We start from the raw sequence: 115,343 nt of genomic DNA, 5'->3' as shown, positions 1-115,343 counted from the left end.
GGCCGACACGCCGTTCCTGATGTACCAGCGCAGTTTCGTGCTGAACGACCGCCTGATGCAGGCGTGTGAGCAGTTGGGTTTTACGCCGAAGGAAATCGGTCGCAGTGGCCAGGCGGACTTCCTCGCCGCGCTGGTCGCCGCCGGCCAGGGCGTGGTGCTGCTGCCCAGCGTGGTCGCCCGTGGGCTGGTGCGACCGGGGGTGGTGCGCCTGACGCTCAAGGCGCCCGACTACTTGCGCTGGGACATTGCATTTATCTGGCGTGACGGCGCCTATCTGTCGAAAGCCGCCCAGGCCTGGCTGGCATTGCTGCGTGAGTTTCCGGTCAAGCGCGCAGTGCAGTGACCAGCTCCGCCAGCCACGGTTCGGCGTCGGCTTCCGGGGTCACACTTTCGCTGGCGTCCAGGCGCAACATCGGCAGTACTTCGCGCACGCCCAGCTCGCCAAACAGCTCGCGCATCTGCTCGCCACCACCGCAGAAGGTGTCGCCGTAGCTGGCGTCGCCCAGGCCGATCACCGCACCGGGCAGGCCGCGCCAAGCGGCGGGCAGTTGATCACGAATCGTTGAGTACAGGGGTTGGAGATTGTCGGGCAATTCGCCCATGCCGGTGGTGGACGTCACCGCCAGAAACGCGTCCGGCGCAAACGCCTGCACATCGGCGAGGCTGGCGCGAGGGTTGTGCCAGGCCTCGAAACCGGCGGCATTGAGAATGCCGACAGCGTGACGGGCGACTTCTTCAGCCGTGCCGTAGACCGAGCCGGAAAGGATGGCGACTTTCATCAATCTGATCCTGTAGTTGAGCGAAAGCCTGGGATATTAACAGCTGCCACAATTTTTTCGGCGCACCCCGTGCAACATTCAGGGCTTGCCATAAACTCCACAGTTCAAAAACAAGCCATGGACCGCTCAATGATTAACGCCAAGCTGATGCAACTGGTCATCAACGCCTCCAACGACGGTATCGTCGTCGCCGAGCGCGAAGGCAAAGACAAGCCGCTGATCTACGTCAACCCAGCTTTCGAACGCCTGACCGGCTACACCCTGGATGAAATTCTCTACCAGGATTGCCGCTTCCTGCAGTCGGGCGACCGTGATCAGCCAGCACTGATGGCGATTCGAGAGGCACTGGAAAGCGGAGGTGCATGCCGGGAAATCTTGCGCAATTACCGCAAGGACGGCAGCCATTTCTGGAATGAGCTGTCGCTGTCGACGGTGTACAACGAGGCCGACAAGCAGACTTATTTCGTCGGCGTACAAAAAGACGTCACGTTGCAGGTCAAGGCCCAGCAGCGCGCCACCCAATTGGAAAGCGAACTGGCCCAGGTCAAGGCCGAACTGGCCGCGCTCAAAGCGACGAGCGGATCTAACAAAATTTAGGAAGTGCGATCATTAGGGGGGATAATGGCATTTTAACACCCCCTAATGAGCACGAGTGATGCAACGCGATGCGCTCCTGACCCAGGACGAGCTGGATTTCATTCAGAACATGCAGCACAACCCGCAACTCAACCTGCGGGATGCTTCATCGAGCCTGACCGTTAACGGCGGCGCACAGATTCGCGACTTGCTTACCCGGCTGGCCGCTCACGACCACCTCACCATCCAGGCACAATTCGATAATCAGCAACTGACCTTCCCCTTGCACTTGGTGGAAGACGAGTTCAATGCCGTGCACCTGCGTTTGGGCGTGCCAAGCATTTTCGAAGACGGGCCGATGATTCGTCCCTGGCGCCTGGCCCTGGAAACCCCGGTGGCGCTGGAGAACATCAGGGGCAACCTCAGTGCGTTGTGGGTGCATGAAGTTTCGTTCAAGGGGGTGCTGGTGGAGATTCGCGGGCGGGTCAAACCACCGAAAACCTTTTCCCTATGGTTCAGCCCATCCGGCTACGAGCGCATCGCCTTGCGCGGCACATTGGAGCGGGAAACCGCCCGAGGCTTGTTCGCCTATCGCCTGAGCCAGAGTGATGCGGATGAAACCGAGCGTCTGCGCCAGTTCATCCTGCATCAGCACCGCCTGGTGCACCCGCACGTGCACGCCTGATTTCAGGTATCCAGGTTGCCGCTGAGGAACTGCTGCAGGCGGCGCTGCATCAAGCGCCCGTCACTGCCCAGGCAACCGACGGGCGAGCCCACAAGGTCTTTTTCCGCTAGGTCCGAAGCGGCGCCGGCGATCAGCAATGGGCAATCCAGGGTCTGCGCCAAGCGATTCAAGCGTCCCACCCGCTCATGATTGTGTGCATGATTGGAAAACACGATCAGTGCCTGGGGATGGGTCTTCTCACAGATCAGCGTCAATTCGTCCAGCGGCTGGCCGACCGCCAGGACCTTCACCGCCAAGTTCTCTCGGCTCATCAGTAGCGCAGCCACCAACAATTCCAGTTTGCGGCACTCGCCGGGGATGGCCGCAAGCAGCACCCGCGAAAACGGCTCCGCACAGGCCAGTTGCAGGCGCTGCAAGGCCCGGACCCGCAGGAAGTTATCGAAAAACAACCATTCGCTGGCCTGACCGAACCGGCCCTGGTGACGCAACAGCTCGTGCCAAAGCGGCATCAGGATGTCTTCAAAAGCCACGCTGAGGGGGTAGGTGGCAAGAACACTGGCGTACTGGTGTTCCAACCGTCGGTCGTCGAACGCGCTGACAGCCTGCATCATCTGTGCCTGCCATTGAGCCCAGTCCCCGCCCTCCAGCGAGTCTTGCTCGGCGCGAACAGCCAGGGCTTGCTGGTCGTCACGGGCGAGAATTTTCCCAACCTTGCTGACCGCCACACCGCGCTCGATCCAATCGAGGATACGATTGACGGTCGTAATATCAGCCTTGGAATACAACCGATGCCCGCTTTCGGTGCGTACGGGCTGGATCAGGCCGTAACGTCGCTCCCAGGCACGCAAGGTGACCGGATTGACGCCTGTCATTCTCGAGACTTCACGAATTGGAAACAGCTTATCGGAATCGGTCGATTCAAGATGCAAATTGCTATCATGGGAGGCAGTGATCACGGGCATTGGAGACCAAAAAACCAACGGTAAATAGAACCTCATTTAACGCCCTTAGACCTGTCTTTTTCAAGGTCCCAGCTTATTCGGACCAATGCCTCTGGCGTATTTGTGCAAAACAGGAATAATCCTTGCCTGTTTTTACAGAGCGGCACCACCCCGCCGCTTTGTTTGTGCGCCCCCTACCCGGCCCGGCGCACCTGAATATTTGGAGATACACAATGTCTACCTCCCCCGTCACCCTGATGGTTGCGCGTCGCGTGGCCAAGGGTCGCTACGAAGAATTGATGGCCTGGCTGCGTGAAGGCGAGCAATTGGCCACGGATTTTCCGGGTTACCTGGGCTCAGGCGTGCTTGCCCCGCCGCCCAACGATGATGAATTCCAGATTATTTTCCGCTTCGCCGATGAAAAAACCCTGCATGCCTGGGAGTTTTCCGCGTCCCGCAGTGCGTGGCTGAGCCGTGGCAGTGAGCTGTTTGCCGACCCGTCCGAACACCGCGTGCGCGGCATCGACGGCTGGTTCGGCGCAGTGGGCGCGCGCCCACCTCGCTGGAAGCAGGCCGTAGCCATCTGGCTGGCGTTTTTCCCGGTGTCACTGTTGTTCAATTTTGTGCTGGGGCCGCTGCTGAGCGAACTGGACCTGGCACCGCGCGTGCTGGTCAGTACCCTGGCGCTGACGCCACTGATGGTTTACTGGTTCATCCCGCTGTCGACCCACCTGTTGGCAAACTGGCTGCATCCTGCCCCTGCACCGCGCAAGGCTAGCGAAGCCGCGGCGTGAATACAGGGGCGCTCGGTCGCTGGTATAGTTTCAACCTGCCAGCGACTCGAGCCTCCCATGACTGCAACAAACGCCCCGATCCTGATCACCGGCGCCGGCCAGCGTGTCGGCATGCATTGCGCCCAGCGCTTGCTGGATGACGGCCACCCGGTGATTTTCAGCTACCGCAGCGAACGACCTGGCGTGCAGGTGTTGCGCGAGCGTGGGGCGATCGCAGTGTTTGCCGACTTCTCCAGCGAGGCCGGCATCCTGGCGTTTATCGCTGAGCTGAACACCCATACCCAGAGCCTGCGTGCGATCATCCACAACGCCTCGGCCTGGATGGCGGAGTCGCCCGACGACGAAAGCCGCGCGTTTACCGACATGTTCAGCGTGCACATGCTTGCGCCGTACCTGATCAACCTGCATTGTTCACCCTTGCTGCACCGCTCGACACCGGCCGACATCGTGCACATCAGCGATGACGTGGTGCGCAAGGGCAGCCGCCAGCACATCGCCTATTGCGCCACCAAGGCCGGGCTCGACAGCCTTACGCTGTCGTTTGCCGCGCAGTTCGCGCCGTTGATCAAGGTCAACGGTATCGCCCCGGCGATGGTGATGTTCAACGATGGCGACGACGACGCCTACCGCGCCAAGGTACTGGCCAAGTCGGCACTGGGCATCGAACCCGGGCCCGAGGTGATCTACCAGAGCGTGCGTTACCTGCTGGACAACCCCTATGTCACCGGTACCACCCTGACCGTCAACGGCGGGCGGCATATCAAGTAAGCCGTTTGTGAGGATGTTGTATGACCTTATCCCTGCCCCACCATTACCGCGAGATCCTCAAGGGCTTGGGCGAAGACCCCGAGCGCGAAGGCCTGCTCGATACCCCCAAGCGTGCCGCCAAGGCCATGCAGTACCTGTGTCATGGCTACGAGCAGAACCTGGACGAAATCGTCAACGGCGCGCTGTTTGCCTCCGACAATGACGAGATGGTGATCCTCAAGGACATCGAGTTGTACTCGCTGTGCGAGCATCACCTGCTGCCCTTTATCGGCAAGGCCCATGTGGCCTATATCCCAACCGGCAAGGTGCTCGGCCTGTCAAAGCTGGCACGCATCGTCGACATGTTCGCCCGCCGCCTGCAGATCCAGGAAAACCTCACGCGGCAAATCGCCGATGCCATCCAGCAAGTGACCCAGGCCGCCGGTGTGGCCGTGGTGATCGAAGCCAAGCACATGTGCATGATGATGCGCGGTGTGGAAAAACAGAATTCAACCATGAACACCTCGGTGATGCTCGGCGCGTTTCGCGAGTCGAACACCACGCGCATGGAGTTCCTGCAACTGATCGGACGGAGCAAGTAGCAATGCCACAACTTCAACCAGGCATGGCGCGCATCCGGGTCAAGGACCTGTGCCTGCGCACCTTTATCGGTATCAATGAGGAGGAAATCCTCAACAAGCAGGATGTGCTGATCAACCTGACCATCCTGTACGCCGCCCAGGAAGCGGTGCGCGACAACGATATCGACCACGCGCTGAACTACCGCACCATCACCAAGGCGATCATCGCGCATGTGGAGGGCAACCGGTTTGCCCTGCTGGAGCGCCTGACCCAGGAACTGCTGGACCTGGTGATGAGCAATGAGTCGGTGCTGTACGCCGAAGTGGAAGTGGACAAGCCCCATGCGTTGCGCTTTGCGGAGTCGGTTTCGATTACCCTGGCGGCCAGCCGTTAACCCCTGAGATTTGCGTGAACCTTATGAACGACCAACAACGACTCGAACTCGAAGCCGCCGCCTTTCGCCGGCTGGTGGCGCATCTGGACAGCCGCAAGGATGTGCAGAACATCGACCTGATGAACCTCGCCGGTTTCTGCCGCAACTGCTTGTCCAAGTGGTACAAGGCCGAGGCCGACGCGCGCCAGATCGAGCTGAGCCTCGATGACGCCCGTGAAGTGGTGTACGGCATGCCGTACGCCGAATGGAAAACCCAATACCAGAAAGAAGCCAGCGCCGATCAACAGGCGGCGTTCGCCAAAGGAAAACCCCATGACTGATTTGAACACCCTGCGCGCCAGCCTCAACAGCGGCGAACATGTTTTTGCCGATACCCTGGCGTTTGTCGCTGCCGGTTATGAGTACCAGCCACAGGCGTTCACCAATGGCGAGGTAGAGAATGCCGCAGGGCAGAACGAAGGGTCGTGCAAGACGTTGGGTTTGGCGCTGCTGGAAGGCTTGAGCGATCAGGAAGCGCTGCTGGCGTTTGGTGAACATTACCGCTCAGTGGTGGCGACGCCTGAGGGCAGCGACCACGGCAATATCCGCGCATTGATCGCAAACGGCCTGGCCGGTGTGAAGTTCACCGCCCAGCCCCTGACTCGCAAATCCTGAGCCAGACCTGAATCAAAATGTGGGAGGGGGCTTGCCCCCGATTGCAGCGTGTCAGCTAATGAATACCTGGCTGATACACCGCTATCGGGGGCAAGCCCCCTCCCACATTTGTTTGCGGCGTTGGTTAGAACGCAGCGTCTTTCAGACCATCCAGGTAACGCTCGGCATCCAATGCCGCCATGCAACCGGCGCCGGCCGAGGTGATGGCCTGGCGGTAGACGTGGTCGGCCACGTCACCGGCAGCAAAGATACCTTCGATGTTGGTCGCGGTGGCGTTGCCTTCACGGCCGCCCTGCACCACCAGGTAACCGTCTTTGGCTTCCAGCACGCCCTCGAACAGCGAGGTGTTCGGGGTATGGCCGATGGCGATGAACACGCCGTCGACTTTCAGCTCGTCGAAGCTGCCGTCGTTGTTCTTCAGGCGGGCACCCGTCACGCCCATGTTGTCGCCCAGGACTTCGTCCAGGGTGGCATTGAGCTTGAGGATGATCTTGCCTTCGGCGACACGGGCATGCAGCTTGTCGATCAGGATCTTCTCGGCGCGGAAGGTCTCGCGGCGGTGAACCAGGGTCACGGTGCTGGCGATGTTGGCCAGGTACAGCGCCTCTTCCACGGCGGTGTTGCCACCGCCGACCACGGCGACCGGTTTGTTGCGGTAGAAGAAACCGTCGCAGGTCGCGCAGGCGGAAACGCCTTTGCCCATGAACGCTTCTTCCGACGGCAGGCCCAGGTAGCGAGCGCTGGCGCCAGTGGCGATGATCAGTGCGTCACAGGTGTACACGCCGCTGTCGCCGGTCAGGCTGTAAGGCTTCTTGGAGAAGTCGACCTGGTTGATGTGATCAAACACGATCTCGGTTTCAAAGCGTTCGGCGTGTTCTTTCATGCGCTCCATCAGCACCGGGCCGGTCAGGCCGTGGACGTCGCCCGGCCAGTTGTCGACTTCGGTGGTGGTGGTCAATTGACCGCCCGCCTGCATGCCGGTGATCAGCAGCGGCTTGAGGTTGGCCCGGGCAGCGTAGACAGCGGCGCTGTAACCGGCAGGGCCGGAACCGAGAATAATCACTCGCGAATGACGGGTATCAGACATGACTCACTCCTATCGACCGCCCGGACTACAAGGCGGCTGGAATAAAAAAGGGACCACGAAGCACTTGGGGAAGGCTTGAACTCGCAGGCCCTGAAAAATAATGGGTGCAGCGTATCGAGGGGGGCAAGATTAAGGAAATACGGAATAACAATCCAGCTCATAGACGGTCACTATGTAGTTGGCCCGACTGATCGACGGGTTTGTTACGGCTGATGTCGCGGCTTTCGCCTGCGATGTAAAGCCGGTAAGGTCGGCGCGTTCGCCCTTTTGCTCGGAGTTCTCCATGCCTGCCCCTGCTCTTTCCGGCCCGCAATACCTGCGCGAAGGCCTCAAACTCGTATTGAGCCCCGGCCTGCGTCTGTTTGTGCTGCTGCCGCTGGCGATCAACCTGGTGCTGTTCGTTGGCTTGATCTATTTCGCCGGTCATCAGTTCAGCCTGTGGGTCGATCACCTGATGCCGACGCTGCCGAGTTGGCTGAGCTTCCTGAACTATCTGCTCTGGCCATTGTTCGTGGTGCTCGTGGTGTTGATGGTGTTTTTCACCTTCACCATGCTCGCCAACATCATCGCCGCCCCCTTCAACGGCTTTCTCTCGGAGAAGGTGGAAGTGGTGGTGCGCGGCACCGATGACTTCCCGGCCTTCAGTTGGGGCGAGCTGATCGCGATGGTACCGCGCACCCTCGTCCGGGAGATGCGTAAGCTGGGCTACTTCCTGCCACGGGCCATCGGCCTGTTTATCCTGTCGTTTATTCCGGTGGTCAATTTGGTCGCTGCACCGCTGTGGTTGCTGTTTGGCGTGTGGATGATGGCGATCCAATACATCGACTACCCGGCCGATAACCACAAGCTGGGCTGGAACGAGATGCTCGCCTGGCTGCGCCAGAAGCGCTGGCAGAGCATGAGTTTCGGCGGCATCGTCTACCTGGTGTTGCTGGTGCCGGTGGTCAACCTGCTGATGATGCCAGCGGCGGTGGCTGGAGCGACGTTGTTCTGGGTGCGCGAGCAAGGCGCCGAGGCGATGGCAGCGCAGCAAAAGGTGACTCAGTCATAAATCCATCATCTCGATGACACAATGACGACATGGCCCACGGTGACACTGTGGGTCATGACGACAGCTTCGCTTCACATCACCCTTATCACCGAAACCTTCCCGCCAGAGATCAACGGGGTGGCCAATACCCTTGGCCGCCTGTGCGAGGGGTTGCGGGCGCGTGGCCATCAAGTCGAGCTGGTACGCCCGCGCCAGGGCGTCGACCAGAGCCGCCCCAGCGACGACGCGTTACTGCTATGCCGTGGCTGGCCGCTGCCGGGATATCCGGGCCTGCAGTGGGGCCAGTCGTCGATGCACAAGCTGCTGCGGCGCTGGACGCGTCAGCGTCCGGACGTGCTGTACATCGCTACTGAAGGCCCCTTGGGCTTGTCTGCCCTGCGTGCGGCCCGGCGCCTGGGGATCAGCGTGGTCAGTGGCTTTCACACCAACTTCCAGCAGTACTCGAACCAATACGGCTTGAGCATGCTGAGCCGGATGGTCACGCACTACCTACGCTGGTTTCATAACCGCTCAACCCTGACCCTGGTGCCCAGCGCCAGCCAGCGCCTGGAGCTCGAGCGCCGGCATTTCGAACGCTTGGGAATGTTGTCACGTGGGGTGGACAGCCAACTGTTCCATCCCGCAAAACGTGACAATGCGCTGCGGGAAAGCTGGGCATTGAACAGCGAACAGACTGCCGTGCTCTACGTGGGCAGGCTGGCGCAGGAGAAAAACCTGGGCCTGCTAAAGCGCTGCTTCGAAACGTTGCAAGACACCTACCCAATGCGCCAGATGAAACTGATCATCGTCGGCGATGGCCCACAACGCGCGGCGCTGGAAAAGGAGCTGCCGGAAGCAATCTTCTGCGGCACCTTGCGCGGTGAAGAACTGGCGCGGCATTACGCATCGGGCGATGTGTTCCTGTTCCCCAGCCTCACCGAAACCTTCGGCAACGTGGTGTTGGAAGCGATGGCATCCGGGTTGGGGGTGGTGGCCTACGACCAGGCCGCTGCAACCCAGCATATCCGCCACGGCTACAACGGCGTGCTGGCGATGCCCGGGGATGAGAACGCATTTTGCGAGGCAGCCAACTGGTTGCTGGAAGACGCCGAAAGCTTGCGCCGCATGCGCCTGAATGCCCGCCAACACGCCAGCCGCCAGGGCTGGCCGGCGATTATCGAGCAGTTCGAGCGTCAGCTGCGTGGGGTTTGCAAGGACGGGCATCCGGTGCCCGCCCTGTCGCCGCTTACACCAGGGTCGTCAACGCCTCACGACTGAAAGGCAGGATGTCGCCCTCGCGACCCTCGCGCACCTTCAACGCCCAATCCGGGTCCACCAGCAGGGCACGGCCCACGGCGACCAGATCAAACTCGTCGTTGTTCAAGCGCTCCAGCAGCTTCTCCAGGCTGGCCGGTTGCGCGACTTTGTCGGTGTTGACCATGAACTGCAGGAACTCGCCATCCAGGCCCACGCTGCCCACGGTGATGGTCGGCTTGCCGGTGAGCTGACGGGTCCAGCCGGCCAGGTTGAGGTCGGAACCTTCGAATTCCGGCTCCCAGAAACGCCGAGTGGAGCAGTGGAAAATGTCCACACCCGCATCAGACAACGGCTTGAGAAACTCGCCCAGCGCTTGCGAGGTTTGCACCAGGCGCGCGGTGTAATCCTGCTGTTTCCACTGGGAAAAGCGGAAGATGATCGGGAAATCAGGGCCGACCGCAGCGCGGGTAGCCTGGATCAGTTCAATGGCAAAGCGTGAGCGGTTGGCCAGGCTGCCGCCGTATTCGTCGGTACGCTGGTTGCTGCCTTCCCAGAAGAACTGATCGACCAGATAGCCGTGGGCGCCGTGGATCTCCACGCCGTCCATGCCGATGCGCTGCGCATCCTTGGCGGCTTGGGCGAAGGCGTTGATCACATCCTTGATGTCTTGCTGGGTCATGCCATGCACGACGACGTTGCCATCCTTGAGTTTTTCCATCGGGCCGTAGGCCGGCACGCTGGCGTCAGGTTCAGTGCCGATACGGCGCACACTACCTACGTGCCACAGCTGAGGGACGATCTTGCCGCCTTCGGCGTGTACCGCGTCGACCACTTTCTTCCAGCCGGCCAGGGCGGCTTCACCGTAGAAGTGCGGGACATTGGGGTAACCGTTGGAGGCCTGGTGGCCGACCACTGTGCCTTCAGTGATGATCAAGCCCACACCGGCGGCGGCGCGGCGACGGTAGTACTCGATCACTTTGGAGTTGGGCACGCCACCCGGCGAGAACGAGCGGGTCATCGGCGCCATGACGACGCGGGTCGACAGTTGCAATGCACCGAGCTGGAAGGGTTTGAACAAGGCTTGGACGGGCATGGGGGCACTCCACGGAAGACGGGGTTTATGATGTGGATAATATGGGGAGTGCAGCATGCTGGGTAGCACTATTGATCTGGGTGATTAAGGGGTAAAAGTGATGGCCGGTTGGGGCTGCTACGCAGCCCAGCGCGGGACGAGCCCGCTCACTACAACTGCGGCGCTCAGCTGAGGGCTTTTTCGATGGCCTGGACGATCGTCGGGTCATCCGGTGCGGTGCGTGGGGAGAAGCGCGCGAGCACTCGCCCATCCTTGCCCAGCAGGAATTTTTCGAAGTTCCAGGTGATATCCCCAGGAAACTCTGCGCCCTCGCCTGCCAGCAGGCGGTACAACTGGTGACGGTCAGGACCGTTGACCTCAAGCTTACTGCCCAGAGGGAATGTCACCCCGTAATTCAGGCTGCAGAACTCCTGGATCTCTTCTTCTGTCCCTGGCTCCTGGCCAGCAAACTGATTGCACGGTAAACCAAGCACGGTAAACCCCTGGTCCTTGTACTGCTGGTAGAGGTTCTCCAGCGCGGCGTATTGCGGGGTCAAGCCACATTTGGAGGCCACGTTGACCACCAGTACCACTTGCCCCTTGAAGGGCGCCAGCGGCAGCTCTTGTCCGTCCAAAGCTTTGAGTTTCAGGTCGTGGAAAGCACTCATGACGAACTCCAGATATCCCATGTTCTTCGCATTGCGGCACTTCGAGATTACAACTCGCAAGCCTGCAATCATAGACGCCGATTGCAAAACGCGCCTGCGAGTTACTGAGCGGTAGGCCAGGGCAAAATCGGAATCGCCGTCACCGCGTTCTGCGGGCTGCCTTCGATCAGGCGGTCGCTGTAGACCAGGTACACCAGGGTGTTGCGCTTCTTGTCGAGGAAGCGCACCACCTGCATGGTCTTGAACACCAGGGAGGTGCGCTCCTTGAACACTTCGTCGCCGTCCTTGAGTTCGCCCTTGAAGCGGATCGGGCCTACCTGGCGGCAGGCGATCGAGGCTTCGGCGCGGTCTTCGGCCAGGCCCAGGCCGCCTTTCACACCGCCGGTCTTGGCGCGTGACAGGTAGCAGGTCACGCCGTCGACCTTGGGGTCGTCAAAGGCTTCAACAACGATTCGGTCGTTGGGCCCGACAAACTTGAACACAGTCGACACCTGGCCAATTTCTTCAGCAGAGGCCAGCAGTGGCATGGCCAACAGCAGGCCGAGCAATCCCTTCATCACGCGCATCGTGTGCTTCCTATGGTTAGACCAGGATCAGGTTATCGCGGTGCACCAGTTCCGGTTCAGCCATGTAACCCAATACTCCGACAATCGCATCGGAGGATTGTCCAATAATTTTCTGGGCTTCCAGCGCGCTGTAGTTGGCCAGGCCACGGGCAATCTCGCGACCGTCCGGCGCCACGCACACCACCATCTCGCCCCGGCGGAAGCTGCCCTGCACCAACTTGACGCCCACCGGCAGCAGGCTCTTGTTGCCTTGAGACAACGCCGACACGGCACCCTCGTCCAGCACCAGCGTGCCACGGGTTTGCAGATGACCGGCCAGCCACTGTTTGCGCGCCGCGAGCATGCCGCGTTCCGGTGACAGCAGCGTACCGATGCGTTCACCGGCCTTGAGTCGGTCCAGCACACGTTCTATGCGCCCACCGACGATGATGGTGTGGGCGCCGGAACGCGCCGCCAGGCGCGCAGCGCGCAGCTTGGTCTGCATGCCGCCACGGCCCAGGGCACCACCAACGCTGCCGGCCACGGCGTCCAGCGCCGGGTCATCGGCACGGGCTTCGTAAATCAGTTGAGCGTCGGGATTGTTGCGCGGGTCGGCGTCGAACATGCCATCGCGGTCGGTGAGGATCACCAGCAGGTCGGCTTCCACCAGGTTGGCCACCAGGGCGGCCAGGGTGTCGTTGTCGCCGAAGCGGATTTCGTCAGTGACCACGGTGTCGTTTTCGTTGATCACCGGGATGACCTTGAGCTCCACCAGCGCGCGCAAGGTGCTGCGGGCATTGAGGTAGCGCTTGCGGTCGGACAGGTCGTCGTGGGTCAGCAGGATCTGCGCCGTGTGGCGACCGTGCTCGGCAAAGCTGGATTCCCAGGCTTGCACCAGGCCCATCTGGCCAATGGCGGCGGCGGCTTGCAGTTCGTGCATCGCGCTGGGTCGCGCGGTCCAGCCGAGGCGGCTCATCCCGGCAGCAACCGCCCCGGACGACACCAGCACCAACTCCACGCCAGCCTCATGCAAGGCCACCATCTGCTCGACCCAGACGCCCATGGCTGCGCGATCCAGCCCCTTGCCATCCGCCGTCAGCAACGCACTGCCGATCTTTACGACCCAGCGCTGCGCACCTGTCACTTTGCTCCGCATCATCTTCAACCTTAGATTGAGGGCAGCGCGACCCAGCGCGGCCCATAACGTTAAACCCGGATACTAAAACGCCGCTCTATAAGGAGCGGCGTTCAAGTTTATCGCAACGAATCAGTCGCGCACGTAAATGATTTCAGGACCGTCTTCATCATCCACGTCTTCTTCGTCCCAATCGTCGTCGCCGATGTCATGGACCGACTTCACGCCGCTGCGGCGCAGGGCGCGCTGGTCATCCAGAGCCTGCAGTTGAGCGCGGGCTTCGTCTTCGATGCGCTGGTCGAGTTCGGCCAGTTCGGCCTTGAACACCGGGTCGGCCGCCAGGCGGTCGGCACGGTCTTCAAGGTAGCGCATGATATCGCGGGTCAGGCGCTCGGTGCCTTCTTTGGCAATGGCAGAGATCACGTAGACCGGGCCTTCCCATTCCAGGCGGTCGACGATTTCCTTGACGCGCGCTTCGTGTTCTTCTTCGAGGATCTGGTCGCACTTGTTCAGCACCAGCCAACGATCACGCTCAGCCAGGGACGGGCTGAACTTGGTCAGTTCGCTGACGATCACTTCGGCGGCATCCGGTGCACTGGTGTCATCCAGCGGCGCCATGTCCACGAGGTGCAACAGCAAACGGGTACGCGACAAGTGCTTGAGGAAGCGAATCCCCAGGCCTGCACCATCGGAAGCACCTTCGATCAGGCCGGGAATGTCGGCGATCACAAAGCTTTTCCAACGATCGACGCTGACCACACCCAGGTTCGGCACCAGGGTGGTGAACGGGTAGTCAGCGACTTTCGGCTTGGCGGCCGACACCGAGCGGATGAAGGTACTTTTACCGGCGTTTGGCAGGCCCAGCAGGCCCACGTCGGCGAGTACTTTCATTTCCAGCTTGAGGTCACGCTGCTCACCCGGCTTGCCTGGCGTGGTCTGGCGTGGCGCACGGTTGGTACTGGACTTGAATCGGGTGTTACCCAGACCGTGCCAGCCGCCCTGCACCACCATCAGCTTCTGGCCGGCCTTGGTCAGGTCGCCGATTACTTCCTGGGTCGCGGAGTCGATGATCGTGGTGCCGACCGGTACGCGCAGTACCAGGTCTTCACCTTTTTTACCGGTGCAGTCGGTGCTGCCGCCGTTGGAGCCACGCTCGGCATCGAAGTGCCGGGTGTAACGGTAGTCGACCAGGGTGTTGAGGTTTTCGTCGGCCATCATGTAGATGGAACCGCCGTCACCGCCGTCACCGCCGTTGGGGCCACCGTTTTCGATGAATTTTTCGCGACGGAAACTCATGCAACCGTTACCGCCGTCGCCTGCTTTTACTCGGATGGAAACTTCATCAACGAACTTCATAACAAAACGCCTCTCGCCGCTTGGACGAGCTTAAGAAACCAAGACATAAGACTCTTGCAAAAATGAGCGCAGCGACCTCAATCAGCGACCGCAAAACCAGCGCCTGAGCCCATTACAAACAGCTTTGCAAGAGACTCACCCCACAAACGAAAAAGCCCCGTCGCAAGACAGGGCTTTTCCAGCGATCTCGCAATTAAGCTGCGACAACGCTCACGTAACGGCGGTTGAACGCGCCTTTTACTTCAAACTTGATCACGCCTTCGATTTTCGCGAAGAGGGTGTGATCTTTACCCATGCCTACACCGTAACCGGCGTGGAATTGGGTGCCGCGCTGACGCACGATGATGTTGCCCGGAATGATTTTCTGGCCGCCATACATCTTAACGCCAAGGCGTTTGGCTTCTGAGTCGCGACCGTTACGGGTACTACCACCAGCTTTTTTGTGTGCCATGAGTCAATTCTCCTAGTGAGGAATTAGGCTGAAATTAAGCCTGAATACCGGTGATTTTGATCTCGGTGTACCACTGGCGGTGGCCCATACGCTTCATGTGGTGCTTACGACGACGGAACTTGATGATGCGGACTTTATCGTGACGACCTTGGGAGATCACTTCAGCCACAACGGTAGCGCCAGCAACAACTGGAGCGCCGATGTTCACGTCATCGCCATTGGCGACCAACAGAACGCGATCAAAAGTAACGGATTCGCCGGTAGCGACTTCCAGTTTTTCGATCTTCAGGTATTCACCTGGGGCGACTTTGTATTGCTTGCCACCAGTAACAATTACTGCGTACGACATGGTATTTCTCCGATAATCCTGCTCACCCAGCGCTTTATAAGAAGAGGTATTGGCTGGCATGGCTGCATGGGATGGACGTCCCGAATGCAATTGCGTAAGGCAGGTGCTGCCCAGGAAGTTCAGGGTGCGCGATTGTACGCAAGGCAACGGGGTGTTGCAAGAGGCCGTCTATCGCGCCTTGACACTACGGGGCCTGGGTCCTAGCATGCCGCGCAACCCTTCTGGAGCGACTGTCGCTGATGCAACCCCAAGCTTTCTACCGCGCGGTCGCGGACGATTTTAGCGCCGTCGACGGCATCATCAAGAAGCAGCTGACTTCTAAAGTGCCGCTGGTCTCCAAAATTGGCGACTATATTACGTCGGCGGGCGGTAAGCGCCTGCGTCCTTTATTAGTGTTGCTGTGCGGCAAGGCCCTGGGCCGTGAAGGCGATGACCTGCGCCTGCTGGCAGCCACCATCGAATTCCTGCACACCGCCACCCTGCTGCATGACGACGTGGTCGACATGTCCGGTATGCGCCGTGGCCGCGAGACCGCCAATGCCATGTGGGGCAACGCCCCCAGCGTACTGGTAGGCGATTTCCTTTACTCGCGCTCGTTCGAAATGATGGTTGAACTCGGCTCGATGCCGGTGATGAAGATTCTTTCACAGGCCACGCGCATCATCGCCGAAGGCGAAGTGTTGCAACTGTCGAAGGTCCGCGACGCCAGCACCACCGAAGAAACCTACATGGAAGTGATCCGCGGCAAGACCGCGATGCTCTTCGAAGCCTCCACCCACAGCGCCGCAGCCTTGTGCAACGCCACCGCCGAACAGGCCGAAGCGCTGCGCACCTTTGGCGATCACCTGGGCGTGGCGTTCCAACTGGTGGACGACCTGCTCGACTACCGTGGCGATGCCGAAACCCTGGGCAAGAACGTCGGTGACGACCTGGCCGAAGGCAAGCCGACCTTGCCGCTGATCTACACCATGCGCGAAGGTACGCCGGAACAGGCCGCCCTGGTGCGCAAGGCGATCCAGAAAGGTGGTATCGAAGACCTCGAAGCCATCCGCGCCGCTGTCGAAGCGTCGGGTTCCCTGGACTACACCGCGCAACTGGCGCGTGATTTCGTGGCGCGTGCCATCCAGTGCCTGGAAGCCCTGCCAGCCAGCGAATACCGGGACGCCCTGGTCGAGCTGAGTGAGTTTGCGGTCGCCCGCACGCACTGACGCGGACGAATGTGGGAGGGGCTCCTCCCACATTTAGATTTCATACAACCTGTAAGACCACAAATCCCTATATAATGTGCGACTTTTAGCCATCCTGACTTTCAAGGAGCTTTAGTGAGCACGTTGCCACCCTGCCCGAAATGCAATTCCGAATACACCTACGAAGACGGCGCCCAGCTGATCTGCCCGGAATGCGCCCATGAGTGGTCCGCCACTGGCGAGGCCGAAGCGGCCGGCGATGAAGCCGTGAAGAAAGACTCTGTGGGCAACGTCCTGCAGGACGGCGACACCATCACCGTGATCAAGGACCTCAAGGTCAAAGGCACCTCCCTGGTAGTCAAGGTCGGCACCAAGGTCAAGAACATCCGCCTGTGCGACGGTGACCACGATATCGATTGCAAGATCGACGGTATCGGCCCGATGAAGCTCAAGTCCGAGTTCGTGCGTAAAGTCTGAACCCGCTGCACCCATCCCGCGCCCGCCGCGGGATGGCGTTTCGCCCTCTGCGTTGACCTCTCGCAATATCCACACAGAAAAACCCGGAAATCGCCAATAGGCACTTGCTATTCTACGAATAAGAATTATTCTCATTGAAACCCATCAAGGAGATGCGACCCATGACTTATTTGATAGATGCCTGGCTGGACCGCCCACACCCTTACCTGCGGATCCTGCATCGGGAAACCGGTGAAGTCTGTGCGGTACTGGAAGAAGAAGCGCTGAGTGAACTGCAGGATCAGGGCGACCTGGACGTGAATGGCCTGAGTTCGAGTGAACCTGGAGTGCTGAAGGAGGTGGTGCGTAATCTGTTTCTGTTCTGCTATGCCCGAGCGTTGCGCCCGGCGACGGAGCTGAATGGCAAGTTCCATCCATGAACACACCCGCAAAACACTGTGGGGACGAGCAGGCTCGCTCCCACAGGTAATCAGCAGGTCTTACAGAACGTCGAGCAGCTCGACGTCGAACACCAGAACGCTGTGCGGCGGGATGCTGCCAACGCCTTGAGCGCCGTAAGCCAGTTCGCTCGGCACGTACAGACGCCATTTGCTGCCGGCATTCATCAGTTGCAGGGCTTCGGTCCAGCCGGCGATCACGCCGCCAACCGGGAATTCTGCAGGCTGACCGCGCTCGTAGGAGCTGTCGAACACAGTGCCGTCGATCAGGGTGCCGTGGTAGTGAGTACGCACTTGGTCTTCACGGGTTGGCTTGGCGCCATCACCGGCGGTCAGCACTTCGAACTGCAGGCCGGAGGCCAGGGTGGTGATGCCATCACGCTTGGCGTTTTCAGCCAGGAATGCCAGGCCAGCGCCCGCCGCAGCTTCAGCCTTTGCAGCCGCTTCGGCCTGCATGATTTCACGGATCACTTTGAAGCTGGCAGCCATTTGCTCCTGGTCAACACGGCTTGGCTTGCCGGCGAAAGCGTCGGTCAGGCCGGCCAGGATTGCGTCCAGGCTTACACCAGGTGGCGGATTGTCGCGCAGTTGGTCGCCCAACTGACGGCCGATACCGTAGCTGACGCGGGTTTCGTCGGTGGACAGATTAACTTCGGACATGAAGAGGCTCCGCTGTAGGGCGACACAGTTTCCCGTGTCATCCAAAACTAAAAGGGCCCGCAGACTAGCACAAAACCGGCGCGCACGATGAGCTTGGCGCCTCGTGCCGGCGGGCCGCCGTTAGTCGGTTACTCGCGGGGGCGCTCATCTATTCACGAATAAAAAGTTTCAGATTCCCACTCACCCGCCGATACAGCGCTACACATCTTGGCTGGCTCAAACAACAACACCGCCCAGCAGACAGACATCACCTTTGCGGAGCATTCGATGAACAGCTGGTTCGGTAACATCAGCGTCAACCTCAAACTCGGCCTGGGCTTCGGCCTGGTGCTGGTCCTCACCTCGATCCTCGCCCTCACTGGCTGGACCAGCCTGGGCAGCCTGATCGACCGTAGCAACTGGATGAGCGACATCACCCAGCTCAACGCGTCGCTGACCAAGCTGCGCATCGTGCGCCTGCAATACATGCTCGCCAACGGCGACGAGGCCGTGGCCCAGAACGTACAGACCAACCTGGATGCCTTCGCTGCCCAGCAACAGAAACTGCTGGACAGCTTCAAGAGCCCGGAGAACGTCAAGCTGCTCAACGAGCAGAAAGCGATCATCACCGCTTACCAGCAGTCGCTAAATAAAATGCGTGAGGCCTACCGTAACGGCAACGCCTCTCGCCAAGTAATGGGCGACAAAGCCGACATCGCCAATGCGCAGATCAATGCGCTGGAGAACAGCGTCAAGCAAATGCCTGACAGCACGGAGCACCTGGCCCAGTTCCAGGCCGTGGCCGACGCCAAGATGCAATTCCAATTGGCGCGCTACGAAGTTCGCGGGTACACCGGTAACGTCAACCCGGACACCGAAGCCCGTGCCGCCGCACAGATTGAAAAAGCCATCGCGGGCTTGAAAGACCTCAGCGCCGCCTTCGGTAGCAGCCAGCAGAACGCACTGACAGCGCTGGAAACTGCCCTGGGCGCCTACCGCACGGCTGTGCAGAATTACAAAGCCGCCAATGCCAACATCGTCACCGCCCGCGCCGAAATGACCACCCAGGGCGCCGACATCGTGACGATCAGCGACAAGCTGTACGACATCCAGCTGGATCGCCGTGACGCCGAAAGCGCCCAGGCCCGCAGCCTGCAATTGATCAGCACCTTGCTGGCCCTGCTGGTCGGCATCATTGCTGCCTTGGTGATCACCCGCCAGATCACCCGCCCGATCCAGGAAACCCTGGCCGTGGTGGAGCGCATTGCTTCCGGTGACCTGAGCCACAACATCCAGATCACCCGCCGCGATGAGCTGGGCGTGCTGCAACAAGGCATCCAGCGCATGGGCACCACCTTGCGCGAATTGATCAGCGGCATCCGCGACGGCGTGACCCAGATCGCCAGCGCCGCCGAAGAACTGTCGGCCGTCACCGAGCAGACCAGCGCCGGCGTGAACAGCCAGAAAATCGAGACCGACCAGGTCGCCACGGCGATGCACGAAATGACCGCCACCGTGCAGGAAGTCGCGCGTAATGCCGAGCAAGCCTCCCTGGCCGCTGCTGACGCCGATGGCCAAGCCCGTGCCGGCGACAAAGTGGTCGCTGAGGCCATCGCCCAGATCGAACGCCTGGCCGCTGAGGTGGCGCGCTCCACCGACGCCATGACCCATCTGCAACAAGAGAGCAACAAGATCGGCAGCGTGATGGACGTGATCAAGGCCGTGGCCGAACAGACCAACCTGCTGGCCCTCAACGCGGCGATCGAAGCGGCGCGTGCCGGTGAAGCCGGGCGTGGGTTTGCCGTGGTGGCCGACGAAGTACGTGGCCTGGCCCAGCGCACGCAAAAATCCACCGAGGAAATCGAAGGCCTGGTCGCCGGTTTGCAGAACGGCACCCAGCAAGTGGCCAACGTGATGAACAACAGCCGCAGCCTCACCGACAGCAGTGTCGAGCTGACGCGCAAAGCTGGTGTATCGCTGGAGAACATCACCCGTACCGTGTCGAATATCCAGTCGATGAACCAGCAGATCGCCGCCGCCGCCGAGCAGCAAAGCGCAGTGGCTGAAGAGATCAGCCGCAGCATCGTGAATGTGCGTGATGTGTCGGAGCAGACCGCTACGGCGAGTGATGAGACGGCCAAGTCGAGTGTGGAACTGGCGCGGTTGGGCAGTCAGTTGCAGCAGATGGTCAGTCATTTCCGGGTATAAAAGCCGCAGTCCCTGTGGCGAGGGAGCTTGCTCCCGTTAGGGCGCGAAGCGGCCCTGATCAAGTTGATGCAGATTTGAAGTTGAGAGCGCAGTGAATGCTTGGGGCTGCTACGCAGCCCAACGGGAGCAAGCTCCCTCGCCACAGGCAAACTTAGACATACTCGGCCCTCCGTGAGTTGGGCCTTACCTCCAGCACACTTACCGGAACACGTGGGCCTTCGGACGCGAGTCGATTGCGTCCTTTGAGAGTGCAACCCCAGCCACTAACTGGTGTTGCAAAAAAAACCGCCCTACCAAGGCGGTTTTTTATTGCCTGCGATTTGCCCCTCAGCCCTCACCTTCCTCAACAAACACCAGCCGATTCCCAAACGGGTCCTTGATGCTCATCTCCCGCGCGCCCCAAGGCGTTTCCTCAACCCCTGGCTTGGCATACCGATAATCCTTGCCCACCAATTGCTGCTGATACGCGTCCACCCCCTGGGCCTGAATCCGCACCGCCGCGCCCGGCGACGCATCGCCATGGTGCTCAGTCAAATGCAACACGCATTCACCCAGCGACACTTGCAGGTACAACGGAAAACTCGCTTCAAAACGATGCTGCCAATCCACCTTGAACCCCAAAAAGTCGACGTAGAATTCCAACGCCTTGGCCTCATCGAAAATCCGCAGGATGGGGGTGACTTTTCCTAAGTGCATGGCAATCGCTCCGTTCATAAGAGCGCCCACTATAAAGACGAAAATCCCCGACGCAAATCCCCACTGCGCGCCAGGAAACGCCCCTGCCGCTGACCGTTCGCCTGCCCGTCGCAGTAGCTCAACACTCCGTTGACCCACACCCCATCAATGCCTTCCGCCGCCCGCTGTGGTTGCTTGAAGTCCGCCACATCGCGCACGCGCAAAGGGTCGAACAGCACCAGGTCGGCCCAGTGCCCTTCGCGGATTTCACCGCGCTCGGCCAGGCCAAATCGCGCCGCCGACAAGCCGGTCATCTTGTGCACGGCAGTGTGCAACGGGAACAACCCGACATCCCGGCTGAAATGCCCCAGCACCCGTGGAAACGCACCCCACAAACGCGGGTGCGGGAACGGGTCCTCTGGCAACCCATCCGACCCCACCATCGACAACGGATGCGCGAGAATCCGCCGTACGTCCGCCTCATCCATCCCGTAATACACTGCCCCCGCCGGTTGCAGGCGACGCGCTGCGTCCATCAGCGAAATATCCCACTCAGCGGCAATGTCCTGCAGATCACGCCCCCCCATGTCCGGGTGCGGCGTCGACCAGGTGATGGTGATGCGAAACGCATCGGTCACCTGCTTGAGGTCCAGGGTCGAAGAACTCGCAGCATAGGGATAACAATCACAGCCCACCGGGTGGGTTTTCGCCGCCCGCTCCAGCGATGCCAACAACTGCGGACTACGCCCCCAATTCCCGGCGCCGGCACATTTGAGGTGGGAAATGATCACCGGTGCCTGGGCATGTCGGCCAATCAAAAACGCCTCGTCCATCGCCTCCAGCACCGGCTCGAATTCGCTGCGCAAATGGGTGGTGTACACCGCGCCGAAGGCCGTCAGTTCTTCACTCAGTTGCAGCACCTCATCGGTCTCGGCGTTGAACGCGCTGGCGTAGGCCAGACCTGTGGATAACCCCAGGGCTCCGGCTTCGAGACTTTCTTGCAACTGCACGCGCATGGCGGCGATTTCGTCCGCTGAAGCGCTACGATGCAGGTCTTGCATATGATTGCTGCGCAGTGCCGTGTGACCGATCAATGCGGCAACGTTGACGGCCGGGTGAGCCTGTTCGACCGCCGCTCGATAGTCACTGAAACGCGGATACACAAACGCCGCAGCGCTGCCCAACAAGTTCATCGGGTCCGGCGGATCACTGCGCAACGTCACCGGCGACGCACTGATGCCACAATTGCCGACGATCACCGTGGTCACGCCCTGGCTGAGCTTGGGCAGCATCTGCGGATGGCGGATCACCACCGTGTCATCGTGGGTGTGCACGTCGATAAAACCCGGCGCCAGCACACGGCCCGCAGCTTCGATTTCATGTTCGGCCACAGACGCCGACAAATCACCAATCGCCTCGATGCGCCCGTCACACACCCCCACATCAGCCACATAGCCTGGGGTATTGCTGCCATCGATGATCAATGCCTGGCGAATCAGCGTGTCGTACTTCATATCAGTCTCCAAGCGGCAGGCTGTCAGGGCCGCCGCGATAATCGTCCAGGGCCAGCTTGATCCGGCGCAGGCGTTCCTGGTTGTCGTCCGGCGAGGCCAGTGCCAGCTCCGTGGCGAGCAGGTCGATGGCCAGCAGCATGCCGTAGCGCGCCGCAGTGGGCTTGTAGATAAAACTGGTTTCGGCCGGCTGCAGCGGCAGCAAGACATCCGCCAACTGCGCCAAGGGCGAGTCGGCCAGGGTGATGGCGACGATGCGCGCATCGTAGTTGCGCGCCAGGGTCACCACGTCGAGCAACTCAGGGGTAAGGCCGGTCAGGGAGCACACAATCAGCGCATGCTCCGGCCCCAGCGTCGCCGCCGTGACCCGCATCATCACCGGGTCATGGCAGGCCGCAATCGGATAGCCCAGGCGCACCAGGCGCACCTGCAACTCATCGCTGCACAGGCTCGACGGGCCGCCCATGCCGAACGCATGGATCATCCGCGCCTTGCCCAACAGGCTGACCGCATCGACAAAACTGGCCTGGTTGAATCCGGAGAGATGCTGACGCAACGTCGCCTCGATATCCCCCAGGATCTGCCGATGAAACGCCGACTGTTCCGGCAACCCCGCCGGGTCGAGGAAGCGACTGCCGACGCCGCTGGCCTGGGCCAGTTGCAGGCGCAGGTCACGCAAGTCCCGACACCCCACGCTGCGCGCAAACCGTGACAACGTGGCCGTACTGACCTCGGCCCGTTGCGACAACTCCTCCAGGCTGGCCGACGCGGCAAACCCCACGTCATCCAGCATCAGCTTGGCGATACGCCCTTCGCCGGCGCTGAAGGCGTCCTGGCGAGCGCGGATCTGGTAGAGGATGTCCATGGGCTCTCCGGGTTACAAAATACAGGACAGACCATAAGTCAGACCGAAGGCGACCACCGAAATCAACGTCTCCAACACGGTCCAGGTCTTGAAGGTCTGGATCACCGTCATATTGAAGTATTCCTTGATCAGCCAGAAGCCGCCGTCGTTCACATGGGAAAAGATCACCGAACCTGCGCCGGTGGCCAGCACCAGCAACTCAGGGTGTGGATAACCCAGGCCCAGGGCGACGGGCGCTACCACTCCAGACGCGGTGGTCATGGCCACCGTGGCCGAACCTGTGGCGATACGCATCAGCGCGGCAAACAACCAGCCCATCACCAACGGCGACAGGTGGAAGGCATGGGCCAGGCCGAGAATTTCGTTAGTGACACCGGCGTCCACCAAGATGCGATTCAACCCGCCGCCCGCGCCCACCAGCAAGGTGATGCTCGCGGTCGGCGCCAGGCATTCATTGGTGAACTTGAGGATCGACTCACGGTTGAAGCCCTGTGCAATCCCCAAGGTCCAGAAGCTCACCAGGGTCGCCACCAGCAGCGCGATCACCGAGTTGCCGATAAACAGCAGGAACTGGTTAAAACCGGTGCCCGGCGTAGAGATCACGTTGGCCCAGCCGCCGATCATCATCAGCACCACCGGCAACAGGATGGTGCCCATGGTCAGGGAAAAGCTCGGTAAACGGGTACGCGGTTCGCGCTCGATGAATTGGCGTTCCAGCGGGTTTTCCGCCGGCAGATGAATACGCGGCACGATGAACTTGGCGTAGACCGGGCCGGCGATAATTGCCGTAGGAATACCGATCAGAATCGCATACAGCACGGTCTGCCCCACCGACGCGTTATACGCCAGCACCGCCATCATCGCCGCCGGGTGCGGCGGCACCAACGCATGCACCACCGACAGACCGGCGACCATCGGCAGCCCGACCATCAGGATCGACACGCCGACCCTGCGCGCCACGGTAAAGGCGATCGGCACCAACAACACAAAACCGACCTCGAAAAACAGCGGCAGCCCCACCAGGAAAGCGATGCACACCATCGCCCAATGCGCGTTACGTTCGCCAAACCGGTTGATCAGCGTGCGCGCCACCTGCTCGGCACCGCCGGACTCGGCCATCATCTTGCCGAGCATGGTGCCCAACGCCACCACCAGGGCGATATGCCCCAAGGTTTTGCCGACACCCGCCTCGTAGGAACCCATGATGGTGTCCGCCGGCATCCCGGCCATCAGCGCCAGGCCGATGGACACCAGGGTGATGACGATAAACGGGTTGAGTCGGTAACGTGCAATCAGCACGATCAAAGCAATGATGGCGATGGCAGCGTATGCCAACAGCCCGAAGCCCGGTGATGCGGCCATGCGGTACTCCTCGGAAAGGGTCACGTCGAATTGGTTGTGAAACTCATAAATCATTACCGAGGATTATTTTCAATTTTTATGAAAGTAACTTTCGCCCACAGGTAAGCGCTGTCGCGTTGGGATACGCCCGACAGGCGTGAATGAAAATTCGAGGGGTGTTCTTACATGAAGATCGGAGGATGCCGGAAACTCAAGCGCAGCCGTTGAGTCTTAGAATGCGCAACCCTTCATCATCAGGAAATCGACCATGATTCGCACAGCCTTCGCCGCCAGCGCCCTGCTCCTCGCCCTGTGCGGCACCGCTTCGGCCGCCGACAACCCAGCGCTGAAGAAGTGCATGGACAGCGCCAACACCACCGCCGACATGGTTACGTGCAACGCCAACGAAGCCAAGGTGCAGGACGCACGCCTGAACCGCGCCTACAAGACCGCCCTCGCCGCCCAGGAAGGCCCGCGCAAGCAGCAACTGCAAGACGTGCAGCGCCTGTGGATAAAATACCGTGACGCCAATTGCGCCTTCGCCGGTTCCGCCACCGGCGGCAGCATCGACCGGGTCAACGGTTCCGGCTGCGTACTGGACATGACCCAGACCCGCGCGCAGGAACTCGAAGATCTGGTCGGGCCGTAATCAGTCAGTCGTGGTGAACCCTGGCGCGCTTGAGCAGCTTCTTGCAACGCTCCGACAGATGCAGCACCCGCAGGTGCTTGCCGGCCTTGCTGTAGCGCTCGCGCAAGGTCATCAACGCGGCAATCGCCGAGTAGTCGACAAAGCTCAGGTGACGGCAATCCAGCGTCACCTGGGCCGGGTCGTTGGACGGGTCGAACTGGTTCAAAAACGGCGTGGTCGAGGCGAAGAACAACGTGCCATGCAGGCGATAGAGCTTGCTGCCATCGGCCTCCAGATGCTCATCGGCATATAGCTCGCGCGCTTGCTGCCAGGCGAAATTCAACGCCGCAATCACGATCCCGCACAGCACCGCCGTGGCCAGGTCGGTGAACACCGTGATCACCGTTACCGCCAGAATCACCAGCACATCATTGAGCGGCACCTTGTTGATCACCCGCAAGGAGGCCCAGGCGAAAGTCTGCTGGGACACCACGAACATCACGCCCACCAGCGCCGCCAGCGGAATGCGCTCAATGAACGGCGACAGGAACAGGATGAACAACAGAATCATCACCCCGGCAAACACCCCGGACAAACGCCCGCGCCCGCCGGAGCTGAGGTTGATCACGGTCTGCCCGATCATCGCGCAGCCGCCCATGCCGCCGAACAGGCCGGAGACCATGTTCGCCGCGCCGAGGGCAACGCTCTCGCGGTCGGGGTAGCCGCGGGTCTCGGTGATTTCGTCGGTGAGGTTGAGGGTGAGCAGGGTTTCCAGCAGGCCGACCATGGCCATCAGGAACGCGTAGGGCGCAATAATGCCGAGGGTTTCCACGGTCCACGGTATCTGCGGCAGCGCGAAAGTCGGCAGGCCGCCCGCAATGTGGGCCATGTCGCCAAGGGTGCGGGTGGGCAGACCGAGCAGGTACACCGCCAGCCCCACGCCGAGGATCGCCACCAACGCAGGCGGCACGGCGCGGGTGATGCGCGGCAGCAGGTAGACGATGGCCATGGTCACCAGCACCAGGCCGGTCATCACGTACAGCGGCGTGCCGCTGAGCCAGGTTTCACCGCTTTTGAAATGCTCCAACTGTGCCAGGGCAATGATGATCGCCAGGCCGTTGACGAAGCCCAGCATCACCGGGTGCGGCACCATGCGCACCAGCTTGCCCAGGCGCAGCAGGCCGAAGGCGACCATGATCAGCCCGCCCAGCAACACCGTCGCCAGCAGATACTCCACACCGTGTTGCACCACCAGGGCGACGATCACCACCGCCATCGAGCCGGCCGCACCGGACACCATGCCGGGCCGGCCGCCGAACAATGCGGTGAGGGTGCAGATGATGAAAGCGCCGTAGAGCCCCATCAGCGGGTTGAGGTGAGCCACCAGGGCAAAGGCGATGCATTCAGGCAGCAGCGCAAAAGACGTGGTGAGGCCGGCCAGGGCATCGGCGCGCAGACGGGTGAGGTTCATGAAGTACCAGGGTAATGCGGGGGATAAGGCGGGGAATGGTACGGAATTGAGGGAGATGGAGCTAGTCTCGAAGACCGAGTCGTGCCAATCGGGGGCAAGCCCCCTCCCACACTAGACTGCACTCCATAGTTGGAACTCGGTCAACTGTGGGAGGGGGCTTGCCCCCGATAGCAACACCCTGGGGATCAAGTGAAACTCACACCATTTCGTGGCGAATCCACTCCACCACCGACGTACGCTTCGGCGCCCAACCCAGCAGTTCACGGGCCTGCTTACCGCGCACCCGGCTGTTGGAGCCCAAGCCATAGTTGGCCATTTCATAGCCCCACTCGGCTTCAGCCTCGGCCAATGGCCAATCCTGCGGTTTGCCCAGCTTCAGCGCTTCGGCGATGGCGGTGGTCATGTCGATAAACGCGGCCTCGCCGCTTTCCACGAAGTAGAACGTACCCGGCACGTTCTTGGTCAGCGCCAGCAGGTACAGCGCCACAACGTCCTCAATGTGCACGTTGGACCAGATGTTCTGCCCGGTGCCCACATGGCGTACTACGCCACTCTTGCGTGCCTGCTTGAGCAGACGCGGCAATTGCACGCTGTCGCGCTTCACGCCCAGGCTGTGGCCGTAGATCAAGGTGTTGCAGATCACCGCCGAGTTCACGCCGTCTTTGGCAGCCGCCAGAATCAGATTGTCGATGGCCACACGAGCGGCCTTGTCGACGGTCGGCTCTGGCAGGTTGTCTTCGAAGTAGATGACATCGCTGGCCTTGCCGCCCGATGCATCCCCGACAATGCTCGAACCGCTGGTGTGCAGGAACGCCTTGTTCGAGCCCTTCAAAGCGGCGAGCAGAGTTTCCACGGCAGCACGGTGGTCGCTGCTGGCGGCGTTGATCACCGCGTCGGCCTGTTGCGCTTGCTCGGTCAATACAGCCGCGTCATCCAGGGTGCCGATCACCGGGTTGATGCCCAGTGCGGTCATCTCGGCAGCCTGCTCGGCGCTGCGCACCAGGCCGGTAACGGTGTGGCCGGCCTTGACCAGGCCGGTCGCGATGGAACCGCCGATAAAACCTGCTGCGCCGGTAATGAATACGTTCATGGAAGACTCTCCTGGCTGGGTAAGTGATGGACCCAGTATCAAGGCCTCATCCCTGACGAATAAGCCCCTGGCGCCCAATTCACTCTTGCGCTCAGGTCACGAATCAGCAGGCATACCGCGCCAGCTTGGCCTGGATAAAGTCCAGGAAACACTGGATACGCAACGCCAGCTGCGAGTTGCGGTAGAACACTGCGTGGATCGGCTGGCGATACCCGCTGTTGAACGCCTCCAGCACCGGCACCAGGCGCCCGGCCTCGATATCGTCAATGGTCATGAAGTTCGACAGGCAGCAGATGCCCTGCCCCTCCAGCGCCAACTGGCGCACGGTTTCGCCGCTGGACGCGGCCACGCCGGGCTGGATCAGCCAGCGATCGCCCTCCACATGGCGCAGCGGCCAGTGGTTGAGGGTTTCGGTCTGGGTGAACCCCAACAGCGTGTGATCGGCCAGCTCGGCCACCGTGGTGGGCGTGCCGTATTGCTTGAGGTAGCCGGGGCTGGCGAGGATATGCAGCGGCGTACAGCCAAGAGATCGCGCGTGCAGGGTCGAGTCAGCCAGGGCGCCGATGCGAATGGCGATATCGGTGCTCTGTTCCAGCAGGTCGATGATCACGTCATCGCTGTTCAACTCCAACTGGATATCCGGGTAGAGGCTACGAAACTCGGCGATGTACGGCACGATCCCATGCAGCATGAACGGCACGGCAGCGTTGACGCGCAGGCGCCCCGCCGGTTTCTGCTGGCGTGATGACAGGCGCTCTTCCAGCTCTTCCATCTGCGCCAGGATCACCTTGGCCTGCTCGAAGAAGTACTTGCCCTCTTCGGTCAGGTCCATGCGCCGCGTGGTGCGGTTGATCAGCGTGGTGTCGAGCTTGGCTTCCAGGCGCGACAAGGTGCGGCTGACAGCCGAGGGCGTCTGCCCGACTTGCTCGGCGGCGGCGGAAATCGAACCACATTCAATCACGCTGACGAAGATCTGCAGCTCATCGGACCGGGCTTTCACAGGCGCTCCTCGTTATCGGTTCAGCGCAGCTTACACCGAGAATTTGAACACCTGCGCCAGATGCTGCTCGTAGCGCGCCACGTCAGCTTCGATGGCCGGGCGTTTCATCACGTCCACGCACAGGAACGTGGGCAGGCCGGTCATGCCGAGGAACTCGTTGGCCTTGTGGAACGGGAAATACACCGCGTCCACGCCCTTGGCTTCGAAGAAGTCGGTCGGGTCGTCGAAGGCTTGCTGCGGCGCGTTCCAGGTCAGCGAGAGCATGTACTGTTTGCCGTGGATCAGGCCGCCGCTGCCGTATTTCTGTGAGGCATCGGAGCGGGTGCGGCCGTCGCTGGCGTACAGGCTGCCGTGGCCTTCGGTGAAGACTTCGTCGATGTACTTCTTGACGATCCACGGTGCACCCATCCACCAGCCGGGCATCTGGTAGATGATCACATCGGCCCAGAGGAATTTGCCGACTTCTTCGGCCACGTCGTAGCCTTCGTCGATGTGGGTGACCTTGACGTCGATGCCAGCACGATCCAACGCCGCCACAGCGGTGTCATGCAGGGTAGTGTTGTAGCGGCCATCGGAGTGAGCGAACTTTTTGCCGCCGTTGAGCAAGAGGACTTTTTTCATGGGGTATCCAGAGGGGTTAACAATGTCTGCCGGCAGGCTATCGACATTGCCCCCTCGGAATAAGCAGCGGTGAGGCAAAATACATTTGACCAAAAAGCACGAATCACCTGCGCATTGTTAACCACTGATCAGCAGATGGGCGCCCAGCAATGCCATGCCGATGAAAAATACGCGCTTGAACAACACCGCACTGATGCGCTGACGCACTACCTGACCCAACCACATGCCCAATAGCGCCGGCACCAGCGCCAGCAACGACGCGTTGATTTCACCGCCACCGAGCGTGCCGCGCCAGGCCAGCCCTGCGGCCAATGCCAGGGTGGAAACAGTGAACGACAGCCCCAGCGCCTGCACCAACTGATCACGGTTCAGGCCCAGGGCTTGCAGATAGGGCACGGCGGGAATCACGAACACACCGGTCGCCGAGGTGATGATGCCGGTGATCACCCCGCACACGGGGCCCAGCCAACGTTCAGTCGCAGGATTTACGTTGAACGTCGGCAGGAACAAACCGCTCAGCGCATACACCAGCAACGCCCCGCCCAACGCATGGCCCACCCAGCTTCCCCCGCTCATGCCCAGCCACAACGTGCCCAGCCCAGTGCCCAGGAAGATCAGCAGCAGCATCGGCCACAAGCGCCTGAGCAACGCACTCAAATGACCACCGGACGCCAGTTGCCACAGGTTGGTGATCGTCGAAGGGATGATCAGCAACGCCGCAGCCTGCGTCGGCAGCATAGCCAGGCCGAGCAAGCCCATGGAGACTGTCGGCAAGCCCAGGCCAATCACACCCTTGACGGTGCCGGCGAGCATGAAGGTGCCGATCACCAGCAGTGTCAGGGCGGGGCCGATATTTTGGTAGAACGCGAGGAAGGTATTCATGGAGTGATTGTGCGGTTTTTCGATGAGGTCGAAAATTCGCCATATACTGAGGCAGACTCTTGTTTTTACAGAGGCTGGTGCCATGCACTTTGACCTGATAGACCTGCGCCTTTACCTGCACATCTTCGACACCGGCAACATCACCGCCGGGGCGGCCCGCAGCCATTTGTCCCTGGCTGCCGCCAGTGCGCGTATCCGGGCAATGGAGGCTTCGCTGGGTATCGCGTTTCTTGAACGTGGCCGCCGTGGCGTTACCCCTACACCCGCCGGCAAAGCCCTGGCCCGCCATGCCAGACTACTGCTGCAACAGGCCGAGCACCTGCAACAGGACCTTGCCGAATACGCCAACGGCATCAAGGGCCAGGTGCGCCTGCTGTGCAACACCACGGCCCTCAGCGAATACCTGCCGGAGTTACTGGCAGACTTTTTGCGCGAACACCCCAACCTCGACATCGACCTGCAGGAACTGCCGAGCCTGCGCATCACCCAGGCCTTGCGCCAGGGCACGGCGGACCTCGGGATCATTTCCGACGCGGTAGACACCCACGGCCTGCAGACCCTGCCGTTTCGCGATGACCCGCTGGTGCTGATCACACCGCAGGATCATCCGTTCACCGCAGGGAGCTTTATCGATAGCCTGCAATACGACTTTGTGGGCCTCACCGCCCACAGCGCGTTGACGGTTTACCTCGAAGAACAGGCATTGCACGCAGGTTTCCGTCTGCAAACACGCATCCGCGCCGAGGGGTTTGATGGGGTGATCCGCATGGTCGCCCGCGGCGCCGGCCTGGGTATCGTGCCCCAGGCGGCACTGGAGCGCTGGCCACTGGAACCCACCTTCAAGGCCCACCCCCTGCAAGAGGAGTGGGCCTGTCGGAAACTGCTGTTATGTGCGCGCTCGTTCGAACAGCTGCCCGGTTATGCCAAGGCCTTGTTCGACGCCTTGGCCCTGCCCTTGCGGAAAAACCCGTAATACACCGCCGACAGAATCAACAGGAACGGCACACCAAACACCAGCGTCATCTTGAACGCCTCGGTGAAATACGTGGTGATCATCACCGCGCCCATCAGCACTAGGCCCAGCAAGGTGCTGTAGGGAAAAAAGCGCAGTTGGAACGACAGCTTCGGCCCGCCGTGGCACTGGCGGTAGCGACGGAAGAACAGGTGCGTAAGGAAGATCATGAACCAGGTGAAGATCGCGCCGAACATCGAGATTGCCATCATCAAGGTGAACGAACTTTCCGGGTACACCACGTTGAGCAACGTCGCCAGGGCGATGCCCGAACTGGACAGCAGCAACGCGTTCAGCGGGATGCCGCTCTTGCTCAAGGTGCCCATGGACTTGGGCGCGAAGCCGGCACGGGACAGGCTGAACATCATGCGGGTGGTGATGTAGAGCTGGCTGTTCATGGCCGAGAGCGCCGCGATCAGGATCACGAAGTTCATTACCCCGGTAGCGCCGGGAATGCCGATGGTCTGCATCACCGTGACGAACGGGCTCTGGGTCTGCCCGGCCTGGTTCCACGGCACGATGGCCAGCATCAGCGCCAGGGTCAGCAGGTAAAACACCACCAGGCGCACGATGGTCGCACGGAAGGCTTTCTTCACCGCCTGCTCCGGGTCGGCGGCTTCACCGGCGGCCACGGCGATCATCTCCACACTCAGGTAGCTGAAGATCGACACGATCACCGCGATCCACATGCCGCTCAGGCCATGGGGGAAAAACCCCTCGTGGGCCGTGTAGTTCTGCACGCCGTACTCCGGGTTGCCGGAACCGAACACTACGTACACCGCAAGGATGATGAAGCCGACGATGGCGCTGATCTTGATCGTCGAGAACCAGTATTCGAAGTTGCCGAAGGTCTTCACGCTGATGGCGTTGAGCAGGATCAGCACGCTGGAAAACGACACGATCCACACCCATTCCGGCACGTTGGCGAACCAGTACTTCATGTACATCGCCACCGCCGTGACCTCGGCGCCCACCGCCAGCACGATCGCCGCCCAGTAGGCGTAGCGCACCAGGAAGCCGGCCAGCGGGCTGATATAGAACTCGGCATAGGCGCCGAACGAGCCGGAGGTGGAATGCGCCACCGTCATCTCCGCCAGGCAGCCCATCAACAGCAAGGTGATCAACGCGCCGATGGCGTAGCTCACCAGCACACTGGGCCCGGCATACCCAATGGCATAAGCACTGCCCATGAACAGCCCGGTGCCAATGGCGCCGCCGATGGCGATCATGCTCATCTGGCCGGAAGTGAGCTGGCGCCGCAGGCCCAGTTCGCGGTGGGTGATCTCGGCAAAGCCGGTGTCTGGCGTAGTCACGTGGTGTGCCCCTTTATTATTGTGATTGCACTATTGAACTGTTGTCACAGATTCCCTGTGGGAGGGGGCTTGCCCCCGATAGCGGTGGATCAGTCAACGCTGTATTGGCTGGCACACTGCAATCGGGGGCAAGCCCCCTCCCACATTTTTATCTGCGTTGTGGTCAGGTGACGCTGTTGCGGACTTTGAACTGCGGTTGGTCCCAGGTGTGGTTGTCGAGGATTTCACCCAGGATTTCCACAGCGTCAAACACCTCGGTAAAGCTTGTGTACAACGGCGTGAATCCAAAGCGCATGATGCGCGGTTCGCGGTAGTCACCGATCACGCCACGGGCGATCAAGGCCTGGATCACGGCATAGCCTTCGGGGTGTTCAAAGCTCACATGACTGCCACGCCGGGCGTGTTCACGCGGGGTGATCAGCACCAGTTCATGAGCAGCGCAACGTGCTTCGACCAATGCGATAAACAGATCGGTCAACGCCAGGGACTTGCTGCGCAAACTCGCCATATCGGTCTGGGCGAAAATCTCCAGCCCACATTCCACCATGGCCAGCGAGGTGATCGGCTGGGTGCCGCACAGGTAACGCGCGATGCCGGCACTCGGTGCGTACGTCGACTCCATGGCGAACTGCCGGGTGTGGCCGAACCAGCCCGACAATGGCTGTCGCACCACATCCACCAGCGCCGGGTTGACCCACACAAACGCCTGGGCGCCCGGGCCGCCGTTGAGGTACTTGTAGGTGCAGCCAATCGCATAGTCGGCACCGGCCCGATGCAGGTCGATGGGCACCGCGCCTGCCGAGTGCGCCAGGTCCCAGAGGCTCAGCGCGCCGCACTCATGGCTCAGGGCGGTCAGCGCCTGCATGTCGTACATGTAGCCGGTCTTGTAGTTGACGTGGGTGAGCATCACCACCGCCACGTCCTGGTCGATGGCCTCGGGCAATTCGTCCGGGCTGTTCACCAGGCGCAGGGAATAACCCTGTTGCAGCAGCTCGGCCAAGCCCTCGGCGATGTACAGGTCGGTGGGAAAGTTGCTCGCCTCGCTGACGATCACCTTGCGGTGCGGCTGGCGTTGACGCTGCACGGTCAACGCAGCGCTGAGCACCTTGAACAGGTTGATGGACGTGGTATCGGTGATCACCACTTCGCCGTCGCCCGCGCCGATCAGCGGCGCCAGGCGGTTGCCCAGGCGCTGGGACAGGTCCGCCCAGCCAGCACTGTTCCAACTGCGGATCAGGCCATTGCCCCACTCTTCGGCAATCACCGCCTGAGCCCGTGCCAATGCCTTCACCGGGCGGGCGCCGAGGGAATTGCCGTCGAGGTAGATCACCTCCTCTGGCAACGCAAACTGGCGGCGCAATGGCGCCAGCGGGTCCTGTTCGTCGAGGGCTTGGCAGTGGCTTCGAGTGGTCATGGATAGTCCTGGCTTTTATAGGTAAGGATGGACCAAATAATGAACGAACTTTTAGAGAATTTTCGTGCAAAGTGGCGGGCAACAGGCTAATTAAGCTGTAGGAAATTCGAATTTAACCCCCAAACACGCGGATTTATTCTAACCATGATTCTCGACGCCACCGACCTGCGCCTCCTGCATTTCCTGCAACAGGATGGCCGCATCAGCAACCAGGAATTGGCCGAAAAAGTCGCGCTGTCACCGTCCGCGTGCCTGCGCCGTCTGCGCCTGCTGGAGAGCGAGGGCATCATCAGCGGTTACCGTGCGGTGTTGAATGCGGAGCAGTTGGGGATCGAGCTGGAGGCCATCGTGCACCTGTCGTTGCGTCAGGATGTGGAGGATTGGCACGAGACGTTCATCAAGAAGGTGCAAGGTTGGCCGGAGGTCGCCAGCGCCTACGTGATCACCGGCGCCAGCAACTATGTGCTGCGGGTGCAGGCGCGCAACCTCAAGCACTTTTCAGACTTTATCGTGAACCACCTGAACCGCACGGCGGGGGTGATGGATATCCGCTCGGAGATTGTGTTGCAGAAGATCAAGGATCGGGATGAGGTGCTGGACTTGGTGGTACGCAAATAACCGCAACACCATCGGTCAAATGTGGGAGGGGGCTTGCCCCCGATGAGGGAGTGTCAGTGGCTGAACTGTTCAATGACACACCGCTATCGGGGGCAAGCCCCCTCCCACATTTTTGAATCGCGTTTAATCTTCCAGAGCGCGGACTCGCTGCATGCGTTTCTGCTCCACCGGCGCCTCCGCCACCTGCAGCTCAAAGTCAAAATCGATCTGCGCAAACCGCCCTTCCACGCCAAACTCCTGCGCCAGTTGCGGGTCGTCGCTGAAGCGAATCTCGGCGATCAACTCATCCCGTGTCGCATAGGCAAAGTCATCATGCAGGTACGGGTCATCCGACAGGTTGATCTGCGTGGTCAGGTGCCGATGCCCCGGCGCCGAAATAAAGAAGTGGATATGCGCCGGCCGCTGCCCGTGGCGCCCGAGCTGATCCAGCAGTTGCTGGGTCGGCCCGGTCGGTGGGCAACCGTAGCCCGACGGCACGATACTGCGGAACCGGTAGTTGCCTTGGGCATCGGTCTCGATGCGTCGGCGCAGGTTGAACTCCGATTGCGTCGGATCGAACCACGAGTAAGTCCCCCCCGTGTTGGCCTGCCACACGTCCACAATCGCCCCGGCCAACGGTTTGCCGTTGGTGTCGCGCACCTGCCCGCGCATGAACAGCGGCACCGCGTCGTCCTTGCCATCGTCCAGCCGCGCCTCGACCTTTGACAGCGGCGCCCCGGCCACATACAACGGCCCTTCAATGGTGCGCGGCGTGCCGCCGGATTTGCCGGCTTCCTCATCGGCGGCGTCCATCAGCAAGTCCAGGTAATGCTCCAGGCCCAGCCCGGCGGCGAGCAATCCGGCTTCCTGGTGCTTGCCCAGTTCGTTGAGGTAGTTGACCGCCTTCCAGAACTCTTCCGGGGTCACTTCCAGGTCTTCGATGATGTTCACAGTGTCGCGCAGGATCCGGTAGATCAGCGCCTTGGTCCGCGGGTTACCAGCGTCGTTGAGGTTGCCGCTGGCTTCTTCGAGAAACTGTTGGGCATGGGCAGTCTGGGACAGTCGGATGGACATGGTGCATTCCTCATCTTGTAGTTATTCGTTTGGAAGCCGGCCTAGCGGTCGTCTTCATGGATCGACGACGGGTGCCGGCACAGGGCGTTCACTTCGATGGCCATATAGGGGAACAACGGCAGTTGCATCAGCAGGTCATGCAGTGCCTGCACGCTGTCGACATCGAACACGCTGTAGTTGGCGTAGTGCCCGGCGATGCGCCACAGGTGGCGCCATTTGCCTTCCTGTTGCAGGCGCTGCGCCAGGGCCTTTTCATCGGCCTTGAGGCTGGCAGCGCGCTCGGGGTTCATGTCGAGCGGCAGGTTCACGGTCATTTTTACGTGGAACAACATGGCAGGCGCCTCTTAGTGTTTGTCACGACGGAAGAACGCCAGGCGCTCTTCATCGATGGCCAGGCCCAAGCCCGGTGCGGTGGAGATATGCAGCTGGAAATCGCGGTACACCGGCGGCTCGGTGAGGATGTCTTCGGTGAGCAGCAACGGGCCGAACAGTTCGGTGTCCCACGCCAGTTTGTTCAGCGTAAGAAAGGCATGGGCCGACGCCAGGGTGCCAATGCCGCCTTCGAGCATGGTGCCGCCGTACAGGCCGATCCCCGCCGCTTCGGCAATCGCGGCAGTACGCAACACCGCACGCGGGCCGCCGTTCTTGGCGATCTTGAGGGCGAACACCGACGCAGCGCCTTCTCGGGCCAGGTTGAACGCATCCTCGACGCACTCGATGGACTCATCCGCCATGATCGGCGCCGGGCTCGACAGGTTGAGCCGCGCCATGCCGCTGCGGTTATTGCGCGAGATGGGCTGTTCGATCAGGTCGATGCCATTGTCGCCAAGCACCTTGCACGCCCGCAGTGCCACCGCTTCGTCCCAGGCCTGGTTGACGTCGACGCGCACGCTGGCGCGGTCGCCCAGGGCCTGTTTGATCGCGATCACGTGGGCCAGGTCGTGGCTGACTTCACCGGCGCCGATCTTCAATTTGAAGAGGCGGTGGCGGCGCAGGTCGAGCATCTTTTCGGCCTCGGCAATGTCCTTTTCGGTGTTGCCGCTGGCCAGGGTCCAGGCCACCGGTAGCGCGTCGCGCACACGCCCGCCGAGCAGCTCGCTGACCGGTAGGCCCAGGCGTTTGCCGAGGGCGTCGAGCAAGGCGCTTTCGATACCGGACTTGGCAAAGGTGTTGCCACGAATGCTGCGCTCCAGGCGCAACATGGCGGCGTTGATGTTGCTGGCGTCCTGGCCGATCAGCAGCGGCGCGAAGTGCCGGTCGATGTTGACCTTGATGCTGTCGGGGCTTTCATTGCCGTAGCTCAGGCCGCCAATGGTGGTGGCTTCGCCGATGCCTTCGATGCCGTCGGCGCAGCGCAGGCGGATGATCACCAGGGTCTGGTTTTGCATGGTGTGCATCGCCAGCTTGTGCGGGCGGATGGTGGGGAGGTCGACGATGATCGTCTCGATCGACTCGATGGCGCAAATCGGCATGGCAATACCCGTTGGGTTCTTTATTGGTTTTAGCCGATTCTGTGCCGTATTTTTCAAGGCTTCCAATATAGAATGGGTCTCACACAATACCCTCAAGGTATGAAAGGAGCCGTCATGGAACTGCGTCACCTGCGCTACTTCCAGGTGCTGGGGGAAACCCTCAACTTCACCCGCGCCGCCGAACGCCTGCACATCGCCCAGCCGCCATTGAGCCGGCAGATCCAGCAATTGGAGGATGAGCTGGGCGTCATTTTGCTTGAGCGTGGCCGACCGCTGCGACTGACCGAGGCCGGGCGTTTTTTCTATGAACACGCCAACGTGCTGCTGGAGCAATTGAACAAGGTCTGTGACAACACCCGGCGCATCGGCCAGGGCGAGAAGACGTGGCTGGGCATCGGTTTTGCGCCGTCGACCCTGTACGGCGTGCTGCCTGAATTGATCCGCCGGCTGCGTACCCATGAGGCGTTGGAGCTGGAACTGGGGCTGTCGGAGATGACCACCTTGCAGCAGGTCGAAGCGCTCAAGGCCGGGCGCATTGATGTGGGGTTCGGGCGGATTCGCATCGATGACCCGGCCATTGTCCAACGCGTGCTGGTGGAGGACCGGCTGGTCGCCGTCCTGCCCGCCGGCCACCCGTTGCTTGATGCGCCCGCCACCCTCGCCCAACTGGCTGCCGAGCCCTTTGTGCTCTACCCCGGCAACCCACGCCCCAGCTATGCCGACCATGTGATCGCGCTGTTCGACGCCCACGGCCTGAGCCTCAAGGTGGCGCAGTGGACCAACGAATTGCAGACCGCCATCGGCCTGGTCGGCGCCGGCATGGGCGTGACGCTGGTGCCGGCCTCGGTGCAAGTGCTGCACCGCGCAGACATCGGCTACACACCGGTGGTGGAGGCCACTGCGACGTCGCCGATCATTCTCAGCCGACGGGTAAATGACCAGTCGCCGGGTCTCAGTCATTGCCTGCAACTGGTGGAAGAGTTGATCTAGCCACGCAGGCGCCGCGCATCGTTGCGCTGCAAGGTCTGGCTCGGCGACTCATCGAACAGCTTGCGATACTCCGCCGAGAACCGCCCCAGGTGAGTAAAGCCCCAGCCCAGGGCGATTTCGGAAATGGTGCGGGTAGAGCCGTGCTCGAGGATTTCCTGGCGTACCGCGCACAGGCGGTGCTTCTTCAAATAGGCCATCGGCGACAGGGCAAAATATTTGCGAAAGGCATCGAACAACTTGAACCGCGACACCCCCGCAGCAGCTTCCAGGTCTTCCAGGTGCACGGCGTCCCGAGCGTTGTCATGGATGTACTGCCGCGCACGGATCAGGTAATGCGGCAGCTTCACGCCGAGGACATCGCGCAGTTCTTCGGAGTAGTTGTTCGGCTGGGCCAGGATCAGGCCCTTGATCAGCGAGCTTTCCAGGTCGCGGGTAAAAGCGGCCTGCTCGTATAACTCGCTTCCATGCTCAAGCTCGGCGATGAAGTAGCGCGCCATGCGCCACCAGGACGCTGAAGCCCCGTCCACGGCGTCCATCACCGACTCAAAGCGCAGCGGCGCCTCAATCGGCCGTTGCAGCAAACCTTCCAGTGACTCACTCATCGCCGCCCGCGTGATCACCACCTGCAACTTGCGACAATCGCCGGAAATCGCCAGCACCTGATGCTCGTTGGGCGAGATGATCACACCCTGGTCGCGGTTGGAGACCAGGCGCTCACCGTTCTTGCTCAACTCCTGCTCGCCCACCAACGGCAGGCTCAAGCTGTAGCTGCTGAAGTGCTCGGCGTCTTCGATGTCGATGGTCACGTCGGTGCCGTATTCGATCACGCCCAGGGTGGTGGCGCGGGACTTGAACACGTTGGCGCTGTGATGAAAGCGCAGGCGCTCCGGCGTATTGGTGGCCAGGCGGTGGGGCCCGCAAATGCCCGACATCCAGCTGCGGGCACCTTCCAGGTCGAAGCGTTGAATCGTTTGGCTGCTCATCAGGGTGCACCCACGGCGGTTAGGCTGTTGCGCGCTCTGGCGGCGCGTCGTTGTTGTTCGACAGCAAATAATGCGCCACGCCGGCGCAATGGCCAGCGGGTGGATAGCAATAGTCGACTAAGTGGATAAACCACCGGTTTTTCCGGCCATTGCCCTGCAAGACAGTAGCGCATCCCGTCACCTTCCTGCACCGGGTTGGGTATTTGCTGCCCAATTATCCGGCGCAGGTTCCCCCACTAAGCGGATAGCCCGCACCCTGCACCACTGCCTCTAATAAACCACCGATTAGCCCCTATCAAAAAGGTGCCTCCCATGAGTGGTGCAAGAAGCGTCGAGCAGTGGAAAACGTTTATCGAAGGTTGCCTGGACTTTCGCCCGGTGGATGAAGTGTTCCGCATCGCCCGCGACATGTTCACCGAGCCGGAACTGTTCGATCTGGAGATGGAACTGATCTTCGAAAAGAACTGGATCTACGCCTGCCACGAAAGCGAACTGGCCAACAACCACGACTTCGTGACGATGCGCGCCGGGCGCCAGCCGATGATCATCACTCGCGATGGCGAAGGCCGCCTCAATGCGCTGATCAACGCCTGCCAGCACCGCGGCACCACGCTGACGCGGGTCGGCAAGGGCAACCAATCCACGTTCACCTGCCCGTTTCATGCCTGGTGCTACAAGAGCGATGGCCGGCTGGTGAAGGTCAAGGCACCGGGGGAATACCCGGAGGGTTTCGACAAAGCCACACGCGGCCTGAAAAAGGCGCGCATCGAGAGCTACAAGGGTTTCGTGTTTATCAGCCTGGACGTAAATGGCAGCGACAGCCTGGAGGACTTCCTCGGCGATGCCAAAGTGTTCTTCGACATGATGGTTGCGCAGTCCGCCACCGGTGAGCTGGAAGTACTGCCGGGCAAATCCGCCTACACCTACGACGGCAACTGGAAGCTGCAGAACGAAAACGGCCTGGACGGTTATCACGTCAGCACCGTGCACTACAACTACGTGGCCACGGTGCAGCACCGGCAACAGGTGAACACCGAGAACGGCACCGGCGCCGGCAGCACCCTGGACTACAGCAAGCTCGGCGCCGGTGACGCCAACACCGATGACGGCTGGTTCGCCTTCAACAACGGCCACAGTGTGCTGTTCAGCGACATGCCCAACCCCAGCGTGCGCTCCGGCTACGCCACCATCATGCCGCGTCTGGTGCAGGAGCACGGCCAGCAAAAGGCCGAGTGGATGATGCATCGCCTGCGCAACCTGAATATCTACCCGAGCCTGTTCTTCCTCGACCAGATCAGCTCGCAGCTGCGCATCATCCGCCCGGTGGCGTGGAACAAGACCGAGATCATCAGCCAGTGCCTGGGGGTGAAGGGCGAGTCCGACGCCGACCGCGAAAACCGCATTCGCCAGTTCGAGGACTTCTTCAACGTGTCCGGCATGGGCACGCCGGATGACCTGGTGGAGTTCCGCGAAGCCCAGCGCGGGTTCCAGGGCCGGCTTGAACGCTGGAGCGATATCTCACGCGGCAGCCACCGCTGGGAAACCGGCCCCACGCCCAACAGCGAAGCCATCGGCATTCAACCGGCCATGACCGGCACCGAGTTCACCCATGAAGGCCTCTACGTGAACCAGCACCGCAACTGGCAGCAGTTCCTGCTCAAGGGCCTGGACAATCAAGCGCTGAAACTGCGGGAGGTGAACTGATGAATGCCCCATTGCAGTACCGGATCGAGCAGTTCTTCTACCGCAAGTCCGAGTTGTGCGACGCCCAGGACTGGGACGCCTATGTGCAGCTGTTCGACCCGCAGAGTGAGTTCCACCTGCCGCAATGGGACTCGGAGCACGTCTACACCCGCGACCCCAAGCGCGAGATGTCGTTGATCTATTACGCCAACCGCTCGGGCCTGGAGGACCGCGTGTTCCGCCTGCGCACCGGCAAGGCGGCGTCGGCCACACCGATGCCGCGCACGCTGCATTTGATCAACAACGTGCGCATCGCCGAACAGGCGGATGGCACGCTGGAGGTGAAGTTGAACTGGCACACGCTGTTCTATCGCCTGGCCACTTCAGAGCAGTTTTACGGCCACGCCACCTACACCCTGAAACCTGAAGGCGACAGCTGGTTGATCACCCGCAAGCATGCGTTGCTGCTCAACGACACCATCAACTCGGTGCTGGATTTCTATCACCTTTGACAGCCGACTGTGACTTGTAGTGAGCGGGCTTGCCCCGCGCTGGGCTGCGCAGCGGCCCCAAAAGCTTGGGAGCGCTGCGCACTCCAGCGCGGGGCAAGCCCGCTCACTACAGTTATAAAATCCATGGAGAACGGTGGATGAATCACAAAGTAGCCTTCAGTTTTGCCGACGGCAAGACCCTGTTCTTCCCCGTCGGAGCCAATGAAATCCTGCTGGATGCCGCGTTGCGCAACGGCATCAAGATCCCGCTGGATTGCCGCGAAGGCGTGTGCGGCACCTGCCAGGGCCGTTGCGAGTCCGGCGACTACAGCCAGGATTATGTCGACGAAGAAGCGCTGTCCAGCCTCGACCTGCAACAGCGCAAGATGCTCAGTTGTCAGACGCGGGTGAAGTCCGACGCGACATTCTATTTCGACTTTGATTCGAGCTTGTGCAATGCGCCGGGGCCGGTTCAGGTCAAGGGCACCGTGAGCGCGGTTGAGCAAGTGTCGGCCAGCACGGCGATCCTGCAGGTGCAGTTGGAGCAGGCGCTGGACTTTTTGCCCGGCCAATATGCACGCTTGGCGGTGCCCGGCACAGACAGTTGGCGCTCGTACTCCTTCGCCAACCTGCCAGGCAATCAACTGCAATTCCTGGTGCGCCTGCTGCCCGATGGGGTGATGAGCAACTACCTGCGCGAGCGCTGCCAGGTCGGCGATGAACTGATGATGGAAGCGCCACTCGGCGCCTTCTACCTGCGCCATGTCACCAAACCCTTGGTGCTGGTGGCGGGCGGCACCGGATTATCAGCCCTGCTGGGCATGCTCGATGAACTGGCCGTCAACGGCTGCGACCAGCCCGTGCACCTGTACTACGGCGTGCGTGGCGCAGAAGACTTGTGTGAAGCGGCGCGCATCCAGGCCTACGCCGCGAAAATCCCGGGCTTTCGCTACACCGAAGTGCTCAGCGCGCCCTCGGACGAATGGCCCGGCAAACGCGGCTACCTCACCGCGCATTTCGACCTGGCCGAATTGCGGGACAGATCGGCGGATATGTACCTGTGCGGCCCCCCTCCAATGGTCGAATCCGTCCAACAATGGCTGGCGGATCAGGCACTTGATGGCGTTCAGTTGTATTACGAAAAGTTCACGCAGAGTAATATCTGACCCTCAGCACTTCTGAGGGGTAGATGCGGCGTGCACTCCACCCTGAGAAAAACAAGTAGAAGGGAATGTTAATGGCGGATGACATGGTTAACCCGGTGGGCCTCAAGCGTGGCCTGAAGAACCGGCACATTCAGCTGATCGCCTTGGGAGGGGCGATCGGCACGGGGTTGTTCCTCGGCTCGGCCGGGGTACTCAAGTCGGCGGGGCCGTCGATGATCCTCGGCTACGCGATTGCCGGTTTTATCGCGTTCCTGATCATGCGCCAGCTCGGCGAGATGATCGTCGAAGAGCCGGTGGCCGGTTCCTTCAGCCATTTTGCGCATAAATACTGGGGCGGCTACGCAGGCTTCCTGGCCGGCTGGAACTACTGGGTACTCTACGTACTGGTGGGCATGGCCGAACTGACGGCGGTGGGCAAGTACATCCAGTTCTGGTGGCCGGAGATCCCGACCTGGGTCAGCGCGCTGGTGTTCTTCGTGGCGGTGAACCTGATCAACACCCTCAACGTGAAGTTCTTCGGTGAAGCCGAGTTCTGGTTCGCGATCATCAAGGTGGTGGCGATTGTCGGCATGATCGTGCTCGGCTGCTACCTGCTGTTCAGCGGCACCGGCGGCCCGCAAGCCACGGTCAGCAACCTGTGGAGCCACGGCGGGTTCTTCCCCAATGGCGGCATGGGGCTGTTGATGTCCATGGCGTTCATCATGTTCTCGTTCGGTGGCCTGGAACTGGTCGGCATCACTGCCGCCGAAGCCAGCGAGCCGCGCAAAGTGATCCCGAAAGCGATCAACCAGGTGGTGTACCGCATCCTGATTTTCTACGTCGGCGCGCTGACCGTGCTGTTGTCGCTCTACCCATGGGACCAACTGCTGCAGACCCTTGGCGCGTCGGGCGACGCCTACAGCGGCAGCCCATTCGTGCAGATCTTCTCGCTGATCGGTAACGACACCGCCGCCCACATCCTCAACTTCGTGGTGCTGACCGCGGCGCTGTCGGTGTACAACAGCGGCGTGTACTGCAACAGCCGCATGCTGTTCGGCCTGGCCGAGCAAGGCGACGCACCCAAATCGCTGATGAAGTTGAACAAGCAAGGCGTGCCGATCCGCGCCCTGGCGATTTCGGCCCTGGTGACGATGTTGTGCGTGGTGGTCAACTACGTCGCACCGAAGAGCGCCCTGGAGCTGCTGTTTGCGCTGGTGGTTGCCTCGCTGATGATCAACTGGGCGCTGATCAGCATCACCCACATCAAGTTCCGCAAGGCCATGGGCGAACAAGGCCTGACGCCGTCGTTCAAGACCTTCTGGTTCCCGTTCAGCAACTACCTGTGCCTGGCGTTCATGGTGATGATCATCAGCGTGATGCTGGCGATTCCGGGCATCAGCGAGTCGGTGTATGCGATGCCGGTGTGGGTGGGGATTATCTACATTGCCTATCGGCTGCGGGTTCGCAGGAGCCACGCGGTAGTCAACGCGCAGTGATGCCTGTGGGAGGGGGCTTGCCCCCTCCCACATTTTGTTTACAGCGTGGAGCGTACTCGCCACAACTCGGGGAACAGCACGGTGTCGAGCATCTTGCGCAAATACCCCACACCCTCCGTGCCACCCGTGCCCGGCTGGAAGCCGATGATCCGCTCTACCGTCGTCACATGGCGGAAGCGCCACTGGCGGAACGAATCCTCCAGGTCGATAAACTTCTCGGCCAATTGATACAGGTCCCAATAACGGTTCGGGTCGCGATACACCTCGCGCCACGCCGCCTCCACCGACTCATCGTGAACCGTCGCCGCCGTCGGGTCGCGCTCGGCACGTTTCGGATCAATCGCCAGGCCCGCCTTGATCATCAGGTTGATCGCTTCGTCATACAGCGACGGCGTGGCAATCGCCACTTTCAACTCGTTCAACAGCTCAGGCCGGTGGGCATGGGGCCGCAACAACGCCGCGCTTTTATTGCCGAGGATAAATTCGATCTCACGGTACTGGAACGACTGGAACCCCGACGACTGGCCCAGGAACGGGCGGATCGCCTTGTACTCTGACGGCGTCATCGTGGCCAGCACCGCCCAGGCGTGCACCAGTTGATCGAAGATCCGCGACACCCGCGCCAGCATCTTGAACGCCGGTGGCAGCTCGCCCAGGCGCACGTGTTCACGGGCGGCCTTGAGCTCGTGGAGCATCAGTTTCATCCACAGCTCGGAGGTCTGGTGCTGGATGATGAAGAGCATTTCGTTGTGGTCCGGCGACAGCGGGTGCTGGGCGCTGAGGACTTTGCCCAGGTCCAGGTAATCGCCGTAGCTCATGGACTCGGAAAAATTCAGTTCGGCGTTATGCCATTCTTCCGGAGGTTGGTAATCGGCAGAGAAGGGACATTGGCTCATCGCGTGGGCTCCTTGAGCGGGCGGAGAATGGCGCGGACAGGGCTCGCGTCGAGGTTGGCAAAACGCAGCGGCAGGGCGATCAATTCATAGTCGCCCTCGGGGACGTCATCGAGCACGATGCCTTCAAGAATCGCCATGCCATGGCGCGCCACGGCGTTGTGGGAATCCATGGTCTTGGACTGCTGTGGGTCCAGGGATGGCGTGTCGATACCGATCAAGCGCACTCCCAGGCTGGCGAGCAACTCGATGGTCTGTGGGGCGATGGCGGTGAAGTTCGAATCCCATTCGGTAAGCGGCGCTTGTGGATAAGTACGCAGCAACACACGCTCGGGCACGTTATCCACACGGCCCTCCAACTGATGCGGCTGCACCAGCGCGCCGCTGTCCAGGCAATGCAGCACGCGGCACGGCCCCATATACACATCCAACGACACCTCACCAATGGCCGCGCCGTCCGCGCTGTAATGCAGCGGCGCATCCACATGGGCGCCGGTGTGCGGCGACAAGGTGATGCGCCCGACATTCACCGGACATTCCGGGCCAAACTGCCATACGCGCTCTTCCTGGAACGGCGTATCCCCCGGCCAGGTCGGGGTCGCCGTACTCAAGGGCGGGCTGATATCCCACCACGTTTTTATTGGGTTCATTTGCAGGCTCTCGGCGGTTACTGGGGTGAATGATACGAGGGCCGGCCGCGAATTTTCTTGCGAATTCTGGCGTGAAGGGGGAAATCTTTCGCACTTATTGCGAGGAAATAGCGGATTGGTGATGGGTTATATCAAATAAACACCGCTGCGCTTCTGGGCATCCCGATGTCGAGTTCAGACCACTGACGCAACGCCCCAGGCCTTAGTGTGGATCCTTCCATTCCCTGCCTCGGAGGCATCATGTCCAAGCCCATCACCGTACTGCGCGACACCCACCCCCTGCCGGTCCTGGACGCCTGCAAATGGGAAAAGCTCGAAGGCGACCCGCACACCGTCAACCTCAACGCCTACACCAGCGAAGACGGCAGCAAGATCATGGGCACCTGGATCTGCACACCGGGCAAGTGGTACGTGGATTACGTGAAGTGGGAATACTGCCATTTCCAGGAAGGCTACTGCATCATCACGCCAGAAGGCATGGAGCCGATTCACTTGCGCGCTGGGGATATCTTTGTGGTGGAACCAGGGATGAAGGGGACGTGGGAAGTGGTCGAGACGGTGCGTAAGTATTTTGTGTTTGCTTGAACTGGCAATCCGCTGATTTCAAGAACAGAAAACCGCCTGTAACGGCGGTTTTTTGTGCGTTTCAGCGGCTCTTGCCAGCCAAGGGGCCTGTCGGCTCCATGTCTTTACCATGCTCAATAGCTACGCTGAAAAACCTTTTTTGATTGGCAGACGTTGGGCCGCCAAGCTTCTTGGCTTCGGCGCAAAACGTCTCGACCCATTGCGTGTCTGATTTCTGGTTTGTCGCTTTCATTAACCCAAGCCTCTGTGAGCCTTGTACATGCGCCCAATACTAGGTGCGCTCAACTGAAATCACAAGGCGGTGCTTTTCGTCATAGGTGAAGCCAAGTCGCTTATACGTCTGTACGACGTCTGGTCGTGGCTCCTGAATTTCGATTCGAGAGCACCCGATGACACGCGCGTATGCGTCGATGGCGCCGAGGGCAAGCGCAGCGATCAAGCCTTTCAAGGGATGTTCGCTATCTGAGTTACCTTCGAGAAGCACAATCTTGATCGTGACTTTACTGTCACGAGGCGTTGCGTAACAGAGGCCACATAGTTGCTCATCGTGCCAGATCGACAAATCAAACCCTTTAGCGTCCAAGGCCCTCCAGGCCGGAACATCCTCCCAGGGAAATTGGGCGTCACCTCCCCAGAGGTAAAACGCCTCTATGGCCCGACCATCAATCACATCGAAGCGTACTTTCGCAGCGTCGAGCCACTGATGGCCCAATGCAGTCCACTGCTCGATGAATGAAGCCAGTGCCGCCTTTCTCGATTGAGATTGAAAGACCAGGTACTTGAGGGAGTTCGAGTATCGACGTGCCATTACGATCAGATTCTTACGAGTAGAGTGGAAAGATCAGAAAGCCGCGTTAACAACGAAAGGGCGCAAACCGTAGCAAGATCGGGTGTAGCCTTGGGCCAACGATGAATTCAAGATTTTTCAGGCGTATTCGTCACGAGCAATGGAGCCCTCCCCATGACGGCTGAATTCGACAGGCAAAAAATCGTCATCTTCACCGGCTCTGGCATCAGTGCCGAAAGTGGCCTGGACACGTTCAACGACGAAACCGGACTGTGGATGGACCATCGCGTCGAAGACGTCGCTACGCCCGAGGCATGGCATAGACACCCCGCGGACGTGCTCGCGTTCTATAACGCGTTGCGGCACAAGGCGTGGGCTGCGCAGCCCAATGCGGCGCACCGCGCCCTAGCGGAGTTGGAGCAGCAGTTTGATGTAGTGGTGATCACGCAAAACGTCGACGACCTGCACGAACGGGCAGGGTCCACGTGTGTTCTGCATCTGCATGGTCAAATCAACCTGGCGCAAAGTACGGTCGACGAGCAACTGATTTACAAGATCGACGATAAGCCGATCTTGCTCGGCGACACCTGTGAAAAAGGCAGCCAATTACGCCCGTATATCGTCTGGTATGGCGAAAATGTGCCAAATATCGAGAAGGCGCTGCAGCACTTTAAAAACGCAGAGAAAGTGCTGGCCGTGGGCACATCACTGACCACTCAACCGGCCGCAGGCTTGGTTACGAAAGCCAGGCACTCTGCCGAAAAGGTCCTGATTGGACTGGCTGTTTCGCGTAAGCCCTACGGCTACGAATTCATGCGAGGAAAGGCATCAAGCCTGGTGCCTTATGTGGTGGGATGCTGGCTGAAAGGCCAAAAGGCTCGTTAACCGCAAAAACCCGGGGGCCCACTGAAGGCAGGCTCCCGGAAACGCCCCTACTTGGGCTTGCGATAGCTGTTGATGATCGCCGAAAAGTCCTTGCCCCCTTCCCCGCGCTGGCTCATCGATTGATACAACTGTTGGGCCACGGCGCCCAGGATCACGGGTTGCTTCGCCTGACGTGCCGCTTCGGTAGCCAGGCCCAAATCCTTGAGCATCAGGTCCGCACCAAACCCACCGGTGTAGCCACGCGACGACGGCGCCGTTTCGATCACGCCCGGCCATGGGTTGTAGGTGTCGGAACTCCAGCAACGCCCGGTCGAGCTGTTGATGATCCCCGCCAACACCTGAGTATCGATGCCCAACGCGTCGCCCAATGCCATGGCTTCGCTGACGCCAACCATGCTGATCCCCAACAACAGGTTATTGCAGATCTTAGCGATCTGTCCGGTGCCCACCTCACCGCAGTGCACGATGTTGCGGCCCATCTGCGCCAGCACCGGTTGCAGGGTAGCGAACAGTTCCGGGGTGGCGCCGACCATGAAAGTCAGCGTCCCAGCAGCGGCGCCACCGGTGCCGCCGGAGACTGGGGCGTCGGCTACGGTTACGCCTTGCCTGGCCGCCGCAGCCGCTACGTCGCGGATGGTTTGCGGGTCGATGGTGCTGCAATCCACCGCCGGTACGCCTTTGCCGATGCCGGCGAGTACACCGTCTTCATTCAGCCACACGCTGCGCACATGGGCGGCGGCGGGCAGCATGGTGATCACCAGCTCAGCGTCTTTCGCCGCATCGCGTGGTGAATCGCTGATGGTGCCGCCCAACTCGGCCAATTCCTTGAGTACCACCTGGTTCAAGTCGAACAGGTTCAGCGCGTGACCTGCCTTGATCAGGTTTCGGGCCATGGGGGCCCCCATGTTGCCCAAGCCGATAAATGCAATCTTCATGGTTGTCTCCCGGAATCAGCGCAGGTTGATGGTGGTGTTGACGCCATCGTTGACCGTGTCGTCATCGAACCAGCGGCTGGTGACGGTCTTGGTCTGGGTGTAGAACTGCACCACTTGCTTACCGTACGGGCCGAGGTCGCCGAGCTTGGAGCCCCGGGAGCCGGTGAAGCTGAAGAACGGCACCGGCACCGGAATCGGGATGTTGATGCCGACCTGGCCTACATCGATTTCGCTCTGGAATTTACGCGCCGCCGCGCCGCTCTGGGTGAACAGGCCAGTGCCGTTGCCGAACGGGTTGGCGTTGACCAGGGCGATGGCTTGGTCGAGGGTGTCGACTTCCAGCACCACCAGCACCGGGCCGAAGATTTCCTCGGTGTAGATACGCATATCAGTGGTCACGCCCGAGAACAGGGTTGGGCCGACAAAATTGCCTTGCTCGAAGCCCGGCACCTTGATGTCGCGGCCGTCCAGCTCCAGCTTGGCGCCTTCTTTCACGCCGCTTTCGATCAACTCCAGGATGCGTGCCTTGGCGCGCCTGGAAATCACCGGGCCGACATCGGTGCCGGCCTCGCTGCCCGCGTTGACCTTGAGTTTCTGCGCCAGCGCCTTCAGATCCGGCAGCCATTGCTTGGACGCACCCACCAGCACCACCACCGAGGTAGCCATGCAACGCTGACCCGCCGCGCCGAAACCGGCACCGACCAGGGCATTGAGGGTGTGCTCACGGTTGGCATCCGGCAGCACCACCGCATGGTTCTTGGCGCCCATCATCGACTGCACGCGCTTGCCATGTTTGCCAGCCAGGTCGTACACATGGGTGCCCACTGCCGTCGAACCGACGAAGGACACGGCCTTGATGTCCTTGTGGGTGCACAGCGCATCCACGACATCCTTGCCACCGTGCACCACGTTGAGCACGCCAGCCGGCACACCGGCTTCCAGCGCCAGCTCCACCAGCAGCATGGTCGACAGCGGGTCCTGCTCGGACGGCTTGAGGACGAAGGTATTCCCACAGGCGATGGCCATCGGGAACATCCACAGCGGAATCATCGCCGGGAAGTTGAACGGGGTAATGCCGGCGCACACACCGATCGGTTGGCGCAATGTGTAGGTGTCGACGCCACCGGCGACGTTCTCGGCGAATTCGCCCATTTGCAGGGTGCCGATGGAACAGGCGTGCTCCACCACTTCCAGGCCACGGAAAATATCGCCTTCGGCATCGGCAATGGTCTTGCCCTGCTCATTGCTGAGCACCACGGCAATGCGCTTGGAATGTTCGCGGATCAAGGCCTGCAGCTTGAGCATGATGCGCATGCGCGCGCCGATCGGCGTCAGCTTCCAGGTCTGGAAAGCTTGATGAGCGGCGTCGATGGCGGCGTTGACTTCATCGGCGGTGGCGAACGGGACTTTGGCCAGCACCTCTTGGGTGGCGGGGTTGACGATGTCTTGCCAATGGGTGGTCTTGGACTCGACCCATTCACCATTGATCAGCAACTTGACCTGTTGCACGGAAATATCGGCGGATGCGTTCATGTGGTCTCCAATCTTATATTTATACAGAGACAAGGCGCGTAACCGCCTTGGGAAATGAGGCGTTCGGACTGTTTTTGGAGTATAGATGTGCAAATCTCTAATAAGAACGCACATAAAAGCCGGACCAATATGCAAAAAAACATCACGTCGCTGGGCTCCCTGAACTGGGATGACCTGAAGTTTTTCCTCGAAGTGGCTCGCACCCGCAAGGCCAGCGTGGCCGCCAAGCGCCTGGCGGTTGACTACACCACCGTGTCGCGGCGCATCAGTTCACTGGAAGTGTCCCTCGGCACCCTGCTGTTCGAAAAATCCCGGACCAACGGCTTCGTCCTCACCAGCGAAGGCCAGCGTTTACTCGGCTATGCCGAGTCCATCGAAAGCACCCTGCACATGGCTTGCGAACAAGTCTCCGGCTCCGGCGTGGCGCTGTCCGGGCATGTGCGCATGGGCTGCACCGAAGGGTTCGGCAGCTTCTTCGTCACCCCGCAACTGAGCCACTTCGTCGACACCTACCCGGCCATCTCGGTCGACATCCTGCCCCTGCCCCACTTCATCAGCCTGTCCAAGCGCGAAGCCGACATCGTCATCGCACTGGAACGGCCGGAACATGGGCCGTATGTGTGCTGCAAATTGTGCGACTACAAATTGCAGCTGTACGCGACCCAGGAATACCTGGACCAACACCCGCCCATCCGCAAACCTGCGGATTTGGCCGAGCATCCGTTTATCAGCTATGTGGATGATCTGGCGTTCAGCTCGGAGCTGCTGTACCTGGCCAACGTGGTGCCCGGCGCCAGCGCCAGTTTGCGCAGTACCAGCGTGATTGCGCAGTACGTGGCGGCGCAGCAGGGGCGGTCGATGGCGATACTGCCGTGCTTTTTGGCGGCGCAGGATCCGCGGTTGTTGCCGGTGTTGGGGGAGCAGATTTCCATCACTCGCCAGTTCTGGATGTACTGCCGGGAGGATTTGCGCAAGTTGAAGCGGATTACGTTGTTGTGGGATTACATCAGGGAAGTGACGGAGCAGAATCAGGGGTTGTTGATGGGGGAGACAAGGGAGATCAGGTTCGCGGATTAAAGGGCCATCAACGATGATTCGCTTTAATTTGCAGGACGTTTCCTAGAGAATCTCTGGCCTATTGCGCCGCAAGATTTGACTGTCTAGCCTCCTCGGGTCGCTGCAAAACAGCGATTGGGTTTAGCGACCCGAGAAACGTAGGCTCAATCTCCGCAACTCCTTTGGCTGGCATTTTTGCCTGCCTTATCGTGTTATGGCGGCTGTGCGCGGGAGACCTTCGGGGTCTACCGGGTTCCCTAGGTTACCGGTTCGCTAACCCGCGTACAGCTGCCACCTCTCCATGTTTAGCGACGTGCCGTGGCGGTTTCTACTTATTAACCTAAGGAAAAACCATGTCCAAAATCGTCCCCGACCCACCGCTCTCCTCCCTCACCACCCTCGGCGTCGTCACCTTCGGCGACTACGGTGAAAACGAAAAACCCCTGTTCCGCGTCAATTCCGGCATGCCGATCGAGGAAGCCTTGGAACACGCCTCCACCCTGCTGTTCTACTCCAAGAAACTCGCGATGGAAGCCGCCATGGATGTACGCGGCGAGCAATACGCATGGGCTGCGCATTATCTGTGTGAGATGGGCAAGGCCGTGGTCGATGACCTGACGCAGGCGATGACGCCAAGCCGTTAAGCGAACGCAGCTCAAATGTGGGAGGGGGCTTGCCCCCGATGGCGGAGCGGCAGTTGACATCTAATCGACTGCTCTACCGCTATCGGGGGCAAGCCCCCTCCCACATTTTGATTGCATTTCAGGTTGGGACAGGGCGAAACCTATCAGTCCGCAATCACCACAATCGACACCCGCCGATTTTCCGTGCGCCCTGCCGCCGTATCGTTGGAGGCCACCGGCTCGCTGCTGCCCAGCCCGCGCAGCTGGATGTTCTCTTCCTTCATGCCCACACCGGTCAGCACCGTCGCCACGCTTTTCGCCCGGCGCAGGGACAGTTGCTGGTTGTAGGTTTCCTTGCCCGATGCATCGGTGTGGCCGTCGACGCGCACGCGTTCGATGCCCACGCCCAGCAGGGCCTTGCCGATGCGTTGGACGATGTCGGTGCTGGGTTGGTTGAGCGTCTCGACGTCGCTGCCAAACAGCACTTTACCGGACAGGCCGAAGGCCCAGCCTTCGTCGGTCAGTTCGAAGCCTTGTTGCTTGAGGACCGCGACTTGTGCCGGGGTGAGGCCTTTGGGTGGGGCGGTCTGGCAGCCGCCGAGGGCGAGCAGTGACACCAGCAGGGTGATAAACATGAAGCGCGCGGTCGTGAACAAAGGGTCAACTCCTGTGTTGAACGTTGACGACGGGGCTCTCCGACTCCGCCGTTTGCTGGCCGCCCGAGGACAAGCGCTTGGCCTGGTACATCGCCGCATCGGCGGCATTGAGCAAGGTGCCAGGTGTGGCGCCATGATCGGGGTAGATAGCGATACCGATACTGAGTGAGGTCAATACCTGGGTGTTGCCGGGCACCGGAATCGGCAGGTCCATGCTGGCGATGATTTTGTCGGCGATGCGCTCGGCGTCTTCCACCTTGTGCAACGGCGCCAGCAGGATGGCGAACTCATCACCGCCCAGGCGCGCGACCAGGTCATCCTCACGCAATTGCGCACGCACGCGCTCGGCCACGGCCACGAGCACGGCATCACCGGCGGCGTGGCCAAAGCTGTCGTTGATCTCTTTGAAGCGGTCGCTGTCGAGGTAGAGCACCGCCAGTTGTTCCTTGGCCTTGGCCGCACTGCGCAGGGCACGGATCAGACGCCCTTCGAAGAACGCGCGGTTGGGCAGGCCGGTGAGGCTGTCGTGGTTGGCCTGGTGGGCGAGGGATTCGTTTTCGCTTTGCAGGTGGTTTTGCCAGGCTTCCATCTCGCCGAGCAAGGCATTGAAGTCGCTGCCCAGGCTGTCGAGCTCGGCGATTTTTGCCGGGGGTACGCGGCGGTCGAAGTCGCGCTCGCTACGGGCGGCGTGGGCCACGGCGGCGAGACTTTGCAGTGGGCCGGTGATACCACGCAACAGGCGTCGCGCCAGGTGCAGGGCAATCCACGCGCTGAGCGCGGTGCAGATGAGGATCCCGGCCAGGCCGCTGAGCAGGAAGCGCAAGAGGCTACCGCCGTGACCGGTGAGGTGAGTGCTGCCGATGGCTCGGCCTTGGTGGAGGATAGGCTGGCTGATGGGTTGTTCGAGCAGGGTGTGCGCCAGTTCCAGTTCAACTCGCGAGAGCATGCCGGTATCCGGACGTATCCACTGCGCCAGCAACTTGCCATTGGCGTCGAAGACTTCGGCCTGGGCCACTTCTTCGGTGGAGGCGATCAGGCTGAGGGCTTCGGTGGCTGCCGCGCTGTCGTTGAACACCACCGCCGCTTCGACGGTGTAGTTGATGGAGCGCGCGATCAGGTGCAGGTTGTGTTCGGCGTACACCCGCAACGCCAATACACCCAGCAGGGTCAGCGAGACGCTCGCCAGCGTCACGGCCACCAGCGCCAGGATCAGGTGCCCTCGGCCAATGACCGAGCGCAACGTCGGTCGCACGTTATCGGCCTTCATGGCGCAGGCGCTCGGCGACGGGACAACTGCAGCACGCTGGGGTGAATGCGCACACCGCTGCGGGCGACGGAGTCGAGGTTGACCTCGAAGGACACTTGCTCATCACTCACCCGCAGGCAGAACAGGCTGCCCACGGTGCACTGGTCGCCGCCTTCGCTGATGCTGAGCACCGGGTGACCGATCAGCGAAGTGAACAACTGGCTACGCTCATCGGCACTCAGCTTGCCGATGTACACCGCATCGCACGCATTGACGATATCGGGATGGTTGGCCAGCAGGCGCTGCACCACCACCGGACGACCGGTGGCCTGGGTGGTGCCTTTGATCAGGTCGTCGGTGTATTGGGTGGGGCCGACGATGCACAGGCGCAATTGCGCAGGCTCGACCGGCCAGCGCGCATAACTGAGGATACCGAGTACCACTTGGGTGACCGACTGGGCGCGCTGGGCGGCGAGGCCTGCGGGGTCGGGCGCCTGGGCGAAGGTGTGTGGCGCGAGCACACACAGCACCGCCACCAGCAGCAGGCGTCTCCAGCTCAAACTGCGCTCTGTGGGCGAGACAGCCACGTTCATGCAGCGATTCTCTCAGGTGTTTTTTAGATGATGCCGCAACGATAGCACAGCGGCGCAAAAACCCCGCGAAGAGTAGGCCTTCGCGGGGGCCGCTATTTTTCCAGAAAAATCAGTCGACTGAATCAGAAAAATGGCATGACCTGTCAGTCAGTTTTTTCCGGTTCGTGGCCTAATTCCAGCATCAACCCACTCAAGCGCTTGACCTTGCGCCTGACCGCCTCTTCAAACACGCCGCCTCGGGGCTCGATCAGGCTGAACCAGCGCTTGGCCCGCGTGATGCCGGTATAGATCAATTCTTTGGTGAGCACCGGGTTCAACGCATCCGGCAGGATCAATGCGGTGTGGGTGAACTCGGAGCCCTGGGATTTGTGCACGGTCATGGCGTACACGGTTTCCACATCGTTCAGACGGCTAGGCAGCACAAATCGCACACCGCCCTGGCCGTCGTTGCGTGGGAAGGCAACGCGCAACACCTGGGGGCCGCCGTCGCTTTCGGGCAGTTTCAGCGCGATGCCGATATCGCCGTTCATCAGGCCCAGACCGTAGTCGTTGCGGGTCATGAGTACCGGGCGGCCTTCGTACCACTGCTCGTCGCCTTCGATCAAACGCACCTTGCGCAGGGCGGCAGTGATGCGCAGGTTCAGGCCTTCCACGCCCCAGGGGCCTTTGCGGACCGCGCAGAGCAGTTGGAATGCATCAAAGGCGTGCAGCAGTTGTTGCGCCCAGTGGGTCCAGGCGTCGCTTTCGCGCGGGGTATCAAGTGAAGGGCGGGCGCTTTGCAGCAGGTTCAGGTAATAGCGATAACCGTGGGCACCATCACCCTGCCCGTCCAGCACCAGGCGCTCCAGGGCGTGGTCGTGCTCGCCCTTGAGGCTGATGCAGAACAGATCACTGTGACTGCGCGCCGCCAGCAGCTTGCGCGCCTCTTCGGCATTTTGCTGGTTGACCCAACGCGCCAGTTGGCCGATGCCACTGCCCTCGCCGAAACGCCGTGAGAAACGCAGCATCACCACTTGCTGGGCCAACGGGTGGCTGGCGTCGAGGTCCTCCTGCAGGCCGCTGGCACTGAGGTCTTCGCCACTGACAGCTTGCAGCCATTGGCGGGTCTCGGCGCTGTAGAAGCCAGCTTCGGCATCGCGGCACAAGTCACCGAGGACGGCGCCCGCCTCTACTGACGCGAGTTGGTCCTTGTCGCCCAGCAGCACCAGGCGTGCATGAGGCGGCAAAGCATCGAGCAGGTTGGCCATCATTTCCAGGTCGATCATCGAGGCTTCGTCCACCACCAGCACATCCAAAGGCAGCGGGTTACCGATGTGGTGGCGGAAGTGCCGCGTGCCCGGGCGGCTGCCCAGCAGGCGGTGGACGGTGGTGACCTGGGTCGGGATTTTTTCCTTCACGTTGTCCGGCACTTTCAGCGACAGCACTTGCTGACTGATGGACTCGGTGAGGCGTGCGGCAGCCTTACCGGTGGGCGCGGCCAGGCGAATACGCAACGGGCTGCCAGCCTCAACGGCCGGCGCTTGCAGCAACGCGAGCAGGCGCACCACGGTGGTGGTCTTGCCGGTGCCGGGGCCACCGGTGACGATGCTGAATGCACCGCGAGTGGCCAGGGCGCAGGCGAGTTTTTGCCAGTCGATCACGCCGTCCGGCGGCGCCTGGTCGAACAAACTGTTCAGGCGCTGCGGCAAATCGGCGGCGACGTTTTCCTGTTTGGCGAGCCGCAGGCGTAAGGCCGAGTCGATGCGCCGCTCGTAGCTCCAGTAGCGGCGCAGGTACAGGCGTTTGCCGGAGAGGACCAGCGGGCGACTTTGGGCGGACTCGCTGCCATCGACGGCAAGCGCGACCAGGTGGCTGGCAGCCAGCGCGTGGCACCAGTGCGCGCCGTCGAGGCCGTCGAGCAACTGCGACGGCAGCAGCATGGCGCCGGTTTGCAAGTCGCCTTCAGGCGGCAACGACAGGGCGAAGTCCGGCGCCTTGAGGGTCTCGAACAGGTCGAGGCAGACGTGACCATGACCCAATTGATGGCTGGTCAGCGCGGCGGCCAGCAGCACCAGCGGGTCAGCCTGTGGGTCAAGTTCTTGCAGGAAGCCGACGAAGGCTTTGTCCAGGGCACGCAACCAGCCGCGATCCACCCAACGCTCCAGCAATTGCACCAGGTCGGCGGCGTGGCTGAGGGGCGTCAGCGCCTCCAGCGGTAACGGCGACAGGCTCATAACAGCACTCCTTGTTCCCAGGCGGGCTCAACCTTGGGCGGGATAGGCTTGCCCTGGAACAGCAGGTCCAGGCTTTCGATCAGTTCCCGCGGCGGTCGAGTGAAATACGCACCTTGGCTCGCCGACTGCGTGCCACGCAGGAAAATGTACAGCGCACCACCGACATGGCGGTCGTAGTCGTAGTCCGGCAGGCGCGCCTTGAGTTGGCGGTGCAGGGCCAGCAGGTAAAGGACGTATTGCAGGTCGTACCGATGCTCAAGGATCGACTGTTCCATGGCGTCCGGTGTGTAGGCGGAATCGTCGGAGCCGAGCCAATTGGATTTGTAATCGGCCACGTAATAGCGGCCGCCGTGTTCGAAGGTCAAATCGATAAAGCCCTTGAACATACCGTTGAGCAACACCGGTTCGGCGGCAACGCGGGAGACGCCGTTGTGGGTGTATTGGCATACAAGTTTGTCGAGGGCGAGTACGTCGACTTTGTGGCTGGCGAACCAGAACTCCATCTCGATCTGGTACTGCTGCAACCCGCTGAGGGAAACGTGACCGTTTTCCACCGGCAATGGCGTTTGCAGCAGGTGGCCGAGCCAACTGCTCAGGGTGATGATCCAGCCTTCCCAGTTGCGCCGATTGCAGCGGGCGCCCACGGCCTTTTCGATGGCCTCGGGTGTGACGTTGAAGCCCTCCTCCCCGGCCCACTCCAGCAGACCGTGGAGGAAGGTCCCGGGGTTGGGACCGCGTGGAAAACGGTGAATGTCGCCGCCAGATGCCGCCACTTCGCGGGGTGCGTCGGGGTCGAGGCGTTCGTCATCGAACAACTTCTGGGCCTGCGGGTTCTCCGGCGCTTCGAGCGTGGCAGCGCTCATGCTGTCGCCGATGCGCAAGGCGCTGTAGGAGGCAATCCACCAGTTTTCCGCCGCCTTGCGCTTGGGCAGCAGGGGCGCACGCAGCGTGGCTTGGTTGCGCGGTGGGTGGAAGACGATGTCTTGCGCTTCGGGTACTTGGGCGTAGTTGATTGCCGTGCAATCCTCTTGAAGGTCCAAGAGCCAGCGCGCCAAACCGGCGGACTCTCCCAGCGATGCTCCTGCGCCAAGCAAATAGCCCAGTGCCGACAGGTGCAGCACGGAGCTATTGCTGTTGCCGCGCTTGAGGTCGGCGATGCCCAGCCAGCACGCATGTTTGGCTCGGGTCAGGGCCACGTAGAACAGGCGCAGGTCTTCGGCGAGGCGCTCGTTATCGGCCTGGGCGATCAACTCAGGCGTTGGGCGCAGGCTCACCTGGGATTTGCCGTGTTCATCGTGGTAGTGCAGCGGCAAGCGGCTACCGTCCACCGGTTTGGCCGAGCAGATGAACGGCAGGAAAACCAGGTCGTATTCCAGGCCTTTGGATTTGTGGATGGTCACGACCTTGACCAGTTGCTCATCACTTTCCAGGCGCAGAATCTGTTCTTCACCCGCCTGGCCCGAGAGCGCCAGGTGTTCGGCCAGATGGCGGATCAGCGCCTGTTCGCCGTCCAGTTCCGATGCAGCCTGTTGCAGCAGTTCGCTGAGGTGCAGCAGGTTGGTCAGCACACGCTCACCGTCACTGCGCGCGATCAGGGTTTGCGGCAGTTTGAAGTCGTGCAGCAGGCGCCGCAGCATCGGCAGCACGCCTTGGGTGCGCCAGATTACGCGGTAGCCACGGAACTGCATGACGCGGCTTTCCCACGCGAGTTCGTCCTGGTTCAGACGCTCCAGTTCCGGCAAAGACAGGTTCAGGGTGACGCAGGCCAACGCGGCACGCAGCGGGCGCTCCACGTCCGGTTCGGCGCAGGCCTTGAGCCAGGCCAGCAGGTCGTGGGCTTCCTGGGCGGCGAAGACCGAATCTTTGTCGGACAGGTAAACACTGCGCACACCTCGGGCGGCCAGTTCGGCGCGCACCGCCTGGGCTTCCTTGCCGTCGCGCACCAGGATGGCAATGTTTGACGGCAGCACGCCTTTGAAGCTCGCGTCCGGTTGCAGGAAACCGGCAGTGCCTTGTTGCCCACCGTTGAGCAATTCAACAATGTGCGTGGCACAGGCTGCCGCCAATTGCTGACGATACAGCACGTTGGAAATCGGCTGATCGGTGGGCAAGTGCCAGAGGTTCAACGCCGGCAACGTGTGCCCATCGACCTGCAAGTGCTCCTTGCGGCCTTGGGACAGCACCGAATGGAACGGCACGGGGTTTTCGCCATCCGGCTCGCGGAACAGGAACGCACCCCGGCCCGTTTCCGCACGCTGGAACACATGGTTCACCGCCTCGACCATCGCATGGCTGGAGCGGAAGTTGGTACCCAGGGTGTGATGGCGGCCGGTGGTGGACTGGCGGGCGCGCAGGTAGGTGTAGATGTCGGCGCCACGGAAAGCGTAGATCGCCTGCTTGGGGTCGCCGATCAGGAACAGGCCGCTGTCGAGGTGGTTTTCTTCGATGCGGTAGATGCTGTCGAAGATGCTGTATTGCACCGGGTCGGTGTCCTGGAATTCGTCGATCAGGGCCACCGGGAATTGCTCGCGGATCACACTCGCCAGACGTTCGCCGCCGTCGGCTTGCAGGGCGGCGTTGAGGCGGATGAGCATGTCGTCGAAGCCCATTTCGGCGCGTCGACGCTTTTCCTCTTCGAAGCGTTTGCCAACCCAACCCGCCGCGTGCTGCAGCACGGCGGCGTCGGGCGTCGGCAAGGCATCCAGGGCAGCCTTGAGGCCGGCCATGGCATCGATACCGGGATGCCGCGGCGGCTCGCCCTTCCAGGCTTCGGCCATGCCGTCGGGTGTCAGGCGAGTGAAGCCGGTACCGATATCGAGTTGTTCGAGGGTGTCGTCAGCAGCCCAGGCGCTGATCTTCTCGAACCAGGGTTCGAAGTAGCGGGCTTGCATCTTGCGACCATCGACGGCTTTGGCCGCCACGGCTTGCAGGCAGATATCACGTAGCTCGGCGGCCCATTGCTGCCACGGCGCCTTCAGTTGTACCAGCGCTTCACGGCGTTCTTGCAGGCAGGCGTTGATCAGCTCGGCGGGCTCGCGGGTCTCATCGGCGGGCCGTTCGCTGCCGAACAGCGCACGTACCCGAGGCATCAACGCGGCGGGCCCGCCCCAGTTGTTGCGCACCCAGTTGAGCGCATCGTCGTGCATCGGGTAGCAGAACAGCCGCCAGTAGTCGCGCAGCACTTCACCAAGCAGGTCGCTGTGGTCGGTTTCCAGGGTCTGGGTGAACAGGCTGCCACTGTCGAAGGCGTGCTCGCGCAGCATGCGCTGGCACCAACTGTGGATGGTCGAAACGGCGGCTTCGTCCATCCATTGCGCAGCGATGTCCAGGCGGTTGCCGCAGGCGGGCCATTGTTCGAGCGGGTATTCATCGCGTAGATCGGCGATCAGAGCGTCGGGCTGTTCAATTTCTTCGCGGAAGAAGCGTGCTGCTTCAGCCAGGCGGATGCGGATGCGTTCGCGCAGCTCTTTGGTGGCAGCATCGGTGAAGGTCACTACCAGGATTTGCGGCGGCAGCAGTTCGCGGTCAAAGCCTGATTCATCGCCACCGTGGCCGAGGACCAGGCGCAGGTAGAGGGCGGAGATGGTAAAGGTCTTGCCGGTGCCGGCGCTGGCTTCAATCAGCTGGCTGCCGTTGAGCGGGAAGGCCAGGGCCAAGGGTTTGCTGTTCATGCGCTGGCCTCATCGCCGGTGAGTGATCGCCAGGGGGCGTTGAGCAGGGGGCGATACAGGGTTTCGCACCATCCTTCGAATTCTTCGCTGGCGATGAGTGTGGCGTAGTCGGGGAATTGCCGGGTGAGCGCTGGGGTTTCGCGGCGCTCGCCTTCGTTATTGAGCCCGTCACCTTCATAGGCTTTACTCGCAGCCGCTTCGGCCTTGGCTGGATCGGTTTGGCCGAGCCACGCAAACGCGGTTTTGACGGCAAGGGGTAGCGGTTTGCTCATCCCTGTATGCCAGGCCAGCAGTAGGTTGCCGAGGATTTCCTGGGCATGGGCTCGATCCAGCGGTGGCAGCAGCAAGGTGTCGTCGCTGGCCACCAAGGCGGTGCTTAGCGGCAGGCCGCAGGCGCAGGCCACTACGTGATTGACCCAGGGCCGAATCAGGCGATGCCACTTGCGGGTCTTGATCGAACCGATGCTGTTGGGGATGGTGGTGACGCTCAGCAACCCGCCATCACTGCGTCGATGCAGCCCGCTGATCCAGCCTTCCAACTGAATGCCGCGATGCTCAAAACTGATCGGCTCGGCGCCGGGGTGCGGGGTGGGCCAGAGGGCCAATAATTGTTGGTAGCGTTGCAGCAGGCCAGGCAAGGGTTCGATCAGTTCGTTGCGCAGGCACTCGCCGAAACCCACCATCGGCAACAGGCCACTGCCTTGTAGGCGCAAAGCCTGGGCGTTCAGGGCCTGGTCGAAGTGATCGGGCTCGGTGAGTGCTGCGCTAAGCAGACTGTCGCTCAGGCTGTAGCGTTGCAGTGCGTCGAGCACGAAGGGTTCTTCGTCAGCCAGCGGTACTTCGGCGGCCTCGAAGAACACTTTCAGCCGTTGGCTGAAGAAGTGTTTGACCGGGTTACGCAGGAAGTCCTGAAGCTGGCCGAGGTTCAGGGGCTCGTCCTGTTGATGAGGTGCCAGGACGGGTTCTGTTGCGGTGGCATCGGCTGCCTCGTGGAGCAACTGCCATTCGCGGGCATAGCTGAACAGCACATCGCCCTCATGGAAGTAGCGAGCGCTGAATGGTTGCAGTGGGTGCTCTTGAGTCATGGCATCGATCAGCGGCTCGTCACTGTCAGCGGAGTGCCAGCCACTGGCCAGATGGTCACGCAGTTGGCCGATCAACACCGAGGCCGGGCGATCACTGTTGTCGCGAATGCTGCGGCCAACCCAGCTGATATAGAGCTGGTCACGGGCTGAAAGCAGCGCTTCGAGCAGCAGGTAGCGGTCGTCTTCGCGGCGTGAACGATCACCGGGGCGGTAGTCACTGCCCATCAGGTCGAAGTCCAGCGGTGGTTGCGCGCGCGGGTAATCGCCGTCGTTCATACCGAGCAGGCACACCAGCTTGAAGGGAATTGCACGCATGGGCATCAGTGTGCAGAAATTGACAGCCCCGGCGAGGAAGCGTTGGGACAGGCGCCCTTGATCCAAACCCGCCAACCAGGCTTCACGGACTACGGTGAGGGGTAAGTCATCGTACAGGCCAACGGACTCGCAGGTTTCCAGCCACGTTTCTCTGAGTTGTTCGAGTTGGCCCAACAGGTAGTCGTCGTGTTCGCTACTCGGCAGGAAAAACAGTTGCATCAAGCGTTGCAGGCGTTCACCCCACTCCTTGGCGGGAGCGGGTTGCGACAGGGCTTGGTGCGCATCGTTGAGTGCGTCGAGCAAGGCGACCAACGGGCCGATCAGGACAGCGTCGAGTCCACCGATTTCGTCGTAAGGCTCGATACCGGCGCACGCTGCGCCGGTGCCTACGGCGTAACCGAGTAACATGCGGCGCAAGCCGAAACGCCAACTGTTTTGCTCCAGCTCCGTTGGCAGGCCGAGGCCGGCACGTTGCTCGGCGTTGAGCCCCCAGCGGATGCCGGCGCCTTCGATCCAGCGGTGCAACGTGGGCAGGTCGCGCTCCTTGATGGCAAAGCGTTCGCGCAGTGCTGGAACGTCGAGCAAGTCTAGAATTTCGCTGACGGGGAAGCGGCTGTCGGGGAGTTTCAGCAGGTGTTCGACGGCAATCAGCAGAGGGTCGCGGCCGCGTTGGCCTTGGTCGGTCAGGGTGAACGGGATGAAGCGTGGGTCGTTGCGCTCAAGCTGGCCGAACACGGCGCGGATATGCGGCGCGTAGCTGTCGACGTCGGGGACCATGACGATGATGTCCCGGGGGCGCAGCGTGGGGTCGGCGCTGAAGCGTTGGAGCAGTTGGTCGTGGAGGATTTCTACTTCGCGTTGGACGCTGTGGGCGATGTGGAAGCGGATTGAGGTATCGCGCTCCAGATCCACGGCGGGCCATAGCTCGCGGGTTTCATTGAGTGGGCGCAGTTCGAGGATATCGTCCTGGAGTTGATTGAGCAGTGTTGTCGGCTCGCTGTCGCTGAACAGGTCGATGCGACCGTCGCGGAAAGCGGCGCGGTAGCTGTTGGGGTCGTCATAGCTGTCCAGCAAGCTGATGTAGTCACGACCTTGTTTGCCCCACGCGGCCAATAACGGATGGGCATGCTGGTGCAGGGTTTGTGGGTCGATGGTGACCGGCATGCCCGCTTTACGCGCCTGACGCTTGTATTCGTTACGCAGCAGGTCTTTGTCGGCGACGATGTCAGACCAATGGTGTCGGCAAGGGTTGTGCACACAGAGCAGGACTTGGCTGAAGCGCGCGAGGCCGGCGAGGGCTTCCAGCGCCTGGGCCGGCAACGAGGAGATGCCGAAAACGATGACGCGGGATGGCAGGCCCTCGGGCGCTTTTTCCAGGGTATTGATGCGCTCGATAAAGCGTTGGTGAACGCCTGCGCGACTTTCGGCCATGCCTTCTTCACCAACATCCAATAGCAGCGCGCGCCATAGTTCGGCTTGCCAGCAGTTGGCTGGGTTAAGGGGTTTGGATTCACCTCGACCGTTACGCAACTGGTGGCGGCCGGCGGCCCAGTCTTCCAGCCAGTCGGCGCGGTAGACCTGGTATTGGTCGAACAGGTCAGCCAGGCGCTCGGCGAGTTGGTAGCGTTTACGCAGGTCGGTGTCGTGGGTGAGGAAGCGCTGCAACGGTTCGAAGTGCGGCTGATCGATAAGCTCCGGGAGCAGGCGCATCAGGCGCCAAGTCAGTGGGGCTTTATCGAGCAGGGATTTGGGCGGGATTTCATCTTTGCCCAAGACCATGCGGTAGAGCTGCCACATAAAGCTGCCGGGCAGTTGAACATCGATTGCTGCGGCGATGCCGCAACCGCCCATGTCGTCGTCTTCCGGATCTTCAGCCAGGGCCAGCTTGAGCCACTGGGCGATGCCATTGCTTTGTACCAGGGCGATTTCGTTTTCCAAGGGTGCCAAGGGGTAGCGGCGCATCCAACTGACCACTAGGCTGCGAAGCTCGTCCAGGCGGTTGCCGTGAACCACCATGAATCCAGCACTAAGGGACGTCGCATCCGGCATAACGGCTTCCTTGGGAAAGGCAAAATCGAGGGTGCGACTTTAGCACTGTGGACAGTTGTTGGCCGAATTGGGATGTTAGCTGTCTTTTCGACCGCCCAAAACAAAACCCCTGACTGCGTTAGCAGTCAGGGGTTCTGGAATTTAATCTTGACGATGACCTACTCTCACATGGGGAAACCCCACACTACCATCGGCGATGCATCGTTTCACTACTGAGTTCGGGATGGGATCAGGTGGTTCCAATGCTCTATGGTCGTCAAGAAATTCGGGTACTGAGTCGTGGCCTGGGCCTCGCTTCAGCAAATTGGGTATGTGACAGCTTTCGGCGTTTTGTGAACGTCGAACTTTCGGTTCATTTCGTCTTCACACACCGCAATCTGATGCTCGTTAGAGTAGTCAAATTGCTTGGGTGTTATATGGTCAAGCCTCACGGGCAATTAGTATTGGTTAGCTCAACGCCTCACAGCGCTTACACACCCAACCTATCAACGTCGTAGTCTTCGACGGCCCTTCAGGGAACTCAAGGTTCCAGTGAGATCTCATCTTGAGGCTAGTTTCCCGCTTAGATGCTTTCAGCGGTTATCTATTCCGAACATAGCTACCCGGCAATGCCACTGGCGTGACAACCGGAACACCAGAGGTTCGTCCACTCCGGTCCTCTCGTACTAGGAGCAGCCCCTCTCAAATCTCAAACGTCCACGGCAGATAGGGACCGAACTGTCTCACGACGTTCTAAACCCAGCTCGCGTACCACTTTAAATGGCGAACAGCCATACCCTTGGGACCGGCTTCAGCCCCAGGATGTGATGAGCCGACATCGAGGTGCCAAACACCGCCGTCGATATGAACTCTTGGGCGGTATCAGCCTGTTATCCCCGGAGTACCTTTTATCCGTTGAGCGATGGCCCTTCCATACAGAACCACCGGATCACTAAGACCTACTTTCGTACCTGCTCGACGTGTCTGTCTCGCAGTCAAGCGCGCTTTTGCCTTTATACTCTACGACCGATTTCCGACCGGTCTGAGCGCACCTTCGTACTCCTCCGTTACTCTTTAGGAGGAGACCGCCCCAGTCAAACTACCCACCATACACTGTCCTCGATCCGGATAACGGACCTGAGTTAGAACCTCAAAGTTGCCAGGGTGGTATTTCAAGGATGGCTCCACGCGAACTGGCGTCCACGCTTCAAAGCCTCCCACCTATCCTACACAAGCAAATTCAAAGTCCAGTGCAAAGCTATAGTAAAGGTTCACGGGGTCTTTCCGTCTAGCCGCGGATACACTGCATCTTCACAGCGATTTCAATTTCACTGAGTCTCGGGTGGAGACAGCGCCGCCATCGTTACGCCATTCGTGCAGGTCGGAACTTACCCGACAAGGAATTTCGCTACCTTAGGACCGTTATAGTTACGGCCGCCGTTTACCGGGGCTTCGATCAAGAGCTTCGCGTTAGCTAACCCCATCAATTAACCTTCCGGCACCGGGCAGGCGTCACACCCTATACGTCCACTTTCGTGTTTGCAGAGTGCTGTGTTTTTAATAAACAGTCGCAGCGGCCTGGTATCTTCGACCGGCATGAGCTTACGGAGCAAGTCCTTCACCCTCACCGGCGCACCTTCTCCCGAAGTTACGGTGCCATTTTGCCTAGTTCCTTCACCCGAGTTCTCTCAAGCGCCTTGGTATTCTCTACCCAACCACCTGTGTCGGTTTGGGGTACGGTTCCTGGTTACCTGAAGCTTAGAAGCTTTTCTTGGAAGCATGGCATCAACCACTTCGTTACCTAAAAGGTAACTCGTCATCAGCTCTCGGCCTTAAGATCCCGGATTTACCTAAGATCTCAGCCTACCACCTTAAACTTGGACAACCAACGCCAAGCTGGCCTAGCCTTCTCCGTCCCTCCATCGCAATAACCAGAAGTACAGGAATATTAACCTGTTTTCCATCGACTACGCTTTTCAGCCTCGCCTTAGGGACCGACTAACCCTGCGTCGATTAACGTTGCGCAGGAAACCTTGGTCTTTCGGCGTGGGTGTTTTTCACACCCATTGTCGTTACTCATGTCAGCATTCGCACTTCTGATACCTCCAGCAAGCTTCTCAACTCACCTTCACAGGCTTACAGAACGCTCCTCTACCGCATCACTTACGTGATACCCGTAGCTTCGGTGTATGGTTTGAGCCCCGTTACATCTTCCGCGCAGGCCGACTCGACTAGTGAGCTATTACGCTTTCTTTAAAGGGTGGCTGCTTCTAAGCCAACCTCCTAGCTGTCTAAGCCTTCCCACATCGTTTCCCACTTAACCATAACTTTGGGACCTTAGCTGACGGTCTGGGTTGTTTCCCTTTTCACGACGGACGTTAGCACCCGCCGTGTGTCTCCCATGCTCGGCACTTGTAGGTATTCGGAGTTTGCATCGGTTTGGTAAGTCGTGATGACCCCCTAGCCGAAACAGTGCTCTACCCCCTACAGTGATACATGAGGCGCTACCTAAATAGCTTTCGAGGAGAACCAGCTATCTCCGAGCTTGATTAGCCTTTCACTCCGATCCACAGGTCATCCGCTAACTTTTCAACGGTAGTCGGTTCGGTCCTCCAGTTAGTGTTACCCAACCTTCAACCTGCCCATGGATAGATCGCCCGGTTTCGGGTCTATTCCCAGCGACTAGACGCCCTATTAAGACTCGCTTTCGCTACGCCTCCCCTATTCGGTTAAGCTCGCCACTGAAAATAAGTCGCTGACCCATTATACAAAAGGTACGCAGTCACAGAACAAAGTCTGCTCCCACTGCTTGTACGCATACGGTTTCAGGATCTATTTCACTCCCCTCTCCGGGGTTCTTTTCGCCTTTCCCTCACGGTACTAGTTCACTATCGGTCAGTCAGTAGTATTTAGCCTTGGAGGATGGTCCCCCCATATTCAGACAAAGTTTCTCGTGCTCCGTCCTACTCGATTTCATGACTAAGAGATTTTCGCGTACAGGGCTATCACCCACTATGGCCGCACTTTCCAGAGCGTTCCGCTAATCTCAAAGCCACTTAAGGGCTAGTCCCCGTTCGCTCGCCACTACTAAGGGAATCTCGGTTGATTTCTTTTCCTCAGGGTACTTAGATGTTTCAGTTCCCCTGGTTCGCCTCTTGCACCTATGTATTCAGTACAAGATAACCATCTTATGATGGCTGGGTTCCCCCATTCAGACATCTCCGGATCAAAGTCTGTTTGCCGACTCCCCGAAGCTTTTCGCAGGCTACCACGTCTTTCATCGCCTCTGACTGCCAAGGCATCCACCGTATGCGCTTCTTCACTTGACCATATAACCCCAAGCAATCTGGTTATACTGTGAAGACGACATTCGCCGAAAATTCGAATTTCTCAACTAAGAGAACTCACAAATTTTACCTTAGCCTGATCCGTTACCAGTGAAAGTAACGTTCAGTCTATCTTTCTATCACATACCCAAATTTTTAAAGAACGATCTAATCAAAGACTAGAAATCAACATTCACCATCACCTTGATGGAATGCTCATTTCTAAGCTTTCAAAACTTTCAGAAGCAGTAGTGGTGGAGCCAAACGGGATCGAACCGTTGACCTCCTGCGTGCAAGGCAGGCGCTCTCCCAGCTGAGCTATGGCCCCGTATTTCTACAGGCGTTTCCCACACAAAATTGGTGGGTCTGGGCAGATTCGAACTGCCGACCTCACCCTTATCAGGGGTGCGCTCTAACCAACTGAGCTACAGACCCAATTTCGGGCTGCTTCTTATCGTCTTCTTCAATGAATCAAGCAATTCGTGTGGGAACTTATGGAGCAGCTGATGTCGTCGATTAAGGAGGTGATCCAGCCGCAGGTTCCCCTACGGCTACCTTGTTACGACTTCACCCCAGTCATGAATCACACCGTGGTAACCGTCCTCCCGAAGGTTAGACTAGCTACTTCTGGTGCAACCCACTCCCATGGTGTGACGGGCGGTGTGTACAAGGCCCGGGAACGTATTCACCGCGACATTCTGATTCGCGATTACTAGCGATTCCGACTTCACGCAGTCGAGTTGCAGACTGCGATCCGGACTACGATCGGTTTTATGGGATTAGCTCCACCTCGCGGCTTGGCAACCCTCTGTACCGACCATTGTAGCACGTGTGTAGCCCAGGCCGTAAGGGCCATGATGACTTGACGTCATCCCCACCTTCCTCCGGTTTGTCACCGGCAGTCTCCTTAGAGTGCCCACCATTACGTGCTGGTAACTAAGGACAAGGGTTGCGCTCGTTACGGGACTTAACCCAACATCTCACGACACGAGCTGACGACAGCCATGCAGCACCTGTCTCAATGTTCCCGAAGGCACCAATCTATCTCTAGAAAGTTCATTGGATGTCAAGGCCTGGTAAGGTTCTTCGCGTTGCTTCGAATTAAACCACATGCTCCACCGCTTGTGCGGGCCCCCGTCAATTCATTTGAGTTTTAACCTTGCGGCCGTACTCCCCAGGCGGTCAACTTAATGCGTTAGCTGCGCCACTAAAAGCTCAAGGCTTCCAACGGCTAGTTGACATCGTTTACGGCGTGGACTACCAGGGTATCTAATCCTGTTTGCTCCCCACGCTTTCGCACCTCAGTGTCAGTATTAGTCCAGGTGGTCGCCTTCGCCACTGGTGTTCCTTCCTATATCTACGCATTTCACCGCTACACAGGAAATTCCACCACCCTCTACCATACTCTAGTCAGTCAGTTTTGAATGCAGTTCCCAGGTTGAGCCCGGGGATTTCACATCCAACTTAACAAACCACCTACGCGCGCTTTACGCCCAGTAATTCCGATTAACGCTTGCACCCTCTGTATTACCGCGGCTGCTGGCACAGAGTTAGCCGGTGCTTATTCTGTCGGTAACGTCAAAACAATCACGTATTAGGTAACTGCCCTTCCTCCCAACTTAAAGTGCTTTACAATCCGAAGACCTTCTTCACACACGCGGCATGGCTGGATCAGGCTTTCGCCCATTGTCCAATATTCCCCACTGCTGCCTCCCGTAGGAGTCTGGACCGTGTCTCAGTTCCAGTGTGACTGATCATCCTCTCAGACCAGTTACGGATCGTCGCCTTGGTGAGCCATTACCTCACCAACTAGCTAATCCGACCTAGGCTCATCTGATAGCGCAAGGCCCGAAGGTCCCCTGCTTTCTCCCGTAGGACGTATGCGGTATTAGCGTTCGTTTCCGAACGTTATCCCCCACTACCAGGCAGATTCCTAGGCATTACTCACCCGTCCGCCGCTCTCAAGAGAAGCAAGCTTCTCTCTACCGCTCGACTTGCATGTGTTAGGCCTGCCGCCAGCGTTCAATCTGAGCCATGATCAAACTCTTCAGTTCAAACATCTTTGGGTTTTTAAGAAACCCTAAACTTGGCTCAGCAATCGTTGGTTACATCTTTGATTTCTCGCGGAGTAACTTGTGATGCTGATAATCTTGTTGACTATCAGTCTGACTCCACAAGCACCCACACGAATTGCTTGATTCAGTTGTTAAAGAGCGGTTGGTTAAGATCTTTCGTCTCAACCGAGGCGCGCATTCTACAGCAGCCTCATTTGCTGTCAAGTGATTATTTTCAGAAGTTTTCGAAGATTTCTTCAACAACTTCAACCACTTGCGCTTCCGATCTCTCGTTAGCGGGAGGCGAATTCTACAGCGTTACACGCTGCTGTCAACACCTCTTTTTCTCCGCTTTCGACCGAGAGGATCGAAACGCTAATAGAGCCAGACAACACTGCTCTACCAACTCCTTCTGGGCTTCGATGAACTGAAGCAACTCGCTGTCGAACTCTGCGTAACTCTTTGTTTACCAAGGAGTTTTCCGTTTCGACTGCGCCGGAAGTGGGGCGAATTATAGACTTCCAGAATCTGCCGTCAACCCTTAATTACGCTTTTGTTGCAGAAAGTGGTTTTTTCGCAATAAGGCGCGGGATTCTCCGCATTACGGGCGGTATCCGTAGCACCAACAGCAACGCACCTATAGAAGTATAGATAGCCCATTCCTTGAGGTCCGCTCGCACGATCCACAACATATGCAGCAAACCCAGCCCAAGAATTACATACACCAAGCGATGCAGCTTCTTCCAACGAGTCCCCAACCGACGTTGACTGTAACGATTCGACGTCACCGCCAAAACCAACAGGGAAACAAACCCCAGCGCCCCGACAATAATGTAGGGCCGCTTGCGCAGCTCCACCCCAAGTTGCGACCAATCCAGCCCAAGCACAAATACACAATAAGCAGCCAGATGCAGCACAACGTACGCAAAGCACCACAACCCCAGTTGCCGACGCACGGCTATCCACCCCGGCCAACCGCTGAGCTTCTGCAGCGGCGTCATGGCCAGGGTAATCAGTAACAGAATCAACGTGCCAAGCCCTAGTCGATCGACCAGTACCTTGCCTGGATCCGGCCCCAGGACAGAACGCCACGCTTCAAAGAGCCAAAACAGTGGCCAAATCGCCGCTGCTATAAAGACGCCAACGCGCCAGATCGGATAACGCATCAGTAGTTCTTCCGCAGATCGAGACCGGTATAAAGAGAGGCCACCTCATCCGAGTACCCATTGAACATCTGCGTCTCACGTACATTAGGACTGAACAGCCCACTCGGCAGACGACGCTCCCGCGCCTGAGTCCAACGTGGGTGATCGACTGTAGGGTTCACATTCGCGTAGAACCCATACTCGTCAGCAGCGATGCTCTGCCACGTGGTTTTCGGCTGCTCACTCACGAGACTGATCCGCACAATGGACTTCACACTCTTGAAGCCGTACTTCCAAGGCACCACCAGGCGCAGCGGCGCACCATTCTGATTGGGCAACTCACGCCCATACATACCCACCGCCAGGATCGCCAGAGGATTCATCGCCTCATCCAGACGCAAGCCCTCCACATAAGGCCAATCGATCAAGCCAAAACTCGAACGCTGCCCCGGCATGCTTTTGGGATCCTGGAGGGTTTCAAAACGGATATACTTGGCCTTCGAGGTCGGCTCAACTTGCTTGAGCAGCGCGGAGATGGGAAAACCGATCCATGGAATAACCATCGACCATGCCTCAACACAGCGCAGACGGTAGATCCGCTCTTCCAACTGATAGGGCTTCATGAAGTCTTCCAAGGCATAACGGCCTGGCTTAGCAACCTCGCCATCAATAACAACGCTCCACGGCTCGGTCTTGAGTGAACCGGCATTCGTGGCCGGGTCACCCTTACCTGTACCGAACTCATAGAAGTTGTTGTAGTGCGTAGCGTCTTTGAAAGGCGTGATCGCCTCGTCCTTCACCGTGACTGCCTGCCACTTGGTGCCCGGCAGCTTCTCGGCAAACCAACTCGGCGCCCTGCCCGCTTCAACATCGGCATAGCGCGACACCTCGTCGGCACCGGCCAAACGCGGCAAGCTGCTGGCTGCAATGCCGGCAAGCGCACCGCCGAGCAAGCTGCGGCGAGAGAGATAGAAGGATTCAGGCGTGACATCCGACTCATGGCAATCGGACGCTTTGGGTAATTTGATTAACATGGCAACTCCGCAGCATTGGAGGACTGATGCACCAATAGACTGCGGAGTATGGGGGAAATTACATTAAGGCAATGTTTTGTCCCGGCGCAGATGCAGCAAGTACTGAACCGGCCCCGAAGCGGCGTACACCAGGAACGCCAGCAACAGGATGCGCGGCGGATCACTGAACACCACGGCAAACACCAGCACAACTGCCAGAATCGCTACGAAAGGTACACGCCCCTTCAAGTCGAGTTCCTTGAAGCTGTTGTACTTGATGTTGCTGACCATCAGCATGCCGGCAGCGGCCACCATCAAGGCCACCAGAAACGACATCTTCGACCCCTGGATGCCGTAATCACTGAAGGCCCAGACAATACCCGCCACCACACCCGCAGCAGCAGGGCTGGCCAGACCGATGAAGTAACGCTTGTCGGCAGTCCCCACCTGGGTATTGAAGCGCGCCAGGCGCAAGGCAGCACCGGCAACATAGATGAAGGCAACCATCCAGCCAACCTTACCCATATCACCCAGCGCCCAGGCAAACGCCAGCAATGCGGGGGCGACGCCAAACGCAACCATGTCCGACAACGAGTCGTACTCGGCACCGAATGCGCTCTGGGTATTGGTCATGCGCGCCACACGGCCATCAAGGCCGTCTAGCACCATGGCCACGAAGATTGCGATGGCAGCAAAACCGAAATACTTGCTGGCGCTCGCCGCATCACCCGCTGCCAGGGCACTCTGTGCGCTCATGGAGTTGATGATGGAGTAGAACCCGGCAAACAGGTTCGCCGTGGTAAACAGGTTGGGCAGCAGATAGATGCCACGATGCCGGACCTTGCGACCTTCCGCGTCATGCCCTTCCTCAACATGTTCATCGATCGGCAGCAGGCTTTCGGCGTCAGGAGCCTGGCTTGGCTCTTCGGGACGTTCGCTCATGGACTTTACCTTGCAACGGTGTGAAAAAAGTTCGACAGAAACTTGCGGCGAGTGTTCGCCCGCAAACGATGCAGCTTTATACCAGAACCCGCCGCCCAAACGAAAAAACGCGGCCTAGGCCGCGTTTTCCCTTGATACGTACGACTTAGTTCTTGGCTTTGTCGACGATCTTGTTGGCACCGATCCACGGCATCATGGAGCGCAGCTGCTCGCCGATGACTTCGATACCGTGAGCGGCGTTGTTACGACGCTTGGCAGTCATCGAAGGGTAGCCGGTAGCGCCTTCGCTGATGAACATTTTGGCGTATTCGCCGTCCTGAATACGTTTCAGGGCGTTGCGCATGGCCTGACGGGACTCGGCGTTGATCACTTCCGGGCCAGTCACGTACTCGCCGTATTCGGCGTTGTTGGAGATCGAGTAGTTCATGTTGGCGATACCGCCTTCGTACATGAGGTCAACGATCAGTTTCAGTTCGTGCAGGCACTCGAAGTAGGCCATTTCTGGCGCGTAGCCCGCTTCAACCAGGGTTTCGAAACCGGCTTTTACCAGTTCGACGGTGCCGCCGCACAGTACGGCTTGTTCGCCGAACAGGTCGGTTTCAGTCTCGTCCTTGAAGGTGGTTTCGATGATGCCGGTACGACCGCCACCGACGCCGGCAGCGTAGGACAGTGCTACGTTCTTGGCGTTGCCCGATGCGTCCTGGTAGATCGCGATCAGGTCAGGAATACCGCCGCCTTTGACGAACTCGGAACGTACAGTGTGACCCGGCGCTTTTGGCGCGATCATGATCACGTCCAGGTCAGCGCGCGGCACGACCTGGTTGTAGTGGATCGCGAAGCCGTGGGAGAAGGCCAGGGTAGCGCCCTTCTTGATGTTCGGCTCGATTTCGTTCTTGTACAGCGCGGACTGGAACTCGTCCGGGGTCAGGATCATGACCAGGTCGGCAGCAGCAACAGCGGAAGCAACGTCAGTCACCTTCAGGCCGTGGGCTTCAGCCTTGGCAACAGTGGCCGAGCCTTTGCGCAGGCCAACGGTCACGTCAACGCCGGAATCTTTCAGGTTGCACGCTTGCGCGTGACCTTGGGAACCGTAGCCGATGATGGCGACTTTCTTGCCCTGGATGATCGACAGGTCACAATCTTTATCGTAATAAACTTTCATGAGGTTCCTCTATATATCCAGGCCGTAAGGCCATTCGCTAATTTGGGTTAGATGCTGAGTACTTTGTCGCCACGGGCAATGCCGGTGACACCACTGCGTACCGTTTCCAGAATCGAGGCCGTCCCGATCGACTGGATAAAGCTGTCCAGCTTGTCGCTCGTACCGGTCAGTTGAACGGTATAAACGCTGGCGCTCACATCGACGATCTGCCCGCGATAAATGTCGGTCGTGCGCTTGATCTCGGCACGTTGGGCACCCGTAGCCTTGACTTTGACCAGCATCAGCTCGCGCTCGATGTGGGCACTCTCCGACAGGTCGACCAGCTTGACCACTTCGATCAGCTTGTTGAGGTTCTTGGTGATCTGCTCGATCACCTCATCATGGCCTACGGTGGTCAACGTCAGACGCGACAGGGTCGGGTCTTCGGTCGGGGCCACAGTCAGGCTTTCGATGTTGTAGTTGCGTTGCGAAAACAGGCCGACAACACGAGACAGAGCGCCGGGTTCGTTCTCCAGAAGCAGGGAGATAATGTGCCGCATGATTAAGTACGCTCCGTCTTGTTCAGCCACATGTCGCGCATAGAGCCGTCTTTGATCTGCATCGGGTAGACGTGCTCGCTGGTATCCACCTGAATATCGATGAACACCAGGCGGTCCTTCATGGCGAACGCCTCTTCCATCTTCGGCTTCAGATCTTTCAGATCGGTGATGCGAATGCCGACGTGGCCATAGGCTTCAACCAATTTTACGAAATCCGGCAGCGACTCCATGTAGGAGTGGGAGTGACGGCTGTTGTAGCTCATGTCCTGCCATTGACGAACCATGCCCAGCACGCCGTTGTTCAGGCAGACAATCTTCACCGGAAGGCCGTACTGCAGGCACGTCGACAGTTCCTGGATGTTCATCTGGATGCTGCCCTCACCGGTGACGCACGCAACGTCAGTGTCCGGGAAGCTCAGTTTCACACCCATGGCCGCAGGAAAACCAAAGCCCATCGTGCCCAGCCCACCGGAGTTGATCCAGCGGTTAGGTTTGTCGAACTTGTAGTACTGCGCCGCAAACATCTGGTGCTGGCCCACGTCGGAGGTCACAAAGGCGTCGCCCTTGGTCACTTCGCACAGGGTCTCGATCACGGTTTGTGGCTTGATGATGCTGCCGTCACCCTTGTCGTAAGGGAACAGGCCGCGATCACCGCGCCATTCGTCGATCTGCTTCCACCAGCTTGCAACGGATTCCTTGTTCGGCGTCTCACCGATGTCCTTGAGCGCGGCAACCATTTCGGTCAACACGCTTTCAACAGGACCTACGATCGGCACATCGGCCTTGATGGTCTTGGAGATGGACGCCGGGTCGATGTCGATATGGATGATCTTGGCATTCGGGCAGAACTTGCTCGCGCCATTGATCACACGGTCATCGAACCGCGCGCCCACGGCCAGGATCACGTCGGCATGGTGCATGGTCAGGTTGGCGGTGTAGCTGCCGTGCATGCCGAGCATACCGACGAACTGACGGTCCGTACCCGGGAAAGCGCCGAGGCCCATCAGGGTGTTGGTGACCGGCAGGTTGAGCAGCTTGGCCAGTTCGGTCAGCGGTGCAGAACCGCCGCCCAGGATCACACCACCGCCCGAGTACAGCACTGGGCGCTTGGCCGCCAACAGCATTTCTGCCGCCTTGCGGATTTGCCCCGAATGCCCGCGGACCGCCGGGCTGTAGGAGCGCAGCTTGGCTTTCTTCGGGAAGATGTATTCGAATTTTTCGGCCGGATTGGTCATGTCTTTGGGGATATCGACCACCACAGGACCCGGGCGACCGGACTGTGCGAGGTAGAAGGCCTTTTTCATGACTTCCGGGATTTCCGAAGGATGCTTGATCATGAAGCTGTGTTTCACGATCGGCCGGGAGATACCGATCATGTCGGTTTCCTGGAATGCATCGGTCCCCACCATGGTGCTGGGCACCTGGCCGGAAATGACCACCATCGGGATAGAGTCCATATACGCAGTCGCGATGCCAGTGATGGCATTGGTTGCGCCTGGGCCGGACGTTACCAGTACCACGCCGGCTTTACCGGTGGCACGGGCATAACCGTCAGCCATATGGGTCGCGGCCTGTTCGTGGCGAACCAGGATGTGGGTAACAGCCGGTTCCTTGAACAGTGCGTCGTAAACATGCAGCAGAGCACCACCTGGGTACCCGTAGATATAGTCGACGCCTTCGTCACGCAAAAAGCGGACGAGCATCTCACCGCCAGATAAAAGCTCCACGTTGTTCACCTCTAAAACGCCAGAATACCGTCCGTTGAAAACCGACGGGTCTTAATAGGTTTACTTCTCAACAGAGCATGAGCGACGGTGGTCGCCGACTACGTCAGCACTGACTGAGCAAGTATTGGGATCGTCCCAAGTGTTGCGGGCTTTTCCCACCCAGCGCGAGGTAACGCGTTGCGGGTGTAACAGGTCGGCGCGGATGTGCGCCTCATGATCTGCTGAGCGGGCCTGCTTCTGGCAGTCCCGATACAGCGGACTTTGGATTCTTCTGTTTCAGGCCCTTCAAGTCAAGCAATAATTGCGCTTTTTTCCAACTAAGCGCATGAGAACGTAGAAGAAAGGGCTTTGAGGAGGGATAAAACTCGCCTGAATGTCGTCAAGCGGTAGAAATGTGCGCAAGACTGCCGGAAAAACCGACAGTCAGGCAATTAACGAGCGTCGACGATCAGTTGGTCGAACTTTTTCAGCGCATTACGTAAGCCAAGGCTTTCCAGCGGGCGATCGGCGTAGACCATCTCGGCCATTTCCAGAATGCCCGACGCATTGGGCAGCGGCAGGTCCTGCTCGAGGATCTGCTTCATGCGCACCAGGAATATCCATTGCAGCCACTGGTGAAAGTCCAGCGTGTCCACCGAAAAGGGTTCGACGCTGCTGAGCGCCTCGACGCTGGGGGACACCTCGTCCCACCAGCCCTGCACACGCAACTCTCGTTCGATCAGCAGCAACTGTTCGGCAATGGCGGGAAACCGTGCATCCATCAGAGGCTGACCTTGGCTTTCTGGCGCGCCTGGGCGGCACCGGCGGCGTCGCCTTGCGCGGCACGCGCGTCACCAATCAAGGCCCACAGGCTGGCTTGCAGGTCTGGACGACCGTTGGCCAGGGTCAGGCCACGACGGGCGAATTGCTCGGCCTGCGGCGCGTCGCCCTGGGCCATGCGCACCTGGGCCAGGCGATATAGCACTTGCGGTTCACGCGGCGCAACGCGCTGGGCACGTTCGAGACTCGAAGACGCACCGTTCAGATCACCACCCGCCTGCTGTTGCTGGGCAGTGGTCAACAGGGCCAGCACCGGCCCGTCCAATTGCTCGTCAGCCGACAGGCCGCCGCCGCTGGAGGACGAGGGAATGCCACTCGGCGTCGATGGCATGTTGTAGGTGCCCTGGGTGGCCGGGGCCGTCTGAATCGGCGTGGTATCGATCGGACCGGAGTTGCTCGGGCCAGGGGTCCACGGCTCGGCGCTGATTGGTGCCGATGTGGCCGCACCACCGCCAGGCACCATCACCACCACGCCCGAATCCTGCGGCACAGCTTGCGGCTTGGCCTGGGCGGGACGGTTGGTCACGGTCTGGCGGAACCCGCCATTGGCCGAGATCCGGTCGTTATTGGACACGGTCGTGCTCGAGTCCACCACGGGAATGGAGCCGCGCTGCACGCTGGCGCAACCATTGAGCAAAGCCAGAGCTGTAATAGCTGGAATCCACCACTTGTTCACTTGAAACCCTCTTTGCTTAATTCATCCAGCCCTTGACCCAATCCATCACCGATTCCGCGTCTGCAGGGGCACTGCCACCGCATGCGGCGCCGGGTGGCGGTTCGCTGCCGCGAATATACGGCATCTGTACTGCGCCCGGACAGTTGGCATCGGAGCCCTGCCCGGTGTGCGGATCGATCCAGGCCTGCACGATGTTGTCCGGCTGCGGCATGTTCAACGGCAGCGGATCGGCCTTGCGCATGAAACTGGTCCAGACCTGCAACGCACCGGTGGCGCCGGTGAACGGTGTCTTGCCGTTGTCGTCACGCCCCATCCACACCACCGCCAGCACATCCTGGCCAAAACCTGCGAACCAACTGTCGCGCGAATCGTTACTGGTACCGGTCTTGCCCGCCAGTGTCAGGTTGGACGGCAGCACCTTGTAGACCGAACTACCGGTACCCTCACGCATCACACGCTGCATGGCGTTCTGGATCAAGTAGATGGAGCCTGCATCGAAACGCTGCTGAATCTGGAACGGATAACGCTTGAGCGGCTCGCCTTCAGCGGTCAGCACGCTGCGGATCCCGCGCATCGGTGTATTGAAACCACCGTTGGCCAGGGTCTGGTACATCGTCGCGACTTCCATTGGGGTCATTGCGCCAGCACCCAGCAGGATCGAAGGGAACGCCGGGAACTCACGCGTAATGCCCAGGCGCCCGAGGGTCTTCAGGACGTTTGGCACTCCCACTTCGAGGCCGAGACGCGAAGTAGAGATATTGTAGGAATGCGCCAACCCCTGGTACAGGAACACGGTCCCGTGGGAGCGACGATCAAAGTTCTGTGGCGTCCACACCTGCCCGTCCGCGCCTTTCACTGACAGCGGATCGTCAGACAGCCAACTGGTCAGGGTGTACTTGCTCGGTTTTTCCAGAGCCGTGAGGTAGACCGCCGGTTTGACCAGCGAACCAATCGGCCGCACCGCATCCAGCGCACGGTTGAAACCGGCGAAGCTGGCCAGGCGGCTACCGACCAGGGCCTGGACCTCCCCGGTTTCCGGGTTGGTCACGACCATGGCCGCTTCGACTTCATCCGCGCCCTTACGGCCCGTCATACGCTTGAACGTGTCATTGACCGAGGCTTCGGCCTTCATCTGCAGGATCGGGTCGAAACTGGTGAAGATCCGCAGGCCTTCCTCGGTCAAGTCTTCGTCGCGGTAGTCTTCACGCAACTGGCGCTTGACCAGGTCGATAAAGCCCGGGAAAGAACTGTCTGCCAGCTTGCCGCGGGTAGTGACACCCAATGGCATTTTCTTCGCGGCAGCAACTTGTTCAGCGGTGGCAACACCTTGCTGCTCTAAAACATCCAGCACCAGGTTACGACGCTCCAGCGCACGCTCGGGGTTGCGGCGCGGGTTGTAGTAGGAAGGCCCCTTGACCATACCCACCAGCAACGCAACCTGGTGCAGCTTCAGTTCGGAAAGCGGTTGGCCAAAGAAGAATTGGCTGGCCAGACCGAAACCATGCACCGCGCGCTGACCGTCCTGGCCGACGAATACTTCGTTGAGGTACGCCTCGAGGATTTCCTGCTTGCTGTAGTGCAACTCCAGCAGCATCGCCATCATCGCTTCGGTGAGTTTGCGGGTCAGGCTGCGTTCGTTGGTCAGGTAGAAGTTCTTGACCAATTGTTGCGTCAGCGTACTGCCGCCCTGGGTCATCTTGCCGCCGGACGTGTTCACCCAGACTGCACGGGCGATCGATTTCGGCGAGACGCCCCAGTGATGATAGAAATCACGGTCTTCAACGGCGACCAGGGTTTCCAGCAGGTAAGGTGGTACCTGATCGAGCTTGATCAGGATGCGATCTTCAAGGTTCTTCGGGTAAATACCACCGATCATCAACGGTTCAAGGCGAACCACAGGCAGCTTCGAGCCGTTGAGAGATGATAACTCGGCGACGTAATCGCCGGAGAAACGCACGCGCACCGGCTGGGCTTTTTCCAGGCCTTCATAGAACTGGAAGCCGCGGGTGTTCAGGTCGACGGTATTTCCGCTGACAGCCGCTGCACCCGGACCGTTGCTCACGGGCTCACGACGATAGCCCAAGGCGTCGAGTTCGGTCAGGAAGTCATCCTTGCTCAGCTTCTGGCCGGTGAACAATTCCAGCGGGCGCGCGTACACCTTGGCCGGAATGGTCCAGCGCTTGCCGGAGAACTTCTCCTGCACCACAGCGTCGAGGTAGACCGCAAAGCCGGCAAGCACCACAAGGCCTACCAGGCCAAGCTTGAGCGCCCAGCCAAGCCAGGGGCGCAGGCCACGGGAAGGAGGTTTTTTACGGGAACGGGGAGATCGGGTTCGAGTCATGGCGGCGGATTATACGCACTTTATTGATGATCAACATGAGCCGGACAGCGGTTTGCACAAGCGGTCGCAGCAGCCATAATGCCCGCCATGTTTTTCCCCAGACTCTGAAGGATCGCCCGTGAGCCAGTCCCTGATCGCTGCCCTGCAAAATCCGGCTTTATACCCCCATCCGGTTGAAGCGTTCCAAGTCATCGAGACCCATATTTCCTGGGTCGTACTGACCGGTCCTTACGCCTATAAGCTAAAAAAACCGATGAACTTCGGATTTCTGGACTTCACCGATCTGGAAAAGCGTGGCCATTTCTGCAACGAAGAGCTGCGCCTCAATCAGCGCCTGACCGAAGATTTGTATCTTGAAGTGTTGCCGATCACCGGCACAGCCGAAGCCCCGCAATTGGGTGGCGATGGACCGGTTATCGAATACGCACTGAAAATGCGCCAGTTCCCGCAAAGCCAGTTGCTCAGCACCCTGCAAGCCAATGGCGAACTGACCAGCGCGCACATCGATGAAATGGCCAAGCAGATCGCGCACTTCCATCTCTCTGCACCAAAAGTGCCACAGCAGCACCCGGCCGGCACGCCGGATGAGGTAATGGCTCCGGTTCGCCAGAACTTCGACCAGATCCGCCCATTCCTCAGCGACAAGGCCGACCTGGCCCAGCTGGAAGCCTTGCAAGCCTGGGCCGAAAGCAGCTTCGAGCGCCTCAAGCCACTGTTTTCCCAGCGCAAGCAGGACGGCTTCACCCGCGAATGCCACGGTGATATTCACCTGGGTAACGCAACGTTGATCGACGGCCACGTGGTGATCTTCGACTGCATCGAGTTCAACGAGCCCTTCCGCTTCACCGATGTGTACGCCGATACCGGCTTCCTGGCCATGGACCTGGAAGACCGTGGGCTCAAGTCCCTGGCACGTCGCTTCATCAGTCAGTATCTGGAGTTGACCGGTGACTATCAGGGCCTGGAAGTGTTGAACTTCTATAAAGCCTACCGCGCCCTGGTCCGCGCCAAGATCGCACTGTTCAGCATGCCGAGCGAGGCCAGCCCGGTGCAGCGCGCCACGACCCTGCGCCAGTACCGCAACTACGCCAACCTGGCGGAAAGCTACAGCACCATTCCATCGCGTTTCCTGGCCATTACCCACGGCGTTTCGGCTGTCGGTAAAAGCCATGTGGCCATGCGCCTGGTGGAAGCACTGGGTGCGGTGCGCCTGCGCTCGGACGTGGAGCGCAAGCGCCTGTTTGGCGAGCAACAGGTGGAAAACACACCACAGGCCGGTATCTACGCGGCCGACGCCAGTGCCGCGACCTACGCACGCCTGAACGAAATCGCCGATACCGTGCTGCGTGCCGGCTACCCGGTCGTGCTGGATGCGACTTTCCTGAAACGTGAACAACGCGATGCGGCTGCCAAAGTTGCCGAAGCCACGGGTGCGCCTTTCCTGATTCTGGATTGCAACGCCCCACAAGCCGTTATTGCCAGCTGGTTGGCGCAACGTCAGGCGGACAAAAACGATCCGTCCGACGCAACACTGACTGTTATCGAAGAACAGCAAGCCCATCGTGATCCACTCACCGCCGAGGAGTTGCTCCTCAGCAAGCGCGTCGAGACCAATGAAAGCGGGACCCTCGACGCACTGGTGGCGCATATTCGCCAGCGTCTGCCAGGCCTGTAAGAAAAATTTCTTGGTCGTGTCGCCTACTTGGGGCGCACGACCGAGCAATAGTGGCACTATAATGGCGTCATAAATCCAACGGGAGTCGCCGTCATGAGTCAGCCCAAGCTTCTTGATACTCCGCTTTACTCGCTCCTGCATAAAGACGATGTCCGAGGCTTCAACCAGGAACGCCCAAAAGACGGTGTCATCGACATGCGCGGTGGTGACTTCCGCGGGCTGGACTTGCGCGAACTGAACGCGGCGGGGGTGGACTTTACCGACGCCTATTTCCGATCTGCCGATTTGCGCGGGCTGGACCTGCGCAACTGCCCGCTGGAGGGCGCCAGCCTGGCCCACGCGCAGATTTCCGGCACGTACTTCCCGCCGGAACTGAGCGCTGACGAGATTCTCATGTCGGTCAATTTCGGCACACGCCTGCGCTATCGCACTCGCTGACCCCTCCTGCTTCTGCCCCGGTTTCGCACAGGCGTGCCGGGGACTTCCCGCCTGCCTGACCTCATCATGCTTATACGTCTTTAGGCCGTTTCCGACTAAAGAACTACGCTTTTCCTACTGAGCGCTACACTTCTGTTCAGGCTTGCCTGGTTACGATACCCACCGCACCATTCGGCCGTCGCAAGGAGGCTTGATGAACGATGAGCTGCAACACCTGAAAAACCTTGGCAAGACGTCAGCACAGTGGCTGCATGCGGTGGGCATCCATAGTGCATCCGACTTGCGTCGCCTAGGTGCGGTCGATGCCTACCGGGCCGTGCGGACGCGCGGGTTTCGTGCATCGAAAGTGCTTCTGTATGCCATCGAAGGGGCATTGATGGACGTGCATTGGAATGACATTCCTGCCGAACGCAAGGAAGCGCTGAACCGTCAACTTGACGCTATTTCAACGCGCCAAAAGAATTAGATCGACTATCAGGCCCCATGTTTACAGACATTCCGAACGCGCGTTTGAGAAAACCCGCAGACACTGAGAAAACAAAGGTTGACTCTCAAATGAGAATCGTTATGATTATCACAACTGGTCGCGAGATCAGCCGATAACTGAAAGACCATTGGTTCGGACTCTCAGATTATCTCCTCATCAGGCTAATCACGGTTATTTGACCCGGCTTTTGCCGGGTCTTTTTTTGCCTATGGAAAAGCCGGATTCAGCGCGCAATGATCAGAGGATGCCCGCGCTCGGGATGGGCCTGCACAAGCACATCCAGACCAAACACAGCTTTCAAGGGCTCAGGTTGCATCACCTGCGCCGGCGTATCCAAGGCATGCGGGCGCCCCGCCTCCAGCAACAGAATACGGTCACAGTAACGGGCTGCGAGGTTCAAGTCGTGAAGGATCACCAACACCGCCGCCCCACGATCGGCGAAGGTACGAATGGCCTGCAACGTAGTGTGTTGATGCAAAGGGTCCAGCATTGACGTCGGCTCATCCAACAGCAGCGTCTGCCCCGCTTCACCCGGCCATAATTGCGCCAGCACCCGCGCCAGGTGCACCCGCTGGCGCTCGCCACCGGACAACGCCAGATAGCTGCGACCGCTCAAGTGCCCGACGTCAGCCGCCTGCAAGGCCGCCTCGATAATCTCATCATCGCGCACGCGTCCAGTCTGGTGGGGCAAGCGCCCCATGCCGACAACCTCTTCAACACGGAAAGCAAAGTCCAGTGTCGAGCTTTGTGGCAACACCGCCAGGCGCTGCGCTCGTTGTGCCCCACTCCACTCCTGCAAAGGACGTTGATCCAGGCACACCTTGCCTTGGTCCGGATGCAACTCGCCGCACAGCGCACCGAGCAGCGTACTCTTGCCCGCTCCATTGGGACCCAGCACGCCAAGCACTTCACCCGGCAACAGATCAAGCGTGACATCCGCCAACACGATTTTGCGACCACGGCAGATCTGCAAGTTTTCTACACGCAGCATCAGGCACGCCCCCGCAACAACAGGTAAAGAAAAAACGGCGCGCCAATAAACGCAGTGACGATACCGATTGGCAACTCAGCCGGCGCCAGGGCCAGCCGCGCAACCAGATCGGCAAACAACAACAGACTCGCACCCGCCAGGACCGATGCAGGCAACAGCACCCGATGATCCGGCCCCGCCAGCAAACGCACCAGATGCGGCACCACCAATCCCACGAACCCAATCATGCCCGCAGCCGCCACCGCCGCGCCCACACCCAAGGCGGTGCAGAAGACCAATTCACGCTTGAGGCCCTCCACATCAATACCGAGGTGATTGGCTTCAGACTCACCGAGCAGCAAGGCATTCAGCGCGCGAGCCCTGCGCGGCAACCACAGCGCCACGCCCGCGCTCACCAGCAACAGCGGCCATAACCGTGAATAGCTGGCGCCGTTGAGACTGCCCAGGTTCCAAAAAGTGAGGGTACGCAATGTCGCGTCGTCGGCCAGGTAGGTGAACAGACCCACCGCCGAACTGGCGAGAGCCGTAAGGGCAATACCCGCGAGCAGCATGGTCGCGACGTTGGTCTGGCCGTTGCGCCGTCCCAGCCGATAGACCAGCGCCGTCACACCCAAGCCCCCCAGGAATGCGCAGAGTGACAACAGATACGGCCCGAACGCATCCGGCAAACCGCCGAAAAACGAACCGCCGACAATCGCCACCGCCGCCCCCAAGGCGGCACCGCTGGAAACCCCCACCAGGCCCGGATCAGCCAGGGGGTTGCGAAAAAGCCCCTGCATTGCCACACCGGACAAAGCCAACACACCGCCGACCGCCAACCCCAGCAGCGTGCGCGGCAAACGGATCTGCCCCAGGATCAGCTCAGCCTGCTCCAGCCCTTGCGCCTCGATCGGCAACCCCATCAAACGCAGCGCGGCCTTGAGCGTATCCAGCAAAGGCAGGCTGACCGGCCCCAGTGCCAGCGAAAGCCAGATCGCCAAGACACACAACAGCACCAGCCCAATAAACAGCGTCTTCGGTTTAACCAAAGTCGTCATGGGGCAGGCTTGGCTTGGGAGGGGTAAAACCCGGCAGACAGGTCCGCTAGACTTCGCGGCAGGCGTGGCCCGAGTCCTCCAACCAGCAAGGTGGGGTCGACTTCAAACACTCGCCCGCTCTTGGCCGCCGGCGTGGACGCCAGGATCGGGTTTTCCTTGAACAGCGCCGCACGCGCCGCATCGCCGCTGAGGGCACGGTCAGCAAACACCAGCACATCCGGGCTCAAGCCCGCCAATGACTCCACCGAAAACGGCTTGTAACCTTCATGGGTCGCCAGATTGCGCCCACCCGCCTGCTGCAACATCCAGTCAGCCGCCGTGTCTTTGCCCGCAATCAGCGGCTTGCCGCCCGCGTGCCCGAGCAACAACAACACGCCTGGCGCCTTTTGCGTGGACTGGGCCTTGCTCACCCAGCGCTTCTGCTGATCCAGTGCCTGCTCATATCCGGTAAACAATTCGTTGGCCTTGGCCTCGCTGCCCAGCAACTTACCCAGGTGTTGAAGATTGCCTTTCAATGTAGGCAGATCCGGTTGCGCCGAGAACATCTCCACCTGCACGCCCGCGCTGCGAATCTGCGCCAGCACTGGCGGTGGCCCCATTTCTTCGGTGCCGACCAGCACCTGCGGGCGCAGACTCAGAATGCCTTCCGCCGACAACTGCCGCTGATAGCCAATGCTCGGTAACGCCTTGAGGGATTCAGGATGCTGGCTGGTGGTGTCCACCCCGACCAATTTCGACTCACCGCCCAGGGCCGCCACCCATTCCGACAGTGCCCCACCGGCACTCACCCAACGTTGTGGCAGTTCAGAGGCTTGCGCCCCGTGGTTGACCAGCAGTCCGACAACAAGCGCAATAGCGCTGGTACTCAGGCGCATAACAGGGTTTCCTTCCAAGGGCAGGGCCGCTCAAGCACTCATCAATGTGACAGCAAACGCCCGTCTGGCATCGTATTGAGCGCCCGGTCAGCTGACGGGCGAAGCCGGCATTTGATAATTGTTTGCATTTGAACGTCAAGGCACTTAAGGATTGCAATGAAGTTTCTCTGCCCCTCCACCGCACTCGCGCCCAACAGCAGCCTCGGTTTTGACATCGACGGGTGCAAGCTGCTGGCCGTGCGCCGCGACGGTGTTGCGTACTTCTACATCAACCGTTGCCCCCATCGTGGCATTCCACTGGAATGGCAACCCGACCAGTTTCTCGATGACAGCGCCAGCCTGATCCAATGCGCGACCCACGGCGCCCTGTTCCTGATCGAGAACGGCGAATGCATCGCCGGCCCTTGCGCCGGGCAAAGCCTGACCGCCTTGCGCGGCTGCGAAGACGCCCAGGGTCTGTGGGTGGAACTCTAGTCGAGCAGCACGTCCAGGCGTCGGTCCACACAGATGTCTTCGCAGGTCACCCGCACGCCATACGCTAGCACTTCTACCCCCGCCGCCTTGGCTTCACGCAAGGCGGCGGCGTAACCCGCGTCGATTTCCACCGCAGGTCGCACGGCCTCAATCCCCGAGAGATTGACGCAGTACAACTGCACCGCACGCACACCCTCCCGCGCCAGATGCGCCAGCTCGCGCAAATGCTTGGCGCCACGCTGGGTCACCGCATCGGGAAACGCCGCAACCGCAGAGCCGTCAAAGCCCAGCGTCACGCTTTTGACTTCGACGTAGGCCGCACCGTCGGGATAATCCAGGCGAAAGTCGATGCGGCTTTTCTCCTGGCCGTAAGGCACTTCGCGTTTCAACGCGGTAAAGCCGTTGAGCTCAGTGATCACCCCTGCATGCAGCGCCTCCTCGACCAGTTGATTGGCGCGCGCCGTGTTCACACAGGCCAACCGGCCCTGGGGCGTCTCGGCGATTTCCCAAGTGCCGGGCAATTTGCGCTTGGGGTCATTGGAGCGACTGAACCAGACTTGTCCGCCTTCCACCATGCAATTGAGCATCGAGCCCGTGTTGGGGCAATGAATAGTCAGCAACTCACCGGTAACGGTCTCGATATCGGTGAGAAAACGCTTATAGCGGCGAATCAGGCGCGCTTCTTCAAGGGGAGGATTAAAGCGCATCAGCCTTGCCAGCTCCGCAGACCACGGGCGATCCGCTCCACTGCTTCTTGTAGCCGATTGAGGTTTTGCGTGTAGGCAAAACGCACATGATGACCGGCTTGGTAGCGACCGAAGTCCAGGCCAGGCGTGAACGCCACATGCTCGGTTTCAAGGAAATGACGGCAGAATGCGAAGGCATCACCGCCAAACGCGCTGATATCGGCATACAAATAGAACGCCCCTTCAGGCTCGACCGCGATGCCAAACCCCAGCTCGCGCAAAGCGGGCAACAGGAAGTCCCGACGGCGACCGAACTCAGCACGGCGCTCTTCCAGAATGCTCAGGGTTTGTGGGGTGAAACACGCCAGCGCGGCGTGTTGGGCCATGCTTGGCGCGCTGATGTAGAGGTTTTGCGCCAGCTTCTCCAACTCGCCCACTGCCGCCGGCGGCGCCACCAGCCAACCCAGGCGCCAGCCGGTCATGCCGAAATACTTGGAAAAACTATTCAGGACGAAAGCCTCGTCGTCGACTTCCAGCACGCTGGCCGCGTCGGTGCCGTAAGTAAGGCCATGGTAAATCTCATCCACCACCAAATGGCCATTACGCGCCTTGATGGCCGCAGAAAGGCTAGCCAATTCGTCACGGCTGAGGATCGTCCCGGTCGGGTTGGCTGGCGAGGCCACCAGCGCGCCCACACTGTCCTGGTCCCAGTGCTTGGCCACCAGGTCGGCGGTCAACTGATAGCGCACCTCCGGGCCGACCGGCACCAACTGGGCCGCGCCCTCTACCAGGCGCAGGAAGTGACGATTGCACGGGTAACCAGGGTCTGCGAGCAGCCAATGCTTGCCAGGGTCCACCAGCAAGCTGCTGGCCAGCAACAATGCGCCTGAACCGCCGGGGGTGATCAGGATACGCTCGGGGTCGACGTTCAACCCGTAGCGCTGCTGATAGAAACCGCTGATGGCCTCGCGCAGTTCAGGCAGGCCACGGGCCGCGGTGTAGCGAGTCTTGCCGTTGGCTAATGCGGCCTGGCCGGCCTGGATGATCGGCTCGGCAGTGGTGAAGTCCGGCTCGCCGATTTCCAGGTGGATCACATCATGGCCGGCAGCCTGCAGCTCATTGGCCCGCGCCAGCAATGCCATGACATGAAAAGGTTCGATGGCGCGACTGCGCGCACTGTAGGGCTGGGCCATTAGCCTTCCTTAACGGTGAGGACAAAATCTGGATTCTACCGAACCCACGCCGTAAAACATGTTCTATTGCCTGCCCGACAGCAGATGCAGTCCGGGCAAGCGCCTGCAAAACGACTAAAATCTACATTCGAGGCAACACATACCCAGCAATGGCGGGCTGTCGCAGTTTGCAACCGCTTTGCCGTGGGCCTCGACAACCGGGAGTGGCGCACCCCGAATCTATCTGGTAAGTTCGCCCGCTTGCAGCCGCAGGGCCGGCAGGTGTCGGTGACGTTGCAATCCTGCGCAATGGATTAGAAGAGTGAGAGGCGGTCTATTCATGTCCACCCAAGCAAAGCAACAGCAGACTCAAGGCCTCAACGGCTTCGAACCTTACGTAGAGACGAAAGGTGAGGAGTACATGGGCGAGCCCATGCGCGAGCACTTCACCAAGATCCTGAACAAGTGGAAACAGGACTTGATGCAGGAGGTCGACCGTACGGTTGACCATATGAAGGACGAAGCAGCCAACTTCCCTGACCCCGCCGACCGTGCGAGCCAGGAAGAAGAATTCGCCCTTGAACTGCGCGCACGTGATCGCGAGCGCAAGTTGATCAAGAAGATCGACAAGACGCTGCAGCTGATCAAGGACGAAGAATACGGCTGGTGCGAATCCTGCGGCGTCGAGATTGGTATTCGTCGCCTGGAAGCCCGCCCAACTGCGGACCTCTGCGTAGACTGCAAGACCTTGGCCGAAATCAAGGAAAAACAAGTCGGCAAGTAATCCAGCCGAGCTGAACGAATGGGGCGTACGAACGCCCCATTTTTGTTTCTGGCGTTTACCGAATTTCCAGTAGTATCCGGCCCATGACAGCCTCTACCTATATCGGGCGTTTTGCCCCCACGCCCAGCGGCCATTTGCATTTCGGCTCACTGGTCGCCGCCCTCGCCTCCTACCTCGACGCCCGCGCCAACCAAGGCCGCTGGCTCATGCGTATGGAAGACCTCGACCCACCTCGTGAAGAGCCCGGCGCCCAGGCAGCGATCCTGCATGCACTGGAAAGTTATGGCTTTGAATGGGACGGCGAACTGGTCCGACAAAGCGAACGGCACGAAGCCTACGCCAAAGTGCTGAACGATATGTTCAACCACGGCCTGGCCTACGCCTGCACCTGCTCACGAAAACAATTAGAACACTACAACGGGATCTACCCAGGCCTATGCCGCAATGCCGGTCACGATCAGCAGGACGCGGCCATCCGTCTGCGTGTTCCTGAGCTTGCCTACCACTTTACCGACCGTGTGCAGGGCGAATTCCGACAGCATCTGGGTCGTGATGTAGGCGATTTCATCATCCGTCGCCGCGATGGCCTCTATGCGTATCAATTGGCCGTGGTCCTCGACGATGCGTGGCAAGGTGTTACCGACATCGTGCGCGGCGCCGACCTGCTCGACTCCACGCCACGCCAGCTCTACCTGCAGGAACTGCTGGGCCTGCGCCAGCCGCGCTACCTGCATGTGCCGCTGATCGTCCAGCCGGACGGTCACAAATTGGGCAAGTCATACCGTTCGCCGCCGTTGACACCTGACCAGGCCACGCCTTTGCTATTAAGGGCTCTGCGCGCCCTCGGCCAGCAACCCGGGGAAGAACTCGAGTACGCCCGCCCACGGGAACTGCTGGACTGGGGCATCCAGCACTGGGACGCCACGCGGATACCGCGCACACTCACGCTGGCCGAAGCGCAATTGAGCTGAAGGCGCTTGCAGCTTGCCAAGCATCCGTTACCATCGCCGCACGTTTTTACACAGAGGCCAACATGTACATCTATCGATTGGTCCTGCTGCTGGTCGTCGGGATCTACCTGTTTTCCCCCGCCATCATGGATTGGTGGATCGACGCCACGGGCGCCTGGTATCGCCCTTATCTGCTGTGGCTGATCCTGATCGTCGTGACTTTCATCCTGCAGAGCCAAAAAGATGCCGATGAGCTTTAGCCTCACCCAGATGCTGCTGATCAGCGCCGCCTACCTGGCCGCGCTGTTCGGGGTGGCCTGGATCAGTGAGCGTGGAATGATTCCGCGGGCGATCATTCGCCATCCGCTGACCTACACCTTGTCCCTTGGCGTTTACGCCAGCGCCTGGGCGTTCTATGGCACCGTAGGCCTGGCCTATCAATACGGTTACGGCTTTCTCTCCAGCTACCTCGGGGTGTCCGGCGCGTTTCTGCTGGCGCCTGTGCTGCTGTACCCGATCCTGAAGATCACCCGCACTTACCAGCTGTCATCCCTGGCCGACCTGTTCGCTTTCCGCTTCCGCAGCACCTGGGCCGGTGCGCTGACCACGATTTTCATGCTGATCGGCGTTTTGCCGTTGCTGGCCCTGCAAATCCAGGCGGTGGCGGACTCCATCAGCATCCTGACCCGCGAACCGGTGCAACATCGGGTCGCCCTGGCCTTCTGCGCGCTGATCACCCTGTTCACGATTTTCTTCGGCTCACGCCACATCGCCACCCGCGAAAAACACGAAGGCCTGGTGTTCGCGATTGCCTTTGAGTCGGTGATCAAGCTGATCGCCATCGGCGGCGTTGGCCTGTACGCGCTTTACGGGGTGTTCGACGGCCCGCAACAGCTGGAACTGTGGCTATTGCAGAACCAGACCGCCCTCGCCGCCCTGCATACGCCATTGCAGGAAGGCCCCTGGCGCACACTGCTGCTGGTGTTCTTCGCTTCGGCGATCGTGATGCCGCACATGTACCACATGACCTTCACCGAGAACCTCAACCCGCGCTCACTGGTCAGCGCCAGCTGGGGTTTGCCGTTGTTTCTGCTGTTGATGAGCCTGGCGGTGCCGCTGATCCTGTGGGCAGGCTTAAAACTGGGGGCCACCACCAACCCTGAGTATTTCACCCTGGGCATCGGCATTGCCGCGAACAGCCCGGCCTTGGCGCTACTCGCTTATGTGGGCGGGTTGTCAGCTGCCAGCGGGCTGATCATCGTGACCACCCTGGCCCTCTCGGGCATGGCGCTCAACCACCTGGTATTGCCGCTGTACCAACCGCCGGCCGAGGGCAATATCTATCGCTGGCTGAAATGGACGCGGCGCGCGTTGATCGTCGCGATCATCATGGCCGGCTATGGTTTCTACCTGCTGCTGGGCGCGGGCCAGGACCTGGCCAACCTGGGGATCGTCGCATTTGTCGCCACCTTGCAGTTCCTGCCGGGCGTGCTGTCGGTCCTGTACTGGCCGACGGCCAATCGGCGCGGCTTCATCGCCGGGCTGCTGGCGGGCATCCTGGTGTGGGTCGTGACCATGCTGCTGCCGCTGGTCGGCAACCTGCAGGGCTTCTACATCCCGTTACTGAACATGATCTACGTGCTGGATGACACCAGTTGGCACATGGCCGCGATTGCGTCATTGGCCGCCAACGTCTTGATGTTCACCCTGATCTCGCTGTTCACCAACGCCAGCCCGGAAGAAACCAGCGCCGCCGAAGCCTGTGCGGTGGACAACGTGCGCCGCCCGCAACGGCGTGAGTTGCATGCGGCCTCACCCCAGGAGTTCGCCACGCAACTGGCCAAGCCGTTAGGTGCCAAAGCCGCACAAAAGGAAGTCGAGCAGGCGCTGCGCGATCTCTACCTGCCGTTCGATGAGCGCCGCCCGTACGCGCTACGGCGTCTGCGTGACCGTATCGAAGCCAACCTGTCCGGTTTGATGGGGCCGAGCGTGTCCCAGGACATGGTGGAAACCTTCCTGCCCTACAAGGCCGGCGGTGAAAACTACGTGACCGAAGACATCCATTTCATCGAAAGCCGGCTGGAGGACTACCACTCGCGCCTCACAGGCCTGGCCGCCGAACTCGATGCCTTGCGCCGCTACCACCGCCAGACCCTGCAGGAATTGCCCATGGGCGTATGCTCCCTGGCCAAGGATCAAGAGATCCTGATGTGGAACAAGGCCATGGAAGAACTCACCGGCATCGCGGCGCAACGTGTGGTCGGCTCACGCCTCAACACCCTCGGCGAGCCGTGGAAAGAACTGTTGCAAGGTTTCATCAATCTGCCCGACGAGCATTTGCACAAACAACACCTGGCCCTCGACGGCCAGACCCGCTGGCTCAACCTGCACAAAGCCGCGATCGACGAGCCGCTGGCCCCCGGCAACAGCGGCCTGGTGTTGCTTGTGGAAGACCTGACCGAAACCCAGATGCTCGAAGACAAGCTGGTGCACTCCGAGCGCCTGGCGAGCATCGGCCGGTTGGCGGCGGGCGTGGCCCATGAAATCGGCAATCCGATCACCGGTATCGCCTGCCTGGCGCAGAACCTGCGGGAAGAGCGTGAAGAAGATGGCGAAATCACCGAGATCAGCGGGCAGATTCTCGAACAGACCAAACGTGTCTCGCGCATCGTGCAGTCGCTGATGAGCTTTGCCCATGCCGGCGCCCACCAGAACCACGACGAAGCCGTGTGCCTGGCCGAGGTGGCACAGGACGCCATTGGGCTGCTGGCCTTGAACCGGCGCAATTTCGAAGTACAGTTCTTCAATTTATGCGACCCCGACCATTGGGTCGACGGCGACTCCCAACGCCTCGCCCAAGTGCTGATCAACCTGCTGTCCAACGCCCGTGACGCCACCCCGGCCGGCGGTGCCGTACGCGTCAAGACCGAGGCTTTCGAACATACGGTCGATCTGATCGTCGAGGATGAAGGCAGCGGTATTCCACAGAACATCATGGACCGATTGTTCGAACCCTTCTTCACCACCAAGGATCCAGGTGAAGGTACCGGTCTGGGCCTTGCACTGGTCTATTCCATCGTTGAAGAGCATTATGGACAAATCACCATCGACAGCCCGGCTGACACCGAAAGCCAACGCGGCACCCGTATTCGGGTGACCTTGCCGCGTCATGTCGAAGCGACGTCCGCTGTGAACTGAGACCGTCGAGAGAATTGAATCAATGCCGCACATTTTGATCGTCGAAGACGAAACCATTATCCGCTCTGCCTTGCGTCGCCTGCTTGAACGAAATCAGTACCAGGTCAGCGAAGCCGGCTCGGTGCAGGAAGCCCAAGAGCGTTTCAGCATTCCCACGTTCGACCTGATTGTCAGTGACCTGCGCCTGCCTGGCGCGCCTGGCACCGAGTTGATCAAGCTTGGCCAGGGCACTCCGGTGCTGATCATGACCAGCTACGCCAGCCTGCGGTCGGCGGTGGACTCCATGAAGATGGGCGCGGTGGACTACATCGCCAAGCCCTTCGACCATGACGAGATGCTCCAGGCAGTGGCCCGTATCCTGCGTGACCGCCAGTCGGCCAGCAGCACGCCGGCCGAGCAACGCCCGGCGGGCAAAACCAATGACAAGCCAGGCGTCGACAACAGCAACGGCGAGATCGGCATCATCGGTTCCTGCCCACCCATGCAGGACCTGTACAGCAAGATCCGCAAAGTCGCGCCCACCGACTCCAATGTCTTGATTCAGGGCGAGTCCGGCACCGGTAAAGAACTGGTGGCCCGTGCCCTGCACAACCTGTCCAAGCGCGCCAAGGCGCCGATGATCTCGGTGAACTGCGCAGCAATCCCTGAATCCCTGATCGAGTCCGAACTGTTCGGCCACGAAAAAGGCGCGTTTACCGGCGCCAGCGCCGGGCGTGCGGGCCTGGTGGAAGCGGCGGACGGCGGCACGCTGTTCCTCGACGAGATCGGCGAACTGCCTTTGGAAGCCCAGGCGCGGTTACTGCGTGTACTGCAAGAAGGCGAGATTCGCCGCGTGGGTTCGGTGCAATCGCAGAAGGTCGATGTTCGACTGATCGCTGCTACCCACCGAGACTTGAAGAGCCTGGCCAAGATCGGCCAGTTCCGTGAGGACTTGTATTACCGCCTGCACGTGATCGCCCTCAAATTGCCGGCCCTGCGTGAGCGTGGCGCCGACGTCAATGAGATCGCCAACGCGTTCCTGCAGCGCCAGAGCGCGCGCATCAACCGAACCGACCTGAAGTTCGCTCCGGACGCCGAGCAAGCGATTCGCCACTACTCGTGGCCAGGTAACGTGCGGGAGCTGGAAAATGCGGTCGAGCGAGCGGTGATCCTGTCGGAGAGCCCGGAGATTTCCGCCGAGCTGCTGGGCATCGACATTGAGCTGAGCGATCTGGAAGACGATGACTTCATCGGCCTGGCCCCCCAACAGGGCGGCGGTAGCAACACCAGCCATGAGCCGACGGAAGATCTGTCATTGGAAGACTACTTCCAGCACTTCGTCCTTGAGCATCAGGACCACATGACCGAGACCGAACTGGCGCGCAAGCTGGGCGTGAGCCGTAAATGCCTGTGGGAACGTCGCCAGCGCCTGGGCATTCCACGGCGTAAGACCGGCGTGACCAGCGAGAGTTGAGGGGGCGCCCTCACAGGTAACACCCGCAGATGTGAAAAAACTGTTACCGCGGATATTTCGCGTAACAAAAGCCGGGGCTTACGGTAACGAAGCCCCGGCTTTTTTTGGTCCGTCAAAAACCCGAAACCACCTCAACCCCCCGGTTTTGCTGGGCGGTGCAAAAGTTGGCACGCACCCTGCTATATGCTTAGTACAAAAACAATAACAAGCTTTGTACAAGACAATAAAAATAAGACGAATCGACTCACGCATAACAAAAACAACACGGCGGAGGCGCAGCTAACTGATTCTTTTGGAGAGGCGTTGCATTTGGGGCTTGCCCCGCAACCAGGCCGAGAACAACAAAAACTGCCCTAAGGCAGAGCCTGAACTGGTTGGATCGTAGATCAGCAACACAGCGACCAAAGCAATCCGTTTGCTCTTGACTCCCGATTGGGAGTGTCATGAAGGTGAAGCTTCATGGCGAGGGCGATCAACAAAAACAAGAAGCCCGCAACCAATAATAAAAATAGAGCACGCAACTACTTCTGGGGGAGCTTCGGCTCCCCTTGTAGTTTCCGCGATTTGACCGTCCAGCAACCTCTTGAAGCTTTTGGCTTGGGGCTTGCAGCTTGTTCCTACACCATCCCCTGACTAAATGCTAGAATCCCCGCCCATCATGCGGTCATTCTTCGTTATGGCCGAACATTCCTTCAAACAGTGCATCCCATGCTGAAGAAGTTGTTCCAGTCATTCCGTTCTCCCTTGCGTCGTACGCAACACAAACGCAGCACGCCTGAAGTGCTCAACAGCAGCCAGCATTCGCTGCAACGCGCTCAATTCAGCCGTTATGCGGTGAATATCGTCGAACGTTTGCAGAACGCCGGCTACCAGGCTTATCTGGTGGGCGGTTGTGTACGCGACATGCTGCTCAATATCACGCCCAAGGACTTCGACGTCGCCACCAGCGCCACGCCTGAGCAGGTGCGTGCCGAATTCCGCAATGCGCGGATCATCGGTCGGCGTTTCAAGCTGGTGCATATCCACTTCGGTCGCGAAATCATCGAAGTTGCAACGTTCCGCGCCGGCCACCCGCAAAACGATGAAGAGGAAGACACCAACCAGTCCTCACGTAACGAAAGCGGGCGCATCCTGCGCGACAACGTCTATGGCACCCTGGAAGAAGACGCGCAGCGCCGCGACTTCACCATCAATGCCTTGTATTACGACCCGGTCAGCGAGCGCATTCTCGACTACGCCAATGGCGTACACGATATTCGCAACAACCTGATCCGCCTGATCGGCGACCCGGTCCAGCGCTACCAGGAAGACCCGGTGCGCATGCTGCGAGCAGTGCGTTTTGCCGCCAAGCTCAACTTCGGCATTGAGCGCCACACCGCCGCGCCGATTCGCGAACTGGCACCGATGCTGCGGGAGATCCCCTCGGCCCGCCTGTTCGAAGAAGTGTTGAAGCTGTTCCTCTCGGGCTATGCCGCCGACACCTTCGAAATGCTCGTCGACCTGCAGTTGTTCGACCCACTGTTCCCGGCCAGCGCCGAGGCTTTGGAATACAACCCGACGTACACCCACACCTTGATCAGCGAAGCGCTGATCAATACCGACCTGCGCATCAAGCAGAACAAGCCGGTCACCCCGGCGTTCCTGTTTGCCGCGCTGTTGTGGCCGGCGTTGCCAAAACGCGTACTGCGCTTGCAGGAGCGTGGGATGCCGCCGATCCCGGCCATGCAGGAAGCCGCTCATGAGCTGATTGCCGAGCAGTGCCAGCGCATCGCCATTCCGAAACGTTTCACCATGCCGATCCGTGAGATCTGGGACATGCAGGAACGCCTGCCACGCCGCAGCGGCAAACGTGCCGATCTGTTGCTGGACAACCCGCGTTTCCGTGCCGGCTACGACTTCCTGCTGTTGCGTGAAAGCGCCGGCGAGCAGACCGACGGCCTGGGCGAATGGTGGACCGACTACCAGGACGCCAATGACAGCGAACGCCGCGACATGATCCGTGACCTCGGCAGCAAAGGCGATGGTGAAGGCACTGGGCCGAAAAAACGTCGCCGCAGCAGCAGCAAGCGCAAGCGTAGCGCGGCCGACGCCCCGGGCGAATAAACGTGGAGCGCATCTACATTGGCATGGGCAGCAACCTGGCTGCCCCGGATCAGCAATTGCGCAGCGCTATCGAAGCGCTGGCGCAATTGCCCGACACCCACGTCGCCGGGGTCTCTGCCTTCTATCAAAGTGACTCACTGCTCCCTGGGCAGCCGCGCTACACCAATGCGGTGGCAGCCCTGGACAGCAATCTTGCGCCGCTTGATTTGCTGGATGCGCTGCAAGCCATCGAGAACGACCAGGGCCGCGAACGCCTTGAGCGTTGGGGCCCACGCACGCTCGACCTGGACATCCTGCTGTTTGGCGATCGACTGATCGATGAGCCGCGCCTCAAGGTGCCGCACTACCAGATGCACCTCAGGGCGTTTGTGCTGTACCCGTTGGCCGAACTGGCGCCCGCCAGCCTGGCGTTACCCGATGGGCAAACCCTCGACGAACTGCTTGAAGCCTGCCCGTTTGTCGGTCTTGAACGCCTCACCGCTGCTGAATCGCGTCAGTAACAGCGGTAACACCGTCATCGTAACAATGCGGTAACACATCCAATTGACTTCCCGTGTCCTCCTCACGACTATAGGCGTCCCGCTGCCGCCAACCCGGCGCTGAAGGGCGCAATCCAGGCCTTATAAGCACTGCTCTCAAGACAGTGCGCCTGTATAAACGAAGACTCACGCGCGTTACTCGCTGTTTCCAAGCGCCTGAACGAGGACCCTTTTCATGCCAGACGTTACCCTGACCACCTTGCAGAGCCTCAAGCTCAAAGGTGAAAAAATCGCCATGCTGACCTGCTATGACGCCACGTTCGCCCACGCCAGTTGCCAGGCCGGGGTTGAAGTGCTGCTGGTGGGCGACTCCCTGGGCATGGTTCTTCAAGGGAATGACAGCACCCTGCCCGTCACCACCGATGAACTTGCGTACCACACTGCCAGCGTCAAGCGCGGTAACGATGGCGCCTTCATCATCGCCGACCTACCGTTCATGGGTTACGCGACACTCGAACAGACCTTCCAGAATGCCGGCAAACTGATGCAAGCCGGTGCGCACATGATCAAAGTTGAAGGCGCGGTGTGGCTTGCCGAGTCGATCCGCCTGCTCGCGGAGCGTGGCGTGCCGGTGTGTGCGCACATGGGCCTGACGCCGCAGTCGGTGAACATCCTCGGCGGCTACAAGGTACAGGGCCGCAATGAGGCCCAGGCGCGCCAGATGCGCGCGGACGCCATCGCGCTGGAACAGGCCGGCGCGGCCATGATCCTGCTCGAATGTGTGCCGAGCGAGTTGGCGGCAGAAATCACCCAGGCCGTGAAAGTGCCAGTGATCGGTATCGGCGCGGGTTCGGCAACCGATGGCCAGGTGCTGGTGGTGCACGACATGCTCGGTCTGTCGATCAGCGGCCGCGTGCCGAAGTTCGTGAAGAACTTCATGGCCGGCCAGAGCAGCATCCATGACGCCTTGAGCGCTTACGTCGCCGAAGTCAAAGGCGTGACCTTCCCGGCCGCCGAACATGGGTTCTCTGCATGAACATCGTTAAAACCGTACGTGAACTGCGGGCTGCCGTGACGCATGCCCGCAGCGCCGGCAAGCGCATCGGCTTTGTGCCCACCATGGGCAACCTGCACAGCGGTCATGCCACCCTGGTGACCAAGGCCGCCCAGCAAGCGGATTTCGTGGTCGCCAGCATCTTCGTCAACCCACTGCAATTTGGCGCCGGCGAAGACCTGGACAAATACCCGCGCACCCTGGCCGCCGATCAGGAAAAGCTGCTGCAGGCCGGATGCAATCTGTTGTTCGCACCTACCGTCGAGGAAATGTACCCCGGCGGCATGACCGGCCAGACCCGTGTCAGCGTGCCGCAACTGTCCGAAGGCCTGTGCGGCGCCAGCCGTCCCGGGCATTTCGAAGGCGTGGCGACGGTGGTCAGCAAGCTGTTCAACATGGTGCAGCCGGACATGGCGGTGTTTGGCCAGAAGGACTATCAGCAACTGGCCGTGATCCGCGCCATGGTGCATGACCTGAACATGCCGATCCAGATCATCGGCGAGCCCACCGTGCGCGCCGACGACGGCCTCGCGCTGTCGTCGCGCAACGGCTACCTCACCGAAGAACAACGCGCCATCGCGCCGGTGCTGTACCGCAGCCTCAGCCAGATCGGCGCTGCGATCAAGACCGGTGACCATGACTTCGCAAAGCTGCGCGCCGAACAGGTCCGCCAGATCGAAGCCGCCGGGTTGCGTCTGGACTACCTCGAAGTGCGCCAGGGCGTGCATTTGCGCCCGGCAACGGCAGAAGATCGGGATATCGTGATCCTGGTGGCAGCCTATCTGGGGGCCACGCGCCTCATCGATAACCTGCATCTGACCCTCGCCTGACCTCCCTCAACGTGCCCTGCTTGTTGTGTAAATAGAAAGTGCCGGTATAAAAAAGTACCGGCATGAGCGCAGACAAAGCCAAGACATATCGACACGCTAGGTTTAATGTAATCGCCCTGCGCTATGGTTAGCGCTGTCTGGAACCCAATGCTCGATCATAGACTGGATGTTCCAGGCAAATAAGTGTCCTAAAGGCAGTCCCCGTAATAAAAGGAAACCCGCAGCGATGGCGTACTACCGCACCCCTCATGACGTTACCGCTCTGCCCGCCTGGCAAGCGCTCAATCAACATCGCCAAGCCATGCAGGATTTCAGCATGCGCGAAGCGTTCAATGCCGATCCTCAGCGTTTTTCCCAGTTCACCCTGAGCAGCTGCGGACTTTTCCTCGATTACTCGAAAAACCTGATCACCGGCGAAACCCGTGACCTGCTGGTAAACCTCGCAAAAGAGGTTCACCTCAAGGACGCGATCGACGCGTTGTACAAAGGCGAACCGGTCAACTCGTCTGAAGGCCGCCCTGCGCTGCACACCGCCCTGCGCCGCCCGGTGGGCGACAAGTTGTCGGTGAACGGCATGAACATCATGCCGGACGTGCACAAAGTGCTGAACCAGATCACTGACCTAGTCGGCCGCATCCACGACGGCCTGTGGCGTGGCTACACCGAAAAACCGATCACCGACGTGGTGAACATCGGTATCGGTGGCTCGTTCCTCGGCCCGGAGCTGGTCTCCGAAGCGCTGCTGTCCTACGCCCACAAAGGCGTGCGCTGCCACTACCTGGCGAATATCGACGGCAGCGAGTTCCACGAGCTGACCATGAAGCTGCGCGCTGAAACCACGCTGTTCATCGTCTCGTCGAAATCCTTCAACACCCTGGAAACCCTGAAAAACGCCCAGGCCGCCCGCGCCTGGTACCTGGCCCAGGGTGGCTCGGAAGCCGAGCTGTACCGCCACTTCATCGCCGTGTCGAGCAACAATGCGGCGGCCGTGGCCTTCGGCATTCGCGAAGAAAACATCTTCCCGATGTGGGACTGGGTCGGCGGTCGTTACTCGCTGTGGTCGGCCATCGGGCTGCCCATCGCCCTGGCCATCGGCATGTCCAACTTCAAGGAACTGCTGTCCGGCGCCTACACCATGGACCAGCATTTCCAGAACGCCCCGTTCGAACAGAACATGCCGGTGCTGCTCGGCCTGCTGGGCGTGTGGTACGGCAACTTCTGGGGCGCGCAGAGCCACGCGATCCTGCCGTACGACCACTACCTGCGTAACATCACCAAACACTTGCAACAGCTGGACATGGAATCCAACGGCAAGAGCGTGCGCCAGGACGGTACGCCCGTCGCCACTGATACCGGCCCGGTGATCTGGGGTGGCGTGGGTTGCAACGGCCAGCACGCTTACCACCAGTTGCTGCACCAGGGGACCCAACTGATCCCGGCCGACTTCATCGTGCCGATCGTCAGCTTCAACCCGGTGTCCGACCACCACCAATGGCTGTACGCCAACTGCCTGTCCCAAAGCCAGGCACTGATGCTCGGCAAGACCCGCGCCGAAGCGGAAGCCGAGCTGCGCGACAAAGGCATCCCGGAAGACGAAGTGCAGAAGCTGGCACCGCACAAGGTGATTCCGGGCAACCGTCCGAGCAACACCCTCGTGGTCGAACGCATCAGCCCGCGTCGCCTGGGCGCCCTGGTGGCCATGTACGAGCACAAAGTGTTCGTACAGAGCGTGATCTGGGGTATCAACGCCTTCGACCAATGGGGTGTGGAACTGGGCAAGGAGCTGGGCAAGGGCGTCTACAACCGCCTGACCGGCGCCGAAGAAACCTCGGCCGAGGATGCTTCGACCCAGGGCCTGATCAACTACTTCCGCGGTCGTCATCGCGGCTGATCCAGGTATTGCAGGGCCAACGTCCGTTTGGACGTTGGCCTTGAACCCTCCCCCTGCTGGGTGCATCTTTATGACTTGTCGCAAAAACAAGAATAAGGATCGCTCATGTTCGATATCAGCACGTTCCCCACCGCCGATGCCGTCCGCCGGGCTGCGCAACTCAGTCAAGAGGACTATCAGCGCCTCTACCGCCAATCCATCGAACAGCCGGACACCTTCTGGGCTGAACAGGCCACGCACTTTCTCGACTGGGTAACCCCCTGGCACACCGTTCAACGCTCAGACATCCACACCGGCGCTGCCCAATGGTTTGCCGGTGGCCAGTTGAACGTCAGCTACAACTGCATCGACCGTCACCTGGCGCAACGCGCCGATCAGCCGGCCTTCATCTGGGAAGGCGATGATCCGACAAAATCTTCCAAAATCACCTACCGCCAACTGCACCAGAACGTCAGCCGCCTGGCCAATGTGCTGAAAAGCCGTGGCGTTAAGAAAGGCGACCGGGTGTGCATCTACATGCCGATGATCCCGGAGGCCGCCTATGCCATGCTCGCCTGCACGCGGATTGGCGCGGTGCACTCCGTGGTATTTGGTGGCTTCTCGCCGGATGCCCTGCGCGACCGTATTCTCGACGCCGACTGCCGCACAGTGATCACCGCTGACGAAGGCGTGCGCGGCGGCAAGCCCGTTGCACTGAAGCAGAATGTCGACAAGGCCCTGGCCAGTTGCCCGAATGTGAGTACGGTACTGGTAGTGGAACGCACCGGAGCGACCGTTAACTGGAGCGAAGGGCGCGACCTCAAGTATCAACAAGCCCTGGACGCCGCCAGCGACGACTGCCCGCCCGAGCCGATGGACGCCGAAGACCCGCTGTTCATCCTCTACACCTCTGGCAGCACCGGCAAACCCAAGGGCGTGCTGCACACCACCGGCGGCTACCTGCTACAAGCGGCGATGACCTTCAAGTACGTACTCGATTACCGCGACGGCGAAGTGTTCTGGTGCACCGCCGATGTGGGCTGGGTCACCGGCCACAGTTACATCGTGTACGGCCCGCTGGCCAATGGCGCGACCTCGCTGATGTTCGAAGGCGTGCCGAGCTACCCGGACAGTTCACGCTTCTGGCAGGTGATCGACAAGCACCAGGTCAACATCTTCTACACCGCGCCCACCGCCCTGCGCGCTTTGATGCGCGAAGGCCACGGCCCGCTGGAGAACACTTCCCGCGCCAGCCTGCGCCTGCTGGGCAGTGTCGGCGAACCGATCAACCCGGAGGCCTGGGACTGGTACTTCAATGCCGTGGGCGAACAGCGCTGCCCGATTGTCGATACCTGGTGGCAGACCGAGACCGGCGGCATCATGCTCAGCCCACTGGTCAGCGCCCAGCGCATCAAGCCTGGGTGCGCGACCCAGCCTATGTTTGGCGTACAGCCGGTACTCCTCGATGAACAAGGCAAGGAATTCAGCGGCGCCGGCAGTGGCGTGCTGGCGATCAAAGCCAGCTGGCCGGGGCAGATCCGCAGTGTGTACGGCGATCCGCAGCGCATGGTCGACACCTACTTCAAACCCTACCCCGGCTACTACTTCACCGGTGACGGCGCACGCCGCGATGAGGACGGCGACTTCTGGATCACCGGGCGCATCGACGATGTGATCAACGTGTCCGGCCATCGCATCGGCACTGCTGAGGTGGAAAGCGCCCTGGTACTGCACGACCAGGTGGCCGAGGCCGCCGTGGTGGGCTACCCACATGATGTCAAAGGCCAGGGCATCTATGCCTTTGTCACCCCCATGAATGGCGTGGAACCCAGCGATGCGTTAAAAAACACCTGCTGGACCTGGTCAGCAAAGAAATTGGCAGCTTCGCCAAGCCGGAACTGATCCAATGGGCTCCGGCCTTGCCGAAAACCCGTTCCGGCAAGATCATGCGCAGGATTTTGCGCAAGATTGCCTGCAACGAGCTGGACAGCCTGGGTGACACTTCGACCCTGGCCGATCCGAGCGTAGTGGACGGCTTGATCGACAAGCGCCTGAACCGATAGGAAACCCTTGAGTCGCCATGGAATTTATCCGCAGCCGTATCGAAACCCAACTGATGAGCCTGACCGGCCTGTCGCTGGGCCAACTGGACCTGGAAAACCCCAAGGGCGACCCAGGCCTGTTCGGGCCCGACTCGGTGAGTTGGCAAGTACATGGCGACTTCAGCAGCATGCTTATCGGCGGCATCAGCGCCTTGATGCTGCAAGCCTTGCACCCGCTGGCCCTGGCCGGGGTGTGGGACCACTCGAACTTTCGCCAGGACATGCTTGGGCGCTTGCGGCGGACCTCGCAGTTCATTTCGGGTACGACATTCGGCTCGCGCAAAGACGCCGAATGGCTGATCGAAAAAGTCCGCACCATTCACCTGCAGGTGGTCGGCCACGCGCCGGATGGTCGCCCCTATGCGGCCAGCGACCCGGAGCTGCTGACCTGGGTGCATGTGGCGGAAGTCAGTAACTTCCTGGCCGCCCACTTGCGTTACCGCAACCCGCACCTGTCCGGTCGCGACCAGGACCGTTACTACAGTGAAATTGCCTTGGTCGCTGAACGGCTGGGTGCGCGGCATGTTCCGCGCTCTCGGCAGGAAGTTTCGGATTATCTGACACGCATCCGCCCGCAATTGCTGTGCGACGATCGCAGCCGCGAAGTGCTGCGATTACTGCTGAATGCCCCCTCACCCAGCGTGCTGGCCAAGCCATTTGGCAGCTTGATGATGCGCGCCGGGATCGACCTGCTGCCGGATTGGGCCAGCGCCATGCTCGACCAGCACCAGAGCCCGCTGCAACGCCAGATGATCCGTGCCGGCGTCAAACGCAGTGCGCCGATGCTGCGCTGGGCGATGCGCAATGGTTCGGTGCAACGCGCCCATCGCCGGATGGGGTTGATGTAGGTGACGGCGCATAGCTGTTAAACTTCGCGCCCTCAATTTCCCAGCAAGGCGCGCTCCATGTCTTCTCTGAATCAGGCGCTGCGCGCCGCCCTCGATCATCGCCAAGACCTGATCAGCGAACTGCATGCCCAGGGCACCGACTGTTACCGGCTGTTCCATGGCAGCCAGGAAGGCGCCGGCGGCCTGACCATCGACCGCTACGGTCCGCAATTGCTGGTGCAGAGTTTCCACCAATCCCTGGAAACCGCCGACCTGCTGGACCTGCATCAACAGGTCAACCAGTACATGGGCCTGGAGTTGTTGCTGGTGTACAACGATCGCGCCCGTGGCAATTCGCGCATTGACCGCGAAGACACGGTGTATCGCGCCGAACCCGCCGCACTGGGGGACCTGGTTGGCCACGAGTGGGGCCTCAGTTACCGCGTACGTGGGCGGCATGCCGGGCAGGACCCGCTGCTGTTCCTCGACCTGCGTAACACCCGGGGCTGGGTCAAGACCCACAGCGCCGGCAAAAGCGTGCTCAACCTGTTCGCCTACACCTGTGGCGTGGGCCTGAGCGCCGCCGCCGGTGGCGCCCGTGAGGTGTGCAACCTGGACTTCGCCGAGGGCAACCTGGCGGTAGGTCGGGAAAACGGCTTGCTGAACCCGCAATTGCCGAGCATGGAGTTTGTACAGTCGGACTACTTCCCGGCGATTCGCCAATTGGCGGGTCTGCCGATCACCCAACGCCGTGGGCAAAAGCTGCCGAGTTATCCGCGCCTGGAGCAACGTCAATACGACCTGGTGCTGTTGGATCCACCAGCCTGGGCCAAGAGCGCGTTCGGCACCGTCGACCTGCTGCGCGACTACCAGAGCCTGCTCAAGCCTGCACTACTGGCGACCGCCGACAATGGCGTGCTGATCTGCTGCAACAACCTGGCGAAAGTCAGCATGGAGGATTGGCGCGAACAGGTACTGCGTTGTGCAGAAAAAGCCGGGCGTCCGGTGCGTGACTGGCAAATCATGACGCCTGGAGCGGACTTCCCGTCCCAGGATCAGCAACCGCCCCTGAAAACCCTGATACTTCAGCTGTAAGAGGTTTCTCAAAGGCCCTTGCTCTTCGGAACCGAAAACCCGTGCCATACTCCAAGGCACTCCTGTTTGACATAGATGGCGCCGCCCCATGCCCAAAGGATTGATTCGCGCCGCTGGCGCCTTGTTGACTGCCCTTGCCCTGTACAGCTTGCTGGGCTTTTTGATTCTCCCCGGCATCGCCCTTCGCATCGCCAACCAGCAGTTGGCCAATTACGCCACGGTGCCGGCGCGGATCGAGCGAATCGAGCTCAACCCGTTCAGCCTGGAGTTGACCCTGTGGGGCCTGAAGATCGGTGAGCCCGGCAAGGAACAGGTCGGGTTCGAACGCCTCTACGCCAACCTGCAGATCGACAGCCTCTGGACCCGTGCCCTGCACCTGGCCGACGTACAGCTGGACAAGCCCAAGACCGAATTGCTCTTCGACAAGTCCGGCCAACTCAACCTGGCGCAGTTGTTCAAGCTGCCGCCCAGCGAGCCAACACCGGCCAATCCCGATGCCAAACCGTTCCCTTTGCGTATCGACAGCATCAAGCTGGCCGGTGGTTATGTGCACTTCGAGGACTTGCGCCCCAGCGAGCCCATCGAATTCCTCTACGACACACTCGACTTCGAGCTGAAGAACCTCAGCACACTGCCTGAAGACAATGCCGACATGACCCTGGTCGCAGCTGGCCCGGCAGGTGGACAGATCGACTGGAAAGGCAATTTCAGCCTGGTGCCGATCACCTCCGAAGGTACGTTGAAAGTCACCAACGGCAAGATGAAAGCCTGGTGGCCCTATGTACGTGACGCACTGCCACTGGTGCTTGAAGACGGCGTGCTCAACTTCAGCACCGAGTACAAATTCAGCCTGGCCAAAGAGACCGAGCTGAACCTGACCAACACCGCCGCCAGCATCGCGCCCTTTGCCATCAAGGCACCGGGCGGCCGCCCATTGGTACGCCTGGAACGCCTGGACGTCAGCGAGACCACGGTGGACCTGGCCAAGCAGCACGTGGTGGTCGGCAAGATCCGCAGCAACAAACTGGAAACCTGGGCGGCCCTTGAGGCCGACGGGCAACTGGACTGGCAGAAACTGTTCGCCAGCCAGCCGAGCAAACCGGCCAAGGCGCCGGAACCGAAAAACGCACCCGCCACCGCCGACTCGCCAAAAGCCGAACCTGCCGCGCCCAGCAAACCCTGGCAAGTGCTGCTCAAGGACGTGCAACTGCGTAACTATCAGGTGCACCTGGCTGACCGCCAGGCCAAGCCGGCGGTAGCGCTGGAACTCGGCCCGCTGAACGTCGACCTGCAGAATTTCGACAGCCTCAACCAGAGCCCGTTTACCTTGAAGGTCGACTCCGGCGTGGGCAAGCAAGGCAAGCTCCAGGCGACCGGCGAGGTCAACCTCAACCCGGTCAGTGCCAAGCTTAAAGTGAACACCCAGGACATCGACCTGCGGGTGGCCCAGTCCTACATCAGCCCGTTCATCCGCCTGGAACTGCGCAGCGGCATGCTCGGCAGCAATCTGGATGTGAACCTGAAAAGCACTGATCCTCTGAAGCTTCAGGTCACCGGCCGTGCGCAGGTCGACCAATTGCACACCCTGGACACCCTCAAGACCCGCGACTTCCTCAAATGGCAGCGGCTGGTGCTTGAAGGCGTGAACTACCAGCACGGCGACAGCCTGTCGATCGACAAGGTCAACCTGCTGCAGCCGTATGCGCGCTTCATGATCAACGATGACCGCACCACCAACGTTGATGACCTGCTGATTCCGCAAGCGCCCGACAAAGGTCCCAAGCCCGCCAGCAAGGACAAGCCCTTGGGCATTCGCATCGGGCAGATTGCGATCAATGACGGCTCGGCCAATTTTGCTGACTTCAGCCTCACACCCAACTTCGCCACCGCGATTCAACAGCTCAACGGGCAGATCGGCACCATCGACAGCCGCCAGGCCAAACCGGCCAGCGTCGACATCAAGGGCAAGGTTGATCGCTATGCACCGGTGACCATCAAGGGCAGCGTGAACCCGTTCGACCCGATGGCGGCGCTGGACATTGCGACCAGCTTCAAACGTGTCGAACTGACCACCCTGACGCCTTATTCCGGCAAGTTCGCCGGCTTCCGTATCCGCAAGGGCCGCCTGAACCTCGACCTGCACTACGTCATCACCAAGGGCCAGTTGAAGGCCGAGAACAAAGTGGTGGTTGAGCAATTGCAACTGGGCGAGAAAGTCGACAGCGCCGACGCCGTGGACTTGCCGATTCGCCTGGCCGTCGCTTTGCTCAAGGACAGTGACGGCAAGATCTCCATCGAACTGCCGGTCACCGGTGACTTGAACAACCCGCAATTCAGTGTGATGCCGATCGTCTGGCAGACCCTGCGTAACCTGGTAGTGCGCGCGGCAACGGCGCCCTTCAAGTTTATCGGTGGGCTGGTGACGGGCGGCGGCTCGGAAGACCTCGGCAATGTGTCGTTCGCCCCAGGCTCAAGCGAATTGAACAAGGATGCGGAAGGCGCCCTGAACACGTTGGCTAAAGCACTTAAGGAACGCCCTACCCTGCGCCTGGAAATCGAAGGCACAGCGGCGGCCAGCAGCGATGGGCCATTCCTCGCTGCCCAGCGACTGGAGCGTGAATACCAGTACAACTACTACAAGATTCTTCAGCGTCGTGGCGACAAAGTACCCGCCCAGGCCTCGTTGCTTGTCGTACCCGAGAAGGAAAAAGCGCCGTTGCTGGAAGGCATCTACCGCACCCGCCTGAAACAACAACCGCCGGCCGAGTGGAAGGACCTGAGCAGCGATGACCGCAGCGCGAAGCTGCGCGACGGCGTGATCAAGTTCTGGAGTGGCAGTGACGTGCTGCTACGCCAACTTGGCCAGGACCGTGCCAGCACCATCAAGGACTATCTGGTGGATAAGGGCCAGCTGGAAGATGATCGGGTGTACTTCATCGATGCCAACTTGGGCCAGGCTGAGAAAGATGGTCGGGTGGTCACCCCAATGCATCTGGATGCCGAGTAACGCCTGAGCAGCACTATCCAAATGTGGGAGTGGGCTTGCTCGCTCCCGCATTTAATCTTCATCTGCCCTTCACAGATATTCCGACCCACAATAGAACAGGCCCCGACACAAGTGCCGGGGCCTGTAATGACCACATCCGTGTGGTCGGTCGCATGAACTCCAGAGGTGCATTTGGGTGGATATCTAACTCACCCTAAGCCGCCGCCGTCCAGTTCAGACGAAAACGGTGCGTTTTACTCTGCTTTCAGGCCATCGGCCGATACAGCTTTAACGCCTTTGATTTTCTTGGTGATGTTCACCGCGGTAGTTTTCTGAGCTTCAGTAACCGGAGCGGTCGAAGACAGGGACACTACGCCTTTGTTGGTTTCGACTTTAATGTCGGTACCAGGAATGCCTTTCTCGGTAACCAGGTCAGCTTTTACTTTGGTGGTGATCCAAGTGTCCGAGGTGGACTCTTTGGCACCAGCCGCTGCGCTTTTGGTTTTGTCGATGTTGTCAGCCTTGGTAGCGCCGCCAGCCATCAGGCCGTCAGCAGAAACAGCAGTTACACCTTTGATTTTCTTGGTGATGGCTACAGCAGTGGCTTTTTGCGAATCGGAGATCGCAACGGTCGAGGACAGGGAAACCACGCCTTTGTTGGTTTCTACCTTGATGTCCGAACCAGGAATGCCTTTTTCGGTCAGCAGGTCAGCTTTGACTTTGGTGGTGATCCAAGTATCCGAAGTGGTTTCTTTAGCCTTGGTGACTTCACCGGCGGCCAAGGTCATTGGAGCTTGGGAAGTCTGGGCAAAGGCCACGTTAGCACCCATGGCCAGGGTCAGAGCGGTAGCAGTAGCGAGAGCGAACTTCTTCATACGAGTAACTCCTGTTTTATTGAAAGTCTGCAGTGTGTGAACCTTGATGCTGCAGCGTTAACAGGGTTATTGCAGGCAGTGTGCCAAGTCTGCATCAGCAATTAAATCCTTTATAAACAATGACTTATAAAAAACATGAAAATTCGGATTCGTGCAACTTGCATGATGCCGTCTGAGCCTGCATGCAAGTTGCGGCTTTTGCTTTGTATTAAGCGCCTGATTTTTAGGTATTTTCCTGCTCCCATAAAAAAAGGACTCCGAAGAGTCCTCTTTTCAGCGTGAAGCCTGGGGGTGATTAAACGCCCGAAGCCTTGGCTGCTGCTACGTCCTTGATGGACAGCTTGATACGGCCGCGGTTGTCCACGTCCAGTACCAGCACTTCCACTTCCTGGCCTTCCTTCAGAATGTCGGTGACTTTCTCAACGCGAGCGTCGCTCAGCATGGAGATGTGCACCAGACCGTCTTTGCCCGGCAGGATGTTGACGAATGCGCCGAAGTCGACGATGCGCTCAACCTTACCGACGTAGATCTTGCCGATCTCTGCCTCGGCAGTGATGCCCAGGACGCGCTGACGTGCTGCTTCAGCCGCTTCCTTGGTTTCGCCGAAGATCTTGATCGAGCCGTCGTCTTCGATGTCGATCGAAGCCTTGGTCTCTTCGCAGATCGCACGGATGGTCGCGCCGCCTTTACCGATAACATCACGGATTTTGTCGGTGTCGATTTTCATCGCGATCATGGTCGGAGCATTTTCCGACAGTTCGGTACGGGACTGACCAATGATCTGGTTCATCTGACCGAGGATGTTCAGGCGCGCTTCCAGGGCTTGGCCCAGGGCGATTTCCATGATCTCTTCGGTGATGCCCTTGATCTTGATGTCCATCTGCAGCGCGGTCACACCTTTGGCGGTACCGGCTACCTTGAAGTCCATGTCACCCAGGTGGTCTTCGTCGCCCAGGATGTCGGTCAGGATGGCGAACTTCTCGCCTTCTTTAACCAGACCCATGGCGATACCGGCAACCGGCGCCTTCATCGGTACACCAGCATCCATCAGTGCCAGGGACGCACCGCAAACGGAAGCCATGGAGCTGGAACCGTTGGATTCGGTGATTTCCGATACGACGCGGATGGTGTACGGGAACACGTCAGCGGCAGGCAGCATGGCCTGGACCGAACGGCGGGCCAGACGGCCGTGACCGATTTCGCGACGACCAGCGCCACCCATGCGACCACACTCGCCCACCGAGAACGGAGGGAAGTTGTAGTGCAGCATGAACGGGTCTTTTTTCTCGCCTTCCAGGGTGTCCAGCAGTTGTGCGTCACGGGCGGTACCCAGGGTCGCAACGACCAGAGCCTGTGTTTCACCACGGGTGAACAGAGCCGAACCGTGAGTCTTCGGCAGAACGCCGACTTCAATGTTCAGCGGACGTACGGTGCGAGTGTCACGACCGTCGATACGTGGCTTGCCGTTAACGATGTTTTCGCGAACGGTGCGGTATTCGATTTCGCCGAACGCCGCTTTTACTTCGCTGGAGGAAGGCTGACCTTCTTCACCGGACAGCTTGGCCACAACCTGGTCCTTCAACTCGCCCAGGCGCGCGTAACGGTCGGCCTTGACGGTGATGGTGTAGGCGTCGGAGATGGCAGCGCCGAACTCGGAGCGGATAGCGCCCAGCAGTTCGGTGGCCTCAGCCTGTGGAGCCCAGGTCCAGGTTGGCTTGGCAGCTTCGGCAGCCAGTTCGGTGACAGCCTTGATGACCGCCTGGAACTCGTCGTGGGCGAACAGTACAGCGCCCAGCATCTGGTCTTCGGTCAGCTCTTTGGCCTCCGATTCAACCATCAGTACGGCTTCCGAGGTACCGGCAACGACCATGTCCAGGCTCGATGCTTTCAGTTGCTCGTAAGTCGGGTTCAGCAGGTAGCCGGTGCTTTCGTGGAACGCAACGCGCGCTGCGCCGATCGGGCCATCGAAAGGAATACCGGAGATGGCCAGGGCCGCCGAGGTACCGATCATCGCAGCGATGTCAGGATCGGTTTTCTTGCTGGTGGAAACGACGGTGCAGACAACCTGCACTTCGTTCATGAAGCCTTCTGGGAACAGCGGACGGATCGGACGGTCGATCAGTCGGGAAGTCAGGGTTTCTTTCTCGGAAGGACGGCCTTCGCGCTTGAAGAAACCGCCAGGGATCTTACCGGCAGCGTAAGTTTTTTCCTGGTAGTGAACGGACAGAGGGAAGAAGCCTTTGCTCGGGTCAGCGGTCTTGGCGCCAACAACGGTCACCAGTACGGTAACGTCGTCATCAACGGTAACCAGCACTGCGCCGGAGGCTTGACGGGCGATACGGCCTGTCTCGAGGGTAACGGTCGACTGACCGAACTGGAATTTTTTGATAACCGGGTTCACGGTGTCCTACCTTCTTTGTGGCTCTTGGGGAACTTGTCTTCTTGCGAAATTCTTGGGCAATGCCGGGAATCGGCCCGACGCTCGTCCAGGGTAAAACGTGTATCCAGATAAAACTTGAGGCTGGGAGCCTGCCATGGACCAGCGGAAATCCCACTGGCACACGGCAGACAACCAACCTCTAGCGCAATCGCTTATTAGCGACGCAGACCCAGGCGACCGATCAGAGTCTGATAACGACCCAGATCCTTGCCTTTCAGGTAGTCCAGCAGCTTACGGCGCTGGTTTACCATGCGGATCAGACCACGACGCGAGTGGTGGTCTTTACCGTTGGCCTTGAAGTGACCTTGCAGCTTGTTGATGTTGTGGGTCAGCAGTGCAACTTGCACTTCTGGCGAACCAGTGTCACCAACAGCTTGCTGATAGTCAGCAACGATTTGTGCTTTTTCTTGAACATCGAGAGCCATGAGGCAATCCTTTTTTTCAGGAAACCACCCAAAGGGCAGTTTCAACAGGCCAGGGACAAATCCCTGTATCTAAAAATGAGTAGTGACCGTGCCTGTTAACAGCCACCCTCGTTCGGTCATTCTGACCGAATCAGTCGACGTGGCGCTATACGCCCGTCTTCGCTCACTTCACCGATACCGATAAAGCGACCGTTATGATCCTGTACTCGCACCATGCCGAACTTCGGGGCATCCGGAGCGCGTACCGGCTGGCCGTTGAGCCAGTAGAACGCGCTGTGCTCCGAGAAGTGCAGCAATGGCCAATCGAGCAAACCGCTGTCCGATGGCATCAGGAAGCGATCTACTGCTTCATTGCCGCCTTCGGCATGCACCGCTTCCAACTCTTCCAACGTGACCGTCTGGGCCAGGCTGAAAGGACCGGCCTGGGTGCGTCGCAGTTCTGCAACGTACGCGCCGCAACCGAGCTTTTCACCAATATCTTCCACCAGGGTACGGATATAGGTGCCTTTGCTGCAGTCCACGGCCAACCGGGCGGTGTCGCCTTCACAGGCGAGCAATTCCAAGCGCGCAATAGTAACAGAACGCGGTTCGCGCTCCACTACTTCGCCCGCACGTGCCAGCTTGTAAAGGGGTTGTCCGTCACGCTTGAGCGCCGAGTACATCGGCGGTATCTGACTGATTTCCCCACGAAAAGCGGGTAAAGCCGCTTCAATATCAGCACGACCAACGGTCACGTCGCGAACCTGCAAAACATCACCTTCGGCGTCGGCCGTGGTGGTGGTCTTGCCCAGTTGCATCAGGGTTTCATAACCCTTGTCGGAATCGAGCAGGTATTGGGAGAACTTGGTGGCCTCGCCAAAGCACAACGGCAACACGCCGGTGGCCAGGGGATCGAGGCTGCCGGTGTGCCCGGCTTTCTCGGCATTGAGCAGCCAGCGGACCTTCTGCAACGCGGCATTGGAGGTAAAGCCAATGGGTTTGTCGAGCAGAATGATGCCGCTGACGTTGCGACGGATACGTTTGACCTGAGCCACCGCTTACTCCTTGGCGTCTTCAGGTGTGGACGGGTGCTGGCTGTCTTCAGCCACGGCGCGCTCGATCAGGGCCGACAGGTGTGCACCCCGCACGACGCTTTCGTCGTAGTGGAAGTGCAGCTGGGGCACGCTGCGCAGCTTCATTTCACGGGCCAACTGCATGCGCAGGAAACCTGCAGCCGAGTTGAGCACCTTGATGCTTTGCGCGATTTCTTCGCTGCTGTCCTGCCCCATCACGGTGATGAAGATCTTGGCGTGACCCACGTCACGGCTCACTTCAACGGCGGTGATGGTGACCAGGCCAACGCGTGGGTCTTTGACTTCGCGACGGATCAGTTGGGCCAGCTCGCGCTGCATCTGATCGCCGATACGCTGGGTACGGCTGTATTCTTTTGCCATGTCTTGTTACCTGTTACTGCCACACGGTGAAACCCGTGGGGTCTGAAAGCGGCAAACGCCCGGCCTGACAAAAGCCAGACCGGGCGTTGCGTTTAGAGTCCGTACGCTGCGCGGGGCATTTGCATGCCCACGCGCTGCGTGGCTCCTGAAGTGCGCGAGTTAGAGGCTGCGAGCAACCTGAACCTTCTCGTAGACTTCGATCTTGTCACCAGCCTTGACGTCGTTGTAGCTCTTGACGCCGATACCGCATTCCATGCCGGCACGTACTTCAGAAGCGTCATCCTTGAAGCGGCGCAGGGATTCCAGCTCGCCTTCGAAGATAACGATGTCTTCACGCAGTACACGGATTGGACGGTTACGGTACACGGTGCCTTCAACCACCATGCAGCCGGCGATCGCGCCGAATTTCGGCGAGCGGAACACGTCACGTACTTCGGCGATACCCAGGATGTTCTCCCGGACGTCGCTGCCAAGCATGCCGGTGAGGGCTTTCTTGACGTCTTCGATGATGTCGTAGATGACGTTGTAGTAACGCATGTCCAGGCCTTCCTGCTCGACGATCTTGCGAGCGCCGGCATCGGCACGCACGTTGAAGCCGAACAGTACAGCGTTGGAAGCCAGTGCCAGGTTAGCGTCGGACTCGGTGATACCACCGACACCGCCACCGACAACGCGCACTTGCACTTCGTCGTTACCCAGGCCGTTCAAGGCGCCGTTCAACGCTTCGAGGGAACCACGTACGTCAGATTTGAGGACGATGTTAAGCGTCTTCTTCTCTTCCTGGCCCATGTTCTCGAAGATGTTTTCCAGCTTACCGGCGTGAGCACGGGCCAGCTTGACTTCACGGAACTTGCCTTGACGGAACAGAGCCACTTCACGGGCTTTCTTCTCGTCGGCTACCACGCTCATCTCGTCGCCAGCGTCCGGAGTACCGTCCAGGCCAAGGATCTCGACCGGGATAGCAGGACCTGCTTCCTTGATTGGCTTGCCGTTCTCGTCGAGCATGGCACGTACACGGCCGTAGTTCGAACCGACCAGCACCATGTCGCCTTGGCGCAGGGTACCGTCTTGAACCAGAACGGTCGCAACCGGGCCACGGCCCTTGTCGAGACGGGATTCAACCACAACACCACGGCCAGGAGCCGATGGCGTAGCAGTCAGTTCCAGAACTTCGGCTTGCAGCAGAACGGCTTCGAGCAGTTCGTCAACACCAGTACCCATCTTCGCGGAGACCGGTACGAATGGAGTGTCGCCACCCCACTCTTCGGATGTCACGCCGTGAACCGACAGTTCGCTACGGATGCGATCAAGATCGGCGCCCGGCTTGTCGATTTTGTTCACAGCGACTACCAACGGAACGCCAGCTGCCTTGGCATGCTGAACGGCTTCGATGGTTTGTGGCATCACGCCGTCGTCCGCTGCAACCACCAGGATCACGATGTCGGTCGCCTTGGCACCACGGGCACGCATTGCGGTAAACGCAGCGTGACCAGGGGTGTCGAGGAACGTCACCATGCCACGGTCAGTTTCAACGTGGTAAGCGCCGATGTGCTGGGTGATACCGCCGGCTTCGCCTGCGGCTACCTTGGCACGACGGATATAGTCGAGCAGGGAAGTTTTACCGTGGTCAACGTGGCCCATTACGGTCACAACCGGTGCACGGGAAACTGCCTCACCTTCAAACTTCAGGGACTCGGCCAGGGAATCTTCCAGGGCGGTGTCGCTGACCAGGATCACTTTGTGGCCCAATTCTTCAGCAACAAGCTGGGCAGTTTCCTGATCCAGTACCTGGTTGATGGTGGCCGGAGTGCCCAGCTTGAACATGAACTTGATGATTTCAGCAGCCTTGACCGACATCTGCTGGGCCAGATCGCCCACAGTGATGGTCTCGCCGATCTTCACTTCACGCACGACAGGGCCGGTTGGGCTCTGGAAACCGTGGGCGTTGCGTTTCTTCAGCTTGGCCTTGCCGCGACCACCACGACGGAAGCCATCGCTTTCTTCGTCGGTAGTGCGTGGGGCAACGCGTGGCGCAGGCGCTTTCTCTTTGACCGAGGCACGATGCGGAGCGTTTTTGCGCTCGCCATCGCCACCACCACCGCGACGATTGTTATCGTCGGCACGCGGTTTGTCCGGACGACGAGGTTCGTCGCGCTTGCGAGCGTCAGCAGCCGGTGCTGGTGCAGCGGCAACCGGAGCGGCCTCACGCACAGCTTCAACTGGCGCGCTAGGCGCAGCGACCGCTTCAGTGGCAGCAGGTTGCGCAGCAGCAGGCTGGCGACGCGCTTCTTCTTCGGCGCGACGCTTGGCTTCTTCTTCAGCCTTCTGACGAGCAGCATTTTCTACTGCGCGACGTTCTTCCAGTTCGCGTTTGCGCTCGGCTTCGATTTCTTCCGGGCTGCGCTGTACGAAGACTTTCTTCTTGCGTACTTCAACGCTGATGCTCTTGCTACCAGCAACACGCAGGGTGCTGGTGGTTTTGCGCTGCAATGTAATCTTGCGCGGTTCTTCCACTTTCGCCTTGTGGCTGCTCTTCAAGTGAGTCAGCAAAGACTGCTTCTCACTATCGCTCACACCTTCATCGGCGGCGGTGTGCGGCAGACCTGCCTCACGCATCTGCTGCAACAGGCGCTCTACCGGTGTTTTGACCTCATCGGCCAGTTGTTTCACCGTGACTTGCGTCATGCACTTCTCTCCTCAGGCCGCGCCTAGTTACTCGAACCAATGGGCTCGGGCGGCCATGATCAACTTGCCGGCACGATCATCGTCAATGCCGTCGATGTCGAGCAGATCGTCAATAGACTGCTCGGCCAGGTCTTCGCGGGTAATTACGCCGCGCACCGCCAGTTCCATCGCCAAATCCTTGTCCATACCCTCAAGCGAGAGCAGGTCTTCGGCCGGATGGGCGTCTGCCAGCTTTTCCTCAGTAGCGATGGCTTTAGTCAACAAACGATCCTTGGCCCGAGCGCGAAGCTCGTTGACGGTGTCTTCGTCAAAGCCGTCGATGTTGAGCATTTCTTCCAACGGTACGTAGGCAATCTCTTCCAGGCTGGTGAAGCCTTCATCTACCAGCACCTGCGCCAGGTCTTCATCGACTTCCAACTCTTCGATGAAGTTGCGCAGGATGTCACCGGTTTCAGCTTGCTGCTTAGCCTGGATGTCCGATTCGGTCATCACGTTCAGGGTCCAACCGGTCAGTTGGCTGGCCAGACGCACGTTCTGACCACCACGACCAATGGCCTGAGCCAGATTGTCTGCGCCAACGGCGATGTCCATTGCATGGGCATCCTCGTCAACGATAA

104 protein-coding genes, 2 tRNA genes, 3 rRNA genes and 2 pseudogenes (2 of these 111 only partly in view) are annotated in these 115,343 nt (G+C 60.0%); 47 read left to right on the top strand and 64 right to left on the bottom strand.

The genetic code is table 11. The annotated features are described in order from the left end of the window. Positions 1–343, top strand: partial view of a LysR family transcriptional regulator gene (locus NL123_RS05160; protein WP_248484369.1) — the 3' end only. The gene continues 554 nt to the left of window position 1, outside the view; 343 of the gene's 897 nt are visible here — the last part of the coding sequence; its start codon lies off the left edge, out of view; it ends in the stop codon at positions 341–343. Here the strand turns inward: NL123_RS05160 and NL123_RS05155 are convergent. Further along, positions 324–779, bottom strand: coding sequence for a flavodoxin (locus NL123_RS05155; RefSeq protein ID WP_058426776.1), 456 nt, complete (start codon positions 777–779; stop codon positions 324–326). The genes NL123_RS05160 and NL123_RS05155 overlap by 20 nt on opposite strands. A gap of 129 nt (positions 780–908) precedes the next feature. Here NL123_RS05155 and NL123_RS05150 point away from each other — a divergent pair, with 129 nt between their 5' ends. Together NL123_RS05150 and NL123_RS05145 are read left to right on the top strand one after the other, a co-directional pair. Continuing rightward, complete coding sequence (locus NL123_RS05150; RefSeq protein ID WP_494357344.1) at positions 909–1,376, top strand: PAS domain-containing protein; 468 nt, start codon at positions 909–911, stop codon at positions 1,374–1,376. Positions 1,377–1,434: 58 nt separating this feature from the next. Beyond that, a complete protein-coding gene (locus NL123_RS05145) occupies positions 1,435–2,040 on the top strand; it encodes a hypothetical protein (RefSeq protein ID WP_248484373.1) in 606 nt (201 codons plus the stop codon). Positions 2,041–2,042: 2 nt separating this feature from the next. On the opposite strand, the gene NL123_RS05140 is transcribed toward NL123_RS05145, so the two are convergent. Beyond that, a complete protein-coding gene (locus NL123_RS05140) occupies positions 2,043–3,002 on the bottom strand; it encodes a MerR family transcriptional regulator (RefSeq protein WP_494357343.1) in 960 nt (319 codons plus the stop codon). Between the two features lie 212 nt (positions 3,003–3,214). Here NL123_RS05140 and NL123_RS05135 point away from each other — a divergent pair, with 212 nt between their 5' ends. The 6 genes from NL123_RS05135 to NL123_RS05110 are packed head-to-tail and all read left to right on the top strand — an operon-like array spanning position 3,215 to position 6,152. Next, the gene (locus NL123_RS05135) at positions 3,215–3,775 is read left to right on the top strand and encodes an antibiotic biosynthesis monooxygenase (protein ID WP_248484384.1); all 561 of its coding nucleotides are present in this window, start codon (positions 3,215–3,217) and stop codon (positions 3,773–3,775) included. A gap of 57 nt (positions 3,776–3,832) precedes the next feature. After that, positions 3,833–4,543 (top strand): dihydromonapterin reductase, encoded by a 711-nt coding sequence (gene folM / locus NL123_RS05130; RefSeq protein WP_494357342.1) that lies wholly within the window; start codon positions 3,833–3,835, stop codon positions 4,541–4,543. A 20-nt stretch (positions 4,544–4,563) separates the two neighbouring features. Beyond that, positions 4,564–5,124 carry a GTP cyclohydrolase I FolE gene (folE, locus tag NL123_RS05125; RefSeq protein ID WP_248484394.1) on the top strand — a complete coding sequence of 187 codons (561 nt, stop codon included), beginning with the start codon at positions 4,564–4,566 and terminating at the stop codon, positions 5,122–5,124. 2 nt (positions 5,125–5,126) lie between these two features. Continuing rightward, entirely contained in the window at positions 5,127–5,498 is a 372-nt protein-coding gene (gene folX / locus NL123_RS05120) for a dihydroneopterin triphosphate 2'-epimerase (protein WP_248484396.1), read from the top strand. A gap of 23 nt (positions 5,499–5,521) precedes the next feature. Continuing rightward, complete coding sequence (locus tag NL123_RS05115) at positions 5,522–5,818, top strand: DUF1244 domain-containing protein (protein ID WP_494358281.1); 297 nt, start codon at positions 5,522–5,524, stop codon at positions 5,816–5,818. Further along, on the top strand, positions 5,811–6,152 hold the full coding sequence (locus NL123_RS05110) for a HopJ type III effector protein (RefSeq protein ID WP_248484398.1): 342 nt from the start codon (positions 5,811–5,813) through the stop codon (positions 6,150–6,152). The genes NL123_RS05115 and NL123_RS05110 overlap by 8 nt, the downstream gene beginning before the upstream one ends. A gap of 124 nt (positions 6,153–6,276) precedes the next feature. On the opposite strand, the gene trxB is transcribed toward NL123_RS05110, so the two are convergent. Continuing rightward, positions 6,277–7,239 carry a thioredoxin-disulfide reductase gene (trxB, locus tag NL123_RS05105; RefSeq protein WP_017137935.1) on the bottom strand — a complete coding sequence of 321 codons (963 nt, stop codon included), beginning with the start codon at positions 7,237–7,239 and terminating at the stop codon, positions 6,277–6,279. A 283-nt stretch (positions 7,240–7,522) separates the two neighbouring features. On the opposite strand from trxB, the gene cysZ reads away from it, so the two are divergent. Continuing rightward, on the top strand, positions 7,523–8,290 hold the full coding sequence (cysZ, locus tag NL123_RS05100; protein ID WP_494357341.1) for a sulfate transporter CysZ: 768 nt from the start codon (positions 7,523–7,525) through the stop codon (positions 8,288–8,290). Between the two features lie 54 nt (positions 8,291–8,344). Beyond that, positions 8,345–9,547 (top strand): glycosyltransferase family 4 protein, encoded by a 1,203-nt coding sequence (locus tag NL123_RS05095; RefSeq protein ID WP_494357340.1) that lies wholly within the window; start codon positions 8,345–8,347, stop codon positions 9,545–9,547. Here the strand turns inward: NL123_RS05095 and NL123_RS05090 are convergent. The 7 genes from NL123_RS05090 to rplU form a co-directional block, all read right to left on the bottom strand. Beyond that, positions 9,516–10,619, bottom strand: coding sequence for an NADH:flavin oxidoreductase (locus tag NL123_RS05090; protein WP_494357339.1), 1,104 nt, complete (start codon positions 10,617–10,619; stop codon positions 9,516–9,518). The genes NL123_RS05095 and NL123_RS05090 overlap by 32 nt on opposite strands. Positions 10,620–10,783: 164 nt before the next feature. After that, positions 10,784–11,266 (bottom strand): glutathione peroxidase, encoded by a 483-nt coding sequence (locus tag NL123_RS05085; RefSeq protein WP_071489177.1) that lies wholly within the window; start codon positions 11,264–11,266, stop codon positions 10,784–10,786. 101 nt (positions 11,267–11,367) lie between these two features. Next, positions 11,368–11,832, bottom strand: a complete 465-nt coding sequence (locus tag NL123_RS05080) for a CreA family protein (protein WP_015885841.1) — start codon at positions 11,830–11,832, stop codon at positions 11,368–11,370. 16 nt (positions 11,833–11,848) lie between these two features. After that, the gene (gene proB / locus NL123_RS05075; RefSeq protein ID WP_248488261.1) at positions 11,849–12,967 is read right to left on the bottom strand and encodes a glutamate 5-kinase; all 1,119 of its coding nucleotides are present in this window, start codon (positions 12,965–12,967) and stop codon (positions 11,849–11,851) included. A gap of 111 nt (positions 12,968–13,078) precedes the next feature. Continuing rightward, a complete protein-coding gene (gene cgtA, locus NL123_RS05070; RefSeq protein WP_176996947.1) occupies positions 13,079–14,302 on the bottom strand; it encodes an Obg family GTPase CgtA in 1,224 nt (407 codons plus the stop codon). A gap of 193 nt (positions 14,303–14,495) precedes the next feature. Further along, positions 14,496–14,753, bottom strand: coding sequence for a 50S ribosomal protein L27 (gene rpmA / locus NL123_RS05065; protein WP_003176049.1), 258 nt, complete (start codon positions 14,751–14,753; stop codon positions 14,496–14,498). A 34-nt stretch (positions 14,754–14,787) separates the two neighbouring features. Next, positions 14,788–15,102 carry a 50S ribosomal protein L21 gene (gene rplU, locus NL123_RS05060; protein WP_007950961.1) on the bottom strand — a complete coding sequence of 105 codons (315 nt, stop codon included), beginning with the start codon at positions 15,100–15,102 and terminating at the stop codon, positions 14,788–14,790. 239 nt (positions 15,103–15,341) lie between these two features. On the opposite strand from rplU, the gene NL123_RS05055 reads away from it, so the two are divergent. The 3 genes from NL123_RS05055 (at position 15,342) to NL123_RS05045 (ending at position 17,185) form a co-directional block, all read left to right on the top strand. Beyond that, positions 15,342–16,310 (top strand): polyprenyl synthetase family protein, encoded by a 969-nt coding sequence (locus tag NL123_RS05055; RefSeq protein WP_058425717.1) that lies wholly within the window; start codon positions 15,342–15,344, stop codon positions 16,308–16,310. Positions 16,311–16,424: 114 nt separating this feature from the next. Then, complete coding sequence (locus NL123_RS05050) at positions 16,425–16,766, top strand: zinc ribbon domain-containing protein YjdM (protein ID WP_058425716.1); 342 nt, start codon at positions 16,425–16,427, stop codon at positions 16,764–16,766. A 161-nt stretch (positions 16,767–16,927) separates the two neighbouring features. Then, positions 16,928–17,185 (top strand): PA4570 family protein, encoded by a 258-nt coding sequence (locus NL123_RS05045; RefSeq protein ID WP_056858344.1) that lies wholly within the window; start codon positions 16,928–16,930, stop codon positions 17,183–17,185. Between the two features lie 60 nt (positions 17,186–17,245). On the opposite strand, the gene bamJ is transcribed toward NL123_RS05045, so the two are convergent. Then, the gene (bamJ, locus tag NL123_RS05040; protein WP_003176055.1) at positions 17,246–17,863 is read right to left on the bottom strand and encodes a BamJ family beta-barrel-assembly machinery protein; all 618 of its coding nucleotides are present in this window, start codon (positions 17,861–17,863) and stop codon (positions 17,246–17,248) included. 267 nt (positions 17,864–18,130) lie between these two features. Here bamJ and NL123_RS05035 point away from each other — a divergent pair. Continuing rightward, positions 18,131–19,147, top strand: a pseudogene (locus NL123_RS05035) (methyl-accepting chemotaxis protein); the annotation flags it as partial. Positions 19,148–19,186: 39 nt separating this feature from the next. Beyond that, positions 19,187–20,050, top strand: coding sequence for a methyl-accepting chemotaxis protein (locus tag NL123_RS05030; protein WP_370636473.1), 864 nt, complete (start codon positions 19,187–19,189; stop codon positions 20,048–20,050). A 327-nt stretch (positions 20,051–20,377) separates the two neighbouring features. On the opposite strand, the gene NL123_RS05025 is transcribed toward NL123_RS05030, so the two are convergent. From NL123_RS05025 to NL123_RS05010, 4 genes are read right to left on the bottom strand one after another with little or no spacing between them, the layout of a single operon-like run. Beyond that, positions 20,378–20,746 carry a glyoxalase superfamily protein gene (locus NL123_RS05025; RefSeq protein ID WP_248484448.1) on the bottom strand — a complete coding sequence of 123 codons (369 nt, stop codon included), beginning with the start codon at positions 20,744–20,746 and terminating at the stop codon, positions 20,378–20,380. A gap of 29 nt (positions 20,747–20,775) precedes the next feature. Beyond that, complete coding sequence (locus NL123_RS05020; RefSeq protein ID WP_494357338.1) at positions 20,776–22,239, bottom strand: N-acyl-D-amino-acid deacylase family protein; 1,464 nt, start codon at positions 22,237–22,239, stop codon at positions 20,776–20,778. A 1-nt stretch (position 22,240) separates the two neighbouring features. Beyond that, positions 22,241–23,101: a MurR/RpiR family transcriptional regulator gene (locus NL123_RS05015; protein ID WP_494357337.1), complete on the bottom strand. Its 861-nt coding sequence runs from the start codon at positions 23,099–23,101 to the stop codon at positions 22,241–22,243. 12 nt (positions 23,102–23,113) lie between these two features. Then, positions 23,114–24,463 (bottom strand): GntT/GntP/DsdX family permease, encoded by a 1,350-nt coding sequence (locus tag NL123_RS05010; protein ID WP_248484454.1) that lies wholly within the window; start codon positions 24,461–24,463, stop codon positions 23,114–23,116. 247 nt (positions 24,464–24,710) lie between these two features. Here NL123_RS05010 and NL123_RS05005 point away from each other — a divergent pair, with 247 nt between their 5' ends. Further along, entirely contained in the window at positions 24,711–25,091 is a 381-nt protein-coding gene (locus tag NL123_RS05005) for a lysozyme inhibitor LprI family protein (RefSeq protein ID WP_494357336.1), read from the top strand. A gap of 4 nt (positions 25,092–25,095) precedes the next feature. Here the strand turns inward: NL123_RS05005 and NL123_RS05000 are convergent, their stop codons facing one another. From NL123_RS05000 to NL123_RS04980, 5 genes are all read right to left on the bottom strand, one after another. Continuing rightward, positions 25,096–26,541 carry a SulP family inorganic anion transporter gene (locus NL123_RS05000; protein ID WP_494357335.1) on the bottom strand — a complete coding sequence of 482 codons (1,446 nt, stop codon included), beginning with the start codon at positions 26,539–26,541 and terminating at the stop codon, positions 25,096–25,098. Positions 26,542–26,737: 196 nt separating this feature from the next. Further along, complete coding sequence (locus NL123_RS04995; protein ID WP_494357334.1) at positions 26,738–27,631, bottom strand: NAD-dependent epimerase/dehydratase family protein; 894 nt, start codon at positions 27,629–27,631, stop codon at positions 26,738–26,740. Positions 27,632–27,734: 103 nt separating this feature from the next. Continuing rightward, positions 27,735–28,631 carry a LysR substrate-binding domain-containing protein gene (locus NL123_RS04990; RefSeq protein ID WP_494357333.1) on the bottom strand — a complete coding sequence of 299 codons (897 nt, stop codon included), beginning with the start codon at positions 28,629–28,631 and terminating at the stop codon, positions 27,735–27,737. A 30-nt stretch (positions 28,632–28,661) separates the two neighbouring features. Next, complete coding sequence (gene mdaB, locus NL123_RS04985) at positions 28,662–29,252, bottom strand: NADPH:quinone oxidoreductase MdaB (protein WP_071496364.1); 591 nt, start codon at positions 29,250–29,252, stop codon at positions 28,662–28,664. A 117-nt stretch (positions 29,253–29,369) separates the two neighbouring features. Continuing rightward, positions 29,370–30,134 (bottom strand): sulfite exporter TauE/SafE family protein, encoded by a 765-nt coding sequence (locus NL123_RS04980; RefSeq protein ID WP_248484472.1) that lies wholly within the window; start codon positions 30,132–30,134, stop codon positions 29,370–29,372. A gap of 82 nt (positions 30,135–30,216) precedes the next feature. Between NL123_RS04980 and NL123_RS04975 the strand changes: the two genes are divergently transcribed. Then, complete coding sequence (locus tag NL123_RS04975; protein ID WP_248484474.1) at positions 30,217–31,107, top strand: LysR family transcriptional regulator; 891 nt, start codon at positions 30,217–30,219, stop codon at positions 31,105–31,107. Here the strand turns inward: NL123_RS04975 and NL123_RS04970 are convergent. Next, positions 31,053–32,459, bottom strand: coding sequence for an amino acid permease (locus NL123_RS04970; RefSeq protein WP_248484476.1), 1,407 nt, complete (start codon positions 32,457–32,459; stop codon positions 31,053–31,055). The two genes, NL123_RS04975 and NL123_RS04970, sit on opposite strands and share 55 nt — an antisense overlap. A 163-nt stretch (positions 32,460–32,622) precedes the next feature. Beyond that, positions 32,623–33,873: a kynureninase gene (kynU, locus tag NL123_RS04965; RefSeq protein WP_494357332.1), complete on the bottom strand. Its 1,251-nt coding sequence runs from the start codon at positions 33,871–33,873 to the stop codon at positions 32,623–32,625. 144 nt (positions 33,874–34,017) lie between these two features. On the opposite strand from kynU, the gene NL123_RS04960 reads away from it, so the two are divergent. Then, positions 34,018–34,491, top strand: a complete 474-nt coding sequence (locus NL123_RS04960; protein ID WP_003176072.1) for an Lrp/AsnC family transcriptional regulator — start codon at positions 34,018–34,020, stop codon at positions 34,489–34,491. Positions 34,492–34,614: 123 nt separating this feature from the next. Here NL123_RS04960 and catA read toward each other — a convergent pair whose 3' ends face one another. Genes catA through NL123_RS04945 form a run of 3 tightly spaced genes read right to left on the bottom strand, consistent with a single transcriptional unit; the run spans position 34,615 to position 37,016 of the window. Next, entirely contained in the window at positions 34,615–35,544 is a 930-nt protein-coding gene (gene catA / locus NL123_RS04955; protein WP_494357331.1) for a catechol 1,2-dioxygenase, read from the bottom strand. A 41-nt stretch (positions 35,545–35,585) separates the two neighbouring features. After that, positions 35,586–35,876, bottom strand: a complete 291-nt coding sequence (catC, locus tag NL123_RS04950) for a muconolactone Delta-isomerase (RefSeq protein WP_071496358.1) — start codon at positions 35,874–35,876, stop codon at positions 35,586–35,588. 12 nt (positions 35,877–35,888) lie between these two features. Next, positions 35,889–37,016 (bottom strand): muconate cycloisomerase family protein, encoded by a 1,128-nt coding sequence (locus tag NL123_RS04945; RefSeq protein ID WP_494357330.1) that lies wholly within the window; start codon positions 37,014–37,016, stop codon positions 35,889–35,891. A 114-nt stretch (positions 37,017–37,130) separates the two neighbouring features. On the opposite strand from NL123_RS04945, the gene NL123_RS04940 reads away from it, so the two are divergent. After that, positions 37,131–38,006 carry a LysR family transcriptional regulator gene (locus NL123_RS04940; protein ID WP_016974899.1) on the top strand — a complete coding sequence of 292 codons (876 nt, stop codon included), beginning with the start codon at positions 37,131–37,133 and terminating at the stop codon, positions 38,004–38,006. On the opposite strand, the gene NL123_RS04935 is transcribed toward NL123_RS04940, so the two are convergent. After that, on the bottom strand, positions 38,003–38,989 hold the full coding sequence (locus NL123_RS04935) for an AraC family transcriptional regulator (protein WP_494357329.1): 987 nt from the start codon (positions 38,987–38,989) through the stop codon (positions 38,003–38,005). The genes NL123_RS04940 and NL123_RS04935 overlap by 4 nt on opposite strands. Positions 38,990–39,301: 312 nt before the next feature. Here NL123_RS04935 and antA point away from each other — a divergent pair, with 312 nt between their 5' ends. The 4 genes from antA (at position 39,302) to NL123_RS04915 (ending at position 43,804) form a co-directional block, all read left to right on the top strand. Then, positions 39,302–40,693 carry an anthranilate 1,2-dioxygenase large subunit gene (gene antA / locus NL123_RS04930; protein WP_494357328.1) on the top strand — a complete coding sequence of 464 codons (1,392 nt, stop codon included), beginning with the start codon at positions 39,302–39,304 and terminating at the stop codon, positions 40,691–40,693. Then, positions 40,693–41,184, top strand: a complete 492-nt coding sequence (antB, locus tag NL123_RS04925; protein ID WP_058425695.1) for an anthranilate 1,2-dioxygenase small subunit — start codon at positions 40,693–40,695, stop codon at positions 41,182–41,184. Before antA ends, antB begins: the two co-directional genes overlap by 1 nt. 137 nt (positions 41,185–41,321) lie before the next feature. Then, positions 41,322–42,329, top strand: a complete 1,008-nt coding sequence (gene antC / locus NL123_RS04920) for an anthranilate 1,2-dioxygenase electron transfer component AntC (protein ID WP_248484488.1) — start codon at positions 41,322–41,324, stop codon at positions 42,327–42,329. A 71-nt stretch (positions 42,330–42,400) separates the two neighbouring features. Beyond that, positions 42,401–43,804, top strand: a complete 1,404-nt coding sequence (locus NL123_RS04915; protein WP_248484490.1) for an amino acid permease — start codon at positions 42,401–42,403, stop codon at positions 43,802–43,804. A gap of 38 nt (positions 43,805–43,842) precedes the next feature. Here NL123_RS04915 and kynA read toward each other — a convergent pair whose 3' ends face one another. Next, positions 43,843–44,700 (bottom strand): tryptophan 2,3-dioxygenase, encoded by an 858-nt coding sequence (gene kynA / locus NL123_RS04910; protein ID WP_015885870.1) that lies wholly within the window; start codon positions 44,698–44,700, stop codon positions 43,843–43,845. Further along, the gene (kynB, locus tag NL123_RS04905; protein ID WP_248484495.1) at positions 44,697–45,347 is read right to left on the bottom strand and encodes an arylformamidase; all 651 of its coding nucleotides are present in this window, start codon (positions 45,345–45,347) and stop codon (positions 44,697–44,699) included. Before kynB ends, kynA begins: the two co-directional genes overlap by 4 nt. A gap of 240 nt (positions 45,348–45,587) precedes the next feature. Here kynB and NL123_RS04900 point away from each other — a divergent pair, with 240 nt between their 5' ends. Beyond that, positions 45,588–45,932, top strand: coding sequence for a cupin domain-containing protein (locus NL123_RS04900; RefSeq protein WP_015885872.1), 345 nt, complete (start codon positions 45,588–45,590; stop codon positions 45,930–45,932). Positions 45,933–45,993: 61 nt separating this feature from the next. On the opposite strand, the gene NL123_RS04895 is transcribed toward NL123_RS04900, so the two are convergent. Then, positions 45,994–46,164, bottom strand: a complete 171-nt coding sequence (locus NL123_RS04895) for a hypothetical protein (protein ID WP_248484497.1) — start codon at positions 46,162–46,164, stop codon at positions 45,994–45,996. Between the two features lie 39 nt (positions 46,165–46,203). Next, complete coding sequence (locus NL123_RS04890) at positions 46,204–46,740, bottom strand: N-acetyltransferase (protein WP_248484499.1); 537 nt, start codon at positions 46,738–46,740, stop codon at positions 46,204–46,206. A gap of 153 nt (positions 46,741–46,893) precedes the next feature. On the opposite strand from NL123_RS04890, the gene NL123_RS04885 reads away from it, so the two are divergent. Next, a complete protein-coding gene (locus tag NL123_RS04885) occupies positions 46,894–47,604 on the top strand; it encodes an SIR2 family NAD-dependent protein deacylase (protein WP_248484501.1) in 711 nt (236 codons plus the stop codon). Between the two features lie 47 nt (positions 47,605–47,651). Here the strand turns inward: NL123_RS04885 and mmsB are convergent, their stop codons facing one another. Both mmsB and NL123_RS04875 read right to left on the bottom strand, forming a co-directional pair. Further along, entirely contained in the window at positions 47,652–48,539 is an 888-nt protein-coding gene (gene mmsB, locus NL123_RS04880; protein ID WP_248484503.1) for a 3-hydroxyisobutyrate dehydrogenase, read from the bottom strand. A 15-nt stretch (positions 48,540–48,554) separates the two neighbouring features. Continuing rightward, positions 48,555–50,072: a CoA-acylating methylmalonate-semialdehyde dehydrogenase gene (locus NL123_RS04875; protein WP_494357327.1), complete on the bottom strand. Its 1,518-nt coding sequence runs from the start codon at positions 50,070–50,072 to the stop codon at positions 48,555–48,557. A gap of 129 nt (positions 50,073–50,201) precedes the next feature. Between NL123_RS04875 and NL123_RS04870 the strand changes: the two genes are divergently transcribed. Both NL123_RS04870 and NL123_RS04865 read left to right on the top strand, forming a co-directional pair. Then, a complete protein-coding gene (locus NL123_RS04870; protein ID WP_093128239.1) occupies positions 50,202–51,149 on the top strand; it encodes a LysR family transcriptional regulator in 948 nt (315 codons plus the stop codon). Between the two features lie 332 nt (positions 51,150–51,481). After that, the gene (locus NL123_RS04865; protein ID WP_494357326.1) at positions 51,482–51,772 is read left to right on the top strand and encodes a DUF3077 domain-containing protein; all 291 of its coding nucleotides are present in this window, start codon (positions 51,482–51,484) and stop codon (positions 51,770–51,772) included. Positions 51,773–51,915: 143 nt separating this feature from the next. On the opposite strand, the gene yfiB is transcribed toward NL123_RS04865, so the two are convergent. The 20 genes from yfiB to mrcB form a co-directional block, all read right to left on the bottom strand. After that, positions 51,916–52,407 carry an outer membrane lipoprotein YfiB gene (yfiB, locus tag NL123_RS04860; RefSeq protein ID WP_494357325.1) on the bottom strand — a complete coding sequence of 164 codons (492 nt, stop codon included), beginning with the start codon at positions 52,405–52,407 and terminating at the stop codon, positions 51,916–51,918. A gap of 4 nt (positions 52,408–52,411) precedes the next feature. Next, positions 52,412–53,674 (bottom strand): diguanylate cyclase DgcN/YfiN, encoded by a 1,263-nt coding sequence (dgcN, locus tag NL123_RS04855; protein ID WP_494357324.1) that lies wholly within the window; start codon positions 53,672–53,674, stop codon positions 52,412–52,414. Continuing rightward, positions 53,671–54,246, bottom strand: a complete 576-nt coding sequence (gene yfiR / locus NL123_RS04850) for a regulatory sequestration protein YfiR (RefSeq protein WP_248484525.1) — start codon at positions 54,244–54,246, stop codon at positions 53,671–53,673. The genes dgcN and yfiR overlap by 4 nt, the downstream gene beginning before the upstream one ends. Positions 54,247–54,389: 143 nt before the next feature. Continuing rightward, a complete protein-coding gene (recD, locus tag NL123_RS04845; protein WP_494357323.1) occupies positions 54,390–56,459 on the bottom strand; it encodes an exodeoxyribonuclease V subunit alpha in 2,070 nt (689 codons plus the stop codon). Beyond that, positions 56,456–60,130 carry an exodeoxyribonuclease V subunit beta gene (recB, locus tag NL123_RS04840; protein ID WP_494357322.1) on the bottom strand — a complete coding sequence of 1,225 codons (3,675 nt, stop codon included), beginning with the start codon at positions 60,128–60,130 and terminating at the stop codon, positions 56,456–56,458. The genes recD and recB overlap by 4 nt, the downstream gene beginning before the upstream one ends. Beyond that, a complete protein-coding gene (recC, locus tag NL123_RS04835; RefSeq protein WP_494357321.1) occupies positions 60,127–63,579 on the bottom strand; it encodes an exodeoxyribonuclease V subunit gamma in 3,453 nt (1,150 codons plus the stop codon). Before recC ends, recB begins: the two co-directional genes overlap by 4 nt. Before the next feature lie 145 nt (positions 63,580–63,724). After that, a 5S ribosomal RNA gene (gene rrf, locus NL123_RS04830) occupies positions 63,725–63,840 on the bottom strand. Between the two features lie 155 nt (positions 63,841–63,995). Further along, a 23S ribosomal RNA gene (locus NL123_RS04825) occupies positions 63,996–66,887 on the bottom strand. A gap of 249 nt (positions 66,888–67,136) precedes the next feature. Further along, positions 67,137–67,212: transfer RNA gene (locus NL123_RS04820), tRNA-Ala, on the bottom strand. 30 nt (positions 67,213–67,242) lie between these two features. Next, positions 67,243–67,319 (bottom strand) — tRNA-Ile (locus NL123_RS04815). A gap of 82 nt (positions 67,320–67,401) precedes the next feature. Further along, positions 67,402–68,938: ribosomal RNA gene (locus NL123_RS04810) — 16S ribosomal RNA — on the bottom strand. Together the 16S, 23S and 5S rRNA genes with 2 tRNA genes alongside form the textbook arrangement of a ribosomal RNA operon. 545 nt (positions 68,939–69,483) lie before the next feature. Next, on the bottom strand, positions 69,484–70,104 hold the full coding sequence (gene msrQ, locus NL123_RS04805; RefSeq protein ID WP_248484533.1) for a protein-methionine-sulfoxide reductase heme-binding subunit MsrQ: 621 nt from the start codon (positions 70,102–70,104) through the stop codon (positions 69,484–69,486). Then, positions 70,104–71,117, bottom strand: coding sequence for a protein-methionine-sulfoxide reductase catalytic subunit MsrP (gene msrP / locus NL123_RS04800; RefSeq protein ID WP_248484543.1), 1,014 nt, complete (start codon positions 71,115–71,117; stop codon positions 70,104–70,106). Before msrP ends, msrQ begins: the two co-directional genes overlap by 1 nt. Before the next feature lie 63 nt (positions 71,118–71,180). Next, on the bottom strand, positions 71,181–72,038 hold the full coding sequence (gene pssA, locus NL123_RS04795; protein WP_058427621.1) for a CDP-diacylglycerol--serine O-phosphatidyltransferase: 858 nt from the start codon (positions 72,036–72,038) through the stop codon (positions 71,181–71,183). A gap of 145 nt (positions 72,039–72,183) precedes the next feature. Beyond that, entirely contained in the window at positions 72,184–73,200 is a 1,017-nt protein-coding gene (gene ilvC, locus NL123_RS04790) for a ketol-acid reductoisomerase (RefSeq protein ID WP_003176099.1), read from the bottom strand. A 47-nt stretch (positions 73,201–73,247) separates the two neighbouring features. Then, positions 73,248–73,739: an acetolactate synthase small subunit gene (gene ilvN / locus NL123_RS04785; RefSeq protein ID WP_003176102.1), complete on the bottom strand. Its 492-nt coding sequence runs from the start codon at positions 73,737–73,739 to the stop codon at positions 73,248–73,250. 2 nt (positions 73,740–73,741) lie between these two features. Continuing rightward, positions 73,742–75,466: an acetolactate synthase 3 large subunit gene (locus tag NL123_RS04780; protein WP_248484545.1), complete on the bottom strand. Its 1,725-nt coding sequence runs from the start codon at positions 75,464–75,466 to the stop codon at positions 73,742–73,744. A gap of 431 nt (positions 75,467–75,897) precedes the next feature. Further along, entirely contained in the window at positions 75,898–76,227 is a 330-nt protein-coding gene (locus NL123_RS04775; protein WP_071490023.1) for a YqcC family protein, read from the bottom strand. Beyond that, a complete protein-coding gene (locus NL123_RS04770; RefSeq protein WP_248484547.1) occupies positions 76,227–76,961 on the bottom strand; it encodes a tetratricopeptide repeat protein in 735 nt (244 codons plus the stop codon). The genes NL123_RS04775 and NL123_RS04770 overlap by 1 nt, the downstream gene beginning before the upstream one ends. Before the next feature lie 16 nt (positions 76,962–76,977). After that, positions 76,978–79,302 carry a penicillin-binding protein 1B gene (mrcB, locus tag NL123_RS04765; RefSeq protein WP_248484549.1) on the bottom strand — a complete coding sequence of 775 codons (2,325 nt, stop codon included), beginning with the start codon at positions 79,300–79,302 and terminating at the stop codon, positions 76,978–76,980. A gap of 118 nt (positions 79,303–79,420) precedes the next feature. Here mrcB and NL123_RS04760 point away from each other — a divergent pair, with 118 nt between their 5' ends. The 3 genes from NL123_RS04760 (at position 79,421) to NL123_RS04750 (ending at position 81,881) form a co-directional block, all read left to right on the top strand. Continuing rightward, positions 79,421–80,977 carry a bifunctional aminoglycoside phosphotransferase/ATP-binding protein gene (locus tag NL123_RS04760; protein ID WP_248484551.1) on the top strand — a complete coding sequence of 519 codons (1,557 nt, stop codon included), beginning with the start codon at positions 79,421–79,423 and terminating at the stop codon, positions 80,975–80,977. 93 nt (positions 80,978–81,070) lie between these two features. After that, positions 81,071–81,415: a pentapeptide repeat-containing protein gene (locus NL123_RS04755; RefSeq protein WP_058427626.1), complete on the top strand. Its 345-nt coding sequence runs from the start codon at positions 81,071–81,073 to the stop codon at positions 81,413–81,415. A gap of 193 nt (positions 81,416–81,608) precedes the next feature. Further along, on the top strand, positions 81,609–81,881 hold the full coding sequence (locus NL123_RS04750) for a TfoX/Sxy family protein (protein ID WP_071490018.1): 273 nt from the start codon (positions 81,609–81,611) through the stop codon (positions 81,879–81,881). A 244-nt stretch (positions 81,882–82,125) separates the two neighbouring features. On the opposite strand, the gene NL123_RS04745 is transcribed toward NL123_RS04750, so the two are convergent. From NL123_RS04745 to NL123_RS04735, 3 genes are read right to left on the bottom strand one after another with little or no spacing between them, the layout of a single operon-like run. Beyond that, the gene (locus NL123_RS04745; protein WP_248484553.1) at positions 82,126–82,893 is read right to left on the bottom strand and encodes a heme ABC transporter ATP-binding protein; all 768 of its coding nucleotides are present in this window, start codon (positions 82,891–82,893) and stop codon (positions 82,126–82,128) included. Next, on the bottom strand, positions 82,893–83,930 hold the full coding sequence (locus NL123_RS04740; protein WP_248484555.1) for a FecCD family ABC transporter permease: 1,038 nt from the start codon (positions 83,928–83,930) through the stop codon (positions 82,893–82,895). The genes NL123_RS04745 and NL123_RS04740 overlap by 1 nt, the downstream gene beginning before the upstream one ends. Further along, positions 83,927–84,805, bottom strand: a complete 879-nt coding sequence (locus NL123_RS04735; protein ID WP_248484557.1) for a heme/hemin ABC transporter substrate-binding protein — start codon at positions 84,803–84,805, stop codon at positions 83,927–83,929. The genes NL123_RS04740 and NL123_RS04735 overlap by 4 nt, the downstream gene beginning before the upstream one ends. Positions 84,806–84,961: 156 nt before the next feature. Between NL123_RS04735 and NL123_RS04730 the strand changes: the two genes are divergently transcribed. Next, a complete protein-coding gene (locus NL123_RS04730; RefSeq protein ID WP_071490014.1) occupies positions 84,962–85,279 on the top strand; it encodes a Rieske (2Fe-2S) protein in 318 nt (105 codons plus the stop codon). Here the strand turns inward: NL123_RS04730 and sfsA are convergent. Then, a complete protein-coding gene (gene sfsA / locus NL123_RS04725) occupies positions 85,276–85,986 on the bottom strand; it encodes a DNA/RNA nuclease SfsA (RefSeq protein ID WP_248484564.1) in 711 nt (236 codons plus the stop codon). The genes NL123_RS04730 and sfsA overlap by 4 nt on opposite strands. After that, positions 85,986–87,158: a pyridoxal phosphate-dependent aminotransferase gene (locus NL123_RS04720; protein WP_494357320.1), complete on the bottom strand. Its 1,173-nt coding sequence runs from the start codon at positions 87,156–87,158 to the stop codon at positions 85,986–85,988. The genes sfsA and NL123_RS04720 overlap by 1 nt, the downstream gene beginning before the upstream one ends. A gap of 319 nt (positions 87,159–87,477) precedes the next feature. On the opposite strand from NL123_RS04720, the gene dksA reads away from it, so the two are divergent. From dksA to NL123_RS04645, 15 genes and pseudogenes are all read left to right on the top strand, one after another. Beyond that, the gene (gene dksA / locus NL123_RS04715; RefSeq protein WP_058427634.1) at positions 87,478–87,921 is read left to right on the top strand and encodes an RNA polymerase-binding protein DksA; all 444 of its coding nucleotides are present in this window, start codon (positions 87,478–87,480) and stop codon (positions 87,919–87,921) included. An 83-nt stretch (positions 87,922–88,004) separates the two neighbouring features. Beyond that, positions 88,005–88,892, top strand: coding sequence for a tRNA glutamyl-Q(34) synthetase GluQRS (gene gluQRS / locus NL123_RS04710; RefSeq protein ID WP_494357319.1), 888 nt, complete (start codon positions 88,005–88,007; stop codon positions 88,890–88,892). Positions 88,893–88,954: 62 nt separating this feature from the next. Further along, entirely contained in the window at positions 88,955–89,131 is a 177-nt protein-coding gene (locus NL123_RS04705; protein ID WP_003176118.1) for a hypothetical protein, read from the top strand. Then, positions 89,115–92,069: a sensor histidine kinase gene (locus tag NL123_RS04700; RefSeq protein ID WP_248484570.1), complete on the top strand. Its 2,955-nt coding sequence runs from the start codon at positions 89,115–89,117 to the stop codon at positions 92,067–92,069. The genes NL123_RS04705 and NL123_RS04700 overlap by 17 nt, the downstream gene beginning before the upstream one ends. Positions 92,070–92,091: 22 nt before the next feature. After that, entirely contained in the window at positions 92,092–93,522 is a 1,431-nt protein-coding gene (locus tag NL123_RS04695; protein WP_248484572.1) for a sigma-54-dependent transcriptional regulator, read from the top strand. Positions 93,523–94,230: 708 nt separating this feature from the next. Next, a complete protein-coding gene (locus tag NL123_RS04690; RefSeq protein WP_494357318.1) occupies positions 94,231–95,625 on the top strand; it encodes a polynucleotide adenylyltransferase PcnB in 1,395 nt (464 codons plus the stop codon). A 2-nt stretch (positions 95,626–95,627) separates the two neighbouring features. Continuing rightward, complete coding sequence (folK, locus tag NL123_RS04685) at positions 95,628–96,125, top strand: 2-amino-4-hydroxy-6-hydroxymethyldihydropteridine diphosphokinase (protein ID WP_248484575.1); 498 nt, start codon at positions 95,628–95,630, stop codon at positions 96,123–96,125. Between the two features lie 214 nt (positions 96,126–96,339). Beyond that, entirely contained in the window at positions 96,340–97,140 is an 801-nt protein-coding gene (gene panB / locus NL123_RS04680; protein ID WP_248484578.1) for a 3-methyl-2-oxobutanoate hydroxymethyltransferase, read from the top strand. Next, positions 97,137–97,988 carry a pantoate--beta-alanine ligase gene (gene panC / locus NL123_RS04675; RefSeq protein WP_494357317.1) on the top strand — a complete coding sequence of 284 codons (852 nt, stop codon included), beginning with the start codon at positions 97,137–97,139 and terminating at the stop codon, positions 97,986–97,988. The genes panB and panC overlap by 4 nt, the downstream gene beginning before the upstream one ends. A gap of 226 nt (positions 97,989–98,214) precedes the next feature. Further along, positions 98,215–99,879 carry a glucose-6-phosphate isomerase gene (gene pgi / locus NL123_RS04670; RefSeq protein ID WP_494357316.1) on the top strand — a complete coding sequence of 555 codons (1,665 nt, stop codon included), beginning with the start codon at positions 98,215–98,217 and terminating at the stop codon, positions 99,877–99,879. A gap of 105 nt (positions 99,880–99,984) precedes the next feature. Then, a pseudogene (gene acs, locus NL123_RS04665) lies at positions 99,985–101,741 on the top strand (acetate--CoA ligase); the annotation flags it as partial. 36 nt (positions 101,742–101,777) lie between these two features. Beyond that, on the top strand, positions 101,778–101,921 hold the full coding sequence (locus NL123_RS04660; protein ID WP_494358362.1) for a hypothetical protein: 144 nt from the start codon (positions 101,778–101,780) through the stop codon (positions 101,919–101,921). Positions 101,922–101,938: 17 nt separating this feature from the next. Beyond that, positions 101,939–102,808 carry an oxygenase MpaB family protein gene (locus NL123_RS04655; protein ID WP_248484596.1) on the top strand — a complete coding sequence of 290 codons (870 nt, stop codon included), beginning with the start codon at positions 101,939–101,941 and terminating at the stop codon, positions 102,806–102,808. Positions 102,809–102,865: 57 nt separating this feature from the next. Further along, positions 102,866–103,882: a class I SAM-dependent rRNA methyltransferase gene (locus NL123_RS04650; protein WP_494357315.1), complete on the top strand. Its 1,017-nt coding sequence runs from the start codon at positions 102,866–102,868 to the stop codon at positions 103,880–103,882. 88 nt (positions 103,883–103,970) lie between these two features. Next, positions 103,971–106,889 (top strand): DUF748 domain-containing protein, encoded by a 2,919-nt coding sequence (locus tag NL123_RS04645; protein ID WP_494357314.1) that lies wholly within the window; start codon positions 103,971–103,973, stop codon positions 106,887–106,889. Positions 106,890–107,122: 233 nt separating this feature from the next. On the opposite strand, the gene NL123_RS04640 is transcribed toward NL123_RS04645, so the two are convergent. The 7 genes from NL123_RS04640 to nusA all read right to left on the bottom strand — a co-directional run. Continuing rightward, a complete protein-coding gene (locus NL123_RS04640) occupies positions 107,123–107,743 on the bottom strand; it encodes a BON domain-containing protein (RefSeq protein WP_071493559.1) in 621 nt (206 codons plus the stop codon). 295 nt (positions 107,744–108,038) lie between these two features. Then, a complete protein-coding gene (gene pnp / locus NL123_RS04635; protein WP_105698723.1) occupies positions 108,039–110,144 on the bottom strand; it encodes a polyribonucleotide nucleotidyltransferase in 2,106 nt (701 codons plus the stop codon). A 194-nt stretch (positions 110,145–110,338) separates the two neighbouring features. Further along, positions 110,339–110,608: a 30S ribosomal protein S15 gene (rpsO, locus tag NL123_RS04630; RefSeq protein WP_003177875.1), complete on the bottom strand. Its 270-nt coding sequence runs from the start codon at positions 110,606–110,608 to the stop codon at positions 110,339–110,341. 116 nt (positions 110,609–110,724) lie between these two features. Next, positions 110,725–111,642: a tRNA pseudouridine(55) synthase TruB gene (truB, locus tag NL123_RS04625; protein WP_034117853.1), complete on the bottom strand. Its 918-nt coding sequence runs from the start codon at positions 111,640–111,642 to the stop codon at positions 110,725–110,727. A 3-nt stretch (positions 111,643–111,645) separates the two neighbouring features. Then, entirely contained in the window at positions 111,646–112,041 is a 396-nt protein-coding gene (rbfA, locus tag NL123_RS04620) for a 30S ribosome-binding factor RbfA (RefSeq protein ID WP_016973761.1), read from the bottom strand. A 159-nt stretch (positions 112,042–112,200) separates the two neighbouring features. Then, positions 112,201–114,726 carry a translation initiation factor IF-2 gene (gene infB, locus NL123_RS04615; RefSeq protein WP_494357313.1) on the bottom strand — a complete coding sequence of 842 codons (2,526 nt, stop codon included), beginning with the start codon at positions 114,724–114,726 and terminating at the stop codon, positions 112,201–112,203. Between the two features lie 27 nt (positions 114,727–114,753). Then, positions 114,754–115,343 carry the 3' portion of a transcription termination factor NusA gene (gene nusA / locus NL123_RS04610; protein WP_025857112.1) on the bottom strand. Its footprint extends 892 nt past the window's final position, so 590 of the gene's 1,482 nt are visible here — the last part of the coding sequence; its start codon lies beyond the right edge, outside the window; the stop codon is at positions 114,754–114,756.

Source organism: Pseudomonas sp. FBCC-B1565 (assembly GCF_059133265.1).
The sequence above is the reverse complement of the archived record's forward strand: the minus strand, read 5'-3'. Positions and strand labels throughout refer to the sequence as shown.

Bases quoted from the DNA above. Each gene is read 5' to 3' on its own strand.
- rpsO (WP_003177875.1), bottom strand. From the start codon at position 110,608: ATGGCTCTCGATGTTCAAGAAAAAGCACAAATCGTTGCTGACTATCAG.
- trxB (WP_017137935.1), bottom strand. From the start codon at position 7,239: ATGTCTGATACCCGTCATTCGCGAGTGATTATTCTCGGTTCCGGCCCT.
- NL123_RS04945 (WP_494357330.1), bottom strand. From the start codon at position 37,016: ATGCCGATTTGCGCCATCGAGTCGATCGAGACGATCATCGTCGACCTC.
- NL123_RS04720 (WP_494357320.1), bottom strand. From the start codon at position 87,158: ATGGCCCAGCCCTACAGTGCGCGCAGTCGCGCCATCGAACCTTTTCAT.
- kynB (WP_248484495.1), bottom strand. From the start codon at position 45,347: ATGAACCCAATAAAAACGTGGTGGGATATCAGCCCGCCCTTGAGTACG.
- dgcN (WP_494357324.1), bottom strand. From the start codon at position 53,674: ATGAAGGCCGATAACGTGCGACCGACGTTGCGCTCGGTCATTGGCCGA.
- NL123_RS05010 (WP_248484454.1), bottom strand. From the start codon at position 24,463: ATGGCCGCATCACCGGGCTTCGGGCTGTTGGCATACGCTGCCATCGCC.
- NL123_RS04870 (WP_093128239.1), top strand. From the start codon at position 50,202: ATGCAAAAAAACATCACGTCGCTGGGCTCCCTGAACTGGGATGACCTG.
- NL123_RS05140 (WP_494357343.1), bottom strand. From the start codon at position 3,002: ATGCCCGTGATCACTGCCTCCCATGATAGCAATTTGCATCTTGAATCG.
- NL123_RS05020 (WP_494357338.1), bottom strand. From the start codon at position 22,239: ATGAAGTACGACACGCTGATTCGCCAGGCATTGATCATCGATGGCAGC.
- NL123_RS04640 (WP_071493559.1), bottom strand. From the start codon at position 107,743: ATGAAGAAGTTCGCTCTCGCTACTGCTACCGCTCTGACCCTGGCCATG.
- NL123_RS04750 (WP_071490018.1), top strand. From the start codon at position 81,609: ATGAACGATGAGCTGCAACACCTGAAAAACCTTGGCAAGACGTCAGCA.
- NL123_RS04935 (WP_494357329.1), bottom strand. From the start codon at position 38,989: ATGAGCAGCCAAACGATTCAACGCTTCGACCTGGAAGGTGCCCGCAGC.
- folX (WP_248484396.1), top strand. From the start codon at position 5,127: ATGCCACAACTTCAACCAGGCATGGCGCGCATCCGGGTCAAGGACCTG.
- infB (WP_494357313.1), bottom strand. From the start codon at position 114,726: ATGACGCAAGTCACGGTGAAACAACTGGCCGATGAGGTCAAAACACCG.
- NL123_RS05055 (WP_058425717.1), top strand. From the start codon at position 15,342: ATGCAACCCCAAGCTTTCTACCGCGCGGTCGCGGACGATTTTAGCGCC.
- NL123_RS05030 (WP_370636473.1), top strand. From the start codon at position 19,187: ATGGGCACCACCTTGCGCGAATTGATCAGCGGCATCCGCGACGGCGTG.
- pssA (WP_058427621.1), bottom strand. From the start codon at position 72,038: ATGAGCGAACGTCCCGAAGAGCCAAGCCAGGCTCCTGACGCCGAAAGC.
- catC (WP_071496358.1), bottom strand. From the start codon at position 35,876: ATGTTGTTCCACGTAAAAATGACCGTGAACCTGCCGCTCGACATGAAC.
- NL123_RS04650 (WP_494357315.1), top strand. From the start codon at position 102,866: ATGTCTTCTCTGAATCAGGCGCTGCGCGCCGCCCTCGATCATCGCCAA.
- pgi (WP_494357316.1), top strand. From the start codon at position 98,215: ATGGCGTACTACCGCACCCCTCATGACGTTACCGCTCTGCCCGCCTGG.
- NL123_RS04890 (WP_248484499.1), bottom strand. From the start codon at position 46,740: ATGGCACGTCGATACTCGAACTCCCTCAAGTACCTGGTCTTTCAATCT.
- NL123_RS05110 (WP_248484398.1), top strand. From the start codon at position 5,811: ATGACTGATTTGAACACCCTGCGCGCCAGCCTCAACAGCGGCGAACAT.
- NL123_RS05150 (WP_494357344.1), top strand. From the start codon at position 909: ATGATTAACGCCAAGCTGATGCAACTGGTCATCAACGCCTCCAACGAC.
- NL123_RS04940 (WP_016974899.1), top strand. From the start codon at position 37,131: ATGGAACTGCGTCACCTGCGCTACTTCCAGGTGCTGGGGGAAACCCTC.
- gluQRS (WP_494357319.1), top strand. From the start codon at position 88,005: ATGACAGCCTCTACCTATATCGGGCGTTTTGCCCCCACGCCCAGCGGC.
- msrQ (WP_248484533.1), bottom strand. From the start codon at position 70,104: ATGCGTTATCCGATCTGGCGCGTTGGCGTCTTTATAGCAGCGGCGATT.
- recC (WP_494357321.1), bottom strand. From the start codon at position 63,579: ATGCCGGATGCGACGTCCCTTAGTGCTGGATTCATGGTGGTTCACGGC.
- NL123_RS05155 (WP_058426776.1), bottom strand. From the start codon at position 779: ATGAAAGTCGCCATCCTTTCCGGCTCGGTCTACGGCACGGCTGAAGAA.
- sfsA (WP_248484564.1), bottom strand. From the start codon at position 85,986: ATGCGCTTTAATCCTCCCCTTGAAGAAGCGCGCCTGATTCGCCGCTAT.
- NL123_RS04995 (WP_494357334.1), bottom strand. From the start codon at position 27,631: ATGAACGTATTCATTACCGGCGCAGCAGGTTTTATCGGCGGTTCCATC.
- mmsB (WP_248484503.1), bottom strand. From the start codon at position 48,539: ATGAAGATTGCATTTATCGGCTTGGGCAACATGGGGGCCCCCATGGCC.
- NL123_RS05090 (WP_494357339.1), bottom strand. From the start codon at position 10,619: ATGCCCGTCCAAGCCTTGTTCAAACCCTTCCAGCTCGGTGCATTGCAA.
- NL123_RS05115 (WP_494358281.1), top strand. From the start codon at position 5,522: ATGAACGACCAACAACGACTCGAACTCGAAGCCGCCGCCTTTCGCCGG.
- rbfA (WP_016973761.1), bottom strand. From the start codon at position 112,041: ATGGCAAAAGAATACAGCCGTACCCAGCGTATCGGCGATCAGATGCAG.
- cgtA (WP_176996947.1), bottom strand. From the start codon at position 14,302: ATGAAGTTCGTTGATGAAGTTTCCATCCGAGTAAAAGCAGGCGACGGC.
- mrcB (WP_248484549.1), bottom strand. From the start codon at position 79,302: ATGACTCGAACCCGATCTCCCCGTTCCCGTAAAAAACCTCCTTCCCGT.
- msrP (WP_248484543.1), bottom strand. From the start codon at position 71,117: ATGTTAATCAAATTACCCAAAGCGTCCGATTGCCATGAGTCGGATGTC.
- NL123_RS04745 (WP_248484553.1), bottom strand. From the start codon at position 82,893: ATGCTGCGTGTAGAAAACTTGCAGATCTGCCGTGGTCGCAAAATCGTG.
- NL123_RS04700 (WP_248484570.1), top strand. From the start codon at position 89,115: ATGCCGATGAGCTTTAGCCTCACCCAGATGCTGCTGATCAGCGCCGCC.
- rpmA (WP_003176049.1), bottom strand. From the start codon at position 14,753: ATGGCACACAAAAAAGCTGGTGGTAGTACCCGTAACGGTCGCGACTCA.
- NL123_RS04705 (WP_003176118.1), top strand. From the start codon at position 88,955: ATGTACATCTATCGATTGGTCCTGCTGCTGGTCGTCGGGATCTACCTG.
- NL123_RS05085 (WP_071489177.1), bottom strand. From the start codon at position 11,266: ATGAGTGCTTTCCACGACCTGAAACTCAAAGCTTTGGACGGACAAGAG.
- folE (WP_248484394.1), top strand. From the start codon at position 4,564: ATGACCTTATCCCTGCCCCACCATTACCGCGAGATCCTCAAGGGCTTG.
- NL123_RS04645 (WP_494357314.1), top strand. From the start codon at position 103,971: ATGCCCAAAGGATTGATTCGCGCCGCTGGCGCCTTGTTGACTGCCCTT.
- NL123_RS04735 (WP_248484557.1), bottom strand. From the start codon at position 84,805: ATGCGCCTGAGTACCAGCGCTATTGCGCTTGTTGTCGGACTGCTGGTC.
- mdaB (WP_071496364.1), bottom strand. From the start codon at position 29,252: ATGAAAAAAGTCCTCTTGCTCAACGGCGGCAAAAAGTTCGCTCACTCC.
- NL123_RS04655 (WP_248484596.1), top strand. From the start codon at position 101,939: ATGGAATTTATCCGCAGCCGTATCGAAACCCAACTGATGAGCCTGACC.
- NL123_RS05025 (WP_248484448.1), bottom strand. From the start codon at position 20,746: ATGCACTTAGGAAAAGTCACCCCCATCCTGCGGATTTTCGATGAGGCC.
- NL123_RS04960 (WP_003176072.1), top strand. From the start codon at position 34,018: ATGATTCTCGACGCCACCGACCTGCGCCTCCTGCATTTCCTGCAACAG.
- NL123_RS04730 (WP_071490014.1), top strand. From the start codon at position 84,962: ATGAAGTTTCTCTGCCCCTCCACCGCACTCGCGCCCAACAGCAGCCTC.
- NL123_RS04865 (WP_494357326.1), top strand. From the start codon at position 51,482: ATGTCCAAAATCGTCCCCGACCCACCGCTCTCCTCCCTCACCACCCTC.
- NL123_RS04695 (WP_248484572.1), top strand. From the start codon at position 92,092: ATGCCGCACATTTTGATCGTCGAAGACGAAACCATTATCCGCTCTGCC.
- kynU (WP_494357332.1), bottom strand. From the start codon at position 33,873: ATGACCACTCGAAGCCACTGCCAAGCCCTCGACGAACAGGACCCGCTG.
- NL123_RS05080 (WP_015885841.1), bottom strand. From the start codon at position 11,832: ATGCGCGTGATGAAGGGATTGCTCGGCCTGCTGTTGGCCATGCCACTG.
- NL123_RS04975 (WP_248484474.1), top strand. From the start codon at position 30,217: ATGCACTTTGACCTGATAGACCTGCGCCTTTACCTGCACATCTTCGAC.
- NL123_RS05135 (WP_248484384.1), top strand. From the start codon at position 3,215: ATGTCTACCTCCCCCGTCACCCTGATGGTTGCGCGTCGCGTGGCCAAG.
- catA (WP_494357331.1), bottom strand. From the start codon at position 35,544: ATGTCCATCCGACTGTCCCAGACTGCCCATGCCCAACAGTTTCTCGAA.
- NL123_RS04690 (WP_494357318.1), top strand. From the start codon at position 94,231: ATGCTGAAGAAGTTGTTCCAGTCATTCCGTTCTCCCTTGCGTCGTACG.
- NL123_RS05005 (WP_494357336.1), top strand. From the start codon at position 24,711: ATGATTCGCACAGCCTTCGCCGCCAGCGCCCTGCTCCTCGCCCTGTGC.
- yfiR (WP_248484525.1), bottom strand. From the start codon at position 54,246: ATGAACGTGGCTGTCTCGCCCACAGAGCGCAGTTTGAGCTGGAGACGC.
- NL123_RS05000 (WP_494357335.1), bottom strand. From the start codon at position 26,541: ATGAACCTCACCCGTCTGCGCGCCGATGCCCTGGCCGGCCTCACCACG.
- NL123_RS05095 (WP_494357340.1), top strand. From the start codon at position 8,345: ATGACGACAGCTTCGCTTCACATCACCCTTATCACCGAAACCTTCCCG.
- NL123_RS04755 (WP_058427626.1), top strand. From the start codon at position 81,071: ATGAGTCAGCCCAAGCTTCTTGATACTCCGCTTTACTCGCTCCTGCAT.
- recD (WP_494357323.1), bottom strand. From the start codon at position 56,459: ATGAGCCTGTCGCCGTTACCGCTGGAGGCGCTGACGCCCCTCAGCCAC.
- panB (WP_248484578.1), top strand. From the start codon at position 96,340: ATGCCAGACGTTACCCTGACCACCTTGCAGAGCCTCAAGCTCAAAGGT.
- bamJ (WP_003176055.1), bottom strand. From the start codon at position 17,863: ATGTCCGAAGTTAATCTGTCCACCGACGAAACCCGCGTCAGCTACGGT.
- NL123_RS05045 (WP_056858344.1), top strand. From the start codon at position 16,928: ATGACTTATTTGATAGATGCCTGGCTGGACCGCCCACACCCTTACCTG.
- ilvN (WP_003176102.1), bottom strand. From the start codon at position 73,739: ATGCGGCACATTATCTCCCTGCTTCTGGAGAACGAACCCGGCGCTCTG.
- NL123_RS04895 (WP_248484497.1), bottom strand. From the start codon at position 46,164: ATGAAAGCGACAAACCAGAAATCAGACACGCAATGGGTCGAGACGTTT.
- NL123_RS04775 (WP_071490023.1), bottom strand. From the start codon at position 76,227: ATGGATGCACGGTTTCCCGCCATTGCCGAACAGTTGCTGCTGATCGAA.
- NL123_RS04980 (WP_248484472.1), bottom strand. From the start codon at position 30,134: ATGAATACCTTCCTCGCGTTCTACCAAAATATCGGCCCCGCCCTGACA.
- NL123_RS04885 (WP_248484501.1), top strand. From the start codon at position 46,894: ATGACGGCTGAATTCGACAGGCAAAAAATCGTCATCTTCACCGGCTCT.
- NL123_RS05015 (WP_494357337.1), bottom strand. From the start codon at position 23,101: ATGGACATCCTCTACCAGATCCGCGCTCGCCAGGACGCCTTCAGCGCC.
- NL123_RS04900 (WP_015885872.1), top strand. From the start codon at position 45,588: ATGTCCAAGCCCATCACCGTACTGCGCGACACCCACCCCCTGCCGGTC.
- NL123_RS04915 (WP_248484490.1), top strand. From the start codon at position 42,401: ATGGCGGATGACATGGTTAACCCGGTGGGCCTCAAGCGTGGCCTGAAG.
- NL123_RS05145 (WP_248484373.1), top strand. From the start codon at position 1,435: ATGCAACGCGATGCGCTCCTGACCCAGGACGAGCTGGATTTCATTCAG.
- antA (WP_494357328.1), top strand. From the start codon at position 39,302: ATGAGTGGTGCAAGAAGCGTCGAGCAGTGGAAAACGTTTATCGAAGGT.
- cysZ (WP_494357341.1), top strand. From the start codon at position 7,523: ATGCCTGCCCCTGCTCTTTCCGGCCCGCAATACCTGCGCGAAGGCCTC.
- dksA (WP_058427634.1), top strand. From the start codon at position 87,478: ATGTCCACCCAAGCAAAGCAACAGCAGACTCAAGGCCTCAACGGCTTC.
- folM (WP_494357342.1), top strand. From the start codon at position 3,833: ATGACTGCAACAAACGCCCCGATCCTGATCACCGGCGCCGGCCAGCGT.
- recB (WP_494357322.1), bottom strand. From the start codon at position 60,130: ATGAACAGCAAACCCTTGGCCCTGGCCTTCCCGCTCAACGGCAGCCAG.
- proB (WP_248488261.1), bottom strand. From the start codon at position 12,967: ATGCGGAGCAAAGTGACAGGTGCGCAGCGCTGGGTCGTAAAGATCGGC.
- rplU (WP_007950961.1), bottom strand. From the start codon at position 15,102: ATGTCGTACGCAGTAATTGTTACTGGTGGCAAGCAATACAAAGTCGCC.
- antC (WP_248484488.1), top strand. From the start codon at position 41,322: ATGAATCACAAAGTAGCCTTCAGTTTTGCCGACGGCAAGACCCTGTTC.
- ilvC (WP_003176099.1), bottom strand. From the start codon at position 73,200: ATGAAAGTTTATTACGATAAAGATTGTGACCTGTCGATCATCCAGGGC.
- kynA (WP_015885870.1), bottom strand. From the start codon at position 44,700: ATGAGCCAATGTCCCTTCTCTGCCGATTACCAACCTCCGGAAGAATGG.
- panC (WP_494357317.1), top strand. From the start codon at position 97,137: ATGAACATCGTTAAAACCGTACGTGAACTGCGGGCTGCCGTGACGCAT.
- antB (WP_058425695.1), top strand. From the start codon at position 40,693: ATGAATGCCCCATTGCAGTACCGGATCGAGCAGTTCTTCTACCGCAAG.
- NL123_RS04875 (WP_494357327.1), bottom strand. From the start codon at position 50,072: ATGAACGCATCCGCCGATATTTCCGTGCAACAGGTCAAGTTGCTGATC.
- NL123_RS04740 (WP_248484555.1), bottom strand. From the start codon at position 83,930: ATGACGACTTTGGTTAAACCGAAGACGCTGTTTATTGGGCTGGTGCTG.